We start from the raw sequence: 110,927 nt of genomic DNA on the forward strand, positions 1-110,927 counted from the left end.
GGGCGATTTTTAAAATATTCAATTACTGCTGACAAATTCTCATTATCAATCAAAGCAAAGTGATAATTTGGTTTTAAAGTTCCTTCCATAAACCAAGTTTCGCAAGTTATTTTTGGAGCTAAAACTAAAGAATTAGAATTCATAGCCCATTTTAAGTTGCTTGCTACATCGTTACCCTCTAAAGAAATTATAAATTTATATTTCATTTGTTCTTTTTTGTTTAAAAAGTTTTTTTTCCATTGGCTAGGTTGTTTTGAAGTATCTCCTATATCGCAAAAAGTTCTACCAAAATAAGAATCAAAAAATTCTTTTCGATGATTTTGATATACTGCTCCTCTAAATATTGCTATATCCTTTTTATTTTCATAGTTTATGTTATCTTTTAAAAAGCAAAAGTGCCTATTTTTATCAAGTTTTAATAAAATATTATTTATATTATTTTCCAAAGATCTCGATTTGCAAATAGTTGCTTCTTTAAAAGTATGTCTTACATCGCCAAATTCTTTATTCCATAAAAATTCATCTTTGAAGTATTTACTGACTTCATAAGCATCAAAAGCATAAGAGGTACTTTTAAAAGGAAATTTTCCTATTTTTTCCTTTGCTGTAGGTGTAAAAAATTCATTTATTTGATTATAATATTTAACTCGAGTTTGTATTTCTTCTAAGTCTTTAATATTGTATTTTAAAATATCATTAAAAATTTTATCTAAATTTATTTGAAAAAAATATCTTGGTATAAAAGATATTCCTATTCCTCTTAAATTCATCAAAAGTCTTGATTGTAGCATTATAAAAAACCTAATAAATAAAATTTTTAATATTTTATCAAAAATTTAAGAATTTATAAACAATAAAATAACTTTTGACAAAACAATAGTATTTTAAATATTAAAAATAAGAATGGCAGACAGGAAGGGATTTGAACCCTCGAAAGCTTGCACTTTACACGCGTTCCAGGCGTGCTCCTTCAACCGCTCGGACACCTGTCTATGAAATAAAGCGTTTATTATATCTATAAAAGCTTTAAAAATAAAGAAATTTTTTAAATATTGAAAATAAAATTATTTTTTTTAAAAATCAGAAAATTTTTAGTAAAAAGTAGTATAATTATATTTTTATTTTTAGTCAGGGTAGCTCAGCTGGTTAGAGCGCTGGTCTCATAAGCCGGAGGTCGGGAGTTCAAGTCTCCCCCTTGACACCATTAAGTGTAATAATTATTTTTTTTCTTTTGTTACTACAAAAACAATTCCACCAAAACCTATAATTACAACAGCTGTTATAAAAATGATTTCAAAAATATCTAGCATTGTCATTGTTCTTTTGCCCTTTCTTTAAGCTGTCCACAAGCAGCTGAGATATCAAGCCCTTTACTTTCTCTTATAGTACAAGTTACACCTTTATTGCTGAGTAAATCTTGAAATTTAATCGCGTTTTCTAAACTAGGGCGTTTATATAAACCTCCTTCATGTGGATTAAAGAGTATTAAATTTACTTTGGCTTTAATACCATTTAAAAGCTTGACTAATTCTTTAGCGTGTTCAAGCTTATCATTGATACCATCAATTAAAAGATATTCAAACATCACTCTTTTTCTTTGATCTATAGGAAATTCACGCACCGCATCCATAATCGCAGCGATATTATAAGCTTTATTGATAGGCATGAGTTCGGTTCGAAGCTCATCATTAACCGCGTGCAATGATATAGCAAGTAAAACACCTAAGTTCATTTGACCTAATTCTTTGATTTGTTTTGCTAAACCACTAGTGCTGATGGTTTGACGGCGGGGACTTATGGCAAGCCCCTCATTTTGTGCTAAAATTTTTACCGCTTTAGAAACATTTTTAAGATTATCCAAAGGCTCGCCCATACCCATATATACTATATTTATACGGCGTTCATAAGGGATATTGTTTTGTTTTTTGATCCATAAAATTTGTCCGACTATCTCCCCTGCACTTAAATTTCTTTTCAAGCCACCCTTGGCAGTAAGACAAAAACTACATCCACTTTTACAACCCACTTGAGAAGAAACACAGATAGTATATCTCGCATGAGAGATTCTTTTGCCTTCTGCGTCTATTTTTTCTTCTTTCATAGGCAAAAGCACACTTTCTATCCTTAAACCATCAACGAGTTCAAAAAGATATTTTATACTTCCATCTTTACTTTGCTCATTTTTAACACATTTTACAGGAGAGAAATGAAAATTTTGCGCAAGTTCTAAACGTAGATCTTTTGGTAAACTTGACATATCGGAAAAATTATTGGCGTATTTTTGATAAATCCATTGATAAATTTGTTTCACGCGAAACATCGGTTTGATTTTTTCTCCTAATTCTTCAGGTAAAAAATCTAAAATATTAACAAGCTCTTTCAAAATTATTTTCCTTTTTTGAATTTTTAAATATAATGATATTTTTTTAAGTATTCTTCTAATTTTTCTTTTGCCTTTTGATGATTTTTTATAAAATCTTCGTGAGCGTTTTCATTGCAAAAATTTGTTGCACACAAAATACACTCTGCATCAATATTTAAATTTTTAGCTACGCTCAAAACAGAAAAGGCTTCCATATTTTCTGCAAAAAAACCTAATTTTGAAAATTCTTTTGCTGCTTTTGAATTTTGACAAATATAATTTGAAGAATTGATTTTTATTGTTTCACGAGAAACATTTTCTTTTTCTAAGCAAATTTCATATTTTGCAGGAGTATAAAATGCATGTGAAATTTTAGAAAATTCTACATTAAAAGCGTGTGAACTTCTATAAATTTCTAAAATCTGTCCCTTATCATAAAGCCCACAAGTTCCTATAAATATAAGTTTTGATGGTTTTTCTTTGAAGCAAAGTTGACTCAAATGAAAAGCTGATTCAACCAAACCTATGCCTATAGCTTTTGCAAAAGAAAAATTTTCATTTCCACCCGCACAAACAATCATTTTGATCCTTATGAAATTTTACAAAAAATAATTCTACCTAAAAAGACTTAATTAAGAATTTTTAGATAAAATTATTTCTTATGGTTAAAGCAAAAAAACAATACGGACAAAATTTTTTAATCGATAAAAGCGTATTAGCAAAAATCATCCAAGCCATACCCAAAGAGATGAACAATATCATTGAGATTGGGCCTGGCTTAGGTGATTTAACGCAAGAACTTTTAAAAATTTCTCAAGTAAAAGCTTATGAAATCGATAATGATCTCATACCTATTTTAAAAAAGAAATTTCAAAAAGAACTTGAATGTGGAAAATTTAACTTGATCCATCAAGACGCAAGCGAAGCTTTTAATCCTAGTCTTGATGAAAAACCATATTTTTTGGTTGCAAATTTGCCTTATTATGTTGCAAGTCACATTATATTAAAAGCTTTAGAAGATAAAAATTGTCTAGGGCTTATTGTAATGGTACAAAGGGAAATGGCTGAAAAATTCTGCGCTAAAGAAGGAAATAGTGAGTTTTCTTCCTTAGGTGTTTTAAGTGCAATGATTTGCGAAAGAAAAATACTTTTTGATGTTGATCCACAATGTTTTAATCCTCCACCAAAAGTTATGTCAGCGGTGATGAGTTTGATTAAAACTAAGGATTTTGATGAACTTTGCGAAATAGAAAATTTCAAAAATTTTCTAAAAGATTGTTTTAAAGCTCCTAGAAAACAACTCTTAGGAAATTTAAAAACATATAAAGCGAAAGTTTTAGAAGTTTTAAGCACTCTTGGCTTAAAAGAAAACATCAGACCACATGAAATTTGCGTTGATTTATACCTTAAAATTTATGACAAATTAAAGGATGAATATGGACGAAAACAAAGAGATAAATAAAAACGAACAAAATCCGAACTCAAATTCAAAAAACAATAAACGCTATAAATATAAAAATCGTAGAAAAAAATTAGCTGATTCTTTGCAAAATGAAAATGATACTCCAAAAATTGATCAAAATTCCAACAAGGAAAATTCTGAAAACTCAGAAAATAAAACTGAGAAAAAAAAGAAGAAAAATCGCAATCTTCCTTCAAAACTCACAGGTAATGAAGATTGGCAAATCGCTCTTGCAGAATGCATAGAAGCTAACCGTATTTCACATGAAAACCGCTTACACCCTTTAAAATATAATAATTCTAGCGAGCATAAAATCCGCATCACTCCTTTAGGAGGTTTAGGAGAAATTGGTGGAAATATCAGTGTTTTTGAAACCAATAAAGATGCAATTATAGTAGATATAGGTATGAGTTTTCCTGATGGAACTATGCATGGGGTAGATATTATCATCCCTGATTTTGACTATGTAAGAAAAATTAAAGATAAAATTCGTGGTATAGTGATCACTCATGCACACGAAGATCATATCGGTGCAGTGCCTTATTTCTTTAAAGAATTCCAATTTCCTATCTACGCTACACCTTTGGCTTTAGGAATGATTTCAAACAAATTTGAAGAACATGGCTTAAAAGCAGAACGCAAATGGTTTCGCCCTGTAGAAAAACGCCGTGTTTATGAGATAGGCGAATTTGATATAGAGTGGATCCACATCACGCATTCTATCATTGATGCTTCAGCACTTGCGATCAAAACAAAAGCAGGAACGATTATCCACACAGGTGATTTTAAAATTGATCAAACTCCAATCGATGGCTATCCAACAGACTTAGGACGTTTGGCATATTATGGAGAAGAAGGGGTTTTATGTCTTTTAAGCGATAGTACAAATTCGTACAAAGAAGGTTATACAAAAAGTGAAAGCTCCGTAGGGCTAACTTTTGATCAAATCTTTGCACGTACCAAAGGCAGGGTGATCATGAGTACTTTTAGTTCTAATATCCACCGCGTTTATCAAGCTATCACTTATGGTTTAAAATACGGTAGAAAAGTTTGTGTGATTGGTCGTTCTATGGAAAGAAATCTTTATACCACTATGGAATTAGGCTACATCAAACTTGATAGAAAAATTTTCATCGATGCTGATGAAGTAAGCAAATATAAAGACAATGAAGTGCTTATCGTAACTACAGGAAGTCAAGGCGAAACCATGAGTGCGCTTTATAGAATGGCAACTGATGAGCATAAATTTATAAAAATCAAACCTACAGATCAAGTGATTATTTCAGCTAAAGCCATACCAGGAAATGAAGCAAGTGTTTCTGCGGTGCTTGACTATCTTTTAAAAGCAGGAGCTAAAGTAGCGTATCAAGAATTTAGTGAAATTCATGTAAGCGGACACGCTAGTATAGAAGAGCAAAAGCTTATGCTAACCCTTACTAAGCCTAAATTTTTCCTACCAGTTCATGGAGAATACAATCACATCACCAAACACAAAGAAACAGCGATGAAGTGCGGTATCCCTGAAAGAAATATTTATCTTATGAGTGATGGCGATCAAGTAGAACTTTGCCAAAAATATGTCAAACGCATAAAAACCGTAAAAACAGGTAAAGTTTTTGTAGATAATCAAATCAACAAACAAATCGCCGATGATGTAGTTATAGATCGCCAAAAACTTGCAGATAGTGGTATAGTAGTTATTATCGCACAAATTGACAAAGCTACAAAAACACTGATCAACAAACCAAGAGTATTTAGCTATGGGCTAGTAGCTGACAAACACGATCATGCTTTTAGCAAAGATATGGCTGAAGTTTTAGGACAATTTTTCATCAATGTTAAAGATGAAGTACTCAATGATCCAAGATTTTTAGAAAATCAAATCCGCCAAGTTTTAAGAAAACACATCTTTAGAAAGATTAAAAAATACCCAACCATAGTTCCAACTATTTTTGTAATGTAAAAAAGGGCAAAAACGCCCTTTTTAAGGAAGATCAAATGAGAATTAATAAATTTATATCCCATAACACCCGCTATTCACGCCGTGAAGCCGATGAACTTATCAAACAAGGCTTAGTAAAAATAAACAACAAAATTGCCCTTTTAAGCGATGAAGTTAAATTTGATGATAAAGTTTTTGTTAAAGGTAAAAGAGTACAAAAAAGAACGCAATTTAGCGTGATAATCTACCATAAACAAAAAGGCGAAATTGTCAGTAAAAAAGACGATCGTGGAAGAAAAACTATATATGATACCTTGCCAAGACAATTTAGTACTTGGCTTAGCGTAGGTAGGCTGGATTATGCAAGTGAAGGCTTACTTTTGCTTACAGATTCTCCTGTGATTGCCGATGCTTTAATGCATAGCGATTTAGAAAGAGAATACTACCTTAAAGTTAAAGGCACGGTGAGCAAACAAGTCATCGAAGCCATGCAAAATGGACTTGAGATTAAAAATGAAAAAAAAGGCGCACATGCAAAAACTAAAATTACCTCTATGAGTTTTGCTCCTTTTATAGACTTTGAAATTTTTGGATCAAGTGGAGGCTATACTAAGCTTAGAGTGGTTATAAATGAAGGTAAAAATAGAGAGCTTAGACGCTTTTTTGGACATTTTGATCTTGAAGTCATGGATCTTAAGCGTGTTGCTTTTGGGGCTTTAGATCTTGGTATGTTGAAGGCGGGAAAACATCGTTATTTAGAAAATGGCGAATATGAAAAATTAAGAGATTTTTTAAAATTTAATGGAATAAGATATTGACCATTATATACAAAAATTTAAAAAATAATGATAATTTTTAAATTCTAAAAATTCTATTTTTATCCTTTTTAAAAGGAAAATAATAGAAAAATTTCATCAAATTCCTTGACTTTGAAAACAAGATTTTATATACTCTCATTTCAATTTTTATAAATTGGTTAGTTTTTAACTAACGAGTTCTTTTTAAAGGAAATATTATGGAAAGAATTAGGCTTAAGCTAAAAGCTTATGACCATCGAGTACTAGACAGAACAGTTGCAGCAATCGTAGAAGCTGTTAAAAGAACAGGTGCGGATATTAGAGGTCCGATACCAATGCCTACTAAAATCAAACGCTATACAGTTTTAAAATCTCCACACATTAACAAAGATTCTCGTGAGCAGTTTGAAATAAGAATTCACGCGCGTATGCTAGATATAGTAGCAGCGACTCCAGATACAGTTGATTCTTTAACGAAGCTTGATTTAGCGCCAGAAGTAAGCGTTGAAGTAAGAGCTATGGGTAAGTAAGGATAAGATATGGAATATATTGTAGAAAAAATTGGAATGAGCAGAACAATTACTAATCCAAGTATCGCTGTAACTTTACTAAGAGTTGTAAATGCAAAAGTATGTGAAGTTGAAGGCGGAAAGGCTTTAGTAGCATATCCAAAAGGTAAAGCAAGTAATAAATGTGTCGCAGGACAACAAAAAAAATACAATCTTTCTGCAGAATACAATAGATTTGCGACTTTAGAAGTAGCAAATACTGAAGCAGGAGATTTAGATGAAACTCCATTAAATGAAGCAAAAATTTTAAAAGTAAGCTTTAACACTAAAGGTAGAGGTTATAGCGGTGTTATGAAGAGACATAACTTCGCAGGGGGTCCAGCAAGTCACGGTTCTAGATTTCACAGACGCCATGGATCTATTGGTAATAGAGAATGGCCAGGTCGTGTTCAACCAGGTATGAAAATGGCAGGACACTATGGAAATACTAAAGTGACCGTTAAAAACGAAGTTGTATCTTATGATGCTGAAAATAAAATTTTAGTAGTTAAAGGTGCAGTACCAGGTTATAATGGTGCTATGGGTAAAATAAGGATTGCAAAATGAGTAAAGTAGTTGTTTTAAATGATAAATTAGAAAAAGCAGGTGAACTTGATTTACCTTCAAAATATGCGGAAGTAAATCCACACAATCTTTACTTGTATGTAAAATCTTACCTTGCAAGTTTAAGAGCAAATACAGCTCATACTAAAGGTAGAAGTGATGTAAGTGGTGGTGGTAAAAAACCTTGGAGACAAAAAGGTCGTGGCGGTGCTAGAGCGGGTTCAACAAGAACTAACGTTTGGGTAGGCGGTGCGGTTGCTTTTGGTCCAACAAATGAAAGAAACTACTTCCAAAAAGTAAATAAAAAACAAAAAAGATTGGCGCTTGAAAGAGCTTTAGCAGATAAAGCAGCTAAAGGTGTGTTATTTACTGCTGATTCTTTGGCTATTGAAAGTGGTAAAACAAAAGATGCAAACGCTGTGATTAAAAAACTTGGCGTCAAAGATGCTTTAATCGTTAAAGATTTACTAGATGAAAAAACACTTTTAGCTTACAGAAATTTAGCAAATTGCTATGTAGTTGATGTAACTGAAGTAAATGCTTATTTAGTATCTGTATTTAATGCTGTTATTATGGAAAAATCAGCGTTAGAATCTATTACAAAAGAGGGATAATTATGGCAGATATTACTGATATAAAGACTATACTTTACACAGAAAAAAGTTTGAATTTGCAAGAGCAAGGTGTCGTAGTTATTCAAACTTCGCCAAAAATGACTAAAACAGGCTTAAAAGCGGTTTTAAAAGAGTATTTTGGTGTAACTCCAAAAAGCATCAATTCCTTAAGAATGGATGGAAAAATTAAGCGTTTTAGAGGTCGTTTAGGTCAAAGAAACAATTACAAAAAATTCTATGTTAAGCTACCTGAAGGTGTTAGCTTAGAAAATACGGAGGCTTAAGATGGCAATTAAAACTTATAAACCATATACTCCAAGTAGAAGATATATCACAGGTTTAAGTTCTGAAGATATTACAGCTAAACCAAGTGTACGCTCACTACTTGTTAAACTTCCAGCACACGCGGGTCGTAACAGCTATGGAAGAATTACAAGTCGTCATAAAGAAGCGGGTGCTAAAAAACTTTACAGAATTATTGATTTTAAACGTCGTAAATTCGGTATAGAAGGCAAAGTAGAAGCAATCGAGTATGATCCATACAGAAATTGTAGAATTGCTTTGATTGCTTATAAAGATGGGGAAAAAAGATATATTCTTCAACCACGTGGATTAAGCGTTGGTGATATCGTTGCAGCTGCTGAAAGCGGACTTGATATTAAACCAGGTAATGCAATGAAACTTAAAAACATTCCTGTGGGTACTATTGTTCATAATGTTGAGTTAAAACCAGGTAAAGGCGGTCAAATGATTCGTTCTGCGGGTGCTTATGCACAACTTATGGGTAAAGAAGAAAAATATGTTATTTTAAGACTTGCAAGTGGCGAAATGAGACAAGTTTTAGCTGAATGTATGGCAAGTATCGGCGAAGTTGGAAATGAAGAATGGGCTAATGTAACTATCGGTAAAGCAGGTAGAAATCGCCATAGAGGTATCCGCCCGCAAACTCGTGGTTCTGCAATGAACCCAGTAGATCACCCGCACGGTGGGGGTGAAGGTAAGAAAAATTCAGGCCGTCATCCAGTAACTCCATGGGGTAAACCAACCAAAGGTGCGAAAACTCGTCGTAAAAAAGCTAGCGATAAGCTAATAATTTCAAGAAGAAAAGGAAAGTAAGATGGCTAGATCACTAAAAAAAGGTCCTTTTGTTGATGATCATGTAATGAAAAAAGTCATCGCTGCTAAAAAGGCTAATGATAATAAACCAATTAAAACTTGGTCAAGAAGAAGCACAATTACTCCTGATATGATAGGACTTACATTTAATGTTCATAATGGCAAAAGCTTCATTCCGGTTTATATTACTGAAAATCACATCGGTTATAAACTTGGTGAATTTGCTCCAACACGCACATTTAAAGGGCATAAAGGCTCTGTGCAAAAGAAAATTGGTAAGTAAGGGATAAGATATGAGTAAAGCATTAATTAAATTCATAAGATTATCTCCAACTAAAGCAAGATTGATTGCTAGAGAAGTTCGGGGGATGAATGCAGAATTAGCTATGGCTAGTTTAAAATTTATGCCAAATAAAGGTGCAAAATACATTGCAAACGCAATTTCAAGCGCAGTAGCAAATGGTGGCTTTGAAGCAAACGAAGTGATTGTAAAAAGTTGTCGTGTTGACGCAGCTGCGGTATTAAAAAGATTTAGACCAAGAGCTAGAGGAAGTGCAAGTCGTATTAGAAAACCAACTTCACATATTTTAGTAGAAGTGGCAAAAGCGGAAGTTAAAGCTGAAGAGAAAAAAACAGTAGCTAAAAAAACTACTACAACAAAAGCTCCAGCTAAAAAAACAACAAGCACTAAAAAAGCAACAGTGAAAAAGGAAAGCTAATGGGACAAAAAGTTAATCCAATTGGTCTAAGACTAGGAATCAATAGAAACTGGGAATCAAGATGGTTTCCAACTAAAGCAAATTTAGTAGAAAATATCGGTGAAGATTACAAAATCAGAGCTTTCTTAAAAAGAAAACTTTATTACGCAGGAATTAGTCAAATTTTAGTAGAAAGAACTGCTAAAAAACTTCGCGTTACTGTAGTTGCTGCAAGACCAGGTATCATCATCGGTAAAAAAGGTAGTGATGTTGATAATTTAAGAAAAGAATTGCAAGATTTAATCGGTAAAGATGTAAATATCAATATCAAAGAAGAAAGAAAAGCAGGAGCTTCAGCTCAACTTGCTGCTGAAAGTGTTGCAACTCAACTTGAAAAAAGAATTGCTTTTAGAAGAGCAATGAAAAAAGTAATCCAAGGTGCGCAAAAAGCAGGTGCTAAAGGAATCAAAGTTTCAGTTTCCGGTCGTTTAGGCGGTGCTGAAATGGCAAGAACAGAATGGTATCTTGAAGGACGCGTTCCACTTCATACTTTAAGAGCAAAAATTGATTATGGTTTTGCAGAAGCTAGGACTACTTATGGAAACATAGGGGTTAAAGTATGGATCTTTAAAGGTGAAGTATTGCACAAAGGTATGCAACCTGAAAAAACTGAAGAAAGTGCTCCAGCTAAAAAGCCAAGACGCACAAGAAGGGGTAAATAATCATGTTAATGCCAAAAAGAACTAAATATCGCAAAATGATGAAAGGGCGTAACAGAGGTTATGCTAATCGTGGAACAGAATTTACTTTTGGTGAATTTGCATTAAAAGCAACTGAAGCAGGACGCATTAACTCACGCCAAATCGAAGCAGCGCGTATCGCTTTAACTCGTTTTGTTAAAAGACAAGGAAAAACTTGGATTAGAGTTTTTCCAGATAAGCCTTTGACAAAAAAACCTTTAGAAACTCGTATGGGTAAAGGTAAAGGTGCTGTTGAGGAATGGGTAATGAATATCAAGCCAGGTCGTATCATTTATGAAATGGCAGGAGTAAGCGAAGAAATGGCAAGAGAAGCATTGACTTTAGCTATGCATAAACTTCCATTTAAAACTAAGTTTGTTACAAGAGAGAGCCAAAATGAAATATACTGAGATTAAAGATAAAACAGCAGCTGAGCTTGCAACAATGCTAAAAGAAAAAAAGGTGCTTTTATTCACTTTAAAACAAAAGCTAAAAACAATGCAACTTACTAATCCAAAAGAGATTAGCCAAGTAAAAAAAGACATTGCTAGAATAAATACAGCAATTAACGCTTTAAGATAAGGATAGAAAATGGCATTTAAAAGAGAAATTCAAGGCGTTGTTGTTAAAATCGCTGGTGAAAAAACCGCAAGTGTTTTGGTTGAAAGAAAAGTGGTTCATCCAAGATATAGAAAAATTGTTAAACGCTTTAAAAAATATCTAATTCATGATGAGAGAAATGAAGTTAAAGTGGGTGATACTGTTGTTGCAGTAGAATGCAGACCACTTTCAAAAAGAAAATCATTTCGCTTAAAATCTGTATTAGCTACAGGAGTTGAGTAATGATTCAAAGTTTTACAAGACTTGCAGTTGCTGATAATAGCGGTGCAAAAGAATTAATGTGTATCAAGGTTTTAGGGGGTAGCAAAAGAAGATACGCTACCGTAGGTGATGTAATCGTTGCATCTGTTAAAAAAGCTTTACCAAATGGAAAAGTTAAAAAAGGTCAAGTGGTAAAAGCGGTTATCGTTAGAACTAAAAAAGAAATTCATAGAGATAATGGTTCTTTGATTCGTTTTGATGAAAATGCTGCGGTTATTCTTGACAACAAAAGAGAGCCTATCGGAACTCGTATCTTTGGGCCAGTGGGCAGAGAAGTTAGATATGGTGGCTTTATGAAAATCGTTTCACTAGCACCGGAGGTATTATAATGGCGGTTAAATTAAAAATCAAAAAAGGTGATAGCGTTAAGGTTATCACAGGCGATGATAAAGGTAAAACAGGTAAAGTTTTAGCGGTATATCCAAAAACACTTAAAGTGGTAGTTGAAGGATGTAAAATCGCTAAAAAAGCTATTAAGCCGAGTGAGAAAAACCCAAATGGTGGTTTTATCAATAAAGAAATGCCAATGGATATTTCCAATGTGGCAAAAGTTCAGGAGTAAGCGATGATGAGATTAAAAGAAAAATATAATCAAAGCATTAAACCTGCATTGGTTAAAGAATTTGATATTAAAAATCCTATGCTTATCCCTGTGATCGAAAAAGTAGTTATCAGCGTAGGTGCTGGTGAGTTGGCTAAAGATCAAAAAGTATTGCAAAATGTTGCAGATACTATTTCTTTAATTGCAGGACAAAAGGCTGTGATTACTAAAGCTAAAAAATCAGTTGCAGGATTTAAAGTTCGCGAAGGTTTTCCTGTGGGTGTAATGGTAACTTTAAGAAAAGAAAATATGTATGCTTTTCTTGATAAATTAATTTCTATTGCTTTGCCAAGGGTGAAAGACTTTAGAGGTTTAAGTAGAGATGGTTTTGATGGACGCGGAAACTATAACTTCGGTCTTGATGAGCAGTTGATGTTCCCAGAAGTGGAGTATGATAAAATTTTAAGAACTCATGGTATGAACATTTCTATAGTTACAACAGCACAAAATGACAAACAGGCACAAAAGTTATTAGAACTTATCGGTGTGCCATTTACAAAAGGAAAGTAAGATGGCTAAAAAATCAATGATTGCAAAAGCGGCACGCAAGCCTAAATTTAAAGTTAGAGCTTATACAAGATGCCAAATTTGTGGGCGTCCGCATTCGGTTTATAGAGATTTTGGAATTTGCAGAGTTTGCTTAAGAAAAATGGGCAACGAAGGTTTGATTCCAGGTCTTAAGAAAGCAAGTTGGTAAGGATAAAATATGATAAATGATATTATTTCAGATTCACTCACTCGTATCAGAAATGCAGGAATGAGAAAGCTTGAAACAACCAAACTTTTACATTCTAAAGTTATAGAAGCTTTAGTTGGAATTTTTCAAGCTAAGGGCTATATTGAGAGTTTTAATGTTATTGAAGAAGATAAAAAGAAATTTATCAATGTAGTTTTAAAATACGATGAAAAAGGTAAGAGTGTTATCAATGAGCTTAAAAGAATTTCTAAGCCTGGTCGTCGTGTTTATAAAGGTAAAGATGAAATCAAGCGTTTTAAAAATGGTTATGGTACTATCGTAGTTAGCACAAGTCATGGCGTTTTAGCTAATGATGAAGCTTATAAAGCAGGTGTTGGCGGCGAAATTTTATGTACCATTTGGTAAAAAATCTGCTTTTTATGGCATTGGGTATCCATTCTTTTAAAAAAGTAGAAATATCCTAGACAAATAAAAAGGAAAAATATGTCTCGTATAGGTAAACAACCGATTGCTATTCCAGCAGGAGTAGAAGTAAAATTAGAAGGAAATTTGCTTAAATTTAAAAAAGGAAATTTAGCAAAAGAACTTGATACTAAAGCAAATGTAAATGTTGAGATTAAAGATAATAATATTCTTTTTTCTCCAAAAGGTGAAGACAGACAAAGTAGAGCTTATTGGGGAACTTACAGAGCTTTAGCTTACAATATCGTTGTAGGTTTAACTCAAGGTTTTTCAAAAACTCTTGAAATCAATGGAGTTGGTTATAAAGCAGCTTTAAAAGGTAAAGTTTTAGAACTAAGCCTTGGTTTTTCTCATCCTATTAATTATGATATTCCAGAAGGAATTGAAATTGTAGTGGATAAAAATACTATTGCAGTTAAAGGAAGTGATAAACAAGTTGTAGGTCAAGTTGCTGCTCAAATTCGTGAATTTAGACCACCAGAGCCATATAAAGGAAAAGGCGTTAAGTATTCTGATGAACGCATTATCCGCAAAGCTGGTAAGACATCTAAGAAGTAAGGGTAGAATATGAGAGCAAATGTATTAAAAAGAAAACTAACTTTAAGAATCAAAAGAAAAAAAAGAATTAGAGCGAAAATTTCAGGTTGTGAAAATTTTCCAAGAATTTCTGTATTTAAATCGAACAGAACTCTATATATCCAAGCGATTGATGATGTAAAAGCTGTAACTTTAGCAGCAGTTGATGGACGCAAACTTGGCGTTAAAGCAAATAAAGAAGGTGCTAAAAAAATCGCTGCTGAATTTGCTAAAACTTTAAAAGCTAAAAAGATAGAACAAGCTGTTTTTGATAGAAATGGTTATGTATATCATGGTGTTATCGCAGCATTGGCTGAATCTTTAAGAGAAAATGGCATTAGGCTATAAGGGGTAAATCGATGGAAAAATATAATAGAGAAGAATTTGAAGAAGTAATCGTCGATATCGGCAGAGTTACTAAGGTTGTTAAAGGTGGTAGAAGATTTAGATTTACTGCTTTAGTTATCGTTGGAAACCGCAAAGGTTTAGTAGGTGTTGGTTATGGTAAGGCTAAGGAAGTTCCAGATGCCATCCGTAAAGCTGTTGACGATGCGTTTAAAAATATCGTTGAAGTTAAAACTAAAGGCTCAACTATCGCTCACGATGTAGAGGTGAAATACAACGCAAGTAGAATTTTACTTAAACCAGCTAGCGAAGGTACAGGAGTTATTGCAGGTGGTTCTACACGCCCTATCGTGGAACTTGCAGGTATTAAAGACATCTTAACCAAGTCTTTGGGTTCAAATAATTCAGCTAATGTGGTTCGTGCTACAATCAAAGCTTTAACAATGTTAAAAGGATAAGAAGATGAATTTAACAAAAGCAGCGGGTTCAACGCATAAAACTAAAAGAATTGGCCGTGGTCAAGGTTCTGGCATGGGTAAGACTGCTACTAAAGGGGGTAAAGGTCAAACTGCTAGAAAAGGTTATAATGAAAAAAGAGGTTTTGAAGGGGGTCAACAACCACTTCAAAGAAGACTACCAAAAGTAGGTTTTACTTCTAAAATTCAAAAACCTTATGTGATCAATGTTGAAAAAATCACAGCTGTAAAAGAGCTTAGTGAAATTACATTTGAGAGCATTAAAAGTGTTCACAAAATTTCAAAATCTGTGAATAAAATCAAATTAATTGGTGCAAGTGCAAAAGACTTAGTATCAAAAATCAAAGACGAGAATATTAGCGTCACCGGATCAAAATAATGAATAGAGCATTGACGAATAAGATTTTAATCACCTTAGCATTTTTATTTGCTTATAGGGTTCTGGCTTATGTGCCAGTTCCTGGCGTCAATGCTGATGTGATTGCGGAATTTTTTAATAACAATCAAAACAATGCTTTGGGTTTATTTAATGTTTTTAGTGGTGGAGCGGCTGAACGCTTTTCTATCATTTCTTTAGGTATTATGCCTTATATTACTGCTTCTATTATTATGGAGCTTCTTGCAGCAACTTTTCCAAATATTGGTAAGATGAAAAAAGAGCGTGATAGTATGCAAAAATATATGCAAATTATCCGTTATGCGACTATTGTGATTACTTTGGTTCAAAGTATAGGCGTTGCTATAGGTTTGCAAAGCTTGCACGGTCGTGGTGGTGCAGGGGCTATAATGGTGGAAGATTTAAATATGTTTATCGCACTTTGTGCTATTTCTATGCTTGCTGGAACTATGCTTTTAATGTGGCTTGGCGAACAAATCACACAAAGAGGTATAGGAAATGGTATTTCTTTAATCATTTTTGCAGGTATTGTTTCAGGTATTCCAAGAGCGATTTCAGGAACTGTAGGACAAATCAATTCAGGCGAGATGAATTTCTTAACCGCTTTTGCAATTTTTGCTTTGATTTTAATCACCATAGGGGTGATTATTTATATAGAACTTGGAGAAAGAAGAATTCCTATTTCTTATTCTCGTAAAGTTGTAATGCAAAATCAAAACAAACGCATTATGAATTATATTCCTATTAAACTCAATCTTAGTGGGGTTATTCCACCGATTTTTGCTAGTGCGATTTTGATGTTTCCAACAACAATTTTACAAACTAGTACAAATCCTTATCTACAAGCCATTAATGACTTTTTAAATCCAAATGGTTATTTGTTTCATGTTCTAACTTTCTTGTTTGTAATTTTCTTTGCTTATTTTTATGCTTCTATCGTATTTAACGCTAAAGACATAGCAGAAAATTTGAAAAAACAAGGCGGTTTTATCCCTGGAATTCGTCCAGGTGAAGGAACTTCAAGTTATCTTAACGAAGTGGCTTCTCGTTTAACTTTATCAGGTTCTATTTATTTAGGGCTTGTTGCAACCTTACCTTGGGTTTTGGTGAAATTTATGGGTGTACCTTTTCATTTTGGCGGTACTTCTGTACTTATTGTAGTTCAAGTAGCACTTGATACGATGAGAAAAATTGAAGCTCAAATTTATATGAGTAAATACCAAACTTTAAGTGCGGTAGGTTTGTAATAAATAAAATTAGCAAGATTTTTCTTGCTAATTTATTCTAGGTTTTTGCTTTAAAAATAAAAACACAATGCACACTATAAAAATTACTATTGACCATATTAAAAAAGCATCTACAAGACCCATTTGTCTAACGATAGGTTGAGAGATAATAGGACTTAAAAATTGTCCTAAAAATATACAACTTGCTAAAATTCCATAAGCCCTAGAGCGAGCATTTTCAGGACAGATTGAAAAAAGATAAGCCGTATTATTTACAAGCATAATACCTCCACCCATTCCAAGCAAAGCTAAGGCGATTAAAACTGTGAAAAAGCTATCTACTAAAAAAAGCAGCAAAAAAGAACAAGATACGATAAAAAGAGTTAAAACATAAATAGTTTTAATACTTAAGAATTTTATAATATATCTATAGCTTAGAGAGAAAAAACCATAACATAGTGCAGATACAGACATCGAAATACCTATATATTTAGGATCCAATCCCAAATGTTCTTCTATATAGTAAGGAAGTTGAGTTGGCGAAATATAATAAACTACCATGATAAAAAAACCTATAAAATAGATAGGGAAAAATTGCCAATAATTTGTTTTTGTTTCTATTTTTGTATGATTATAGAATTTAAATTTTCTAGGTTCAAAAAGATAAATGATAGCCATTAAGGTAATTAAAATTCCAAGTCCATATACCAAAAAAGGATAACGCCAAGAATAACTTGAAACAAATCCCGCAATAGAAATAAAAACAGCACCCCCTACCGCACAAAAAAATCCTTGAAGACTTAAAGCATTTTCTCTGCGATTAAAGCCACCACGACTATAATAATCCCCAAGCAAAGCCGAAGCGCCTGTCATTATAAAAGCAGTTGCCATACCAAAAATAGCTCTTGAAGTCAGTATAGCATAAATATCATTTAAGAAAAAGCCACTTATCCCAGAAATAGTCCAAACCACCATAGCTGGAAGAATGAATTTTAATTTGCCAAATTTATCCATTAAAATACCAGCAAATGGAGATAAAATGACAACAAAAATAGCAGGGATGGTTAAAACTAAGCGAACAAGTATATCAAGATGAGCTAATGTGAAACTTGAAGCAAGAGTAGCGCCACTTTGGGTTAAAAGTTCTTCAAAATGTCTATTGATAGCAGGCAGAGCAGATGAAATGACCACACTTCCTAGCATAGTCATAGCAGCCATAGAAAACACAGCTGCTTTAAATCCGGACTTTTCAGTAATTTGAATTATTTTTTTATCCATTTTTGTGTCATTTGGATGAAATTTATAAGTTTTGTCATTCATAATTTTTACCTTTTTTATTTTATTATACTCCAAAAATTATGGTTTGTATTTAAAATTACTTAAAATTATATTTTATTTATTTTGTTATGATAGTTTTGTTTTTAAAATATTTTAGCTTGATTAAAATATATTTTATAAGTAGAATTTTAAATATTTTTAGCTAAATTCAGCTTTTTATTTAACAAGGGTGCAAAATGAAGAAAAATTTAATCATAGTAGAATCTCCTGCAAAAGCTAAAACCATAGGAAATTTTTTGGGAAAAGATTATGAAGTTATCGCTTCTAAAGGACATATTAGAGATTTGCCTAAATCAAGCTTTGGGATTAAAATAGAAGATGATGAATTTATCCCTGAGTATAGAATCACAAGTGATCATAGCGCCTTAGTTAAAGAACTTAAAAGCAAAGCCAAAGATGCCAAAGAAGTCTATCTTGCAACGGATGAAGATAGAGAAGGAGAGGCTATAGCCTATCATATTGCAAAAGCTATAGGAAAAGATGAAAACACCTTACCACGCATTGTTTTTCATGAAATCACTAAAAGCGCTATAGAAAATGCTTTAAAAAATCCAAGAAAATTAAACATGCACTCTGTAAATGCTCAGCAAACCAGACGTCTTTTAGATCGCATTGTAGGGTATAAGCTCAGCCCTTTATTAGGACAAAAAATTCAAAGAGGACTTAGTGCTGGGCGTGTTCAAAGTGCGGCTTTAAAGATCATAGTCGATCGTGAAAAAGAAATTCGTGCCTTTGTACCCCTAGAATACTTTAGTATTGATATGATTTTTCAAAAAGATTTAGATGCAGAACTAGTTGAGTTTGATAAAGCCAAGATAGAAAAACTTACCATTACCAACAAAGATCGTGCTAAACTTATACTAGAAGCTTGTAAAAATGAAGTTTATAGTATAAGTGACATTGAAAGCAAAGAAAGAAAAATCGCTCCGCCGCCTCCTTTTATGACTTCAACTTTACAACAAAGTGCCAGCAATCGCCTTGGTTTTAACCCTAAAAAAACCATGATGATAGCTCAAAAGCTCTATGAAGGAGTAAATACCCATGAAGGCGTGATGGGGGTTATTACTTATATGAGAACCGATAGTTTAAATTTAGCCAAAGAAGCAGTAGAAAATGCAAGAAAATTCATACAAGCAAATTTTGGCAAGGACTATCTTCCAAGCAAAGCAAATGTATATACTACAAAGACTAAAGGCGCTCAAGAAGCTCATGAAGCTATACGCCCTACAAATTTAAGTTTTACTCCAGAAATTGCGGCTAAATTTTTAGACAAAGATGAGTTAAAACTTTACACACTTATTTACAATCGCTTTTTAGCCTGTCAGATGAGTCCTGCTATCTCTCAAACTCAAAATGTATTTGTAAAAAATGATAGAGCAGTTTTTAAAATAAGCGGTAGAAAAATCCTTTTTGATGGATATTATAAAGTTTATGGTGATATGGATAAGGATAAAATTTTGCCAAATTTTAAAATAGGCCAAAATTTAAAAGTGCAAAATTTAGAAATGAACTCACATTTTACCGAACCACCTTCAAGGTATTCAGAAGCAGGACTTGTAAAAAAACTTGAAAGTTTAGGCATAGGTCGCCCTTCTACTTATGCACCAACCATTTCTATACTTACAAGCCGTGATTATGTAACAATAGATAAAAAACAACTCATTCCTAGCGATGTTGCTTTTAATGTAACCGAAGTGCTTGAGAAAAATTTTAGCGATATAGTAGATAGTAAATTTACTTCAAACCTTGAAAATACCCTAGATGAAATCGCAGAAGATAAGGCAGATTGGCAAGAAACTTTAAAAGAATTTTACTATCCTTTTATGAGAAAAATCGAAGAAGGAAAAACAAAAATAGCTAGTCAAAAAACTGTCACAAAACTAGGCGAAAGTTGTCCTGATTGTGGCGGAGAGCTTGCTATTAGAAAAGGGCGTTTTGGAGAATTTGTAGCGTGTTTAAATTTCCCAAAATGCAAGTATTCAAGAAATTTAAAAAGTGAAAGCAAAAACGAAAGCGAAAATACAGCCGCAAAAGCTAAAGCTAATGGTACAGGCATTACTTGTCCAAGTTGTCAAAAAGGTGAAATCGTAGAACGCTTTTCAAAACGTGGTAAATTTTATGGCTGTAGTGCTTATCCAAAATGCAATTTTATAAGCAAATACAAACCAAGTGAAGAAAAATGCGAAGAGTGTGGCGAAACTTTAGTGATAAAAGAGCTTAAAAAAGGTACATTCTTAGAATGTTTAAAGTGTAAAATCAAAAAAGAAATGAAGGATTAGAATGCAAATCATGCTTTGTGCTATTTCAAATATAGCGAGTGGAAATTGTTCAGAAGACTGTAAATACTGCACCCAAAGCGCTCATGTAAAAACAGATATTCAAAAATATCGTCGTAAAGAACTTTCACAAATCGTTTTAGAAGCAAAAATGGCAAAGAAAAATGAAGCCTTGGGTTTTTGTTTGGTTACGGCAGGACTTGGGCTTGATGATGAAAAGCTTGAGTATGTTTGCGAAGCTGCCAAGGCTGTGCAAAAAGAAGCGCCTAATTTGCTTTTAATTGCCTGTAATGGTATGGCAAGCGTGGAACAACTCAAAGAACTTAAAAAAGCAGGAATTTTTTCTTATAATCACAATCTTGAAAGTTCTAAGGAATTTTTTCCACAAATTTGCACCACACATACTTGGGAAAGTAGATTTCAAACCAATTTAAACGCTAAAGAAGCAGGGCTTATGCTTTGTTGTGGTGGAATTTATGGTATGGGTGAGAGCGAAGAAGATAGGCTAAGTTTTAGAAAATCTTTGCAAGAATTACAACCTTTTTCAACGCCTATTAATTTTTTTATAGCAAATGAAAATTTAAAACTACAAGTTCCAAGACTTAGTGTTGATGAAGCTTTAAAAATCGTGCGTGACACCAAAGAGGCTTTACCGCAAAGCGTGGTAATGGTAGCAGGTGGGCGTGAAGTGGTATTACGAGAAAGACAATATGAAATTTTTCAAGCAGGTGCTGGGGCTATTGTTATAGGGGATTATTTAACCACTAAAGGTGAAGAACCAAGTCAAGATATAATAAAATTAAAAGAAATGGGATTTACTTTTGCATCAGAGTGTCATTGATCCACAAGGTTTAATTGATCTAAAAATTCTTATTGTTATAGCTTTATGCTTACTTTTTTCTCCGCATATTGCAAAAATTTTACGCTTGCCTCTTTCAGCTACTGAAATTATTTTAGGGGCAATAATAGCATATTTTGGTTTCATAGGAAAAAGTGAAAATTTTGCACTTTTAGCCAATGTAGGTTTTTATTATCTAATGTTTATAGCGGGTATGGAGGTAAATTTAAGAGCCTTTTTTAATATGGATAAAGAAATCGCCAAAAAAAGTTTTTTTTATATTTTTTTACTTTACGCTTTATCTTCTCTTATAGTATGGATTTTTGGACTTTCTTTAGTATTTGTTATCATTATACCTGTGATGAGTGTAGGGCTTTTATCTTTGCTTTTTAAGGATTTTGGAAAAGAGTGTTATTGGCTAAATATTGCTATGATAGTGGCTACTTTAGCTGAGGTGATTTCTATTGTGCTTTTGACTATAGCGGGAGCTTTTTTGCGCGAAGGAACAGGTATTATTGATGTAGCGCAAAGTATTTTATATCTTAATATCTTTTTGGGACTTTGTTTGCTCGGATTTAAAATGCTTGGTGTGCTTTTTTGGTGGTATCCTCAGCTTAAAGTTGTGCTTATGCCATGGGAAGATAAAAATGAAAAAGATATAAGATTTTGTATGGCCATTTTTATACTGATCATTGTTGCTATGGTTATTACAAAACTTGAAATCGTTCTTGGTTCTTTTATAGCAGGCTCATTTATAGCTACTTTTTTTGATCATAAAAAAGATCTTGAGCATAAGCTTTCTACTTTTGGACATGGGTTTTTGATCCCTATTTTTTTTATCCATATAGGTTCAACCTTTGATCTTAAAATGATTTTAGATTATAAAATCGTTTTACAAGCATTTTTACTTATGTTTGTTATGGTGGGTTTAAGAATTTTATGTGCAAGTGTTTTTTTAAAAAGAATTGGTTTTAAAAATATGATTTTATTTGGTCTTAGTCATTCTATGCCTTTAACCTTGCTTATAGCAACAGCTACTTTGGGTTATTCGGGCAAGGTTATTGATGAGAAGCTTTATTCAGCACTTATTTTAACAGCGTTGTTTGAGGCTATTATTGTTATGAGTATGATCAAATTTCTTTCTAATTCTAAAAAATGAAAGTTACTTTTTTACTCAAAAAAGCAAACAAAATCTTAAAAATTTAATAATAAAAAAACTCATAATCGTCCTTTTTTGTTAGAATTAATAAAAGTAACAATAAAAGGAGCGAAAATGTCAAATTCCGTTACTATAACCGATAATAGAAATGGAAAAAGCTATGAATTTCCTATATATGACGGTACAACTGGGCCAAGCGTTGTAGATATGTCAAGTTTTTATAAACAAACAGGAATGTTTTCTTATGATGAGGGCTTGACTTCTACAGCTACTTGTAAATCAAAAATCACTTATATTGATGGAGAAAACGGAATTTTAATGCACCGTGGCTATCCTATAGAGTGGCTTGCTGAAAACAAACTTTATTTAGATGTGGTTCATCTTTTACTTTATAAAGAATTACCTGATGCTACGCGTCTTGAAGCATTTCGTTATGAAATGAAAAAGCGTTCTTTTATCCATGAAGGTATGCATCGTCTTTTTGATTCTTTCCCTGATAATGCTCATCCTATGGCAGTTTTACAAGGTGCTGTTTCATCGCTTAGTGCTTTTTATCCTGATCATTTAAACATGAATGTAAAAGAAGAATATATGGAAATGGCAGCTAGAATAGTAGCTAAAATCCCTACTATAGTGGCCACTGCTTATAGATATAAACACGGCTTTCCTATGGCTTATCCAAATTTAGATCGTGGTTTTACAGAAAATTTCTTATATATGTTAAGAACCTATCCTTACGATCATGTAGAGCTTAAACCTATAGAAGTAAAAGCACTTGATACAGTTTTTATGCTTCATGCAGATCATGAGCAAAATGCTTCAACTTCAACAGTTCGTGCTGTGGGTTCAACTCACGCTCATCCTTATGCCTGTATAGCAGCAGGTATTGGTGCGCTTTGGGGTCATGCACATGGTGGAGCTAATGAAGGTGTTATTAGAATGCTTGAGCAAATAGGTAGTGTTGATAGGGTAGATGAATTCATCAAAAGAGCTAAGGATAAAAACGATCCTTTCCGCTTGATGGGCTTTGGGCATAGGGTTTATAAAAATTTTGATCCTAGAGCAAAAGTACTTAAAAAACTTCGTGATCAACTTATTGATGAGTTGGGTATTGATACCAATCTTATTAAAGTAGCAACGCGTATAGAAGAGATTGCTTTAAGTGATGATTATTTTGTTCAAAGAGGGCTATATCCGAATGTTGATTTTCATAGTGGACTTATTTTAAAAGCCTTAGGTATTCCAAATGAAATGTTTGCTACTTTATTTGTTATAGGACGCACCCCAGGATGGATAGCTCAGTGGATAGAGCAAAAAGAGCAAGAAAGTCTTAAAATAGTCCGTCCAAGACAACTTTATTTGGGTGAAACTAGTAAAATATAATTAAAATTTTTGTGGAAATTAAAAATTCCACAAAATCTTCTTGTATAATTTTAAAAAATCTTATAGAAAGTTTATAATCATGCTTAATCTTGATAAATTTTTAGAAATTGCTATAAATGCTAGCAATCAAGCTTCTAAAGCTATTTTGGAAGAGAGAAAAAATTTCAAAACTTGGGAAAAAGAAGATAAAAGCCCGATTACATCAGCAGATCTTGCTTCTAATAAAATTCTAAATGATATTTTGGGTTCTACGGATATTAAAATTCTATCAGAAGAAAAATTACTCAGCAAAGAAGAGTGTGAAGAATTAAAAACTTTTTGGCTTATCGATCCTCTTGATGGAACAAGTGGTTTTTTAAAAGGCAGTGATGAATTTTGCGTTATGATAAGTTTGGTTCATGACAATCGCCCTGTTTTATCACTCATACAAAATCCATCAAAAGGTGATATATTCTATGCTCATGCAAAAACCAAGGTTTATAAAAACGATAAACCTTTGCAAATTGACCAGCAAGAATACGAGAAAAATAAATATAAAGCCTTATTGAGTGTTAATCATCTTAGCAAAGAAGATGAAGACTTTGCAAAAGAGCATCAATTAGAAGCTATTAATATAGGCTCTGGATTGAAATTTTGTGCTATTTTAGAGGCTAGGGCAGGAGTTTATAAAAGATTTGAAAAGCTTAATATTTGGGATATTGTAGCAGGAGATTTTTTGATTAATCAAAATGGAGGATTTATGGGGGATTTTTCTAAAAAATACATTTTATATAACCCTTTAAATTATAAATCCAGTCCTTTTATTTGTGTTTCATCTAGGAATTTTTTACAAGATTTTTTATAAAATAAAGAGTATAATTTTATATTTAAATAGTTTATAAGGATGAAGATGAGGTATTGTTTCATTTTGTTTTTAAGTTTAGTTTTAAGTTCTAATCTTTTAGCGAATAATTTTTCTCAGAAAAAAGTTATTAAAATTGAAAAAAGCGCAGATAGCTTTGAAGTAATAGATCTAAATCAAAATGTTGCAAATCCAAATTTAAATCAACAAAAAGCATTGTTTGATAGTTCTACTTTAATTGAAAAAAAATCGCAAATCACCAAAGATAAGGATATTGATTTTGCTATTGTATTAACTTCTAGGAAAAATTTTGGTTATTTTTTAGATGGTTTTAGGGTGAGTGATAAGGAATTTTCTACATTATTTGCTAAAAATTTGATTCAAAGCTTAAAGCTTAATTGGGTTAATTCTGCTGCAAATGGTATTTATCAAAGTCCTAAAACTTTGTCATATTTTAGTCCTAAAGATGCAAAACTTATAAATGTAAGTCCTTTTTTAACACAAGAAAAAGATAAGGCTAAAATGTATGCTAAATTTACAGATTATGTTGTGGTGGTAAATTTGCAAGATTTTTATGTAAATATTACAAATTATTTTATCACAACTAGTAAAGAGGGTGTGGCTAATGTTAATTTTAAAATTATTTCTACAAGCAATGGAAAAATTCTTGTAGCAAAAAATGCAGAATTAAATTTGACATTAAAAGATCAAGATGCAAAACAAAATTATCAAGATATTGTAAATCAAATGCCAAAAATGTTAGCTAGTGTTATAGATAATGAAATAAAAAAATTAAAATTAACTATCAATTAATTTAAAGATATATTGAAAAATTTTTAGATAATAATCACTTCATTTTCTAAGTTTATGCCAAATTCTTCAAAGACTTTTTTTCTAGCCAATTCGATAAGAAAAAACGCATCTTCAAAACTTGCATTTTTTTTATTGATTAAAAAATTTGCGTGTTTATCGCTTAACATAGCATCTCCTTTACTAAAGCCTTTAAGCCCTACAGCTTCGATTAAACGTCCTGCAAAGTCGTTTTTTGGATTTTTAAAGATAGAGCCAAAGCTTGCTCCACTAGGTTGGTTGCTTCTTGCATTTTTTAAAGCTTCATCTTTAAGGGTATCAAAGCCAAAATTTAGTTTAAATTCAGCCCAAAAAAAAGGCATATTTAAAGGACAAAAACGATAATCAAAATTTATATTTTCTCTTAGAATTTCGCCTTGAGAAGTAGCAATTTTGATTAAATTTTGACTGATACACTCTCCTTTAAGCCCTGCATTCATTTTCAAAAGCCCACCAAGTGTGCCAGGAATTTTGCTTAAATACTCAAAACCCTTAAGATTATTTTCTTTAGCAAAGCGATATATTTTGCTTGATTTTGTTTTGCAGCCTATGCGAAGATGTATAAAATCTTTATTTTGATCTAAAATTTGCATAAAATCAAAACCATCTCCTAAAATTCCTATATTTTTAGGTTTTGGGCTAATTAAAAGGTTATTTGCACCACCTATTAAAAAACCATCAAAATCACAAATTTGATCCAAAACTAAAACTTCAAATTCATTTCCTATACGCACAGAAGAGTATTTTTTAAAATCAATGATCATTTGATAAAAGTTGGAATTTGATTTAGTATATTCTCAGTAAAATCAATCATAGTTGTAGTCATCCAAGGCATTAAAAAGATTAAAATAACCACAACCAAGATGATTTTAGGAACAAAAGAAAGTGTCATTTCATTAATCTGTGTAGTTGCTTGAAAAATACTGATCACAAGCCCTGCAATAAGTCCTGCCAAAAGCATAGGCAAGGAAAGTAAAAGTGTGATTTTAAAGGTTTGCACTCCAAGAGCAACTAAGGTACTTTCGTCCATTTTTATCCTTTTTAAGAATTTCTAGCTTCTTCGTATTCGCTAGGGATAAGATAATCATTTACATGTATGATTTTATCATAAAATTTATAATCATATCCTAGTTTAAAAAGCGTATCTACAGCTAAAAGTTGAGTTTGATTCATGCTAATAGAGTTTTTATTGGCATATAAATTAAGATAAGTATCAAGTTTTTCTTCATCAACACGGATAAGTTTTCTTTCCATAAGCATAGGGGCTAAAATTTTACGATTTGCATCGGCAATTTTTACAGCATTGGTTAAATCTCTTTCGATCTTAATCGCATCGCTTAAAGGCAAAGAACGACGCAAAGCCATTCCACCTAAAGGCAAAGGCAAATTTTCTTTAGCAAATTCAAGCCATATATCCCAAATTTCTGCTTCCACGCAAAGACTTTGATTAAATTCTAAAATGCTTTCATGGATCAAAACTCCTGCATCTACTTCGCCACTTAAAACTACATTTTCAATGTCTAAAAAATTCTTATAAATAATTCTTGCTTCAGGGTATTTCATACGAAAAATCAAAGCATTGGTGGTATTTGCTCCACTCAAAGCGACTTTAAAATTTCTTTTTAAATGCGTGTCTTTTTTCTTGATGAGTTTTGGCCCATAACCTTCACCAAAACTCACTGCTGTGCGTAAAAGCGCATACTCAGAAGCGATTAAAGGATAAAGCCCAAAAGAAATAGCCGTAGCATCAAATTCATTTTTCAAGGCAAATTCATTTAAAGTTTGTATATCTAAAGCTGTATTTTCATAAGCAAAATCATTCCCTATCCACCCAAATTTAATAGCCATATACATAAAAATATCATCAGCATCAGGAGAATGTGCAATAGTAATTTTTTTCATCTATGCTTCCTTTAAATCTTTGCTTTAATTCTAGCAAAATAAATCATTATTTAATTTTATTTTGTTAGAATTCTAACTAAAAATTTAGAATTTTTAAGGAAAGTTATGGATGATAATAAAAGAAAATCTCTAGACGCTGCCCTAAAAAGTTTAGATAAAACCTTTGGAAAAGGCACTATCTTAAGACTAGGGGATAAAGAAGTCGAGCAAATCGATAGCATAGGCACAGGTTCAGTTGGACTTGATCTTGCTTTAGGTATAGGCGGTGTTCCAAAAGGAAGAATTATAGAAATTTATGGGCCTGAAAGTTCAGGTAAAACCACTCTAACTCTACACATTATCGCAGAATGCCAAAAAGCAGGTGGAGTTTGTGCTTTTATCGATGCAGAACATGCGCTTGATGTAAAATATGCTAAAAATTTGGGTGTAAATACAGATGATTTGTATGTTTCTCAGCCTGATTTTGGAGAACAAGCCTTAGAAATTGTAGAAACTATAGCAAGAAGTGGCGCAGTAGATCTTATCGTAGTAGATAGCGTTGCAGCACTTACCCCAAAAGCAGAAATTGAAGGCGATATGGGCGATCAACATGTAGGACTTCAAGCAAGACTTATGTCTCAAGCTCTAAGAAAACTTACAGGTATAGTTCATAAAATGAATACCACAGTAATTTTTATCAACCAAATTCGTATGAAAATCGGTGCTATGGGTTATGGTACTCCTGAAACCACAACAGGTGGAAATGCATTAAAATTTTATGCTTCTGTGCGTTTAGATGTTAGAAAAGTAGCAACCTTAAAACAAAACGAAGAACCTATAGGAAACCGCGTTAAAGTAAAAGTAGTTAAAAATAAAGTTGCTCCTCCATTCAGACAAGCTGAATTTGATGTGATGTTTGGAGAGGGTTTAAGCCGTGAAGGTGAATTGATCGATTATGGTGTAAAACTTGATATCGTAGATAAAAGTGGTGCGTGGTTTTCTTATAAAGATAAAAAACTTGGACAAGGTAGAGAAAATTCAAAAGCTTTCTTAAAAGAAAACCCTGAAATTGCAGATGAAATCACAAAAGCAATTCAAAATTCTATGGGAATAGAAGGTATGATCAGCGGTAGCGAAGATGACGAAGGAGAAGAATAATGTTAGTAATTGAAGATGTTAGAGCCTATGAAGTTCTTGATAGTAGAGGAAATCCAACCGTAAAAGCCGAAGTTACGCTAAGCGATGGAAGTGTAGGTGCGGCCATAGTTCCAAGTGGTGCAAGTACAGGTTCAAAAGAAGCCTTAGAATTGCGTGATAATGATGAAAGATTTGGCGGAAAAGGCGTTTTAAAAGCTGTTGCAAATGTCAATGAGACCATTGCAGATGAAATTTTAGGACTAGATGCTTTTAACCAAACTCAACTTGATGATACTTTGCGTGAACTTGATGGAACAAATAATTACTCAAATTTAGGTGCAAATGCGACTTTAGGTGTATCTATGGCAACAGCTCGTGCGGCTGCAGCTGCTTTGGGAATGCCTTTATATCGCTACTTAGGTGGTGCAAATGCGAGCATTTTACCCGTGCCAATGTGTAATATCATAAATGGCGGTGCTCATGCAAACAACAATGTAGATTTTCAAGAATTTATGATCATGCCTTTTGGTTTTACTAGCTTTAAAGAAGCTTTGCGTTCAGTTTGTGAAATTTATGTGATATTAAAAAAAGAACTCGCAAATTCTGGACATTCTACGGCTTTAGGTGATGAAGGCGGTTTTGCTCCAAATTTAGCTAACAACACAGAACCTATCGATCTTTTAATGACTTGTATCAAAAAAGCAGGTTATGAAAATCGTGTAAAAATCGCTCTTGATGTGGCAAGTACAGAATTTTTCAAAGATGGCAAATATCACATGGAAGGCAAGGCTTTTTCAAGCGAGGATTTGATCGAACGCTATGTAGAACTTTGTGCAAAATATCCAATTTGCAGTATCGAAGATGGCTTAGCTGAAAATGACTTTGAAGGTTGGATTAAGCTTACTGAAAAATTGGGCAATAAAATTCAGCTTGTAGGCGATGATTTGTTTGTAACTAATGAAGATATTTTAAGAGAAGGTATCATCAAAAAAATGGCAAATGCTGTGCTTATTAAACCAAATCAAATCGGAACTATTACCCAAACTATGAGAACTGTGCGTTTAGCGCAAAGAAATAACTATAAATGTGTGATGAGTCATAGAAGCGGCGAAAGTGAAGATGCTTTTATAGCGGATTTTGCTGTGGCTTTAAATACAGGACAAATCAAAACAGGAGCCCTAGCAAGAGGTGAAAGAACCGCAAAATACAATCGCTTGCTTGAAATTGAACTTGAAAGCGATGAATACTTAGGAGAAAAGCTCTGAGCGATTTACTTAAAGAATACGACGAAAGCACAAGAAAAAAAAGTTTTTATACCCATGTTATAAAAATGATTTTTTGGGCTTTTCTTGTTGTAATTGGAGCGATTTATTTTGGCAATATGTTTTTTGGGCAGTATTCTTTAGATACTTTATTAAGCTTAGAAAATACCAAAGAAGAGCTTAATAAAAAGATTATTTTGCTCAAAGAACAAAATGCTAAAGCACAAAAAGATTATTTTGAATTAAAAGGATTATACCCAAATGAAAACTAGAATTTTGGCAATATTTTTTATTTTTACCTCTCTTTTATATGCTGATGAAAATCCTTTCAAGACAGATCAAAATATAACCTTGGTTGCTCCACCTGAATTTCAAAAAGAGGAAGTTAAATTTAATTCTAGTGCAAGAATTTTAAAAAGCATCACTTTTAATTATATCAATTTAGACGGAAGTGAAGATAAGATCGATTTAGATGTCAATAAAAGTATTGATTGGCACGATACTTATACTATATCAAGATTTAAAAGCCCTGATCCTTCAAAAGTACTTGATGTTTCAGTTACTATACCTGAAAAAAATAGCTCTAAACAAGAATCAAACTCAACAGCCAATGTTGAAATACCTTTGCAGGTTGCAAAGATTTATGATTTTATTTCTTATGCGGTTTATAAAAATAAAATAAAACTTAACACTAGTGATGAAATGATTACAGATTTTTCAGTAGGAAATCCAAGTAAAATCGTTATAGATTTTAGATCTAAAATGATTAGCCCTACAAAAAACATACGCCTTAGCAATTCTATTTTTAAACGCATAGACTTTGGATCTCATAAAGGATATTATCGACTTGTAATATATCTTGATGGAACTTATAATTATAGTATTCAAAAAGATGCAACTGGATATATGATTAATCTGCTTTGATGAGGTTTGTTTTTTTAATATGTTGTGCTTGTTTAGTTTTTGCTAATGAAATTTTACTTCTTAGCAAATTCGATAAGTAAGATTTTAACTCTAAAGATTTTAATGCTTATTTGATGAGCGAAAAACTTGATGGAGTGCGTGGAATTTGGGATGGGAAATATCTAAAAACTCGCCAAAATTACAAAATAAAAACTCCTGACTTTTTTACAAAAAATTTCCCTCCTTTTGCTATTGATGGTGAGCTTTGGATAGCAAGAAATAAATTTGATGAAATTTCAGCTTTAATTCGTAGTGGCGATAGTAATTTGACCTTATGGAAGGAAGTAACTTATAATATTTTTGATGTGCCAAATGCTTGCGAAGAATTTCAAATTTCTACTTGTACTCTTAAAAATCGTTTGGCTGTTTTAGAAGAGTATTTGCAAAAATATCCTAGTGCCTATATAAAAATTATTTCTCAAATTCCAGTTGAAAATCAAAATAATTTAAATCAATTTTACGAAAGCATTATAAAAAATCAAGGTGAAGGTATTGTCATACGCAAAAATTTAAGTCCTTATGAAAAAGGCAGAAGTAAAAATGCTATGAAATTAAAACCCTATGATGATGCAGAGTGTGAGTTAGTAGGATTTCGCAAGGGCAAGGGTAAATTTGAAAATCAAGTAGGTGCCTTACTTTGTAAAATGCCTAATGGACAAATCATTAAAATAGGCAGTGGTTTAAAAGATGAAGATAGAAAAAATCCTCCAAAAATTGGTAGTATTGTGACTTATAAATTTAATGGATTGACCAAAAATTCCTTACCTCGCTTTCCGGTTTTTTTAAGAATAAGAGATGAAAATCCTTGACTTTAAAATTATTTTGTGATAAAATATTTCCTTTTATTTATTCGGGGTGTAGCGCAGTCTGGTTAGCGCACTTGGTTTGGGACCAAGGGGCCGAAGGTTCGAATCCTTTCACCCCGACCATTTTTTATAAATTTATACAAAATGGTGAGTGTAGCTCAGTCGGTTAGAGCATCAGATTGTGGTCCTGAGGGTCGTGGGTTCAATTCCCATCACTCACCCCACTAAGCGCTCGTAGCTCAACTGGATAGAGCGACAGACTTCGGATCTGTAGGTTATGGGTTCGATTCCTATCGGGCGCACCACCAAGATTTTATATGCGTTCATAGCTCAGCTGGATAGAGCAACGGCCTTCTAAGCCGTAGGTCAGAGGTTCGAATCCTCTTGGGCGTACCACTTTAGCGGATGTGGTGAAATTGGCAGACACGCCAGACTTAGGATCTGGTGCAGCAATGCGTGAAGGTTCAAGTCCTTTCATCCGCACCACTTACTTTTATCATTTTCAAACAAGAGTTGATTTCTCATAAATTTTTATTTCATTTTAAAATTTCTTATGATTGTTAGATAAAATGCAAATTTAATTTAGATAAATTTAAAAATTATCTTGCAAAAGATTTGAAAAATAATTAAAATATACAAAATTCAATTCAAGGAGATTAAAATGAAAAAATTAGCTTTAGCAGCTTTAGTTGCTTTAAATGTGTCAGCATTTGCAGATTTGATAGTTATTAATAAAAAAATTTAGTTCCAGTTTCAGCAAGCGAAATGCAAAACAAATATTTCCAAGAGAGTATCAAACCAATTATAGATCAGCCACTTTTTAAAAAGGCAACTTTTTATGAAGCAGATATTGTTGCAAAAGTTGATCCAAAAGAATATAATTCAACTCAAGCTATAATACAAAAAGAATATTTAGATAAAAGCAAATATGTTTATTATAAGACAGTTCTTATATTAACTAGTGATGGTAAAAGAGCTAAGCTCTCTACTCTTTCTTGCGAAATTGCAAGTTTTGATAAGAAGGGGTATTTATGTGGAGGAACAGCTGATCATAATTATTCTATTAAGTAAATATTGCAAATAAAAATCCGCCTTGAGTTTTCACTCTTAGTGGAAATCCACTATTAGAACATACTATGAAAAAACATAGTAAGTATAAAGTATATCTAAATTTTAAGCTTTTTAAGTTAAAAATTTCTAGTTTTTTAAATCGTTTTATCTTTTATATCTTTACCGTAAAGACAAAATCAGCACTCATTAAAAATCTTTTTCTTGATTAAATTTTTGTAAATTCATTTTTAGTGTTAAAAATGTGATGGTATTAACTTTATAAAAGTATTATTATATATTTTTTACTTAGGATAGCAATTATGAAAAAAATAATTTTAACCATTCTTTTTTTACTCACTCTTACGCAAGCTAAGGAAATACAAGTTTATGAAAGTCCTACTTGTGGCTGTTGTGATCTTTGGGCTGATTATATGAAAGCTAAGGGTTATGAGGTTAGTGTTCACAAAACCAATGATTTTCTTAAAATCAAAGAAAAAATGGGTATAAAAGATGAGTATCAAGGTTGCCATACGGGTGTGATCGAAGGCTATGCTATTGAAGGGCATGTTCCTGAAAGTGCTATAGCATGGTTGCTTGAAAACAAACCTAAAGATGTTATAGGAATTTCAGCTCCTGGCATGCCGCAAGGAAGCCCAGGAATGGAACAAGGTTATAGTGAAAAATATCCTGTAATTTTGATGAAAAAAGATGGAAGCTATGAGCTTTATGGATATTTTATAGGAGATAAAAAGCTTTAAAGTAAATTCTTAGCTTTTTACTTTTTTGATTTCTTTTTCAAGTATGCTATAAGGAGTTAAGCCTATGAATTTTTCATCCATTTTTCCTTCTTTGAAAAAACTAAGCACAGGCACTCCATATATTTCCCCAATGGCACTTGAAAGGTATTTAGCTGCTCTTTTTTCATAAAACATTGCTAAATTAGATAAACCTTTTTCATCAGCCCAAGCTTTTGCATCATTTGCATCATTTGCATCACCTAAAACCACAAAGATATTAAAATCATAATTTTTAGCCAAATTCTGTAAAATAGGAATTTGTTCTTTACAAACTCCACAATCTTTTGTGAAAAATATTAAGGCAAAATTTTGTGCTTTATCATTTAGTTTTAGGCTTTTTTCAAAACCATTGTAGGCAAAATTATAGGTTTTATCACTATTTAAAGCTTTAAAATTTTCTCCACTATCACAAGCTACAAAAAATAAAGCTATGATTAAAGCAAAGAAATAAGCTTGGATTCGAAAAATTCCCATGGTTTTTCTCCTAAAATTCTATCTTTTATCATCCCATCTTTAATGATGATGGTAGTAGGGGTTGCAAACACAGCGTAACGATCATTGGTAATTTTAAGATCGTCTTTTAAAACTTTTACATTTTTAAAGTCAAATTGTTCGGCTAAAACCTTAACCACATTGGCATTATCGATGGAATTTATAGCATAAACACTGATTTTATTGGGGTGATTTTGTATGAATTCATCTAAAGAAGGGAGTTCTTTTAAGCAAGAAGGGCAACCATTTTGAAAAAAGACTAAGACTTTTAAACTTGTATTATCATCAGCAAGTTTTACAGCTTTTCCTAAGGTATCTTTAGCTGAAATTTCAGCGCTTTTTTCTCCAACTTTTCCAGTATCTTTTGAATTTTCAAAAGAACAAGCATTGAGCAAGAACAAAATGCTTAAGATTAAAAGGCTTTTTTTCATTTTAACACCCCATGTTGTAAGATAAGGGTTCGATCTGCGAATTTGGCTAAATCAGGATTGTGTGTGATTAAAACTATGGTTTTGCCTTCATTTTTTAATTTTTGCAAGGTTTGAAGAACGATTTGTTCATTGGCTTCATCTAAATTTCCTGTGGGTTCATCTGCGAGTAAAAGCTCTGGGTTGTTGATCAAAGCTCTTGCTATACAAACTCTTTGTTGTTCCCCGCCACTTAATTGGCTAGGTAAATGAGTGAGTCTATGTGAAAGTCCTACTTTTTCAAGAACCATTTTGGCATCTTCTTCATCTACGCTTGAGTGATAATACTGAGAAAGCATAACATTTTCTAAAGCGTTAAGATAGGGGATAAGATGAAATTGTTGAAAGACAAGTCCTATTTTTTCACGACGCAAGGTGATTTTTTGCTCCTCATCCATTTGCTCTAGGTTTTCATTGTCTAAGATATACTCTCCAGAGCTTGGAGCATCCATGAGTGATAGTATGTTTAAAAGCGTTGATTTTCCACTTCCTGATGGACCCATGATGGCAAGCCATTCTCCTTCATAGACGCTTAAGTTGATATTGTTTAAGGCTTTAACTTTGCCAAATTCTTTATTTAAGTTGTTTATTTTAATAAGTTCTTTTTTCATCATTCACCTTTCAAATTTTCACACACATTGATTTTTAATGCTCTTTTTATAGGAAAAAATGCAGCCAAAAAGGCAAAAATCAAAGAAATGATTAAGGCTATAAAAACAGCTATAAATCTAAAATCAATACTAGAATTAAAAATCAAATAACCAAAGACATTGGCTAAAAATATCCCACAAAAAGCTCCGATTAAACTAGCAAAAAAACTTACTATAAAGCATTCACTAGCAAAAAGTTTAAAAATTTCACTTTTTTTCGCACCCAAGGCTAAACGCAGTGCGATTTCTTTTTTGCGAGAAAATATAATAGAGCTTAAGGTTGTATTAACGCTAGTAGTGACTATGATCAATACTACAAGTATGATTAAAAACATTAAAGCTTTGATTTTTCCAAGTACTAAACCTTCACTTAAGGATACTGAAGATATAGGTTTTGCATCGATGAATTCATTGTTGATTGCTTGTGTTTTGGCTTTAACTTCATCAAAATTTCCATAAACTACAGCATTAGCATAGTTAATACCGGCTCTATCGCTTAAATTTTGCACCACGCTTAAAGGGGCTAAAACAATGCTATCAAATTCATCATTGCTTGAAAGTATGCCTTTTATGGTAAGTTTTATGCTTTTTCCATTGTTTGGATTGTAAATTTGAAGTTCATTACCTGTTTTTAGGCCTAGTTGCTTGGCTAAATTAACTCCTAAAAAGGCTGAATTTTCATCAAAATCATTTAGAGAAAAGCTTCCTTCTTTAACTTCTAAAAAAGGTTTAGTGATTTTTAAAGCCCTAAAATCAGTGCCTAAAACTACTCCGCTTGTACTGCCTAAATTTAAAAAATCATACAAAAAAGGAGTTAAAGCCCTAGCCTTTAAATTTTCTTTTATTTTTTCATACTCAGCATTGGAGATAAAATTTTCATCCCGCTTAGGACTTATCATTACATTTGCTCCATAAGCTTTTAATTCTTTAGAAAGTTTGGTGTCAATATCAAAATAAATATTTAAAAAAGCTGAGCAAGTAAGTGCTCCTATAAAAACACTTAAAACTATAATAAAAAGTCTTTGATAAGAAAAGCTAATGCTTTTAAAAAGTTCATTAAGGAAAAACTTATCTACCATAAAACACTCCTGCAGCTGAAAGTTGTGTGATATTTTTTATAGGAAGCAAGCAACCTAGTAAGGCAATAAGTCCTGCAAAAATAAAGCTTAAAGGTAAAGCTATAAAGGCTATATCAATAAAATATCCAAAAATACTAAGGCTGATGATTTGAGAAAGTGCTGTGCCAAAAATAAATCCAAATAAAGCAGCAAATAAAGCTACGATTAAATTTTCACCAGCAAAGATGAGATAAATTTGAAAAGTATTAGCACCAAGTACTTTTAAAAGTCCTATTTCTTTTTTTCTACGATGAATTTCAGAACTCATTAGACTTGAAATCGCAATACTTGCAACAATAAGACAAATAATGCAAGTAATGCCCATTAAGGATTGGATCTTTTTAACCACCAAGCTTTGAGCATCGCTTATAGCATTTAGAGCTTTTGCATCAGCACCTGGTAAGCCATCGCTAATTTGACTAGCGATTGAGCCTACATAGGCTGAGCAATACCATTTGTCATATTCTAACTGATCTAATTTTTCTTCGCCCATGCGACGCACTTTTTCAGAAAGGGCTGATTCAGGTATGGTAAAAGCTCTTACTTCTGCACTTGAGTAAAATCCTTGTTTGTTGAGTAAATCTTGAGCTAAATTTAAAGGAGCGATGATTTTATTTGACATTTTAGGATTGGCATGAAGCAAAATACCTACGATTTTTGCTTCTTTGCTTTGATTGTTTTCTCCTATGAGTTTGATAGTATCTCCTAATTTTAATTTATTGTTTTTAGCAAAGTCTTCGCCTAGCATGATTTCATTGCTATCATCTTTTGCCCATTCTCTTTGGACTGCTAAATAAGGATAAAGACTTTTTATACCTGTGATAAAATCATCATCATCTTTAATTTTTATGGCTTTTTGAAAATAAGTGCCATAAATAAGTGCTTTTTGCTGGGAGTTTTCAATTGTGATTTTACCTTCTAAAAAAGGAGCAAGTGCGGTGATGTTGTTACGCCAATAAATGTCTTTAATCATATATAAATTTTTTTCTTCTAGGTAGTTTTTGTTTTTTAAGGGTTTATAAAGTTCATTACCTATTTCTATACTAAGACTTGAGCCTTTGGGTAAAACAAGGATATTAGAGCCATAACTTTTGAGTTGTTTAGTTACTTCATCGCCTATACTTAGGGTAATATTTAGCATAGTAGAGAGCAAAAGCGTGGCTAAAAAACAAGTAAGAAAGGCTAAAAATTTTTGAATTTTGTTTTTAAATATAGAGTTAAAAATCATTTTAGCCAACATCGTTTCTCCTTTGGATTAAAAATTGGGCTTCGTTTTCTTCTACATGTTTTGTAGGATCTTTTTTAAATTCTTCATAGTTGTTTTGATTTGAAAAATAATAAGTAATCCCTTTATAGCTATAAGAAAAAGGAGCTTGGGTGTTTATAACCTTTGTTTTTGATACAGGATCTTGCACTTCGATTTCTTTGATTTGACTAAAATAATTAGATCCTGCTATTACATCTTTAACATCTATGGTGATTTTTTTACCATCGTATTCGTATTTGAGTGGGATAGGATTGCAACCTCCGCTTTTGCCTACACTAGGCAAGAAAATACGCACATTGCAAGAAATGCAAATAAGTTGTCCATCTTTTTTGATATAGCCCATATCTCCACAAATCATACAAGCATCAAAAACAGCTACAGGAGAATCCCTATCTTCTCTTTTATTGATAAGAAAAAACCTTATCACTTTGCCTTCAGCACTGATATAAGCAAAGCGGTGGAGTTTGTTGTCTCTTAAAAGAGCTATATCAAAGATAAATTTGCCATTCTTATCGGGTAAAATTTCTTTAGGCTCATCTATGGTTAAAGGCTTAGAGCTTACCATAAAAAAGTATAAAATAATGCAAAAACTTATAACACAGGAGATAAAAACACTGGAAAAATAACGATTAATAAGACTTGTTTTAGCTTCGTTTTTGCGATAATTTATATCTAAAATTTGTTTTTTGCTTATATTTTTTTTGCGAATTTTTAGGCTTAAGAATGCTAAAAAAGTGATGAAAATTAAATAAACATAAATTCCAAAAACACCAAAATAATTACTTTTTCCTACAAAACTCACCAAAAAAGCATGAGTTTCTATGATGGAATTTCGCATTAAAGTAAGCAAGATATTGGCTAGAGCTTTATCGCTTTCTATAAGGATAAGCAGTAAAAACAGCATAAAGCTTGTTTTTTGATTAAAATTTTTTTGCCATTTTAAAAAGAAGAAAATCAAAATACAAACAAGCAAGGCTAAAGCAATAAAACCTAAAGAACTTATACCTTCGCTATCGATTAAAGAGCTAGTAAAAATAGGGAAATCTTGACTTAAAAAATAATAATGCAAAGCGGTGCAAAAACTTAAAATTCCCAATAAAATAAAATTTAAAATTTCAATTTTTTTCCAAAAATAAAATATAAAGCTTACTAGCAATAAACCTATAAAAACAAAATCAAAATTAAAGATTAAATTTTCGGTTTTTAAAAATTGTGCTGCGATAAAAAAAGCAAAATATCCAAATAAAAAGCCCAAAAAAACTACTAAAAAACTTTTAAAAATATATTTTTTATCAGAAGCGATAAAGGCCATTAAAATACTTAGTGGTAAAACACTGATAAGAAAATGCACAAAATATATACTCATAATTTACTCTTTAAACATTGTTATTTTAATTTTTCAAATAAAAATAAAAATATTTAAACACTCGGAAAATCCGAGTGTAAAATCATTTTGGCGTACCTGTGTATTTGAATTTATAATCTACTTTAAAAGGTTCAAACCACTTACCCACGCCTGTTTCTTCATCAACATGGCGTCCAAAACCTTGTTTTTCTGGATTTGAGATATAAAAAGTAAGTTCATAATTTCCTACGCCAAAGCCACCTTTTTTATCTTTTTCCATAGCAATATTTGCACCATAGTGAGGACCATCATCAGCCACCATAGGCATCAAAGTTCCGCGTTTAATTGCACCTGTGTCGGTATTTTTAAGTTCATAAGCTATAGTTAAATAAGGCATCCAAAAACCTTCTGGAAAACCATTTGGATTGTTTTTAAGTGCGTGAATGTCAGCTTCTAGATGAATATCTGCTAAAGACGCAGCTAGATCAATACCTCTTGGCTCCATTTCAATAGGTTGTAAATAAACAGCGGCTATTTCCATACCATTAAGTTCTTTTGGATCGCCGATTGGCACTTCGCCTGCAAATAAATTTGTACTAATAACCGCAGCTGCAGCAACTACTGATAAAACTTTTTTTATCATGATTTTACTCCTTTTTTTGAAATTTGTTTTGTTATCAAAATGCCAATAATTAACATTGTCAAAACTATAAATTGAGGGATTAAAGTTTCATAGTAAGGATAAACTCCAAGCCATAAAATCGGTTCAAAATTCATAGGTATAAGACTAGGAATAATGACTTTTCCTTCTATGAGTTCAGCTATGCCTTTGCCTGTAAAAACAAAAACCATGTAAAAAATAATGTAAGAAGTGATATAGAAAAATTGTTTTACAGGTATGCGAATGGCTCCTGCTTTTAAAAGAAAATATAAAACAATAAGTATTAAAATTCCAAGTCCAAGCCCGCCAAAAACAGCACCAAAATCAGTGCTTGTTTTAGCATCAAAAAGCAAGGCTTGATAAAAAAGCACAGTTTCTGCACCTTCTCTATAAACAGCTAAAAATACGGTGATCCAAAGGGTTTTTGCACTATTGTTTGATATAGCATCTATAGCACCTTGTTTGATAAAGCTTGTCCATTTTTTATTTTGTGCGTTTGAAAGTAGCCAAAAGCCCACATAAAAGAGTAGTAATACGGCTATAAGCATGGTAATACCCTCTATAAGCTCTCTACTTTGTCCTGCATTTTCTTTGAATAGCCAAGAAACTCCAAAAGCGGTAACAAAACTTAAAATCACTCCTGTAAAAAGAGCACTATAGGCGATATTTAAACGATTTTTGTTGCCACTTTGTACAAGATAAGAAACAATGGCTACAACGATAATCAAAGCTTCCAAGCCTTCACGTAAAATAATACTTAAAGCCCATATAAACAGCGAATAAGGAGTAGAATCTTGAATTTTATCCACACTGCTTGCTATGAGTTGTTCTAAGTCATTAAAAGTAGCTTCAAGCTCTTTTTTATCTGCACTTGCTTTAATCAGTGCCACACCTTTGGAAAATAAACTTTCTATTTTAAGTTTTAAGCCGCTATCTACAGCACCGATTTTATTTTCCATACCGCTTGCTTCAAAAATATCTAGATAAATTCCTTGTAAATCATCTACTATAGAAGCACTAAAGCCATCATAATTTTTTAAAATTCCATCTAAAGCAAGTTTGATATCATTAGAAACTTTGGCATAATCTTTGCCTTTTGTTTCATCATTAAAGCCTGAAATTTGCAAACTTGAAAGTTCTGAATTTGGAATTTGTAAGAAAACATCAAAAATTTGTTCTTCTATATTATCTAAGCCATCTCTTAAGCCTTTTTCATCTATTTTTGCATCGTTGATTTGGCGTATAAGGGTGCGTATGGCTTGTTGAATTTTTTGATCGTTTCCTGCTTTGGTAAATTTATTTACTAAAATTTCTACTTTGGTATTGCGATAATCACTAAATAAGGCATCATTTAAAAAATCTTTACTAGCTTGGTAGTTTTTTTCTTTAAAAGCATTAGCAGCCTGTGAAAATTTGGTAGAGATATTATCTAGTATAAATTGCAATCTTGTGTCCATTGCAGCAGCAGCTTGTAAATCAGCACTTGCATTATCATCTGTAAGTTTGCTTGTGTCGTCGTTTGCAGGTATAGGAGCTTGGGTGGTTAAAGAACTTTGTGCTAAATCTTTTTTATCCACGCCCATCATTTGCGCGATTAAAGCTTCTGCATCAGCTTCGCGTTTGGCATTGGCTTCTAGGCTTGATTTTTCAGCTTTGGCCTTATCGTAGTTTGTATCGCTTGCTTCTGCTTTTAAACGATATCCATTTTGTAAGATTGGGGCTACTTCATCAAGATCATAATAAAGACTATCAATTAAAGCATTAATTTGTGTCAAAGGAGCTTCATCTTTATACATACGACGCAAATTTACAAATTTACGCTCCATGGTGATGGCTTTTCTTCCTATGTTTCTTCCTATGGGGCCTTCCATATTTTCAAAATGTTGAAAATACGCATCTTCGCTAAGCTTTTTAGCACCTAGATTATCACCCTTTTTGTAAGTTTCTATGCTTTGTTTTAGCATATCTTTGATAAGATTTGCTTCATTAATATAATCATCTACCCTAGCAAAAGCTGAGCTTGATAAAAAAATACTTATAATTAAAAATATAATTTTAAAAATTTTCATTATCATTATCCTTGATTTTTGATAAAAATAATATTTATTATCAAAATAAATAATGGCTAGTATAATACTAAAAATCTTAAATAGAACTAAAAAATAAGCTTTTATGTTGATAATATTTTTTTATTAAATTATAAAATGTATTTTAATAAATATTTAAATATATTTTATTTTTGTGATTTAATATGGGTTGTTTTTAAGTATCGCAAGGCTTTCTTCTAAGCTATGGACTTTGGGATATTGTTTTTGTGTTTTTTAATTTTTCCTTTTTTCGATGTTTTAAAAGCTTAATAAAAATCAAAAAATCATTTATTGCGTATTCTTTAAGGAGGTATAGCTATAGTATATTTTAGACTAAGCAGATATCCAAAAGTTTATCTTTTTTATTGATATCTATGTTTGTAGAATCGCTATTGTCTTTATTTGCTTCTTTCTCAGCTTTAGCTTCTACTTTTTCTTTTTTTCTTGAAATTTTAAAGAAAAGTTTATAGTTTGCCTATTTACTTCACTTTTGCCAAAATTTGTGGTATCTATAACGCCACAAGGTGTCATCAGTATCATTTCATTGACCTCTTAGTTTACAATGTTTACTAAACTTAAGATATTTTTTTATTTTTTTCTTTAAGTTGTAATTTTTAGATTATATTATAAATCGTATAAATAAGATAAAACTTAAATTTATTGAAATAAATTTTTATCCATTTAATTCGCTTTTAAAAGCATCAATCATTTATATTTTGCTTATTGTTTTATAGTGTAAAAATTTTTAAAATAGGATTTTATCTTAAAAAATTTATGATTTTTAATTTCAGATATTGGTTCCCTTGAAAAATTTTAAAAAGTTTGGTAAAAAATATTAAGTTTTAAAAATATCATCCGATTTAAATAAAGTCTTAAGACTCAATCTAAAAGGAGGATGTATGGTTTCAGATGTTTCTATGGGTAATGCTAATTTAATGACTACTGTTAATACTTCAGTTTTGAAAAAATCTATGGACACAAACGAGGCATTGATGAATGAACTCATCGAAGGTATGGAAGGTGTCTCTCAAGCCTCCGCTCCACAAGCTTCTAGCTCTAGTGGTTTGGATATTTACGCTTAAATATCTTAAGAACAAGCTTAAGAACTTTTTGGTATCTTGGGCTTGTTTTTTTAAATAATTATTTCTTTAGTATTTTTTCGTTATAATTTTACCATTTTATTTATCGTATTAAATTTTTACAAATATTTACTTAGGAGCAAGGATGCAAATGATAAAGAAGATGGTTTTAAGTGAAACTTTCCCTGGTATTTTGCTTATATTTTTTACATTTTTAGCTTTATTATGTAAAAATTCTTCTTTAAGTGTTATTTATACAGATTTTTTTCATGCTAATTTTACAGTAGGATTTGATCATTTTCAAATTTCAAAGTCGTTGGATTTATGGATAAATGATGGTTTGATAGCTATATTTTTTCTATGTATAGGGCTTGAGTTAAAATATGAAATTTTACGTGGGCAACTTAAAAATATAAGAGCTGTATCTTTACCTATATTTGGAGCTTTAGGGGGTATGATTACTCCGGCTTTAATTTTTATTGCTATTAATTATGCTCATGATTTTGCTATGAAAGGTTGGGCAATACCTACAGCAACTGATATAGCTTTTGCAGTGGGTATTTTAATGCTTTTGGGAAATAAAATTCCTACAAGTTTAAAACTTTTTTTACTCTCTTTAGCTATTTTTGATGATTTGGGTGCTATTGTTATTATTGCTTTGTTTTATACAGATCAGCTTTCAGCTTTAGCAATTATTATTTGTTTGTTTTGTATATTTGCTCTGCTTTTGTTAAATTATTATCACATCACCCATCTTTCTTTGTACGTGTTGGTAGGTGTTGTGTTGTGGATAGCTATGCTTAAAAGTGGAGTGCATGCAACTTTGGCTGGTGTGATCATTTCTTTGTTTATACCTCTTGATACAAAAAATAAAAAACCTTATTTACATGAAGTTCTTAAGGATTTAAATCCTTGGGTAGTTTATTTTATTTTACCTTTATTTGCTTTTGCTAATGCTGGGATTGATATTAGAGATATGCATCTTGGTTCAGTATTTTCGCCTGTAAGTCTTGGGATTATTTTAGGACTATTTTTAGGAAAACAATTAGGTGTTTTCACTTTTTGTTTTATTGCTATCAAACTTAAACTTGCAAAATTACCTGAAAATATTAAATATGGAAAATTTTATGGTATATGTATTTTAACAGGCATCGGTTTTACGATGAGCTTGTTTATTGATGGTTTGGCTTATAAAAATAGTGATATTTTTGAATATGCGGATAAACTTGCTATTTTAGTAGCTAGTTTTTTAAGTGCCATTGTTGGTTTTATTTATCTTAAGATTGTTAAATGAATAATATAGTACATAAATTAAAAACTTTAGTTTTAAATGAGGCTTTTGGCGGCGTTTTACTTATAGTTTGTACTTTGCTTGCTTTGCTTGTGCAAAATGGATCTTTTAGCGAACATTATCGAGAATTTCTAAATTTAAAAGTCGGATTTAGTGTAGGTGAATTTGAGCTTAATAAGCCTTTTTTACTTTGGATAAATGATGGGCTTATATCTATATTTTTCTTTGCTATAGGGCTTGAGCTTAAGAAGGAATTTTTGCACGGGGATTTTAAAAATCCTAAAAATATTGTTTTACCTTTTATGGCTGCTTTAGGGGGTATACTTATACCTGCGATGTTGTTTGCTTTGGTAAATATAGGAGATGCTTATACTTTAAAAGGTTGGGCTATACCTACAGCCACAGATACAGCGTTTGCCTTAGCGATTTTAATGATGTGTGGCAAGCACATTCCATCAAGTTTAAAAATTTTCTTACTTTCTTTGGCTATTTTTGATGATGTGGGTGCTATTTTAATTATAGCTATTTTTTATACGACAAAATTATCAATAGTTGCTTTTGTCGTTGCAGGACTTGCTATTTTGGCAATGCTTATTTTAAATCTTTTAGGGATAACAAGAAAGTCTTTTTATTTTATTTGCTCAGTTATTCTTTGGATTAGTGTTTTAAAAAGTGGAGTACATGCAACTTTAGCTGGAATTGTAACAGCATTTTTTATACCGATGCAAACTAAAAATGGAGAAGCATTTTTAGAAGAAATTTATGAAAGCTTAAAATTTTGGATTGCTTTTATTATTTTACCTTTATTTGCTTTTGCTAACGCTGGAGTAAATTTATCCAATATCGATATAGGAGCAATTTTTTCAGGTGTAAGTATAGGTATTTTCTTAGGGCTTTTTGTGGGTAAACAAGTGGGTGTATTTTTATTTTCTTATTTGGCAATCCGCTTTAAATTTGCAGCTTTGCCCCAAGGTTCAAATTTGAAACAACTTTATGGGGTTTGCATACTTACAGGAATTGGTTTTACAATGAGTTTGTTTATTGATGGATTGGCGTATGAAGTTAGTGATATTTTTAATTATGCAGATAACTTAGCTATTCTTATAGCCTCATTTTGTTCTGGGATTTGGGGTTTTATTTATCTTAAATTCTTTACTACTCGATCTTAAGGGGATTGATGAGGCATATTTTTTTTATTATTACGATTATATTTTTTATAAGTGGATGTAGTTTTTATCAGAATCTAAACTATCGTCCTAGTTACAACACAAATAAAGAAGCAAGGCTCAAGGTTATTGCAAATGAATGGAAAAAAACCCCTTATGTTTTAGGTGGAACTAGTAAAAAAGGTGCTGATTGTTCAGGATTTACACAGAGCGCATTAGCTCAGCTTAATATACGCATACCTCGCACTACAAAAACTCAATTAGGTTCTGGAAGAAAAGTTTCTAAATCAAAATTGCAAACAGGAGATTTGGTATTTTTTAAGACAGGTAGAGGGCCAAATGGTATGCATGTTGGTATTTATATGAGCAAGGGAAAATTTATACATTTATCTACTAAAGGTGGAGTAAAAGAAGTCGAGCTAAATAGTTCTTATTGGAAGGCTCGTTATATAGGAGCAAGAAGGTATTAAAGTGAAAATAGGTGTATTTGATAGCGGGGTAGGGGGGCTTAGCGTTTTAAAATCTCTTTATGAAGCTAGACTTTTTGATGAAATTATCTATTATGGAGATACCGCAAGAGTTCCTTATGGAGTAAAAGATAAAGATACTATTATAAAGTTCTGTCTTGAAGCATTGGAATTTTTTGAACAATTTCAAATTGATATGCTTATCATTGCATGTAATACTGCTAGTGCTTATGCTTTAGATGCTTTAAGGACAAAAGCACATTTTCCAGTATATGGTGTAATTGATGCAGGGGTTGAAGCAACGATAAAAGCTTTGCATGATAAAAATAAAGAAATTTTAGTCATTGCAACAAAAGCAACCATTAAATCAGAAGAATACCAAAAGCGTTTATTATCCCAAGGATATACAAATATAAATGCTTTAGCTACAGGGCTTTTTGTGCCTATGGTTGAAGAAGGTATTTTTGAAGGAGATTTTTTGCAAAGTGCTATGGAGTATTATTTTAAAAATATCACAACTCCAGATGCTTTGATACTCGCTTGCACTCATTTCCCTTTACTAGGTCGTTCTTTAAGTAAGTATTTTGGTGATAAAACAAAATTAATTCATTCAGGAGATGCTATAGTTGAATTTCTTAAAGAAAGAGAAAATATAGATTTGAAAAATCATAAAGCAAAATTACATTTTTATGCTTCAAGCGATGTTGAATCTTTAAAAAATACTGCTAAAATTTGGCTAAATTTATAAGGAAATAAAATGATAGAATTGAAAAAACCAGATGAAATAGAAAAATTAAGAATAGCAAATCAAATTGTAGCAAAAACTTTAAATTTTTTAGAGAATGAAATTAAAATAGGAATGAGCTTAAAACAAATCGATAAAATGGCAGAAGATTATATTTTAAGCCTTGGTGCCAAGCCATCATTTAAGGGACTTTATGGTTTTCCAGGTGCCATTTGCACATCTTTAAATCAAGTTTGTATCCATGGAATTCCAGATGATAAAATTATCAAAGAGGGTGATATTTTAGGTCTTGATGTGGGAAGTTTGATTGATGGGTATTATGGGGATGCAGCAAGAACTATTGCTATAGGAGAAGTTTCACCCGCTGATAAAGCTTTAATCTCTTGTGCTAAAGACGCGTTATATCATGCTATAGATATTATTCGTGATGGAATGCGTTTTAAGGAACTTTCAGCTGCTTTAGGCGAATTTATCCATGCAAGAGGTTTTGTCCCGCTTCGTGGATATTGCGGGCATGGTATAGGACGAAAGCCCCATGGAGAGCCTGAAATTTTAAACTATTTAGAAAAAGGTGCGAGTGCAAAAAGTGGCCCTAAAATTAAAAATGGAATGGTGTTTTGCATAGAGCCTATGATATGCCAAAAAGATGGAACACCAAAGCATTATAATGGAAAATGGGATGCTGGAAGTATTGATGGGCTTAATGCGGCTCATTATGAACATTGTGTTGCCGTGATTAATGGGCGTGCTGAAATTCTTTCTATGATATGATATTAAATTATAAAAATAATATTTTTTTCTTAAAATTCTAAAAATTTAAAATTTTTTAAATAATATTGTAGTAATATTCTTTAATAATTTAAGTTACTAAATGATATTTTTATAGCAGATTAAGTGTTTTTAGAATAAAATGTCACATCGTATTAAACTAAAACATAAATATGGTTTAGATAATTTAATAAAAATTGTTAAATTATCTAAATATTTATTTTAGTTTAAAGAGATCTTTTAAGATCTCGTTTGGGTTAGGCTATTTCCCTCCCCCTTTTTATTCGTAGCCTAACTCTCTTTTAGAGTTTGGAAAATCTCTTTAAGCTAAAATATATTATATTTGCTTAAAGAGAACAAACGATTACTATTCTTATTTAAATAAATTTTTAAAATCCATTGTAGAGTTATAAATTCCAGCATTATCCATAGTTTCGCCCATGGTAATTGCGGTTGCTAATTCTGATAGAATGATTTTTATTTCATCTCTTTTATCTTGTATATAGGCCAATACACCTCCGTAATTACTTGTTTGAAGAATTAAAAGTGGATTAGCAATTTCAAATTCAAAAAGTTTTTTACCAACATAAACATTGAAAATATTTCCAAAAAGAGCTGTTCCCATGAAAGAGCAGTTTTGTATAAGTTGTGACGCTGTGGCATCAAGAGTTCTTTTTTGCATATCATCTGAATTTTCATCTATTCTTTCTAGAATGCTTTTTTCTATTTTTTTTAAAGACATATCAAGCACTTGAAGTGCTCCTATAAAATCATTTGCATCATTGATTTGAGAGCAAATTTGATTTGCTTTAAATTCATTCACGCCTTGAATTTCACCTAAGTGTTTTTTAAATATATCTAAATCACTTTTCATTGTTTACCTTTCAAAAATATTGCTAAATATTTAAAAAGCAAAAAGTGTTCCTAAATTAGGATAAGTTAGAATTTACCCAAAAAACAATCTCATTGCCAATTTTATTCAAGGCTTTTTGAAAAGCATTATAGGTAGAGCGGATATCTTTTTTTTCTATTTTTTCTTTAGTATTGAAAATTTTATGAGCTATTATTTGATTGTTTTCAAGATTTATGAAATTTACACTTACAGAAATTTGAGCGTAGTTTTCATTGTTATTAAGAATTTGCTCAAAAGAGTTAATCCTGCTTTCAAGAGCATAATCCGCACTTAAAGAGCTTGTTGAAGAAAGCAAGGTTGTAAAAATATTGCTTTGTTCAAATTTTGACAAAATTAAAAAAGAATAAAGATTGCTTGGTAAATCTCCCCAGAAATAATGTGCGTATTTGTTGCTAAAACCATTATCTATATAAATAATAGCCCGCGAGTTTAAATACAAAGGTGCATTTGCATTGCGAATTTTAAGAATTTTACCAGTTTTTTTAAAAAAAATATTTGAGTCTATTCCTTCATCTTTTAATATGATATTTTCATTTTTGTTGATGGTTTCGTGTCTTAAAGAGCATCCGCATAATATAAAAATAAAAGTCAAAATATAGAATAATTGCTTTAGCATTATTTTTCTCCTGGTCCTAGTTTAGGTTTGGTTTCTTTAAAAATCAAATCAGCAGGGCTGTTTTGTAAATTTTCTATTAGAATATTGCTTTCAATTAAAACTCGTTTAAAAAGCTCTAAATTTTGCATCAAAGATGCTTTAATATCATCATAAGTGTTTAATTTTTCATCAGCTTTTTTTATGAAATTTTTTAAAATCATCGTACTTTCTTTTATGTCTTTAAGACTGGAGTTGAAATTTTGCGCACTAAGGCTTATATTATCAGCCATTTTTCCTATTTTTAAACTTGCGTTTGAAAGATTAAGGCTTAAATTTTTAGAATTAGCGTTTAAATTTGCACTTAATTCTGCTAGATTTTGCAAAAGGATTTCTAGATTTTTAAGATTTTTTTCGCTTAAAAGTTCTTTTGATTTATCATCGGCCGTTTTAACTAAAGAAAAAATATGTTCACTTTGTCTATCTATAGTTGCTAAAAAACTTTCTTTAAAAGGAATGACTGGAAGTTTTCCCTGTATAGATACTAAATCTTTGCTATTTTTACTTCCGCCTTGAAGTTGGACAAATTTAAGTCCTGTGATACCTTGAAGTTGCAAAGTAGCAAAAGTATCTTCTTTTATAGGGGTGTTATTTTTGACCTTGATGCGTATGTTAACGCCGAGTTCATCTTGATTGTAAATGCTGATTTCTTCTACGCTACCTACTTCCACGCCCAAAAGCCTTACGGGTGCTTTTATGCCAAGTCCTGCAACGGATTCTTGTGTGTGAATTTCATAATACTTAAAACTTTCTTCTTTAGAGTATCCACCAAGCCAAAGTATGAAACCAAGGCTTGCAAAAAATACTCCAAAAACAAAAAGTCCTACAAAAAAATAATTTGCTCTATTTTCCACTTTTACTCCATAAATCTTTTAAAAAGTCGTTCATTTTGCAAGCGTAATTCTTCATAAGTGCCGCAAAATCCAACTTTTTTATTTTCTAAAATGATAAAACGATCGAGTAAATTTTTCATACTTTCTTTATCATGTGTAACCAAAATGATATTTAGATCAAAACTTTTTTTTAACTCTAAAACCAAATCGTCAAATTCACGACTACTATGAGGGTCAAGTCCTGAAGTAGGTTCATCTAAAAAAAGCAATTTACTATCAAGTGCTAAAGCTCTAGCAATTGCCACTCTTTTTTGCATACCGCCACTAAGTTCGCTTGGAAATTGTTTTAAAACACTTTCGTTTAAGCCTACCATTTTTAGCTTCATTAAAACCAGTTCTTGTATGCTATTTTCATCTAAATGAGTGTATTCTTTTAAAGGAATGGCGATATTTTCATAAACATTAAAAAAGCTAAAAAGTGCAGCAAACTGAAAAACCACACCCCATTTTTTACGCAAAGCAAGTGCATCTTTTTCGTTGATATTTTTAAGTTTATAGCCTAAAATTTCATATTCTCCACCATCAAAATGTTCAAGCATAAGCATTTGTTTTAAAAGGACGGATTTTCCACTTCCACTACCTCCTAAAATACCAAAAATTTCGTTTTTTTTGATTTCAAAACTTACGCCATCATGGACAATTTTTTCTCCAAATTTTGTAATGATATTTTGCGCTTTAATAACCATTTAAATTCCTGCAGAAGTTAAAACAACAGAGAATAAAGCATCAAAAGCTATCACCCAAAAAATAGCATTTACAACGCTTTTTGTTGTATAAATTCCTATGCTTTGTGTAGTGTTTTTTACCTCAAAACCACGAAAACAAGCAATAAGTCCTATCAAAAATCCAAAAATAGGTGCTTTTGCAAGTCCTATAAAGATATGTTTTATATCTACAGCCTCTCTAAAACGTCTTAAAAATTCGGCAAAAGAAATATCAAGATTTAATTTTGCAACCATCATTCCACCTATAATACTGATCGCATCGCTAATGGCAACGATTAAAGGCATAGCCACTATCAAAGCCATGACACGTGGAATAATAATAAATTCAAAAGAACGAAAACCCATAGTATTCATAGCTGCAATTTCATCAGTAATTTTCATCACTCCAATTTGTGCGGTATAAGAACTTGCACTTCTTCCTGCGATCACTATGGCAGCGATTAAAGGTGCAAGTTCTCTAGTGGCTGAAATTCCCATCAAATCCACTATGAAAATATTGGCTCCAAATTGTGCGAGTTGATAAGCAGCCTGATAGGCTAAAACCACTCCTACTAAAAGAGCGGTTAAAATAACTATAGGTAAGGCTTTAAAAGCAGAATTTTCTATATGATATAAAAAAGCAATAAAGCGAAAATTTTTAGGATTTTTAAGGCATAAAAAAAGACTTGTGAAAAAAGCTCCTGTGAAATTGATGAATTTTCTTAAAATTTTTAAAAGTTCTAAACTTAATTTTCCAAGATCGATAAAGTATTCACTGAAATTTTTATGTGATTTTTTTGTTTTGCTTAGTCTTTGGTAGTTTTTTTCACAAAGTTCAAAAAGGGTTTGAAAGCGTGAATTTAAGCCTTCTTTGGTGATTTTAATATTTTTATCTTTAAGGTCGTTTTCCAAAGCAAGGAAAAATCTCACTCCAGCGGTATCGATTGCTTTTAGATCTTTAAAATCAAAAATCACTTCCTTGCTTTGGATCAAAGCTAAAAAATCTTTTATTTTTAACTTATAAATGCTTGTTTTATCCCAAATTCCAAAGATAAAAAGAGTGTTATTTTGAAATTTGAAATTTGTATTCATTTTATTTGCTAAGGATAAAATTTACAAGCTTTGAAACGCTAAATCCAAAGTGTTCAAACACATCTTTGTCTTTGCCACTTTCTCCAAAACTTTCTATGCCATACACTTTATGGCAAAATTTATAAAGTTCATTAGAATGCGCTGCTTCAACACCTATAACTTCACCTTTTAACAATCTTTCTTGATAAGCTTTATCTTGTTTTTCAAAAAGTTCAAAACAAGGCATGGAAACAACATTACAAGCAAAACCTTGTTTTTCAAGTTCGTTTGCACTTTCTAAACAAAGCCAAACTTCACTTCCACTTGCTAAAAGTGTAAATTTAGCCTCTTTGCTTTCTTTGAGTAAATACGCTCCATTTTTTACATCTCCAAAAACAGGTTCATTTAGAGCTTTGAGTTTTTGGCGTGAAAGCACAAAAGCACTCGGAATATCAGCATTTAGGGCTATTTGCCAAGCTTTGACATTTTCCACCCCATCAGCAGGTCTAAAGGTTAAAAAATTTGGCATAGCTCTAAAAGTGCTAAGTTGTTCTATAGGTTGGTGTGTTGGTCCATCTTCGCCCACGCCTATGCTATCGTGTGTGAAAATGAAAAAATGTTTGATTTTCATTAGAGCTGCTATTCTTGCGGCAGGTTTTAAGTACTCGCTAAAGATGAAAAAAGTTGCCGAAAATGGTAAGAAAATTCCATATCTTGCAAAAGCATTGTTAATCGCTGCCATAGCGTGTTCTCTGATACCAAAATGGATATTTTTACCTTCTACAAAGTCTCCCATGCCGTGAAGTTCTGTTTTGTTTGAAGGGCCTAAGTCTGCACTTCCACCTAAAAATCCTTCTAAATTTTTAGCTAAAACATTTAAAATTTCACCATTACTATCTCTTGTAGCAAGATCTTTTCCTTTAAAATCAGGATAAGCTATCTTGTTAAAATCAGGATTTAATAGCCTTTCTAAAAGTTCTTTTTTAGCACTTTTTTCAAGCTTATCTTTCCATTTTGCTTCTTCTAAATCCCCAAGTTCTACAGCACTTTCAAAGCGGATTTTGCTTGCTTGTGGGATATGAAAACTGATATTTGGATCAAAACCTGCTTGTTCTTTGGCTTTTTTAATCACTTCTTCACCCAAAGGTGCGCCATGGCTTTTATGACTGCCTTCAAGCTCTCCTGCACCCTTTGCTATAGTTGTTTTTGCGATGATAAGACAAGGTTTTGTGGATTTTTTAGCTTGTTCTAAGGCTTTATTGATTTCTTCATAATCGTGTCCATTTATACTTAAAACTTCAAATCCTTGTGCTTCAAAACGCATTTTTACATTTTCGTTAAAGGCTAAACCTACATCGCCTTCTATGGAGATATTGTTGCTATCATAAATAAGTATGAAGTTATCAAGTTTGTGAAGTCCTGCTAAAGAACAAGCTTCATAAGAAATGCCTTCTTGTAAATCCCCATCTCCGCAAAGACAATAAATTTTATGATCGATTAAATCACTGCCTAGCAAATTTTGTGCTTTTTTTGCTGCCATAGCAAAGCCTACAGCATTGGCAACGCCTTGTCCTAAAGGGCCTGTAGCGATTTCTACTCCAAGAGTTGAAATTTCAGGGTGTCCTGGGGTTTTAGAATGAAGTTGGCGGAAATTTTTAAGATCTTCTAGGCTTAAATCATAGCCGCTTAAATGTAAAAAACTATAAAGCAAAGCACTTGCATGTCCGCCTGAAAATACAAGTCTATCGCGGTTTAGCCAAGTGGGATTTTTAGGATTGTGTTTTAAATGATAACTTAAAACACTTAAAATATCTGCTAAACCCAAAGGTGCACCTGGGTGTCCTGAGTTTGCTTTTTGCACCATATCGGCACTTAAAAATCTTAGAGTATTTGCCTGTTCTTGTAAAATTTGAATGTCCATTTTTTGCCTTTATAAGTATTGAATTATTAAATTTTGTATCATTTGCGCGAGTTTTTCATTAAGTTTTTCTAAGTCTTGTTCGCATTCATTAAGAAGATTTTCTTTTGTTTTTATGGCTTGTTCAAGTCCAAGCAAATTGACAAAAGAATTTTTATGAATATCGTTATTAGTAGGCTTTCCGCTTTGTTCTTGACTTGTAGTTACATCGATAATATCATCATTGATTTGAAAAATCAGTCCTAGTTTTAAACCAAGTTTGTAAATTTGGTTGCTTTCTTCGTTGTTAAGTTCGCAAATTTCACAACCCATTTTTAAAGCTGCAGCGATTAATCTTGCGGTTTTATGTGTGTGTAAAAACTCAAGTTCATTTAAACTCAGTCTTTTGTCTTCAAAAAAACAATCAATAGCTTGTCCTATGACCATTCCATTAAGTCCTGCATTAAAGGCAAGGGTTTTGATGAGTTTGATTTTGATTTCATCTTTTAAATGAGCATGACTTAGAACTAAAAAAGCTTCAGTATTTAAAGCATCACCCACTAAGATGGCTGTAGTTTCATCGTAGCTTTTGTGTAAGGTTGGAATTCCTCGTCTAAAGTCTGCATTATCCATAGCGGGTAAATCATCGTGTATGAGTGAATAAGTATGGATAAATTCCAAAGCTAAAGCCACATCTAAAGCTTGATTTAAAAGTTCAGGTTTATTGCTTTGTACTACGCTTAAAAGCAATTGTGCGCGAAAATGCTTTCCTCCCGCTTTTAGCATAAGGGCTAAAGCTTCATTAAAAAAAGGATGAAAGCTTTCAACTTTAGGTAGATTTTTTTCTAAGTGATGGATAAAAAGTTCTTTTAAATTCACTTAGTAAGCCTTATGAAAAATTGAAATTTACCATCGCCACCTGAGTTGGCATTTCCGCCTAGTTCATTGTTGAAATTTGATAAAGGTAATTTAGTACTTTTGCGTTCAATTAAGATGCTAAAGTCATTACCAGCACTTAAAATATTTTGTAATTCTTTAAAATTATTTAAAATAATATTATTAACGCGTAAAATTTTATCTCCTACCATAAATCCTGCATTTGATGCTTTTGATTTTGGATCTATTTTGGTTACAACAAGACTAGTATTAACCGTTAAACCAAGATTGCTTGTGAAATTTGTAATTTTTGGTTTTGGTTTAGAATCAGGAAGGTTAAATTTGCTCAAATCTTTTGCAAAAACTTCAGTAGAAATATTTAAATCCATATTATCACGCAACACTTGAAAATAAAGAGTGCTTCCGCGATCTGCAAAAAGAATTTTTTCATTGAGTTTTCTTAAATCATTGGCGGGCAAGCCATCAACACTTATAACTTGATCGTTGATTAAAAATTGTGGATTTTTTCTTACATTGTTAACATAAATTTTATTTTCTCGAATAACAAAATCAACGCCAATATCCCCCCAATAAACATCGTTATATTTCATAAAATGTTTTAAATAGCGATTGCCTATAAAAGAGCTATTATTTAAAGCAATCCCCATCATTTCACAGCACGGAGTCCCTAAAAGTCCTATTTTAGAATTAAAATCAAGTTGATCTTTTTCATCAATATTTTGAGCTAAATACTTAATATGTCCTATATAGGGTTTATTAGGATCCCAAATTCCAACCCAATCATTACGAGTAAGTTTTTCTTCATCACCCATAGGAGTAGGGATTAGGCTAAAGTCAGTTCTTACAAGGTATAAATTTAAAAATGGATCGTATTTTACATATTTGTTAAGCTTAGTATTAGGCTGTTTTAACACAGCAAGTAAATTTTCACTGAGTGCAAAAGCTGGCATTCCTTCATAGTTAAGCATGCTTGCCTTATTTCTTTCATAACCTGCTAAAAAATCTTCAAATTTAGGTCTTTCTATACCAAAAGACAAAGTAAAAAGCATACAAATAATTAAAATTTTTTTCATAATTTCATACCTCCAAAACCGCCTAAAACATCATTCGCCATACTTGAGCGATTTTGCGCAACCATAGCCAAAACATCATTAATTGCAGAAATAAGTAAAATTTGCAAGGATTCTTTATCTTCAAGTAAAGAATCATCAATGCTAACATCGATAATCTCGCCTTTTCCATTAGCGCTTACTTTAACAAGTCCTGCTCCACTTTTGGCGCTAAATTCACGATTTGCAAGTTCTAGTTCTATATTTTTTGCTTTTTCTTGAACTTGATTTAAAAGTTCACCCATTTTAGAAAAATCCATATTTTCAAACATTGATTATCCTTGATTTTTTAAAATTTCATTAACAACTACTTTATCACTAAAAGGATATTTTATCCCTTTAATTTCTTGAGTAGTTTCATCACCTTTGCCTAAAATAACGACTAAATCGTCATTTTCTTTTAGTTCTAAAGCTTTTTTTATAGCTTCTTTTCTATCTTCTATCATTAAAACTTTTTCTTTTTTAGTAAAGCCTGATAAAATTTCTTCCATGATGGTTTTTGGTTCTTCGCTGCGTGGATTGTCACTTGTAATGATAGCAATTTTTGCAAAATGTTCGACGATTTTTCCCATTAAAGGGCGTTTGGTTTTATCTCTATCTCCACCTGCTCCAAAAACAACGATGAGTTTTTTATTTTTAAGAGTGTCAAGCACTTTTTCAATGCCATCAGGCGTATGAGCAAAATCTACAATCACACCTTTTGCTACTTGTTCTACCCTGCCACAAACCCCGCCAAATCCACTGATAGCTTTTTCCAAGTCTTTTAAATCAGGCTTTACGAGTTCATTCACACAAGCACTAGCAACTAGAAGATTGTAAAGATTAAAAAGTCCTAGCAAGGGCGAGTCTATGTGAAAAGTTTGATTTTTATTTGTTACAATAGCACTAATGCCTTCTTCTAAAGAATAAGCTTTGATTTGATATAAAGCAGGATTTTCTATGCCATAAGTAAAAGCATTACGCACATTAAATTTAATAGCCAAAGCATCTTTGTTGATAAATTTTAAACTCTCATCGGTAAAAAAAAGTTCTTTTGCTTCTTTATAATTTTCAAAAGTACCGTGAAAATCTAAATGATCTTGAGTGATATTGGTAAAAATTTTAGCAGCAAAATTTAAGCCTTCGATGCGGTTTTGAATTAAGGCGTGTGAGCTTACTTCCATGATGAAAAAATCACATTTTTTTTGAGTGGCTATTTGTAGGTATTCTAAGGTTTTAAGAATAGGGGAGGTGGTTAAGGATTTTTCATCGATTTGTTCATCGTTGATAAAAGCTCCTCTTGTCCCACAAAGCCCACACTTATAACCTAAATCCAATAAGATAGAATAAATCGCTGCTGCGGTTGTGGTTTTGCCATTGGTTCCTGTGATTCCTATGATTTGAATCTTTTCATCGATTTTTAAAAGTTTTTTACACTCATTTACATCAATGATTTTTGCACCTTTTTCTAAGGCTTGAGCGTGAAATTTAGCATTTTGTGTGGTTTGCAAAAAAAAGCATTCTTTTTCACACTCTAAGGTGTTATCTGTAATGAATGAATTTTCAAGTTTTAATTTCACTTTTAAATCCCATGAGTTTTTCTTGGAGTTTGATAAATCTATCATTTGCCCAAAAATGAGGCATAACATTTTCTATATAATTTAAAGTCATATCTTTATAGCCATTATCAAGTAATTTTTCCAAAAAATCTAAAAAATCATCACGATTATCAATAACTAATTTAGTGCTATTAATGATATTTTCAAAACTTTTTTGAAAGCCAAGTTCTTCTTCGCTTTTTAAAAAATCTTGATAATTTAGCGCATGCCCATCTTCAAATTCGTTTTCCTGTTTGTTTTCTTGTTTTTTAAATTCAATTGTACTTAAAATTTCTTCTAAGTCTTTATCAATGCTAGAGATTTTGTAATGTTCTATATAAAAATCAAAAAGTAAAGAAGCTTCTTTAGGAGATTTTAAAGCAAGATCACAAAGGCAGATAAAATTTAGCAAGCGTTTATTTTTGCGTTTTTCATAAGCCATAGAAAAATACATTTTTGCAGTTTTAAAATCTTTCTTGTAAAAATGTTCAATTCCAAGTTTTTTATAATTTTGCAAATTCGTCTGCTCCGCCGTTTAAATTGATTATAGTGATTTCTGGATGAATATCAATCTTAAGTTGCCTTTCAAGGCCATATTTTAGCGTTGTTCCACTCGATGCACAGCCTTTACAAGCTCCTATTAAATGGACATAAACAATCCCATTTTTAATTCCTAAAAATTCAAGCCCTCCGCCATCACGTTCAAGCATAGGCAAGCTCTTTTCTAAACTCGCTTTAACAGGATTTATAAGCTCTTCATCGCTAAAAGGCATCATAATTTATCCTTAAAAATTTTTATATACTTTAGCGTGATTGTGTTTAAAAAAAGGTAAATTAAGGCTTGAAATTTAAATAAATTAAAAAGGTTCATCATTATCTTGTGTGCTAAATCCTAAATCATAAGCTGTAAAGTTTTTGTTACTAAAAATTCCATTTAAGTTTCTAAATGATTGTTGCAGAATTTCTTCGTTTTTTTCATATTTTAAGAAGCTTAAATATTCTTTTAAAAAATTATTTAATTCTTCGGTATTTAAATTTTTAATTAGAAGATTTAAATTTTTATCAATAAGCGTAAAAAGTTGTTTTTTTAATGCGAGTGTAGAATTTTTAATTTTTACATTGTTTAAAAAAGCTAAATTAACCTTGCAAATACCTAACAAGAATTCGCTATAGTTTAAATTTTTTCGAATATTTTTATTTTCAAATTCTCTAATATCACTATCTTCATAACCTTTTTTTTCTAAAATTTTATCCAATAAAATCTTATGCTTAAAACAAACACTATCACTAATTTGCTTAAAATCGTTACATATATCTGGATGCTGTTTTAAAAAAGCTATAAGTTCTAATTCTGCAATGTGAATTTTTTCTTTAGGAAAATTGTATTTATTTTGAGAAATTAAAGGGGTATGTATGGTTTTTTTTGAATTTTGCGATAAGACAATAAATTTTTCATCCACTTTTAATAAATTTGAAACTAGACTAGTGTAAGAATTTGCCACTAAAGGTTCAAGATTAAAGGTGAATTTTTGTATAGCTTCTAAAGCTTTTTGTTTATCAAGAGCAGAAATTATGGAATGAGTGGATATTAAGCGTCTGATATAAAATTCACCAAGCTCTATTCCTTCATCGAGTATATCATGAAGTTTTGTGCTTTCATTTTTTGCTACGAGCTCAGCAGGATCTTTTCCGCCTTGCAAAATTGCCACTTTACCGTCTATTTTGTTTGTGCTCAATAAAAATGCAGATCGTGTCGCAGCTTTTAATCCTGCTTCATCATTGTCAAAACATAAAATCACTTTTGCATCATAACGGCGGATTAAGGGTAGATGATGTTCGGTTAATGCTGTTCCAAGAACTGCTACAGCATTGTTAAACCCTGCTTTGTGAAAAGCTATTGCATCCATGTAGCCTTCACATACTATTATTTCTTTTTTTTTGGCTATATTTTCTTTAGCGATGTTAAAAGCATAAAAAATTCTACTTTTATCAAAAAGTATATTTTGGGGTGAATTTACATACTTTGCCGGTACATTAGGATTTAAAGTACGCCCTCCAAACCCTACTAATAAGTCTTTATGATCGTAGATTGGAAAGGTGATACGCCATATAAAACTTGCGTAAAATTCATTATTTTCATCTTTTTTTAAAGCTCCAACACTCATAGCATCTTCTAAAGGAATTTTTTGATTTCGCAATAATCTTATACTATCTTCACTTGCTCCTGCAAAACCTAATTCGAATTTGGCTATATCTTTGTCATTTAAAGCTCTTTGGTAAAGATAGGTTAAGACTTCTTTGTGGTGTTTGAGATTATCTTTAAAATACGCATTTAAGCTTGGTAGTATAGACTTTAGCTCTTTTTTATTTTCTTGTTTTTCTTTTGTATAACTTAAAGTAAAATTACTAAGGCTTGCAACTTTTTCAACTGCATCAGCAAAACTTAATTTTTCATAATCCATTACAAATTTAAAAGCATCTCCACCAGCTTTGCAAGCAAAACAATGATAAAAACCTTTGGTAGGATTGATATGCATAGACGGGTTTTTATCTGCATGAAAAGGACAGATACATACAAAACTAGAGCCTTGTTTTTTTACTTCAATATAATTTTCTATAATATCAACAATATTAAGTCTTTGGGATAAATTTTCTATACTTTCTTTAGTTATCATTTTACAAACCTTGTTAAAATTATACAAAGATTTGGCTATAATTTGGCATAAAATTTTTAGAGCGAGACTATGGATTTTTTCTTTGTAGAATACAGAGACCCTTTAGTAGGGCTTATAATTTTAACCATTTTAGTATTTGTTGTAGCTGTTGCAAATTATATTTGGAAAATATTTGCTAGCAAAGATGAAGAACAAAAGCTTGAAAAATTTATAAAAAAATTTGAAATGGATAATGCTCATAAAGAGTTGTTAAGAAATAGTAGCTTGAGTTTTGGAAATTTAAGTTTTTTGGCTGAAATTTTTACTAAAAGCGGGGAATTTGAAAAAGCAACTCAAATTTATTTGATTGCTCTTGAAAAATGTAAAGATAAACAAGAAAGAGAATTTATTTTCCTTTCTTTGGCAAAAGTTTATTTTAAAGCAGGATTTTTAGAGCGTGCAAAAGAAGTTTTATTACAAGCTTTAAAACTGCGTCCAAGAAATATACAAGCCTTAAAACTTTTAAAAATTGTTTATTTAAAACTTCGTTCTTATAAAGAAAATTTAGAACTTTTAGAATGTCTTTTTGAGCTTAATGAAGATGTGCAAAAAGAGCATGATTTTATCAAAGCTTTAGAACTTTGTACTTTTAATATCACTGATGAAGAAAAAAAGAAAAAACTTTTAGAATTTAAAATAGAAGATAATCCTATGTTGGGGCGTTTAGTTTTTGAAAAATATCATATGTTTTTAGGGCAAAATTTTTTTGATATTTGTGATTTGCTTTATAGGGAAAATGAAGCGTTTAATTTAGAAAATCAAGATTTTTTAGAATTCTTTTATGCTTTGGGTAAAATTTCAAAGCATGATGATACGCATCAGTTTGTTTTTAAAAATTCTAATTTTAAAATGTTAAAAATTTTAAAAGATAATTCTTTTAATGCGGGGTTAGAATTTTCATACCGTTGTTCTGAGTGTAAAAATGTTATGCCTTTGTTTTTTTATCACTGTCCTGTTTGTTATGAGTTTAATACTTGTAAAATTATTTATGAAGTGAAAAACAATGAAACACATTGAAATTTATACAGATGGTTCATGTCTTAATAATCCAGGTTTTGGCGGATGGGCTTATATTTTGCGTTATAAGGAGTATCAAAAGGAAGGTTTTGGAGCTGAGGCTAATACCACTAACAATAGAATGGAGCTAATGGCAATTATTGAATCTTTGAAGGCTTTAAAAGAGCCTTGTGAAATTTCGCTTTTTACAGATTCTAACCTAATGGTTCAAAGTATTAATGAATGGCTAGAAGGATGGATAAAAAAGGATTTTAAAGGTAAAAAAAATATAGATTTATGGAAGGAATATATTAAAGTGGCAAAATCTCATAAGATTAAGGCTTTTTGGGTAAAAGCACATAATGGACATTTGGAAAATGAAAGGTGTGATACATTGGCGCGTGAAGCTGCTTTGAAAATTGCAAGGGAAAATGATGAAAAACATTGAAAAACTAGAGCGGAGTTTAACTTATGAATTTAAAGATAAAAATCTTCTCATACATGCTTTAACCCATAAAAGTTTTAAAAAATCTTACAACAACGAACGCTTGGAATTTTTAGGTGATGCTGTGCTTGATTTAGTTGTGGGTGAATACCTTTTTCATAAATTCGCTAAAGATGCCGAAGGAGATTTATCTAAGCTTAGAGCGGCTTTAGTGAATGAAAAGTCTTTTGCAAAAATTGCAAATAGTTTAAATTTGGGCGATTTTATTTTTATGAGTGTTGCTGAGGAAAACAATGGAGGAAGAGAAAAGCCTTCTATACTTTCAGATGCGTTAGAAGCCATTATAGGTGCTATACATTTAGAAGCTGGATTTGAGTTTACAAAAACTATTGCTTTAAGACTTATAGAAAAAAATTTCCCTCAAATTGATGCAAAAATTCTTATAAAAGATTATAAAACAAAATTACAAGAGATTACACAGGGAAAAATAGGACAAACTCCGCAGTATGAAACAGTGCGTGCTTTTGGTCCTGATCATTTAAAGCAATTTGAAATCGCTTTAATGCTTGATGGTAAAGAACTTGCAAGAGCTATTGCGGGAAGCAAAAAAGAAGCACAGCAAATGGCAGCAAAAATTGCACTTGAGAAATTAGGAGCTTTATAGTGAATACCTTTGGTACGAGATTGAAATTTACAAGTTTTGGTGAGTCTCATGGTGTGGCTGTTGGATGTATTATTGATGGAATGCCTGCTGGAGTTAAATTTGATGAAGAATTTTTACAAAATGAGCTTGATAAACGCAAAGGCGGAAGTAAATTTGCAACACCAAGAAAAGAAAGCGATAAAGCTCAGGTTTTAAGTGGGGTTTTTGAAGGATATACAACGGGTCATCCCATAGCTATAGTAGTTTTTAATGAAAATGCTCATTCTAAAGATTATGATAATTTAAAAGATCTATTTCGTCCTGCTCATGCGGATTTTACTTATTTTTATAAATATGGCATAAGAGATCATAGGGGTGGGGGTAGATCAAGTGCTAGGGAAAGTGTTGCTAGAGTGGCTGGTGGTGCAGTTGCAGCGATGCTTTTGCGTGAATTTGATATTTGTGTTCAAAGTGGTGTTTTTGGAGTAGGAACTTTTGTATCAAATTTGAAAGAAGAAGAATTTGATTTTGAATTTGCTAAGAAAAGTGAAATTTTTTGCCTTGATCCAAAACTAGAAAGTGACTTTAAAAATGAAATTTTAAATGCTAGAAATTCAAAAGATAGTGTAGGCGCTGCTGTTTTTACAAAAGTTAGCGGTATGCTTGTGGGACTTGGAGAAGTTCTTTATGATAAGCTAGACTCTAAATTAGCTCATGCTTTAATGGGAGTTAATGCTGTTAAAGCAGTTGAAATAGGCGAAGGTATTAATGCAAGCAAAATGCGCGGATCGTGTAATAATGATGCTTTAAAAGATGGCAAGTTTTTAAGCAATCATAGCGGAGGAATTTTAGGAGGAATTTCAAATGGAGAAAATCTTATTTTAAAAACTTATTTTAAACCTACTCCTTCTATTTTTGCTAAGCAAGAAAGTATAGATAAATTTGGCAATAATTTGGAATTTGAACTCAAAGGTAGGCATGATCCTTGTGTAGGTGTTAGAGGAAGTGTTGTAGCTAGTGCTATGGTGCGTTTAGTTTTGGCTGATTGTCTGCTTTTAAATACGAGTGCGAATTTAAACAATTTAAAAAATGCTTATGGATTAAAATAAAAAAAGCCCATTTTCATGGGCCTTAGTTGCAATATTTTGAAAAGATTCAAATACTATATCGCTTGTTTTGCTAAATACTTTATACTTTAACTAATAAAAAATTGATTAATATCAGCCTTATTTTCAAAAGCTATACTTGTATAAGCTTGATTTTTAAATTTAAGTTCATAGCTTTTTCCTACTTCGTGTTTAGTATAGGTAAGGGCTATTTTTAAGGCAAGTTCTAAGTCTTTTTCTGAAATTTTTTCATCTACCAAAGAGTAAGCTCCGATTAAATCCCCAAGTTCTATTACTTCATATTTAGGAGTTTTTAAACCCTTTAAAAGAGTATTTTCAAGTTCATTTCTACCTATGATCATTTTAGCTCCATCAGGCAATCTTAAATGACGACCATATTTTAAAAGTTGTGCGTCATTAACCTGCATATCTTTGTCAAATTCTATGAAATCTCGAATTTTTTTAGCAAAACTATCAAGAGTTAGCAAACAACCTCCACCTGGGCTTTCAAAGTCTTCTAAGCCAAATTTAGCTGCAAGTTCAAGTTGTCTTTTACGACTTCTTCCACTAATACCTTCGAGTTTTTCTCTATCTACCCAACCTTCTCTTTCAGGTTTGGTTAGAGGTAGGTTTTTTGCACACATAGGACGCAAGATTAAATCTTCTTCATCAAGAGCAAGTTTTTTAACCTTTGCCATCGCATCACTTCTTTGACTCATAGGGCGTTGTCCTAAAACTTCTCCTGTGATGATAAAACTTGCATTTTCTTCTTTTAACATAGCAAGAGCAGTTTTAAACATAAAAGCATGACAATCTATACAAGGATTAAAATGTTTGCCATAGCCATATTGTGGATTAAAAAGCACTTCTTGAAGATAGGAATTTCTTACATCTATCATTTCAAAATCTGCACCTACCATTGCCGCACGCTTTTTCATGATTTCGCTTTTATCACTTGTGCTTCCAAAACCTATGTTGATATTTAGAGCTTTAACTTCTATGCCTTGTGCAGTGATGAGTTTCATTGCAAGCATACTATCAAGTCCACCGCTAAAAAGAGCTAATGCTTTCATTTATGTTCCTTTTTTAAAAAATAATTTTGTTAGTATAAATAAATTTGATTTTTTTGCCGATATCAAATTTGTAATTGTATCAAATAATTTTAAGATTACAATTATTTTTTGGAGGTTTACTATGAGAAAATTACTCTCTGTTGCACTAGTTGCTTGCTTTATTGGTTCTTTTGCTTATGGCAAAACTGAGAATAATAAAAGCCCACAAGTTAGAAGTTCTTGCGTTGATTATGAAATAAGATTGAAACGATGCAATTCTTTGCCTACTCAATATCAAAGACAAATGTGTCGTTTGGGCTTATTTGCAGCTTGTAAATAAAATAAACAAGTCCAAGTTAAATGCTTGGGCTTTAAAATTTCTAAGGAGTTATTATGGATAAATTAACAATCAATGATTTTAATGTTTCTTTACCAAGTTCTCAAAATGTTACAAATCGTAAAGAAATTTTAGAATTAAAAAAAGAAGAGAAAGATAAAATTCCCGTGCAAGATCTTTCGAGTTTAAATAGCGATGGTGTTAAGGTTGTTTTTGAAAATAAGCAAGGTGAACTTATAGCTTTAAATTTAAGCGATGAAAATTATAGTAGTTTACAAAAAAATTTCGGTTCTTATACGAATTATGTTGCTAGAAATGATGGTAGTATAAGGCTTAATGGCGAAGCAAATCAATTTGTTTCAAATTGGTTTGAAAGTGTAAAAGATAATTTTGGTTCTTTAAATTCAAATTTAAATAATAAACAACAAAGTGTAAAATTAAATTTTAATACAAATACCCTTCAACAAAGTATGCAAAATTTAGGCTTTAAAACAAGCGATGAAAAAATATCTGATGATGCAAATATAGAAGAAAAATTAAATTTTTTTATTGATAAAGATGTAAATAAAGATGGTAAAGTTGATGATAGTGATGTTAAAGAACCTAGCATGAGAGAAATTTTAAGCGACATTAAAGAAGCATCAGGTGGTGGAGCTAATGCTATGAAAACCATAGATCCGCAAAAAATCAATAAAAAAGATGATAAGGAAAATAATATCAAAGAAAAAGAAGACGAAGATTTGCTTCAAAAAGCTCAAGAAAAAGGTTTAAGTGCTTTAAGTGCTGATGAGCAGGCAAAGCTTGAGGCTAGCAATCCTGAAGAATTTGAAAAACTGAAGCAAAAATCTTTGCAAGAATTAAGTCAGAATTTAAGTAAAGATTTTCAAAATAAAATTGAAAATCAAGAAGCACAAATTGTAGATAAGAGAGTGTAGCAAATTATAATTTTATCCTCTTAGGGTTTTAAAATCATATATAATAGGTAGTGTAATTCTTAAATCCCCGTTATAGTATGGAAAATTTAAAGAAGCTTTTCTTATGCTTTCTAAAGCACTTTTATCTAATAAATCATATCCTGAGCTTTCGATGATTTTTAAATCTGCTAAAGTTTTGTTTTCTTTCCATAAAAATTCTACTTTTACAGTTCCTTGCATACGCATTTTTTTGCTTGCCTTGGATAAAATTGTGCTTGTCGTATAGCTTTTTGGATTTCTTTTAATACAGGGTGATTATCTTTTCCTTGTGTTAATTGAGTGATCTTAGGTTTGACATTTGTATCAGTTGTTTTTGCAAAAGTTTTAACTTCTTGAGTTGGTGCTATTGGGGTTTTATTTGGTATTGGGTGTGGAGGTGTTTTTTTTATCTTTTTTTGCATTTTTTCAGGAGTTTTTTTAATAACTTTTGGCTGAGGTTTTGGTTTGATAGGTTCTATAATGGATTCTGTTGGTTTAGTCTCATTTGTTGGTTTAGTTTGGGTAAATTGTTTTATTGCTAAAGAAAAAGAATCTTCATTTTTAATTTCCATTTTAAAAAAGTCATTCGAGTGAAAAATGACAAAAAGTAAAGGTATAAAGACTATAAAAGTTATATAAGAAGCTTGGTATTTATAATTTAAAAATAAAGTTTTCATTTGTTTTTCTCAGTAAGAATCTGAAAATTTTCATGTTCTTTGGCTTTTAAAAAATCTATAATTTTTACAAAGCTTTCAAATTTAGCATTTTTATCGCTTTTTAGTTCTACTATGGTTTTTTTATCAAGTGAAAAAATAGCATTTTGAACTTCATTTAAATCAGCTAATTTATCATTTAAATAAAAAGTATTTTTTTCGTCTATGGTTATAAGAAGTTTTTTTTCATTATTGCTTATATTGGTAGCATTTTCACTTGAAGGAAGTGAGATTTGAATTTTTCCATGTGCAATAAAGGTTGAAATACTAAGCACTATAGCAAGCAAAACAAGCATAATGTCTATAAATGGGACTATATTTAAACCTTCATTTTTTGGTAGTTTAAGCATTTTTATTTGCCTTATAAGCATTGCTTAAGAGAGAAACTCTTCTAAGTAAGGCATTATAAGCCATTAAAGCAGGAATAGCAACCAAAAGTCCTAAGGCTGTAGCTTTAAGAGCTAAAGAAAGTCCCACGACTATGGATTTGACATCTATATTGCCCGCCAAGCCCATTTCGTAAAATGTAACCATAATGCCTATTACAGTGCCTAAAAGTCCTATATAAGGGGCATTGGAATAGATGATATATATGGTGGTTAAATTTTCACTAATCGCATCATCAAATTGCTCTTGATTCTCATAATTTTTAAAGTTAATTTTTCTAAAAAATAGCATTCTTTCTACAACACACCAAAAAGCTATAAATGCCATAATTCCTAGAATTAAAAAGATAATTAAATCGATGTAATCTTTTAAAAATTCCATATTTTTCTCCAAAAATATACTTATAAATTTTAAAAGATTATACTGTATAAAAAATAAATTTATAATTAATATCAATTATCATAATTTTTAAGAAATTCTTGTTTATAGTTTTTATTTTTATTAGGTTATAATTTATAAAAATTTAAATAGGATTTAACATGACTATAGATTTAAATCACAATTTTACCTCTTTTGTTCTTCTTGATGAAGTTGATTTTAATTTTTCGGAGTTAAAAAGCATTTTAGAAGATAAATTTAATATAAAAATAGCTGATGAAAATTTTACCAAAGAGGGAGTGATTTTTTCATATGAAAATATGTTGATTACTCTAAATTTGATTAAAAATCCTATACCTAATCACGAAGCAGAATACTATGCAAATTTTAATTTTATGTGGAAAGATGCCTTAGAGCAAACTAAAAAACATAAAGCTCATCTTCTTATAGCGGTGCTAAGTCAAGATCAAAGCAAATTAGAACAAGCTAAAATGTTTACGAAAATTGCAGCTTTATGTTTGGATAATAAACATGCTTTAGGTTTTTATACAGGTGCAGTTGTTTTAGAGCCCAGTTTTTATATAGAAAATGCAAAAATGTTAGATGATAATTGCTTGCCGGTATATAATTGGATATATGTTAGTGTTTATCCTAGTGAAAATGGAGTTAATGCTTATACTTATGGGCTTAGAAATTTTGATAAATTAGAACTTGAAGTTTGTGATTTAAACATAGAAGAAAAAGAACTTTTCTTTTGTATTTATGATATTGTTTTGCATATTTTAACTTATGATATTAATCTAAAAGATAAAGATATTTTAAAATTTGAAGATGGAAAAGAAATAAAATTTATAAAAAGCCAAGGTATAAGTGTTGAGAATGAAAGCTTGAAAATTATTTTTTAAGTTTCACATTCACTTCACAGTTTTGAGTTAAACTTTCGCCAACCAAGACAAAAAAAGGAGAAATTATGAAAGCAAAACTAACTTTACTTGCTTTGTTGGGTACTACGGTGCTTTTAGCTAAAGATATGGTTGTTCCTGCTAGCGAACTTCCAAATAATGCCAAAGAATTTATTTCTAAAAATTTTAAAACCGCTCAAATTGGTTTGGTGAAAAAAGACATAGATTCTTATGATGTGATTTTAAATGATGGAACTGAAATTGATTTTATGATCAATGGAGAGTGGAAAGAAGTTGATGGAAAATATAAGGCTTTGCCACATACTATCTTACCTAATGTTATGAAAAAAGTGAGTGCAACTCAACCAAATGCTCAAATTCTTGAAGTAGACAAAGAAATTAATGGTTATAAATTTAAGTTTAATAACAATATGGAAGTTTATACAGATATGCAAGGAAATATCCTAGGTCAAAAATTAGATTAATTTTTGAAAATTTAACTCCCTTAGAAAATTTGATGCAAAAATTTGGAAGCATAGTCTTCCAAATTTTTATTTTTTGATTGCAAAACCCAAAATATATTTAGTTTTAAAATAATACTTTATTGATACAAGTGATTGTTTTTTTATAAAATTAAATTTACAAAATGTTACATAAGATTTAAAATATTTTTTTTAAAAATAATTATTTATAAATATTTTGCTAAAATAAAAGAGATGTAATCTTAAATTTAAGGAAGAATAATGAATACTCCTAAATGGACTAGTCACGATACAAGGTGGGTTTTATCTCTTTTTGGAACAGCTATTGGAGCCGGCGTACTTTTGTTACCTATTAGTGCTGGGCTTGGTGGATTGATACCTTTATTAGTTATACTTGTTTTAGCTTTTCCTATGACTTACTTAGCTCATAGAAATTTATGTCGCTTTGTGCTTTCAAGTTCTAATCCAAAAGATGATATTACTTTTGTTGCAGAAAGTTATTTTGGCAAGGGCGGTGGATTTTTAATTACACTTTTGTATTTTTTTGCTATTTTGCCTATTTTATTGGTTTATAGTGCTAATCTTACAACAACTTTGCTTGAGTTCTTAATCAATCAGTTCAATTTCAATGCAGATCTTACTCATGCTGCTCGTTGGTGGGTGAGTTTTTTGATTGTTGGAGTTTTGGTTTTGATTTCTATTCTTGGTGAAAATGTTGTAACAAAAGCAATGAGTTTTCTTGTTTTTCCTTTTATTATATTTTTATTTATTTTTTCATTGCTTTTAATTCCACAATGGAATTCATCATTATTTGCAAATGTTGATTTTTCCGTAATTTCAACAAGTAATTTTTGGGTTACTTTATGGCTTGTTATTCCTGTGATGGTATTTAGTTTTAATCACTCTCCTATCATTTCTTCACTTGCTTGTTATTGTAAAAAAGAATATGGTGATTATGCTGAACCTCGCGCTAGAAAAATTATTTCTTTGGCAATTATTCTTATGGTTTTTGTTGTAATGTTTTTTGTTTTTTCTTGTGCTTTAACCTTTACACCAGAAGATTTTGCATCAGCAAAAGATCAAAATATCAATATTCTTACTTTTATAGCAAATAAATTTCCTGAAGTTTCTTTACTAGCTTATGTTGGACCTATTGTTGCACTTGTGGCTATTAGCAAAAGTTTCTTAGGACATTATCTTGGTTCTCAAGAAGGCTTAAATGGCATTTTATATAAAGCAAGTAATGGTAGAATTCAAGGTAAATTCGCTCAAACTTTAACAGCGATCATTACCTTTGCTATTGCTTGGCTTGTTGCGTATAAAAATCCAAGTGTTATAGGAATTATCGAGGCTATTGGTGGCCCTGTTTTGGCTATTTTGCTTTTCTTAATGCCACTTTATTGTATTTATCGTTTTGATATTTTGGCAAGATTTCGTAATAAATTTTTAGATCTTTTTATTTTGGTAATGGGGATAGTTGCAATTTCTGCTGCAATTCATGATCTTTTATAAATTAAGGATAAAAAATGAGTAATTTAAGCATTTTTAAAATAGGTGTTGGTCCTTCTTCTTCTCATACTTTAGGGCCTATGCTTGCTGGAAATTTATTTTGTAAAAAAGTCGCTAAAAAGCTTGATGAAATTGATAGAGTTGAGGTTACTCTTTATGGTTCTTTGTCATTAACAGGTAAAGGACACTTGAGTGATAAGGCTGTAATTTGGGGGTTAAATGGCCTAGAAGCTAAAAATTTAAGCACAGCAATACAAGATGAAGTAAATAAAAATGCTATTGAAAATGCTCAAATTGATTTTTGTGGTGAGAAAAAACTTTGTTTTAATTATGAAAAAGATTTGATATTTTCCAAAGATTTTTTACCTTTACATGAGAATGGTATGAAGATTAAAGCTTATGATTGTAAAGGTGGGTTAGTTGATGAAGAAACTTATTATTCTGTAGGCGGAGGCTTTGTTTTAACAGCTGCACAATTAGAAAAAAAAGGTAAAAATTCCAACCAAAATAAAAAGAAAAAACTAGATATAGAGCTTAACAATGCAAAAGAAGCTTTAGAGCTTTGCGATAAAAGAGATTGGGATTTAGCAGAGCTTTCTTATCGTTACGAATTGCAATTTCACACTAAAGAGGAAATTCGTGCTTATTGTCTTGAAATTTGGGAAGTAATGCAAGAAGTGTATTATAATGGCACTCATCCAAATGAAGATTATTTGCCTGGAAAACTTCATTTAAAGCGTAGAGCTAAAGGACTTAAAGAAAGAGTGGCGATGACAGCTGATCCTATGGGCATTATCGATTTTATTTCTTTATATGCTATTGCGATTGCTGAAGAAAATGCTAGCGGAGCAAAAGTTGTAACCGCACCAACAAATGGAGCATGTGCTGTTATCCCTGCTGTTATGCTTTATCTTAAAAACCATACTATAGGTTTTAGTGATGAAAAGGCTATAGAGTTTTTATTAACAGCAATGCTTATAGGTTCTTTTTATAAGAAAAATGCAAGCATTAGCGGAGCAGAAGCAGGCTGTCAAGCAGAAATTGGTAGTGCTAGCTCTATGGCAGCTGCAGCTATGGCAACAGTTTTAGGGGCTAATGCTTTTAAAGCATGCAACGCTGCTGAAATGGCAATGGAACATCATCTAGGTTTAACTTGCGATCCAGTTGCAGGGCTTGTGCAAATTCCTTGCATAGAAAGAAATGCCTTTGGAGCTATTAAGGCTATAAGTGCTGCTAGAATGGCAATGACACGTAAATCTACTCCTATGGTAAGCCTTGATGAGGTTATAGAAACCATGTATGAAACAGGAAAAGATATGAATTATAAATACAAAGAAACTTCTTTAGGTGGTCTTGCTACAAATTTAAAAACAGTATGCTAAAGTGTTTTTACACTTTGGTGTATTTTTTCATTCTTAGACTTAAAAATTCTTTCATTTCTTCTTTGGAAAAACTTTTAAGAATACGAATTTGCTTAAAAAGCAAGCCAAGATTGATTGCCCCCATCACTAAAAGCAATAAGCAAATCATTAAAAAAACAAGATCTATGGCTCCAAATTCATTAATCATAGCCAAACTTGCAAAAAATACGCTCGCTAATAATAAAAAAAATAAAAGCAATATTTGTTTTAATTTTGCTTCATTAAAATTATCGCAATTTTGAGTGAAATTTCTAAAAAGTATGATCTTTTTACCCAAATTTGAAACTAAAATTTCATCATTTTCTTTAAATAAGCCTTCTTTTAAACTTTGATAAAAAAAGATTTCATTGTTTAAATTTAAATCATCTTTGTAGCTTGATAAGGTGTAGTCTTTGTAAAAAAAGGATTTTAATTCATTTTTCTTTTCTATTTTAAATAATCTTAAATCATTTCTCGCATAAAAAAATCCACTAAAGTTCATAAATGCCATAAGTATCACTCCCTAAAAAATTCCTATAAAGTGGCTTGAAATTTAAAGGTATTGTAACATTTTTTTCATCATTTAAACTTGAACTTTGGAAAATCAAAAACATATCTATTTCATCTTTAAAGATTTTGAGAAAATTTTCTCCACCCTCATACATTAAAAATTTAGCCTCACTTGGAATTTGGGTATAAATTTGGCGGTTTGGAACTTTAAATAAAGGGATATTTTTATCAAAATTATCTATATTTTGACGGCTTAAGATACAAAGATTAGGCGCTTTTGCTTTGCAAAGCCTAGCATCTAGTATAGGGCGATCTTTTCTTATGGTTTCTCCACCGACTACAAGCAAATCAATCACCGCTCTAATTTTATGTGCATAAGTGCGACTTAGCTTATTGCTTACGATTTTGCCAAAAGGTGAGCCATTCATAGAAAGGGCTAATTTAAAAAGTTTAAATTGCCCTTTTTGCCATTTTAAAAAAGGTTTTAAAAGTTTTTTTCCTTCTTCTTTAAGTATGTCAAATTCAACTTCTATGCCTTGTTTTTTTAAAAATTCAGCTCCACCACTTGCGATTTTATTTTCATCTTTAACGCTGATGAAAATTTTTTTAAAACCTAGCTCGCTAAAGAGTTTTGCGCAAGGAGGCGTTTTTCCTTGATGAGAGCAAGGCTCAAGTGTGACAAAAGCTATACTATCTTTAAATACACCTTGATGGTTTTTGCAAATAAACTCATGTAAGGCGTTTACTTCTTTAGGCAATGAAATTTCAGGTCTTAAGCTTTTAAAAGCATGAGCTATGGCATTAAGTTCTGCATGAGCCAATCCAGCTTTTTCATGAGCTTTTATGGCTAAAATTTTTTCATTTTTATCTAAGATTACACAGCCTACGGCTGGATTTGGATAGGTTAAAAACTGATATTTCCAAGCCTCATTTAAAGCTAAATTCATATAAAATTCTTTCATTTAGCTACCTTGTATTTTAAAATTTGACATATTTTTAAAATTTTATATTTTTGTTTTAAAATAATAAATTCTAAATTTTCCATTTGTATTTCTTATTTTTAATTATATTAGTCATAGTTTTTCTAAGTTTTTTAGGATATAACAAAAATAGTAAGACCGAAGTATTATTTTTCATTTGTAGTATCCTTTATAATTTCAGGAATGATATAAGCTTAATAAACTAGAAAGTCTTGGTGGCCGGGAGAAAGGGATTCGAACCCCTGGAGGTGTGACCCTCAACGGTTTTCAAGACCGCCGCTTTCGACCACTCAGCCATCTCCCGATAAAGTAAAGTTTTGCCTTTTGGAGGCGACATCCGGATTCGAACCGGAGATCAAGGCTTTGCAGGCCCATGCCTTACCGCTTGGCTATGTCGCCCTGATAATGTTGAAAAAGTGGTGCCCGAGGCCGGACTTGAACCGGCACGGAAGAAAAATTCCGAGGGATTTTAAGTCCCTTGTGTCTACCAATTCCACCACCCGGGCGGGTGATTATGGAGCGGGAAACGAGATTCGAACTCGCGACCCCAACCTTGGCAAGGTTGTGCTCTACCCCTGAGCTATTCCCGCATAAATTTCTGAAAGAATTGAAGATAAAAGTATAGCAAAATAAACTTAAAAGGAGTTTATTTTGCCTTAAGTTATTTGCAAATAAATAAAGCTTTCGCGTTTAAAATTTGTTCTTTTTCGCTGATAATTGGAGATGAAAGTTCTATATTATCAGATTTTGCATTTAGCATTCTAGGTGCGATATTGGTATTGGCATTTACTTGTAAATTTTTCAATACACAAGTTTTATTAAGATCTAAAGAGTAAGTTTTTTCATATTCGTATGATGTTTTTAAAAGCTCTTTGTAGAGATTTTCTTTGTTGTTGTTTAGTGTATCTTTTGAAAATTTTGTTTGTATGGCTGGTGTTGAAACGCTGATGAAATTATTTTTAGCTATGATAGAATTGATGTCATTTAAAAGATTGTTAAAATCTGCAAGTTGGTTTTCTTTAAATTCACATTCTAAATTCGCATCAAATCTTTGACCTTTTGGAGTTTGTATACCATCTTTATAGGAAAAATTAGGTTCTAAAGAAAAACTTCCTCCGCTACAAAAATTTTCTTTTTTTGAGCGTTCTAAAATTTGATTGAAAGTATTTGTGATTTCGGCTTTTTCACTATTGTCTAATGTGATTTTTGAGCTTAAATTTTCATTTGCCCAAAAATTAATATTTGCATATAAAATATCGGGTTTTAGTGTATTGCTTACTTCTATATTTCTTGAAAAATATAAATCATGATTAGAGTCTTTTTTGCCTAAAAATTCTACATTAAAAACTACTCCTGCAACAAAAAGTAATAAACATAAAAAACCTATACCTAAACCTTTAAAAAAAGCTAACATGGATATCCTTAATAATTTAATTTGAGCTAATTTTAGCAAAAAATTTTAAAATTTTTTGTTATACTCTCATTTATGCAAAAAAAAGAGCTTGAAAAACTACAAGAAAATTTACTTCTTTGGTATGAAAAAAATGGACGCAAAACTTTACCTTGGCGTAATTTACAAAGTCAAAATTGTGATGAAAGTTTAAAGCATATTGATAGAGCTTATGGAGTTTATATCAGCGAAATTATGCTTCAGCAAACTCAAGTTAAATCAGTTTTGGAAAGGTTTTATTTCCCCTTTTTGCAAAAATTTCCTACTTTAGAAAGTTTGGCTAATGCTAATGAAGATGAGCTTTTAAAGGCTTGGCAAGGACTTGGTTATTACACTCGTGCTAGAAATTTAAAAAAGGCAGCTTTAGAATGTGTGGATAAGTTTGAAGCTAAATTACCCAAAGAAGTTGAGGATCTAAAAAAATTAAGCGGTATAGGAGCTTATACAGCAGGTGCTATAGCTTGTTTTGGTTATGATCAAAAGGTTTCTTTTGTTGATGGTAATATACGCCGTGTGCTTTCTCGTCTTTTTGCTTTAGAAAATCCTAGCATGAAAGAACTTGAAAAAAGAGCTAAAGAGCTTTTAAATTTAAATCATGCTTTTGATCATAACCAAGCCTTGCTTGATATAGGGGCTTTGGTTTGTGTGAGTAAAAATGCAAAGTGTGGGATTTGTCCTTTGTATGATTTTTGTCAAGGCAAATTTCATACAGAGCTTTATCCAAGAGCTAAAAAAATACTTTATGAGAGTGTAAATTTAAATCTTTTTTTGTTTGAATTTAATAAAAAATTTGCCATAGGGCAAAGCCAAGATAAGCTTTATAAGGGTATGTATAATTTTCCTTTTTTTAAAGAAGGAGAGTATAAACTTTCTAAAGATATGGGTTTTGTAGGGGAGTTTAAGCACAGCTATACTAAGTATAAACTTAATATCAAGGTTTATCATCAAATTTTAAACAATGAAAATAAAAATTATGAATTTAAAACCTTAAAAGAGTTAGAAAGTACCGCACTTTCGGCACTTTCTTTAAAAGCGTTAAAATTAATTAAGCTCTGATTTTTTAGGCAAACATAAAGTAGCTATAAGCATGATGATTGTAAAAATAGCTATATATATAAAAAAGCCATTTTCTATACCTGCATTTTTAAATTGTAAAGCAACCCAAGGAGCAGATCCTCCAAAAACAGCATTTGAAATAGCATAACCCAAACCTGTCCCTAAAGCTCTTACATGTTCAGGAAAAAGTTTTGCTTTAAAAATCCCAGCAACTGAAGTATAAAAACTTAAAATAACAAACAATAATACTACTAACATAAATGTCAAAGAAGGATTATTTTGTGCGTTATTGGCTATAAGTGAAAAAATAGGATAAATTCCTACCAATGCCAAAATACAAAATACAATTAAAGATCGTTTGTGTCCTATTTTATCTCCTATATATCCAAAAAGAGGTTGAATGATCATTAGTATAAATAAAGCACCTAAGAAAAGATTATTAACAAGCATTTTATCCATACCCGTATTTTCCATAAAAGTTTTAGTATAAGTTGTAATAGTATAAAAAGCTAAAGAACCTCCAGAAGTAACCCCAAGCACCATTAAAAAAGGTTTCCAAGATTTGCATAATGCTTTTAAAGTACCACGATCTTCATGCTGGTGAAGTTTTGTAGCACTTTCATTCATCATTTTTCTTACAAAAAGCGAGCCTAGTGCTAAAATTCCGCCTATTACAAAAAGTATTCTCCAAGCATAATCTTTCATATCATCAATGCTAAAAAATAAAAACATTATACTAATGCTTGCAACGGCCAAAAGTTGACCACCTATTAGTGTTACATACTGAAAAGATGAGTAAAAACCGCGTTTTCCTTCTGTAGCAAGTTCTGAAAGATAAGTAGCTGCTATGCCATACTCCCCGCCTACACTAAGACCTTGAATGAGTCTTGCTATTAAAAGTAAGATAATAGCAAGATCGCCCACTGTATCTTTGCTTGGTAAGGCTGCTATCATAAAAGAGCCCAAAGCCATTAAAACCACTGATATAACCATAGATTTTTTACGACCTACTTTATCAGCTAAAGAGCCAAAAAGCCAAGAGCCTATAGGACGCATAAAAAACCCTGCTGCAAAAACCCCAAAGGCATTGATTTGCTGGATAACAGGATTATCTGAAGTTGAAAAAGTATGAGCAAAATAAGTTGCTGTAAAAGCATAGATATAAAAATCAAACCACTCTACTAAATTTCCGCTACTTGCAGCAATAATAGAGCGAATTTTTTTCGTGCGAGTAAGCTCTTGCATAAACCCTTCCTTAATTTTAGATTTTTATTTAAGTATAGTGTGATTTTTGTTTAATATATTTAAAAATAAAGAAGAGAAATAAAAAAGATAAAAATATCGATAAAAATGTTACATATTTTAATAAATTTCATAAATTTTGGTAAAATGTTTACTCTAGGAAATATAATGAAATTTAAAAAAATATATATAGAATTAAGTGATATTTGTGGTTTAAAATGTGATTTTTGTCCTTCTCAAAAAGGAATTCGCGGGGTAATGAGTGAAGAAAAATTTCAAAACTTAGCTTATGAAATTTCTAATAAAGCTGAGCTTTTTACCTTTCATCTTTTGGGCGATCCTTTGCTTTTACCTAATTTGGAAAATTATCTAAAAATCGCAAAAGATGAAGCTATGAAACTTGAAATCACTACAAGTGGCTTTTATCTAAATTCTAAAAATCAAGCTTTATTGTTAGGGTATGAGAATATCCATCAAATCAATATTTCTTTAATGTCTTTTTTAAGTCAAAGCAAAATTTCTTTAGAACAGTATTTTAAGCCTATTTTAGAACTTTGCAAAAAGCATTTAGAGCAAAAAAGCCTTTCTTTTATCAATCTAAGACTTTGGAATTTAGATGCTAATTTTAAAGCACCTAAGTCAAATTTAAAAATTTATGAGTTTTTAGCTAAAGAATTTGAAGTTAAGATCGATACAAACTTAAGTAAAAATCGCTTGCAAAGACATATTTTGCTTCATCAAAATAAACTTTTTAAATGGCCAAATTTAAAAGATGAACCCCTTTATAAAAAAGGAAAATGTCATGCTTTAAAAGAGCAAATTGGGATTTTAAGTGATGGAAGTTTAGTGCCTTGCTGTTTGGATACTAAAGCAGATATTAACTTGGGAAATGTTTTTGAAAATAACTTTGATAAGCTTTTTAAATCATCGCGTATAAAGATGATGAAAAAAGCTTTTGAAGAAGATAAACGCATAGAAAAACTTTGTCAAACTTGCGAATTTTTTAAAGCAAGATTGGGTGATTAAAAATTGTTATTTTCTAGCTTTGTTTTAAATTCTTGAATTCTATCTATTATCTTAGGACTAAGGCGTAATAATATAGGTGTATCTTTGTTAAAATAAATACTTCCTGTTTTAACTGCTTTGGTATTTTTCAATAAAGCATTTGTATCTAAAAGATTGTTTTTGGCATTCATTCCAAGAATGAGTATGTCTGGATTTTGTTTCAGTATATATTCTGCTGATATAACAGGTCTTGAAATTTGACTTTGCGGACTTAAATTTTTAATCCCTATGAGTCTTAAAATATCAGCTATTAAAGAATTATCATTAAAGGCCATTAAAGGGTTGCTAGAATAAAGATAAATCGCACTTTTATTTAGGGGTTTATCGCTTAATTTTTTAAATTTTTGGTTAAATTCTTGTTTTAAAAGCTCTGCTTCTTTTTCTTTTTTCGTGATTTGACCTAAGGTTGTGATATTTTTTGTTATATCTTCTAAATGCTCGGCTTTTAAATTGATGCTTTTGATACCAAAATTTTTAAGTCCTTCTTCTAAATTTAAAGAATAAGAGCTTAAAATCACCAAACTTGGTTTTAATGCTACTATTTTTTCAAGTGAAGGATTTGAAAAAGTGCCTACGCTTGTAAGTTTTGAGGTTTGATCTTTAGGATAGATATTTGAGTGTTGTAAAGTGGCAATGCCTACGATTTGATCTTCAGCCTTAAGCATAAAAAGGGTTTCTATGCTTGCAGGATCAAGCACTACAAGGCGTTCTTTTGCATTTAGTGTGATTAAAAACAAACTCATAATAATTAAAATTTTTTTCATTTTTTCTCCTTTAAAGCTAAAATATAAGGTTTAGAATTTTTATAAATAATCTCGCAGTTTAAATCATAAATTTCTTTTAAAATTTCTTGAGTAAAAAGCTCTTTACTCGTTCCAAAATACTTTATTTCCCCTTCTTTTAAAAAAAGGATTTTATCGCAAAACATAGAAGCTAAATTTAAATCATGCAAGATAGCAACAACGGCTATATTTTTTTCTTTAACTCGTTTTTCGCAAAGGCTTAAAAGCTCTATAGCATAGTTTAAATCAAGGGCTGAAGTGGGTTCATCTAAAAAAAGAATTTTTGGCTTTTTAAGCAAAGCTCTTGCTAAAAGCATTCTTTGAAATTCACCCCCACTTAAAGAAAGTATGCTTCTTTCTAGAAAATTTTCAAGTCTTAAATCCTTAGCAAATTCTTTAATTTCTAAAATATCTTCTTTAGAATAAGAACTAAAAGCGTGTTTTAAATTCGCATATTTACTCATTAAAAGCACATCGATGACTTTTAAAGGGGTGTTTAATTCTGATTTTTGAGGCACAAAGCCACAAATTTTGGCAAATTCCTTAAGAGAAAAATCTTTGATATTTGTATTAAAAAGACTTATTTCTCCTTTATTTGGACTTAAATTTTTAAGTATAAGTTTTAAAAGAGTGCTTTTGCCTGAGCCATTTGGCCCTAAAATTCCTATAAAAGCCCGATTTTTAAGTTCTAAATGAATGTTTTTTAGTAAATCTTTTTGGTGATAAGCAAAGCTTAAATCTTGTATTTTTAGCATTATAAAAATCTCCTAGCACTTAAAGCCAAGTATAAAAAAATAGGAGCTCCAAAAAATGCAGTTAAAATTCCAATCGGAATTTGTACAGGGGTTAAAAGAGTTCTTGCTAAAGTATCACAAATAAGTAAAAATAATCCTCCAAATGCTGTACATAAAGGGATAACCAAGGCATTGTCATAATTTTTAAGCAAAAGTCTTATAGTATGAGGAATGATGAGTCCAACAAAGCCTATAAGTCCGCTAAAAGCAACCGCAAAAGATACAGCCAAGGATGAGACAATGAGTAAATTTATCTTTAATTTTTGAGCATTTACCCCTAGATTTCTAGCTTCATCATCTCCGCTTAAAAGTATGTTTAATTCGTTTTTATGAGCGTAAAAATAAAACAAACAAAAAATTAAAGGTAAGATTAAAATTCCCACACGAAACCAAGAAGCATTGCCTATATTTCCCATAAGCCAAGCGACTATTTTAAAAGAATCCTCGCCTATAAGATAAGTGAAAAAAGAAGTAAAAGCCCCTAAAAAAGATGAAGCTGCTATGCCGATAATGAGTAAAGTTGCTATAGAAGCTTTAGAAGAAATTTTAAAAACTCCTAGGGCAAAAAAGGCAGAGCAAACAAAACCTAAAATTCCATAATAATAATCATTCAATTTTAACAAATACGCCAAAACCGCTCCAAAGGTTGCCGCAGAAGCTATACCTATGATATAAGGATCAGCTATAGGATTTGAAAATACATTTTGAGTGATAGCCCCACTACTAGCTAAAAGCATACCGATTAAAATCGCCATTATAATGCGTGGTAAGCGTCCATCTATGATGATTTGTCTTAAAATTTCATCTTGGCTAAAGATATATGAAAAAAGTTCTTTTGGGTTTAAATTCTCATCTCCTAAGCAAAGTGCTATAAAAGAAGCGATTATATAAGCTACCAAAAGCCCTATAATCACTAAAATTTTAGAATGCGTATTTAAATTCAACATAGTAGTTTCTGCCATTCCCAACTAGGTATTGATCATTTATACTGTCTTGATAGGTGTAGTATCTTTTATCGAAAAGATTGCGAATTCCTGCTAAAATTTGTAATTTTTTATAATTATATTTCATGCCAATATCTGTTAAAAAATAATCCCTTATCCAAGAATTTTTAGACATTTTTCCTGTATTTTCATTTATAGTTCCACCATCTTTTGCTCTAGAAAAATAGGTTAAATCAACAAAATTTGAGAAATTTTTATTCCAAGCGTATTCAAGCCCAGCTGTGGCTTTGATTTTTGAAACATAAGGAATTCTCATGCCGTCATTAACACCTTTAGAAATTTTAGCATCAAGATAAGTTAGACTTTCTCTAAAGATTAAATCATCATCTAAAAAATTTTGACTCAGGCTTAATTCTACTCCTAAACGGCGAGTTTGATCTATATTATAATATTTCCACCAAGATCCACTAGTAGAATGAGGGTTTCCAAGATAAGAAATTTCATCTTTGCTTAGAGTGTAAAATAAAGTTAGATTAAAGCCGTAAAAATCCCACCAAAAATCATCAATTCCTAGTTCAAAGGTATCAAAGATCTCGGCTTTTAGGTTCGATGAATAATAGGGTGGTATTCCATTACTAGTGTTGTTATTGCGATTGACAAACTGAGCAGGTGTAGGAGAAACAAAACCTCTTTCGTATTTAAGATAAAGATTGCCTGTGTCAGAGTATTTAAAGTTAGGGGTGATTTCAAAAGCAAAATTATTGGTGTTTTTATCGGTATCAAAAAGGGTTGTTGAGTCTGTGATCATAGGATTTGATGATGGCGGTCTTCCGTTCATACTCATTTCATTTCTATAAGATCTATTGGTATTATAAGTGCTAAATTCATATCTAGCTCCACCGGATAAAGTGAAAAATTCATTAAAATTATGAGAATTAAGAGCGAAAATAGAATGGCTTTGTTTAGTCATATCCATTAAAGTTGTCATCCTATGATAGTTTATAATAGGTGCAGCGCTATAATACACCAAACTCTTTCTTTTTGCATCATGGTTTGCAAATTCATAACCAAAAATAAAATAAGAATTATTTGCATAATTTAGTTTGTTTTTTAAACTTATCCCTGTAAGCGTGTCTTCAAAACCACTTCCATTTTGATATACAGGAAGACTCATACCTCTATAACTCATTGTAGAAACATCTTTTAGATAATTGATCTTTTGATTTTGCCAAAAAGCTTCTAGGTTAAATTCCCATATATCATCAAAATAGTAATGATAATCCAAAGAAATTTCAGGGCGATTGATTTGTGTGATATTGTCACTATTACCTTTTTGAGTTGGATTGCTTTGAGCTTGTGTTTTTGTTAGATAGCCACTGCTGGTATTTTTGCTTTTAAAATAATTATAACCCAAAGTTAAGTCGCTATTATCATTGATATCAATATAGGTTTTTGTGTTAATAAAATAACCTTTTTCATTATAACCTTTTTGATATCCATCAAGGTTAAAACTTTGTATATCAAAGCTAAAAGCTAAATTTTCATTTATTTGTTTGGCGCCATTGATACCTAAATTTCCACCTAGTCCACCATGATTATAGGTACTGCTTTTTAAATTTATAGCAAAAGCATCTGATTTTTGTTTTTTTGTAATGATATTAATCACACCCCCTCTAGTACCATTTCCATAAAGCACAGACCCACCCCCAGGTATGATTTCTATGCGTTCTACATTATCTAAATTGATACTATTTAGCGGGGTTACACCATGGGAATTATCAAGAACATTAATAGCACGCCCATCGATCATAACTTTTACAGCTATATTGGACTTATTTCCTTGTCCACGCATGTCTATATTGCGTCCAAGTCCAAAATTTACAAAACTAATGCCCGAAATTCTTTCTAAGGCTTGTTCTAAGGAAACATAACCTTTATTTTGCAGATCTTTGCCTTCTATGCTGATTACATTGCGTAAATTTGAGTCTGCATCTTGTTCAAAACCTGTTGCACTAACAACAACTTTTTGTAGATTGATAGCTTCATTTGATTCTTGTGCATTTAAATTAGTTATTAGTAATAATGCAAATAAAGATAACTTAAATAACTTATAAAACTTTTTATTTGGGTGCAAATTTTACTCCTTAAATAAAATAAATAATGATAATTTATATCATAATAATTTGAACGAAATTTATCCTTTATTAACTTAATTTAGTATAAATTTTTGTTAAAATAGATAATTTTTATATTTTAAGTTATTTTTAATTTGATAATTGATACCATTTTTTTTAATATTTTATTTTAAAATCAAGAAAGGATAAAAATGAATTTTGAAAGCATTATTTCTCATATGAATGATCATCATAAATCAAATTTGGTTGATCTTTGTAAAAAATTTGGTGGTATTGAGCAAGTACAAGATGTTTTTCTAAAAAGTGTTGATTTTAATGGCTTGGATCTTGTTTACAATGATAAAGAAAATTTACGAGTGGAATTTCCTAAAAAAGCCGATGAAAACACGATTAAAGATACTATAATATCCCTTTGCATGAGTGCAAAGAGTGAGCAAAATTTTAGTGGCGTAGAAAAAGAATTAAATGAATTTATGCTAAGTTTTAATTCTGTAGCTTTGGCAACTTTAAATGCAAATGGAGAAGTTGTTTGCTCGTATGCACCTTTTGTAAGCACACAATGGGGAAATTATATTTATATAAGTGAAGCAAGCGAACATTTTAACAACATCAAAGTAAATCCAAACAATATAGAAATAATGTTTTTAGAGGATGAGAGTAAAGCCGCTTCTGTGATACTTCGCAAAAGATTGCGCTATAGAGTAAATGCAAGCTTTTTAGAGAGAGGTGAAAGATTTGATCAAATTTATGATGAGTTTGAAAAACAAACCGGAGGAGAAGGAGGCATTAAAACTATACGCAAGATGCTTGATTTTCATCTAGTAAAGCTTGAATTTAAAAAAGGACGCTTTGTAAAAGGTTTTGGTCAAGCTTATGATATAGAAAATGGAAATGTTACACATGTAGGTGCTAGTGGAAATCCACATAAATTCCTACATAAGCATTAATTTATATAAAATCTTATAAATTTTGTTCTTGTAAAGCTTGGGCTTGATGATGAGTGATTAAAGGTTCTATGATTTCATCAAAAAGCCCATCTTGCATAATGGCATCTAAGCGATATAAAGTAAGATTTATTCTATGATCGCTGATACGATTTTGTGGAAAATTGTAAGTGCGAATGCGTTCACTTCTATCTCCGCTTCCTACTTGTGATTTTCTTGCTTCACTTTCTTTTGCCAGTCTTTCACTCTCTTGCATTTCATAAAGCCTTGCTTTTAGGACTTTCATCGCACTTTCTTTATTTTTGTGTTGGCTTTTTCCATCTTGATTGACTACAACTATACCTGTAGGGATATGAGTGATACGAACAGCTGAATCAGTAGTATTTACACTTTGTCCACCATGTCCTGAAGATCGCATAACATCAACTTTAAGATCGTTTGGATTGATTTCGATTTCTATATCATCAACTTCTGGCATTACTGCCACGGTGATAGCAGAAGTATGCACGCGTCCTTGGGATTCTGTTTGAGGAACTCTTTGAACACGGTGCGTTCCACCTTCATATTTAAGTCTTGAATAAGCTCCTGTTCCTTTAACAAGCATGATGATTTCTTTAAATCCACCTACACTTCCTTCACTAGAACTTACAATCTCAAGTTTATAGCCACGATTTTCAGCATATCTTGCATAAGCTTTTACAAGATCTCCTACAAATAAAGATGCCTCATCGCCACCTGCGCCTGCGCGAATTTCAAGAAAAATATTTCTTTCATCATTGGGATCCTTAGGAAGAAGTAAAATTTTAATCTCTTCTTCAAGCTTTGGTTTTAATTCTTCTAAAGTTTTTAGTTCTTCTTTCGCAAGTTCCCCAAGTTCTGGATCGTTTAGCAAAGCTTTATTTTCTTCTATATTGTCTAAAGTTTTTAAATACTCTTTAGCTTTTAAAACGATAGGTTCTAAATTTTTTTGTTCTTTAGAGAGTGTAGTCATTTTACTGATATCGTTGATTATATCAGAACTGCTAAGAAGAGAATTTAACTCTTCAAAGCGTTTTAAAAAAGGATCTAGTTTGCTAGCTAACATTAAAAACTATATAGAAAATTATGCGATTTTATTTACTAAAAGGGCTAAGCGGCTTACACGGCGAGAAGCAGTTTGTTTTTTAATGAAACCGCGACTTACCATAGCATGAATGCTTTTATTAGCTACTTTTAAAGCTTCATTAGCAGCATTTTTATCTCCATTTGCTGCAGCTTCTCTTACGGCTTTAGTTATATTTTTAAGTCTTGTTCTATAGAATCTATTTCTTTCTGTTTTTTTAATAGTTTGTCTTGCTCTTTTTTCAGCAGATTTATGGTTTGCCATTTATATTTTCCTTTTTTGAAATTAAAGACTAAATTATATAAGAATAAAATTTAAAATTTAATTAATTTAAGCAAAATTTCAAAATAAGTCTTTTAAATTTATATCCCAAAAAACTAAATTAAATTTAAGTAAAAATCCATAAATTACCGCACTTAAAAGTCCAGCAAACAATCCTGCTAACATATCATCAAGCATTACACCTAGTCCGCCTTTGACTTTTTTATCTATCTTACCAATAATAGAAGGTTTTGTAATGTCAAAGAGTCTGAATAAAACAAAAGCCAAAATAAAATTGACTATCGAGTTTTCAACACTTGCTGCAATAGCACAAGCAAGAAAAACTCCAGCAACCTCATCGATAACTATGTGTTTGTCATCGTGAATTCCTGTTTTTTTTTCATAATCATCTATAACACGAATACTTGCAACAAAAATTAAAATGCTTAGTAAAAACAAAGTATTAATCCCGAGATATTTAAGTATAAAAAAAGCAGGTATTAAAGCAGCGATAGTACCAAAAGTCCCACTTGCCTTTTTTACAGAACCTGAATAAAAAAAAGTTAAAAATAATTTTTGCATTTTATTACACCATATAAGACATTTGATGAATTTCTAAAAGTTTTTGATAAAATTCTTCATCATTTTTGTATTCTAAAATTCCATCAGTTGGAAAAAGCTCATTATAAATTTTTTGCATATTTTTTAATCTATTTGGAAAAAGAGAAGTTAAAATAACACTAGATACTTCCTTGCGCATGAAAATTGCTGGAGGAATGATACCCGCTCTTAGTAAATCTTTTAAAGACTGAGAATTATAGTGCAAATGGTGATGACAACCATGAGGGCAAGATCTTGTGCTAACAATCATGCGACATTGATCGCAAAATACAAATTCAGGCAAAACGATCACTTCTATGCCATAGTCCTTGGAAAAATCATCAAGTATGGTTTTTGGTTGGTTATCGTCATAAAACATTCCAAGTCCTGTATGATTTTGTCCTACTACTAGTTTGGTACAACCTAGACTTTTTGCGATAATACTTTCTAAGCCAGGATTTAAATGAGCGTGAAAAATATTAATATTTTTTAATGGAAAAATGAAAATTCTATCCGGTGGAAGATAGTTTTGAATAAATTTTTTCAAATATGCTTCTTTAAGTTCGAATTCAAACCCATTTACATCAAAAGATTCTACAAGAAAAATTACAACTAAATCTGCTTTATCAATAGTCCAACGAAACATTCTTTCATGGGCACGATGCAAAGGATCAAAACTTGAAACTATAGCAGTAATTTTTTGTGCATTAAGATTGTTTTTGATTTGTTGAAAATTTTCTTTTATTTTTTCAATTTGAGAATTATAAATTTCTATTTTTCCACTTATGCAAGTTGTTCCCATGTCTTCTAAAGAGCAAGTGTTAGGACTGAAAATATCAGAAAAATTTTTATTATTTTTAAATTGGCTTTTAAAATCTATATGTCCTACTACTTTTTCATCTAGTATGAGATCGATTCTATCGCCAGATTTTATATCATTTAGTGCTTCTTCAGCATTTTTTGGTGCAAAGCTTAAGGGATAGGGAAAACTTTCTCCTTTAAATTTTCCTGATTTAATGATTTCATTGACTTCTTTTTCATTCATTAAATGAGTGCAAGTACCTAGCAAACCTTCTTTAATAAGTGACAAGATGCCAAATTCATTTTGATCTATGGTAATGTTTTTATTTTTTCTTGCTGATTTCATATTTCTTCCTTTTTTCCCATAAAGATTTACGTGAAATGCCTAATTTTTTTGAAAGATCAGTATCAGGAAATATATTTTGGTAATTTATAATAACATATTTTACATACTCATCTATAGTTAAAATTTCATTGCTATTGATATTTTTTTCATTATCATTTAAATTAATGCAGTTTATTTTTAAATCATCTGTATTTGAATTGGTATGCAAAATAACATTTTTGTTTTGTATAAAATCTAGGAGTTTTTCCTTTTCTGTTGCTTTTAATGCTTGAAAATTACTCAAAAATAAGAGATTGTTTTCTGTGGGAAGTTTCATAACTTTTTCAACTGAATTTGTAGATGTTAAATCAATAAAAGAAAGAGTAATGTCACATTCATTTGCATAATTAAAAACAAAAGCATCAGCACTGCTTTGCTTGTTGGATTTTAATATCAATGGAAGTTTTAATTTTTTATAATTATACTCTGGAATTTTGATTGTTTCTAATCTTGATTTGATATAGCTTTGATAAGCTTTATTAAGGATTGAAAGTTTTCTAAAATCCTGATAATGCTTTATTTTTCTAATCAGCTCTTCTATCATAAAGGGTTTTTGAATATAATCACTAGCACCTAATTTCAAAGGATTTGAAACTGTATCTGTACTTATATAAGAAATAAGCAAAATAATAATACTATGTTTAAACTGACCTACGGCTTTTAGAAAATTATTAGTATTTGTAGAAAGCAGTATAATGTCATAGTATTTTTCACCATTGTATTCATCAAACGAGTTAATAATTTCACAGCTATATCCAGCATCACTTAGTTTAATGCTAATGCTTTGCGCTAGATAAATTTCATTTTCAATAATTAAAACTTTCATAATCTTGTCCAATCAAAATATTTTAAATTTACACTACTAAGCACCGCCATACCTTCTTTTCTTCCAATAAAACCCAATTTTTCCGTTGTTGTGGCTTTAACATTGATTCTAAATTCATCTAAATCTAAAGTATGAGCTATATTGCTTTGCATAGCTTGTTTAAAGTCTTTAAGTTTAGGGCTTTGTGCCATGACGCAAATGTCTATATTAATGAGTTCAAAACCTATTTCTCTGACTTTATCATAAGCTTGTTTTAAAAGCTCCATGGAGTTGGCATTTTTAAATTTCATATCAGTATCAGGATAAAGCTCTCCTATATCTCCAAGTCCTGCAGCACCTAAAATCGCATCGGTTAAAGAGTGAGCTAAAACATCTCCATCGCTGTGTGCTTTAAGCCCCATAGTAGGATGAATTTGCACTCCTGCTAAAAGCAAAGGGCGATTCTCTCCAAATTCATGCACATCAAAACCATTGCCAGTAAAAATTTCAAAGCTAGGTGTAGGCAAATTAAGTTTTTTAAGATCTTCTTTAAAGGTTAGTTTTCTTGCATTTTCTTCACCTTCAACAAACCAAATTTTTCCACCCATTGCAGCTATAGCTGTGCTATCATCTGTAAATTCTAGGTTTTGATCTAAGGCTTTTTTAAGCAATTTGGTTTTAGAAATTTGCGGGGTTTGAATGAGTTTGATTTTTTCTCTTTGCAAGGCTTCATTGTCAAAAAGTGTTGTATCTGCAACTTTTAAAGCAGGGGTAATACAATCTGCTTTATCTAAATTTTCAATCAAACGATCAAACAAATTTTTACTCACCAATACCCTTGCTACATCACTTACCATAACAAATTCGCTATCTATGAGCTCTAAGGCTTTTTTTAAGGATTCTGCTCTGGTATCACCACCTTCTATGAATTCATAGTTTTTAGTAAATTTTTTCATATAAGTGATATTACTAGAGGTAACAACTATTTTTTTAAAAGGATAAAAAGAGCTTAAATTTTTTGTTGCATAAAGCCAAAGAGGGTCATTTCCAAGTCGTAAAAATTGTTTTTTTACCTTTGTATTAAAACGAGTAGAATTTCCAGCTGCTAACATAATGAGGCTCATTTCACTCATTTTTTCATTCCTCTTTTTAATATTGTTGGTTTTTATAATGTTACCATATTATACACTTATAAAAAGCTAAATTTTATCATTTTATTAGTAAAATTGATTTTTTTAAAAGACAAGGAAAAAATATGAAAGAACAAATTTTAGAGAAATTAAAAACTGTAAAATATCCTGGTTTTGAAAAGGATATAGTGAGTTTTAACTTTGTAAAAGATATTAAAATTCAAGATGATGGTGTATTCATTGATATAGAAATCGTTTCAGCAAATCCTGAAGTAGCTAATGAAATTCGTAAAAATACTATTGAAGCTTTATCGAGTTTGGCTTTAAAAAATATTGAACTTAATATCATTACTCCAAAAATTCCTGAAGAAAAAAGTAATTCAAGAAGTGGAAAAAATATCGCTCCACAAGTAAAAAATTTCATCATGGTTTCAAGTGGAAAAGGTGGTGTGGGTAAATCTACAACTACAGTAAATTTAGCAATTTCCATGGCTAAAATGGGAAAAAGAGTAGGTATTTTAGACGCGGATATTTATGGGCCAAATATTCCAAGAATGCTAGGTGAAACCAAAACTCAGCCTGAAGTAGTAGGGCAGAGATTAAAGCCTATTTTAACTCATGGTGTTTATATGATGAGTATGGGGGTTTTGATCGAAGAGGGTCAAGGCCTTATGTGGCGTGGAGCTATGATTATGAAAGCAATCGAGCAACTTTTGGCTGATGTGATTTGGCCTGAACTTGATGTATTGTTTTTAGATATGCCTCCAGGAACAGGCGATGCACAAATTACTTCTGCGCAAAGTATTCCTATTACTGCAGGAGTTTGTGTAAGCACACCTCAAACCGTATCTTTAGACGATAGCAAAAGAGCTTTAGATATGTTTAATAAACTTCATATTCCTATAGCGGGTGTGATTGAAAATATGAGTGGATTTTTATGTCCTGATAATGGTAAAGAGTATGATATTTTTGGTAAAGGAACAGCTGAAGATATGGCAAAAGCCTATAAAAGTGAAGTTTTAGCACAAATTCCTATAGAAATGATAGTAAGAGAAGGTGGAGATGAAGGCAAGCCTGTGAGTTTTTATCACCCTGAAAGTGTGAGTTCAAGGCGTTATTTAATGGCGGCCGAAAAAATTTGGAGTTTTATAGAAAAGATTAACAATGAAGGTGGTGCGGATAATTCTGCTATACAACCTATGATGAATGGAAAAAGTGCGTGTTCGCATTAAAAATTAAGTGGATAAGGAAAAGAAAATGATTAATACTAAAGAAGATTTTTTACTTTTAATCAAACAAATCGAGCAAAAAAGTGGCTATAAAAAACCTAAAGCTTTTGGTATAGCAAGGCTTGATAGAGGACAGTTAAATAAAAATAAAATCTTACAAGCAAGTTTTGCTTTGATTAACTATGAGCAAAATTTTGGCTCAGCGGCAATCATGCTTGAAGCTTTTATGCAAAGGGGCGTGGAGATTGATTTTAATGCGAGTGAGTTTGTGCAAACTTTGAAATTAGAAGATATTGATTTTGCACTTTCTTGTTTTAAACCTTTTTTAGAAGAAGATGGGCATCAAAATATTGATTTATTAAAGATTATCAAAGATAAATTTAAAGACGATGAATTTTCTTTTGTTTGTCTTTTTGAAGATAAAGAACCTTTAAGTGTAGAAAGTATTTATCTAAAACTTTATTTGCTTTCTACTAAAAAAGTACCTTTAAGAAGTATCAATCTAAATGGATCTTTTGGACTTTTAAGCAATGTAGCTTGGAGTGATGATAAGCCTATCGAGCTTGAGTATTTAAGAGCAAATGAAATGCGTTTAAAAATGAGCAATCAATATCCAAAAATCGATTTTGTTGATAAATTCCCAAGATTTTTAGCACATATTATCCCTGAGGATAATACAAGAATTTTAGAAAGTTCTAAAGTAAGAATGGGTGCGTCTTTAGCAGCAGGAACAACCATCATGCCAGGGGCAAGTTATGTGAATTTTAATGCAGGTACAACAGGAGCTTGTATGGTTGAAGGGCGTATTAGTTCAAGTGCTATAGTAGGAGAAGGTTCTGATGTAGGTGGCGGAGCTTCGATTTTAGGTGTTTTAAGTGGAACAAGTGGCAATGCTATAAGCGTAGGCAAGGCTTGTCTTTTAGGGGCTAATTCAGTGACAGGAATTCCTTTAGGGGATAATTGTATAGTTGATGCAGGTATTGCAGTGCTAGAAGGAACGAAATTTTTACTCAAAGATGCCGAAGAACTTGCTAAACTTAATCCTTATTTTAATTTTGATAAAGAAATTTACAAAGGCTTAGAGCTTAAAGGTTTAAATGGGCTACATTTCCGTCAAGATTCTATAAGTGGTGCTATGATAGTAGCTTTAAATAAAAAAGCAGTCAAACTTAATGAAGCCTTGCATTGATATAAATTTATTTTACATAAAGCTTTAAGCTTTATGTCTTTCTTTTAATTTTGAAATCACATCTGAGAAACTAAGATTTGCATCTGCAAGTAAAACACTTAAATGATACATTAAATCCGCTGCTTCACAAATAAGCTCTTCTTTATCTTTTACTGTCGCTGCTAAAGCTGTTTCTACGCCTTCTTCACCAACTTTTTGTGCGATGCGTTTTGTACCACTTTTGAAAAGTTTTGCTGTATAAGAAGTATTTTCATCGGCATTTTTGCGTGCATTAATAAGTTTTTCAAGTCTGGCTAGAAAAACAAAATCTGCATTTTTAGAAATTTTTTCAAAACAAGAAATATCGCCCGTATGACAAGTAGGCCCTACAGGATTTGCTAAAATTAAAAGCGTGTCATTATCACAATCTAAGCTTAAATCTATGATATTTAAGAAATTTCCACTTTCTTCACCCTTCATCCAAAGACGCTGTTTTGTGCGTGAAAAAAAGACTACTTTGCCACTTTCTAAGCTTTTTTCTAAGGCTTCATTATTCATAAAGCCTAGCATTAAAACTTCGCAAGTTTTTGCATCTTGGATGATGACAGGTAAAAGATTATCCACTTTTTGCCAAGCGATTTTTTCATTAAGTTCTTTGAAATTTTGCATATTATATCCTTATACTTAAGCCTTGATTTTTAAGATAAATTTTTAATTCTTTAATGTCTATAAGTTTTTGATGAAAAACAGAAGCAGCTAAAGCCCCATCTATACCTAGTTTAAAAGCTTCTAAAAAATGTTCCATTTTTCCCGCTCCCCCACTTGCGATCAAAGGTACTTTACAAATTTTATATACAGCTTCTAATTGTTCTAAATCATAGCCATTTTTAACACCATCTTGATTCATCATATTTAAAACAATTTCGCCTGCACCTAGATCTTGCACTTTTTTAACCCATTCTAAAGTGCTTTTTCCACTATGTTTACTTGTTTTTTCATCCCCTGTGTATTGAAATACTTTTAAATTTCCATTTTCATCTTTAAAACTATCAATCCCTACTACTACGCATTGCACGCCAAAGCTTTTAGCAAGGCGTGTGATTAGGCTTGGATCATTTAAGGCAGGAGAATTGATAGAAATTTTATCTGCCCCATTAGCCAAAAGTTCAGCTGCATCTTCTTCGCTTTTAATACCCCCTGCAACACAAAAAGAAATATTGATATTTTTTGCTACTTCACTTACCCATTCTCTTGATATGCGTTCTTTTCTAGCACTTGCAGCAATATCATAAAAAACAAGCTCATCAATACCATTTTGAGAATAATACCTAGCAAGCTCTATGATATCTCCCATATCTTTATGGTTTTTAAATTGTGTTCCTTTTACTACTCTGCCATCTTTGACATCTAAACATGCAATTATGCGTTTTGTAAGCATTTATTTCTCCAAAATACATTTTTCTTTAAGATATTTTTCCATTTCTTCATCGCTTTTAATTTCATCAAAATTAGCTTGAATTTTTGCTTCTTTGCCCACTTTAATTTGTTTGTTTATATCATCAATAAATTCTTTAAAATTTGGATTTTTATTGATCAGCATATTTAGTGTTTGAATATCAAGTTCTTTTTCTTTTGCACTAATTAAAATTTGAGAATTTGAAATATCTTTTTCAAGTTTTATCACTCCTATGCCAAAACTTTGATTTAAGCGTCTTAACTCACTTAAAACTTCGCTATCAATTTCTTGTAAAACAACCAAATAGCCTTCATTTGCCCAGCTAGAATTGCTTACAGCTTGAAAATAGCATTCTTTTAAATTTGAAAAATTTAAAGCAATTTTAAGTTCAAAAGAAAAAAGCTTATAACTATTTTGTTTGATATTTTCTAAAAGTGTTATGGTCTCTTTTTCATAATCATCGTAAGGAAAATAAACCCCTACAATATCAGGATAATTCCACTTATCTTCCCCGCCCTTACCCTTTTTGCTTTGTTCGTGATAAATTGTTTTGCAATTTAAATTAAAATCTAAATTTTCATATAAAAATTTTACAAGCAAGGGGTGTAAATCTCTTTCATGAAATTTATTTTTTTCTTGTTTTTCATTGGTAATTTCATTTTTATTATCAAGCTTTAAAAGTTCATTTTCTCTTTCTTTTAGCCAAAAAGTTGTAGGTTTTATTGAGGTTTTAAGAAAGTTAATTTTATCTGTAAGCAACCTATTCCAAATTGTTTGAGTGGGTGTTTGTCCTATACTAGAAAGCTTTTTATCTAAGCCTTTTTCAAGAGCTTTTTGCCAAATTTCACTCACATTTAAAGGCTTTTTAGTTTGTTTTAAAACTTCTATAATTAATTCTTTATAGGTCAATTTTCCAGACATCTTATCCCTTCTTCTACACTAAAAACTCCGTCTAATAAAGCTTTTCCTACGATAACCCCACTACAAATTCCTTTTAAGTTTTCAAGGTCTTTTAAGCTTGCTACTCCACCACTTGCCTGAATGCAAATATGAGGAAAAATTTCATGGATAAGTTTATAAAGTCTTGCATTTACTCCTTGCATGGTGCCATCTTTTGAAATATCTGTGCAAAGTATGTGTTTTAAGCCTTTATTGCTATAAAAATCTAAAACTTCCATAAGCTTTTTATCGCTTGCTTCTTGCCAAGCATTTACAGCCACAACATAATCTTCTTTTAAAATCGTATCTAAGGCTAAAACTATAGCTTCACTACCAAATTCTTTTAAAATTTCAAGACATAAAGTCGCATCTTTAATTGCCATAGATCCTATAACTACTCTTTTTACTCCACAATCAAGCAAAGCTCTAGCTTCTGCTTTAGAGCGTATACCTCCACCTACTTGCAAATTGACACTGACTTCTTTGGCTAATTTTTCTATCAAAGCAAATTGTCTTTTGCTAGGATCTTTTGCACCTGTAAGATCTACAAGATGAAGTTCTTTCGCTCCTGCTTTTTCGTATTCTTTAAATTTCTTTAAGGGATTGTATTTATATACTTTTTTTTGTTCGTAATCCCCTTTTACAAGACGCACCACTTCGCCATCTATAAGATCGAGTGCGGGTATGATTTGAGTCATCCTATATCCTTAATAAAATTTGAAATTAAAATTTCCCCAGCCTCGCTACTTCTTTCAGGGTGAAATTGCACTCCGTAAAAATTATCTTTCATTACGCTTGCGCTAAATTTTTGCGAATACTCACAATCTGCTATAGTGTATTTCCCAAGTCCTACACAATAACTATGCACAAAATAAAAATAAGCCCCTTCTAAGCCTTTAAACAAAGCATGAGAGCTATAAACTTCATTCCATCCCATATGTGGAAAAGTAAAGCCTTCTTTAGCTTTAAATTTTTGAGTTGTAAAATCTATGAGTTTTAAGGTTTCTTGATTTAATTCTTCAGAAAAATTTCCTAAAATTTGCATACCTAAACAAATACCAAGCAAAGGTTTTTTGGTATTTTGAATAAAATCAATAAGATTAAATTGTTCTAAATTTTTCATTGCTTCTTTTGCGGTACCCACTCCAGGTAAAAAAAGCTTATCCGCACTTTCAAGTTCTTTTAAATCCCTACTGATAGTTGCATTAAAACCTAATCTATCTAGACAAAATTTCAAAGATGCTAAATTCGCACAGGCTGTATCGATGATGATGATTTTCATATCACTCCTTTAGAGCTGGCTAAATTTTCACTTTCTATTTTTACTGCCATTTTCAAAGCTTTTGCAAAGGCTTTAAAAAGCCCTTCGGCTTTATGATGATCGTTTTTGCCTTTAACTTTTAAATGCAAACTCACGCCCATAGCATAGCTTAAAGAATAAAAAAAGTGCTCGATCATTTCTGTGCTTAAAGCCCCTAAATGAGATTTTTTAAATTTGGCTTTATAGACTAAATGGGGACGATTGCAAAAATCCATCGCACAACTTGCCAAACACTCATCCATAGGTAAAGCAAAACCATATCTTGCAATGCCGATTTTATCCCCTAAAGTTTTTTTGATACAAGCTCCAAGTGCTAAGGCTACATCTTCAACGCTATGATGCTCATCGATTTCCAAATCTCCTTTACAAGAAATTTCAAGCCCTATACCTCCATGTACAGCGATTTGCTCTAACATGTGATCAAAAAAATCAATACCTGTTTTAATGCTAACCTTACCCCCATTTAAGCATACCTTTACTTTTATATCTGTTTCTTTAGTAGTTCTTTGATAACTCGCGCTTCTAAAAGAACTTAAAATTTCATTTTCTATTTCTTTCCAAGAAAGTTCGCCGTATTTTAAACCACGCACGCCTAAATTTGAAGCCAAGATCATATCACTCTCACGATCTCCTATAACAAAACTTTGCTCCTTATCATAAAGTTCGTGTTTGATATACTCTTCTAACATAGCGGTTTTAGGTTTTCTGCAAACACAATTTTCATTTTCAAAATGCGGACAAATAAAAATATCTTGAAATTCTATACCGCAACTTTTTAAAATATCAAGCATTTTTTCATGAGCGATTTCAAAATTTTCCTTTGGAAAACTTGGTGTTCCAAGACCGTCTTGATTGCTTACCATAACAAATTTAAATCCAAATTTTTTTAGTTTTAAAAGAGTGGGAATAGCATCTTTTTCAAAACGCAATTTTTCAAGAGTATCGATTTGAAAATCGCTTTTTGGCTCCTCTATTAAAGTGCCATCTCTATCTATAAAAAGGATTTTTTGACTCATTTTAAGCTTTCTAAACGAAAAGTTACTGCATTTTTGTGCGCGTCTAAATGCTCATTTTGTGCTAAAATTTCAACACTTTTACCTAAAGCTAAAAAACCTTCTTTACTTAACTCTTGAACGGTCATTCTTTTGCTAAAATCTGCCAAACCTAAACTAGAATGCGTTTTAGTAAGTCCATAAGTAGGTAAAACATGATTTGTCCCACTTGCATAATCACCCATAGACTCTGGGGAATAAGCTCCTAAAAATACTGATCCTGCGTGTTTTACACCTTTTAAAAGTTCTCGTGGATTTTGAGTTTGTATGATCAAATGTTCAGGGGCGTAAAGATTTGAAATTTCTAAGGCTTGATTTAAATCTTTAGCTATGATAATGCGTGAATTAGCAATGCTTTTGCTTGCAAGTTCTTTGCGAGGCAAAAGTTCTAATTGACTTTGGACTTCATCACTTGCTTTTTTAGCAAAATCTTGACTTAAACACACTAAAATCACTTGAGAATCTGCACCATGTTCAGCTTGTGAAAGCAAATCACTAGCTACAAATTTTTCATTAGCTAAATCATCAGCTATGACTAAAACTTCACTAGGTCCTGCTTGCATATCAATAGCTGCTCCGTTTATATCACTACTTACTTGGCGTTTTGCTTCGGTTACAAAGGCATTTCCTGGGCCAAAAATTTTATCCACCTTTAAAACACTCTGGGTACCGTAAGCCAAAGCTGCTATAGCTCCTGCACCGCCCATTTGATAAATTTCATCCACGCCACAAAGCTTAGCACAAAAAAGCACAGCATCATTGATTTTTGCAGGACTTGCTAAAACGATTTTTTCACAACCTGCAATTTTTGCAGGAATAGCTAGCATTAAAACCGTTGAAAACAAAGGTGCCAAACCCCCTGGTATGTAAAGTCCTACTTTTTCTATAGGGCGTGTTAAAACTTCACATTTAACGCCTTTTGTAGTTTCAAGAGCGATTTCATGTGGGATTTGGGCTTCGTGAAATTTTTTGATATTTTCATAAGCCACTAAAATAGCTTCTTGTAAATCTTTATCTAAACGCTTGCTTGCTTGAGTGATTTCTTCTTGAGTGATTTTAATCTTTGAAATTTCAGCCTTATCAAATTTCAAAGCTTGTTCTATCAAAGCTTCATCGCCTTTTTCTTGCACTTCTTTAATGATAGAACTTACTATTTTTGAAATTTCATCTTTCGCACTTATAGCAGGGCGTTTTAACGCTTCTTCTTTTTGTTTTTCATCCAAATTATCATATACTAAAATTTGCATTTTTTACTCACTTTAACATTTTTTCTATAGGCAGAACTAAAATCGAACTCGCACCTTCTTCTTTTAAAGCCTCCATGGTTTCCCAAAAAAGATTTTCTTTACTTACCATATGTAAAGCTACATTTTTTTCATCGTGTGCTAAAGGTAAGATAGTCGGTCTTTCAACTCCTGGAAGTAGGGCTTGAATTTTATCAAGCTTTTCTTTTGGAGCATGAAGCATAATGTATTTAGATTCTCTTGCTTGCATTACTCCTGCTACACGCAACATAATTTTATCCACTAAGGCTTGTTTTTCTTTACTTAAAGCATTTTCTTTTTGAATCAAACAAGCACGAGATTCATAAATGACTTTAACTTCTTTAAGATTGTTTGCTTGTAAAGTTGCCCCGCTTGAAACAAGATCGCAAATCGCATCGGCTAAATTTGCCCTAGGGGCTACTTCAACAGAACCTGTAAGCGTACAATTTTTATAATTAATCCCATTTTCTTTCATAAAACGCTTTAAAAGTTGTGGATAAGAAGTAGCTATCCTTAAGCCTTCAAAATCTTTCAAATTTTGAAATTTATTTTCTTGAGGTAAGGCAAGAGAAAGACGGCAATATCCAAAATCTAGCTTTTTTAAAAGCTTATAGCTTGGATTTTCTCCTAAAGACTGGCGTTCAAGTTCATTTTCTTCTAAAACATTTTCCCCTATAATGCCTAAATCTACAACCCCATCAAAAATAAGCCCAGGGATATCATCATCTCTAACGCGTAAAATATCTATGGGTAAATTTGTAGAAAAAGCGATCAAGCTTTGTTCATGGATATGCATTTTAACACCACATTCTGAAAGAAGCTCTATGGATTCTTTTGAAAGTCTACCTGATTTTTGTATCGCAATGCGTAAACGAGTGTTTTCTTGCATAACATATCCTTGAAATTAAAAATTAAAAACTTATATTAGCATAAGTAGTTGAATTTTTAGCAAGGGTTTTAGAAAATAAATAAATTTAATTTTATTTAAAATAATTATTTAAAACTTTTTATTTTTAAGGTATTTAATTGAAGTATTAATCCTAGCAAAAGCTAGGATTTGATTAAGCTACAAATTCGATGAAAGCCATTTCAGCAGCATCACCACGGCGAATTCTTGTTTTGATGATTCTTGTATATCCACCATTGCGATCTTTGAATTTTGGAGCAATTTCAGTCACTAATTTATTAGTAGCGTTTTTATCTTGTAATGAAGCAAAAACTGCTCTATGAGCGTTAAAATCTCCAAGTCTTGCTCTAGTAATCAATCTTTCTACATAACCTCTTAATTCTTTAGCTTTTGGTAGAGTAGTTTCGATTTTTCCGCTATTTACTAAAGCTATAGTTAAATTTTTTAATAAGGCAGCACGATGAGATGAAGTTCTGCCAAGTTTTCTATATCCATGTTTATGTCTCATTCTTTATCCTTCGTTTTGTGCTTTTAATTCTGCGATTTTATTTTTAAGTATTTCTTTATTATCGCTAAGCTTAGAAGTTCCCACAGGAAAACCTATGCTTTCCATGATGTTTTTAATTTCATCAAGAGATTTTTTACCTAAATTTTTAAGCCCTGCAAGTTCACTTACACTCATCAAAGCAAGCTCGCCTATGTAAACTACTCCTGCTTTTTCAAGACAATTATAACTTCTAGCACTTAAATTTAAATCTGTAATGTTTTGCAATAATTTAGTATTTTCTAGTTCATTGCTTGTTGCTTGATTTTTAATTACGCTTCTAACATTGGTGATTTTATCAAATACTGATAATTGTTTATACATAGCTTCTAGAGCATTTTGAAAAGCTTCATTTGGAGTGATTTGTCCATCAGTTGTTACAGTTAAAACCACTTTTTCATAATCAGGATTATCTTCAAACAAAACTTTTTCAATATCATAGGTTGCTTCTCTTACAGGTGTAAAGAAAGCGTCTAAAGCTATAAATTTAGGATCATTTATAAGCTCTTTAATTTCTTCGCTTGGTACATAGCCAATACCTTTTTCAACGATCAATGTGAATTTGAGTTCAGCATCTTCGTTGATAGTTGCTAGATAGGCGTCTTTGTTTACTACCTCTACTTGATCATTATTTAGATCTTTGCCGTAAATTTCTTTTGAGCCTTTAAAGCTAAATTCTACTATTTCTTTATTTGATTCGCCTTTAATTTTAAAGCGTAGTTTTTTTAGATTAATGATAAAAAGTGCTACATCTTCAAGCATACCACGCATGCTATCAAATTCATGAGCTACGCCATCAATATGGATCGCAGTTGGAGCATATCCTATGGTGCTAGTGTAAAGCAAACGGCGTAAAGGATGGGCTAGGGTGATTCCATAGCCGATCTCAAAAGGCCAAGCACTGATTTTAGCCACAGTATCACTAATGTTTTCTATTGTAAATTCTGTTGGCGTATAAGCAGATGTTGTAATATTTCTCATATTTAGCCCCTATTACTTAGAGTAAAGCTCAACGATAAATCTTTCCTCAACCGGAATGACAACTTCTTCTCTTTCAGGTTTTCTTGTGAAAATTCCAAATCTCTTATTTTTTTCAACATCAACCCAAGCAACGATTCCAGTTTGTGCTGTAAGTTCGATAGCTCTTGTTATTTGAGGATTGTTTTTGCTTTTTTCGATGATTTCGATTTTAGCACCTGCTTCTACTCTAAAGCTAGGAATATCCACTCTTTTACCATTTACTAAAATATGTCCATGTGTTACAAGTTGTCTTGCAAAACGACGTGTTGTAGCAAAACCCATTCTATATACCACATTGTCTAATCTTTGTTCTAAAAGCTGGATAAGTAATACCCCTGTATTTCCTTCTCTTCTTGCTGCTTCAGCAAATAAACGACGGAATTGCTTTTCGCTTACTCCATACATAAATTTAGCTTTTTGTTTTTCTCTTAATTGAAGTCCATACTCACTAATTTTACCTTTTCTTGCTCCGTGTTGTCCTGGCGCATAAGGGCGTTTGTCTAGTGCACTTTTGCCAGCTAGTCTTCTTTCTCCTTTTAATGCTAAGCTAACACCAAAGCGTCTTTCTAATTTTTCTACTGGTCCTCTATATCTTGCCATAATATTCTCCTAAATTTTTCTTATATCTTAGACACGACGACGCTTAGGCGGTCTGCAACCATTGTGAGCTAATGGAGTGATATCTTTTAAGAAAGTTACTTTGATTCCTTCCATAGCACCTACACTCTTAACAGCAGTTTCTCTACCGCTTCCTGGTCCTTGTACTTTAATGCCTACTTCTTTAATTCCGTGTTCTTTTGCTTTATTTAAAGCGTCTTCTACTGCTTGTTGTGCTGCATAAGGAGTTGATTTTTTAGAACCTTTAAATCCTAAACCACCTGCACTACTCCAAGCGATAGCATTTCCCATTTCATCAGTCACTGTAACCATAGTATTGTTAAAAGTCGCACTGATATAAACAATACCTTTTGCTATATTTTTTTTAACTACTTTTTTCTTTACGATTTTTCTTTTTGCCATGATTTATCCTTATGATTTTGCACCAACAGTTTTTCTCTTACCTTTTCTAGTTCTTGCGTTTGTTTTTGTTTTTTGTCCGCGAACTGGTAAGCCTTTTCTGTGTCTTAAGCCTCTAAAGCTTCCTAAATCCATAAGTGCTTTAATATCCATAGCAACTTGTTTTCTCAAATCCCCTTCAACCATATAGTTTTCTTGAATTTCTTTACGGATAGCTGCTGCTTCATCTTCACTTAACTCATGAACTCTTTTATCATAAGAAATTCCTACTTTATCTAGAATTTTTCTTGAAGTGAAAAGTCCTATACCATAAATATAGGTTAGTCCATACTCAATTCTTTTTTTCTTTGGTAAATCCACACCTGCAATACGAGCCATGTTTATCCTTGTCTTTGTTTATGTTTTGGATTTTCGCAAATAATGCGAACCACGCCTTTACGGCGAACTACTTTGCACTTGTCGCACATCTTTTTAACCGATGGTCTCACTTTCATGAGCGTCTCCTTGAATGAATTCCACTTGATTTACGACTACATCAGGTTTTATGAATAACCAACTATTTTCAAAATAAGTGGTGGATTTTAAAAATACTTCTTCATATAGTTCGATGTAATTTGCCGCAAAAACTCTAATTTTATCTAAAATTAGCTTTTAAATAACTTAGATTATTTATATCTAAAAGTTATACGCCCTTTATCAAGGCTATAAGGTGTAAGTTCTACTTTTACTTTATCACCTGGCATTATTCTTATATAATGCATACGCATTTTTCCTGCAATATGACATAAAATTACATGTTTGTTGTCAAGTTCAACCTTGAAATTTGCATTAGGCAATGCTTCAAGTACGGTGCCATCAATTTCAATTACATCATCTTTTGCCAAAATTTTCTCCTTTCATGAAATAAAAAGGCTATAATTTTAGCAAAAATTATTAAAATTTTTACTTAATTTTTAGTAATTTTTAAGTAATTAATCTAAAAATTTAGGTTTGATAAAAGGCACATGAGTCCCTATAACTTTGAGTTTTCTTTCTTTAAATTCTTTAAGTAGTTTTTCCCTTGTTTGTATAGCCTCATTTTGATCTATATCAAATTTTATAGCGATTTTAGGTTTTGGGATTTGTATATCATAAAGATGAAGTAAATCTCCCCAAAAGACTATTTTATCATCAATTATGATAGCATTTTGACCTGGGGTATGCCCGTAAGCAGGTATGGCTTTAATGCCTGAATTTTGAAAGATCAAATCTTTAGAGTGGTTAATAAATTCTATATTTTTAAGTTTAAGCAAGGTGTTTTTAATTTCTTGTCTATCACTTTTGATCCAAAAATCATATTCTTTTTTATCGATTAAAATTTGAGCTTTTGGAAAAAGATTTTCTTCGCTCATTAAAGCTCCTATATGATCAGGATGTGCATGTGTTAAGATAATATGAGTGATATCTTTAAAATCGGTTTTGTGGATATGTAATTTTTCTTTAATGTATCAATAGTATCTAAAAACCCTGTGTCTATTAAAGCATTAAAATTTGGATTTTTTATCAGAGCAATATTATGCTCATTTCTTTTGATTTTTGTGCGAGTTTTTTCTATAAAATTCTTATCTTCATCGTTTTGTGGCACTAAAAAAGAAAATAATAAATTTAAAAATTCATCATCAGATTGTTTAAGCGAGATTATATGGGTTTGATTTGAACTTTTGCTTGTGGTTTTTTCTTCTAAAAAATAAAGATTGGTTTTTAAAAGGGTGGTTATAAAATTAAACATATTTATCCTTAAATTTTTTAGATAATATTTTGGAAATGATTATAGTATAATAAAAACAATGTTTTTAAAATTTAAGGTAATTAATCAATGAGAAAATCAAAATTTGGAACAAAGGAAATTAAGATCTTAGGACTTTCTTCACTAGGAGGAACTTTAGAATTTTATGATTTTATTATTTTTGTCTTTTTTGCTGAATATATAGCCAATGTATTTTTTCCTAAAGGTATGAGTGAATTTTGGGCTTTATTAAATACTTATGGAGCATTTGCAGCTGGATATTTAGCACGTCCTTTAGGTGGTATAGTTATGGCACATTTTGGAGATAAATTTGGGCGTAAAAATATGTTTATGCTAAGTATTTTACTAATGGTTCTTCCCACCTTTGTCTTAGCTTTTATTCCAGGTTATGAAACTCTTGGGTTTTTAGCTCCTATTTTATTGATACTTATAAGAATTTTTCAAGGCATAGCTATAGGTGGAGAATTGCCTGGAGCTTGGGTTTTTGTAAGAGAACATTGTCAAGAAAAACAAAAAGCTTTCTTTTTAAGCTGTTTAAATTCAGCTATGGCTTTAGGAATTTTGTTAGGAAGTATAGTATTTTTAATCATTAATGCTTTTTTTAGTATAGAAGAAATTGCTACTTATGCATGGCGTATTGCTTTTTTTGTAGGTGGAATTTTTGGGATTATTTCTATTTATTTGCGTAGATTTTTGCAAGAAACTCCTGTTTTTAAACAAATGAAAAAAGAATCATCGCTTAGTTCTTTTCCGCTTAAAGATTTATTTAAAGAAAAGGATATTGTAAAAAATTTATTTTCATCAATGATGATGACTTGGGTTTTAACAGGTTGTGTTATTGTGCTTGTTTTATTGATGCCTAAATTTATGCCTAGTATTTTAAATTTAAGTGGGGTTGAAGGAAGTTATTTACAGATATTAGGAATTTTGGGAATAGCTTTAGGCGGGGCTTTTATGGGTTATCTTGTAGATAAATTTGGTTTATTTAAAATTTGCATTTTCTTTTCTTTAACTTTTGTATTTTTTTCTTTTTTATATTTTTATGCTTTATATGAGCTTAAAAATTTGGTTTTGGTGTGTATTTTGTATTCGATTGTTTGTTTTTTAGGTGGGATTAATGTGTTCGCACCTATTTTAATGAGTGAAGTTTTTAGAGCTAAAATAAGATTTTCAGGAATTTCTTTTTCTTATAATATTGCTTATGCAATTTCAGGCGGTATTACTCCGCAACTCGTTTTTTGGCTTAATACACTTGCGAGTAAAAATGAAAATCCATTTTTATATGGTATGAGTATATATATGATTTTTTTAGCGTTATTGGCTATTTGTGCTGTTTTTATAGTAAAAGATAAAATAAAATTTTGATAATCACTCTTAAAATGTTATAATTAAAATTATATTTTGGAGTTTATAAATGCCTTTTATTATGGAATTACTTAAGCAAAATAAATTAAAGTTGATTTCTTTTTTGCTTTTTTCTTTTATTACAAGCGCTGTTGGAGTTTTAACTCTTGTTTTTATCAATGATTATTTGCTTAAAAATGCACAAAACATTCCTATTTTTTATTTTATTGTTTTGCTTTTGATATTTTTTATAAGTTCTACCATAGTTGAACTTGGACTTAGTATTTTTGGACAAAATTTTATTTTTAAAATGCAAAGGCGTGTAGTAAAGCAGATCTTAGACACCCCTTTGTTAAGAGTGGCTAAAGTAGGTAAGGCTAGAATTTTAGCTTCTTTAGGAAGTGATGTGAGAAATATATCTTTTGGGCTTTTAAGATTGCCTGATTTTTTACAATCAAGTATATTGATTTTATGCACTAGTGTTTATTTATGTTATCTTTCACCACAAATTTTTGCTTTGTGTGTGGTATGGATTATGGTTATTTTTATTACTAATAATTTTTTGATGATGAAAGTATATCAGTATTTTAGAAAGGCAAGGGAAAATGATGATGCTTTGCAAAATAATTACCAAAATATACTAGATGGACATAAAGAACTTTTGATCAATCGTGATAGAGCCAAACTTTACTATGAAGATGAATTTGAAAATAATGCAAGATTGAAAAAGAAAAATAGTACTTTAGGCAATCTTTTTAACAATCTCTCAAACAACTGGACAAATGTAACTCTTTTGGCTTTAGTGGGTGTAGAGTTTTACTTAGCTTTAAAATTTGAATGGGCAAGTGTTGCAGATGCTACAACTATAGCTCTTTCTATTTTGTTTTTACGAACCCCTTTAGTATCTATGATAGGATCTTTTCCTACTTTGCTTTTGGCAAAAATCGCTTTGGATAAGATCGCAAAATTGGAATTAGATGATTATATAGAAGGTTTTAAAAAAACACATTATATTAGCGAATGGAAAAAAATTTCTTTTAGAAATACTCAATTTGCTTATGAAGAAAATTTTCACTTAAATCCTGTAAATATAGAACTTAAAAAAGGTGAATTGGTATTTTTAATAGGTAAAAATGGAAGTGGTAAATCCACTTTTTGTATGCTTTTGACAGGACTTTTTAAGCCAAGCAAAGGCGGAATTTATGTTGATGATACGCTTATAGATGATAAAAATTTAGATGAGTATAGATCTCTTATTTCTGCTGTTTTTAGCGATTTTCATCTTTTTACTAAAACCTTAAATAAAGAAAATTTTGCAAGCGAAGAAAAAATTGCTTTTTGGTTGGAGTTTTTAGAACTTAAAAATAAAACAAGTGTCAAAGATAATGAACTGACCTTAACCAAACTTTCTACAGGGCAAAAAAAGCGTTTAGCTATGCTTATAGCCTTGCTTGAAGAAAGGGATATTTTAGTGCTTGATGAATGGGCGGCTGATCAAGATCCTGTTTTTAGAAGATTTTTTTATAAAAAACTTTTACCTTTGCTAAAAGAGCAAGGTAAAACAATCTTTGCTATCACACATGATGATGCATATTTTGATAGTGCTGATAGAATTTTCTTGGCTCAAAATGGTGAAATCAGCGAATTAAAGGGTGAGAATATAAAGGAATTAGCTAAAAATTTAGTAGAAAAATTTGATTAAAGCCCAAAATGGGCTTATATTATTTATCATAGAGCTTTTTTTCTATATCGATATAAAATTTAGCAATTTTTCCATAAGCAACTTCCCAAGCTTTAAGAGTAGCTTCGTCAGGATTTAAAAGATTTTTAATAGCCTTTAAAAGGCAAGCTCCAACTATAGGATAATGCTCTTCTTTAACTCCTAAATTAACATGAGTTATGGCAACTTTATCAACAAAGTTTCTCATATTTTCTAAATTTTCTATATTTTTAGCCGCCATTAAAATCGCCATTGCTAAAGCTTTTGGTTGTTCTCCTGAAATTTGTTTTTCCATATTAAACATAGGTTTTACCTCAGGATAATCATTAAACATTATTTTATAAAACTCATTGGTTAAATCCTCTCCATTTTTTTGCAAAATAGGCACACAATCTTTGATGATTTGAATTTGTTCTTTTGTCATAGTTTCTCCTTTTTGTTGTAAAAGAGATATTTTATATCTTAAAAAGGAGAAAAAAATTGACTTGTGTTAAAATTATGCTCAAAAATATAAATTTAAAATTATCTTTAAATTATTAAATTATATAATTGATAATAAATTAAAAAGAGGGACTATGGCAAATTTTAAAGCTTTTTATAATGAGGCTAAGTATATTTTTAAGGATAGAATTTTTAATGATTATGCTAGATGCTATGCTTATGGCATTGATGCGTCGTGTTATTTTTATATTCCAAAAATAGTGATTATTGCTAAAAATGAAGATGAAATTAAGCAAATTATTCAATTAGCAAATACTTATAAAACTCCTATAACATTTAGAGCAGCAGGTACAAGTTTAAGTGGACAAAGCTCTTGTGATGGAGTACTTGTAGTGATTAAATTTGCTTTTAAAAAAATAAAAATTAACAAAGACGCTAGTGAAATTACTTTAGGATGTGGTGTAGTAGGCATTCATGCTAATGAAAGTCTTGCTTTTTTGAAGAAAAAAATAGGACCTGATCCAGCTACTATAAATTCAGCTTTAATTGGAGGGATTGTAAATAACAATTCAAGCGGAATGTGCTGCGGAACTAAGGATAATAGCTATAAAACCTTAAGAAGTATTAGGGTGATTTTGGCAAATGGTAGTATGCTTGATACCAGTGATGCTTTAAGCGTGGCTCGATTTAAAGATGAAAATAAAAAATTAATTAATGAACTTAGAGAGATCAAAGAAGAGATTAATGCCAATAAAGAATTAAAAGATTTAATAATCAAAAAATTTAAAATCAAAAACACCACAGGTTATAGCCTTAATGCCTTTGTTGATTATGATGATGAAATAGATATTTTAGCACACTTGCTTATTGGCTCTGAAGGGACTTTGGGATTTGTAAGCGAAGTTAAGCTTGCTGTTTTGGATGATTTGGAATTTAAGGCCTGTGCTTTATTGTTTTTTGATAATATCAATAATGCTGCAAACACTATAAAAGAATTTGCTAAAGTTGATTTTGTAAGTTCTGCTGAAATAATGGACTATGCAAGTTTAAAAGCTGCATCAACTTATGATGAGTTAAGAGATATTTTAGCTGATATTAAAGAGGGTAATACTTGTGTATTGATCCAAAGTGAGCATAGTAATGAGCTTAAGCTTGATGAAAATATAAATAAAATAAAAGAAATTTCCAAACTGGCTTATAAGTCATATTTTAGCAAGAATAAGGCCGAATATGATTTATGGTGGAAGATTAGAAAAGCACTCTTGCCTATAGCAGCTAGTCTTAGAAAGGCAGGTTCAACGGTAATTACTGAAGATGTGTGTTTTAATATCGAGGATTTAGCCGATGGAATTAAAAGCATTCAAGAATTGTTTTATAAATATGGCTTTGGTGATAATGGAATCATTTTTGGCCATGCATTAGCAGGCAATATCCATTTTATTATCACACCGGATTTAAACAATAAGCTTGAATTTGATAATTTTTCAAATCTAGTTAAAGAAATGTCTAATATAGTAGCTTCTTATGGTGGAAGTATAAAAGCTGAACACGGCACAGGGCGTATGGTGGCACCTTTTGTGGAGGTAGAGTGGGGTAAGCAAGCTTATTTGATCAATAAAAAAATCAAAAGTATCTTTGATAAGGATAGTTTATTTAATCCCGATGTAATCATTAGCGATGATAAAGATATTTATAAGAAAAATATCAAACAAGTCAGTTGGATTGATGAGAAATTAAATACCTGTATGGAATGTGGATTTTGCGAAAGATTTTGTCCATCAAATGAATATACAATTACTCCAAGACAAAGAATTGCGATCTTACGAGAGATCAAACGCCTTGAAAGCTTAAATGATGATGAGTCAAAAGCAAAATTAAAGGATATTAAAAAATATTACAATCATTTAGTAGACAGCTCTTGTGCTGCTTGTGGGGTGTGCTCTTTTTCATGTCCTTTGGGGATTAATTTTGCTGATTTTTCATTAAAATATAGAAAAAATAATATAGGATTTATATCTAAAATTTTAGGAAATCTAGCATATAAAAATCATGAAAAAACTCTAAAAATTGCTAAATTTTCATTAAGTATCGCAAATAAATTTGATAATTTAAGTCTTGATAATAAGCTCGAAAAAGCAAGCAATTTTCTTAGCATTATACCAAGAACTAGGGCGTATTTGCCTAAGGTGAATGATTATGAGTTAAAAAGTCGTAAAAGAGCTTGCAATGTGGTTTATTTTACAAGCTGTCTTAATAAAAGCTTTAAACCAAATGAAAAAATGCATGATAAAAGAAGTTTGCAAGAAGTATTTGAGAGCTTGTGTAAAAAAGCAAATATAGGCATTATTTATACACCCAATGATTTATGTTGTGGTAAGGCTTATGAGAATTTTCAAGATATCCAAGATAAAAATATACAAAAAATCAATGATTTTTTAAGCAATATAGACTCGCCCATAGTGTTAGATCATAGTGCTTGTAGTGCTAAGTTAATTAGCGATCATTTAAAGTATGAAATTTATGATTTAAGCGAGTATTTATTAAAATTTATTGCTCCTAAGTTACGCATTGATAAAATCAATGAGAATGTAGGATTATATATCATGTGTGCTGCTAGAAAGCTTGGTTTAAATGAAAATATAATCAAGCTTGCAAAGCTATGCACGAATGGAAAAGTATTAATAGATAATGATACCTATTGTTGCGGGTTTGCTGGATACAAGGGCTTTTTCAAGCCTCAATTAAATATTAATGCTACAAAGGGCTTTAAAAAATTTTATGCCAAAACAAATATTAAGCGCGGGTTTAGTACATCAAGCACTTGCGAGATAGGATTAAGCGATGCTACGGGTATATCTTGGCAGCATATAGCGTATTTATTGGATGAATGCAGTGAAGCAATTTAATTGATAAATAAAACTCCATAATTTAAAGCAAATTATCCCCCTATAGGGCTTGTGGCTTCTTATTTTTTATTTTATAATTTTTTTAATTTTAAATTTGAGGAGTTACAAGTGCTTAGATGGTTTATTTTACTATTTTTATTGTTTTTCAATGTTGAGGCTAAAATTCCAAAAGATACTTTAATCGTAGCTGTGGAAAATGAAATTTCAAGGATAAATCCTGCATATAGCGAAGATCATGATGCGGTGATTAATCTTGTATTTTCAGGACTTACGCGTTTTGATGAGCATATGAGCTTAAAGCCTGATTTAGCTGCGTCGTGGAATGTTAGCAAGGATGGACTTAGCTATGATATCTTTTTGCGTGAAGATGTTTTGTGGCACGATGGAGTGAAATTTAGTGCCGATGATGTTAAATTCAGTCTTAAAGCTTTTAAAAATCCTAAAAATAATTCTTCTATTTATGTGAATTTTGAAGATATTAAAAGTATAGAAATTTTAAATCCTTATCATCTTAAAATCACGCTTTCTAAACCTTTTCCTGCATTTTTAGATGCTTTAAGTATAGGAATGCTTCCTAAACATTTACTTAGTGATAAAGACTTAAATACTGCTTCTTTTAATCAAAATCCCATAGGCACAGGTCCTTATAAATTTGTAAAATGGAAAAAGGGCGAATATGTAGAGTTTAAAGCTAATGAGAATTTTTATCTTACAAAAGTAAAAACCCCAAGACTTATCATCAAACATATTTTTGATCCTTCGGTTGCAAGCGTAGAGCTTAAAAATGGCAAAATTGATGCGGCTTTGATTGATGTTTCTTTATTGAATATTTTTAAAAAGGATGAAAATTTTAAAATTTTGCGTGAAAGATCTGCTGATTATAGAGCTTTAATGTTTAATTTAGAGAATGAATTTTTAAAAGATATTCAAATAAGAAAGGCTTTAAATTATGCTGTTGATAAGCAAAGTATAGTCAAAAATCTTTTGCATGATTATGGTTTTGTAGCCAATCATCCTTTAGAGCGTTCTTGGGCGGATTCTAAAGCTTTTAAAACTTATGAATACAATCCTAAAAAAGCCCAAGATTTGATTTTGGCTTTAGGTTTTAAGAAAAACGATGAGGGTATTTTTGAAAAAGATGGCAAGATTTTAGAATTTGAAATTTGGGCGATGAGTAATGATCCTTTAAGGGTAAGTTTGGCTGGAATTTTGCAAAGCGAATTTAGAAAAATAGGAGTTGTAAGCAAGGTGGTGGCTAAACCTGCTGGAAGTTTTGATTATTCTAAAGTAGATAGTTTTTTAATAGGCTGGGGAAGTCCTTTAGATCCTGATTTTCACACTTTTAGGGTATTTGAAAGTTCGCAAGATAGTGCTTTAAATGATGAGGGTTGGAATTTTGGACATTATCATGATAAAAAAGTGGATATAGCCTTGCAAAAAGCAAGAAATACTTCAAAATTAGAAGAGAGAAAAAAATATTATAAAGATTTTATAGATGCTTTGTATGAAAATCCCCCTTTTATTTTTTTAGCTTATCTTGATTTTGCTTTAGTTTATAATAAAGATTTAAAAGGTATCAAAGCAAGGACTTTAGGTCATCACGGAGTGGGTTTTACTTGGAATGTTTATGAGTGGAGTAAATAGTGCTAAAACGCTTAGTTTTTAGTATTTTCATAGCATTTTTTAGCACTTTTTTATGTTTTGTTTTACTTTATTTTAGTAAAGGTAGTATAGCTTATGCTAATGGAGTTAATTCACAAAGTAAAGAATTTGTTCAAAGAATAGAACAAAATTTAGGGCTTGATAAGCCTTTGCTAGAGCAGTATAAAATTTGGCTTTTTAAGGCTTTAAAAGGAGATTTGGGAGTTTCTTTTTTAAGCGGAGAAAGTGTTTTAAAGCTTATAAAAGAAAGAATTTTTAATACTTTTATTTTGGGTTTTAGCGCCTTAATGCTTTTATTTTTACTCAGTGTTTTTTTGGCACTTTTGGGATATTCTTATAAAGAAAGTTTTATAGATAAAATCATCACTTTTTTAGCTTTTAATTTTTTTACTTTACCTCCTTTTGTTTTGGCTTTATTGTTTGTTTTGGTTTTTGGAATTTTTTGGAAAATTTTGCCTGTTATGGGAAGTAGTGATATAGGCTTTGAAGATGATTTTTTAAATCGTTTAGAGCATTTGATTTTGCCTGTTTTGGTGCTCGTTTTATCACATTTGGCGTTATTTTTAAGGATTGCTAGAAATTTTATCAATGAAAGTTTTTCTCAAATTTTTATTCAAAATTTATACGCTAGAGCCTTAAGGGAAAAAGATATTTATTTTTTGGTTTTAAGATATTCTTTAAGCCCTATTATAGCTTATTTTGGAGGCAGTGCTTTAAGTTTTATGATGGGAACTTATGTGGTTGAGAGTGTTTTTGCTTATGAGGGGCTTGGGTCTTTGCTTTTTAAAAGTATTATTTTTAAAGATTATCCTGTTGTACTTGCACTTATATTTTTTAGCGTTTTGCTTGCAGCATTTTTTACATTTTTAAGTGATATTGTAGCTAGGATTTTAAATCCTAGATTAAGAAGGCTTGATTTTGTTTAAATTTCTTATCATTCTTGCGCCTTTAATTTTTTTGTTTTTATGCGCCTTGTTTGCACCTTTTTTGGCTCCTTTTGATATTTTAAGCACTCATTTAGAAAATTTGCATCAAGCTCCTAATTTTACTTATATTTTAGGGACTGATTTTTTAGGCAGAGATTTGTTTTCTCGTTTGCTTTTTGCTTTGAGAAATTCTTTGATTATAGGTGTTGGTGGATCTTTATTGTCTATTATCTTTGCTTTGTACTATTTGTTTTTAGCGCGATGTTTTTTTTATGTTTTTTGGATGCGTATTTTAGAGTTTTTTTTAGCCTTGCCTGCTTTTTTACTTATGATGTTTTTTCAAAGTATGATAACTTCTGATGTGTTTTTGATGATTTTTTTAATCGCTTTAATTCATTGGTGTTTCATAGCAAGAATTATAGAAAGTGAATTAAAAAGACTTGAAAATTTAGATTTTTACAAAGCAAATATAGTGCTTGGAAGAACTAAATTTAGAGCTTTTTTTAAAGATTTAATACCTGCTTTAAAAACACTGATTTTTACACTTTTTATATTTAATATCGTTCATGCTATAGCCACAGAAGCTACTTTGAGTTTTTTTGGACTGGGTTTAGGATTTGAAATTCCAACTTTAGGTACTCTTTTGAGTGAGTCTTCAAAAGCAGTTTTTATAGGCGCTTGGTGGATGATACTTTTTCCACTTTTAAGCTTGCTTTTGTTGTTTTTACCTCTTTTATGGTTGGGTAATTTTTTACAAAAAATTTGGGGTATAAGATCTTGAAGGTAAGAAATTTAAATATCAGTTTGAAGAATAATTTAT

At 31.2% G+C, this 110,927-nt stretch carries 125 protein-coding genes, 11 tRNA genes and 5 pseudogenes (2 of these 141 cut by a window edge); 71 read left to right on the plus strand and 70 right to left on the minus strand.

Annotated features, from left to right (window positions below; all coding sequences use genetic code 11):
- Nucleotides 1–791, minus strand: partial view of a glycosyl transferase family 90 gene (locus AJ882_RS04260; RefSeq protein ID WP_002867512.1) — the 5' portion only. The gene continues 166 nt to the left of window position 1, outside the view; 791 of the gene's 957 nt are visible here — the first part of the coding sequence; the start codon lies at nt 789–791; its stop codon lies off the left edge, out of view.
- A gap of 113 nt (nt 792–904) precedes the next feature.
- Nucleotides 905–992 (minus strand) — tRNA-Ser (locus AJ882_RS04265).
- 135 nt (nt 993–1,127) lie between these two features.
- On the opposite strand from AJ882_RS04265, the gene AJ882_RS04270 reads away from it, so the two are divergent.
- Nucleotides 1,128–1,204 (plus strand) — tRNA-Met (locus tag AJ882_RS04270).
- A gap of 13 nt (nt 1,205–1,217) precedes the next feature.
- Here the strand turns inward: AJ882_RS04270 and AJ882_RS04275 are convergent.
- Genes AJ882_RS04275 through AJ882_RS04285 form a run of 3 tightly spaced genes read right to left on the minus strand, consistent with a single transcriptional unit; the run spans nt 1,218 to nt 2,943 of the window.
- Nucleotides 1,218–1,316 carry a hypothetical protein gene (locus tag AJ882_RS04275; protein WP_002867513.1) on the minus strand — a complete coding sequence of 33 codons (99 nt, stop codon included), beginning with the start codon at nt 1,314–1,316 and terminating at the stop codon, nt 1,218–1,220.
- Nucleotides 1,313–2,383: a 23S rRNA (adenine(2503)-C(2))-methyltransferase RlmN gene (gene rlmN / locus AJ882_RS04280; protein WP_002867514.1), complete on the minus strand. Its 1,071-nt coding sequence runs from the start codon at nt 2,381–2,383 to the stop codon at nt 1,313–1,315. Before rlmN ends, AJ882_RS04275 begins: the two co-directional genes overlap by 4 nt.
- 23 nt (nt 2,384–2,406) lie before the next feature.
- Entirely contained in the window at nt 2,407–2,943 is a 537-nt protein-coding gene (locus tag AJ882_RS04285) for a purine-nucleoside phosphorylase (protein ID WP_002867515.1), read from the minus strand.
- An 80-nt stretch (nt 2,944–3,023) separates the two neighbouring features.
- Between AJ882_RS04285 and rsmA the strand changes: the two genes are divergently transcribed.
- The 24 genes from rsmA to secY all read left to right on the plus strand — a co-directional run bounded on the left by rsmA (nt 3,024) and on the right by secY (nt 16,526).
- Entirely contained in the window at nt 3,024–3,824 is an 801-nt protein-coding gene (rsmA, locus tag AJ882_RS04290) for a 16S rRNA (adenine(1518)-N(6)/adenine(1519)-N(6))-dimethyltransferase RsmA (RefSeq protein ID WP_002860133.1), read from the plus strand.
- A complete protein-coding gene (locus AJ882_RS04295; protein ID WP_074482804.1) occupies nt 3,793–5,787 on the plus strand; it encodes a ribonuclease J in 1,995 nt (664 codons plus the stop codon). The genes rsmA and AJ882_RS04295 overlap by 32 nt, the downstream gene beginning before the upstream one ends.
- A 35-nt stretch (nt 5,788–5,822) precedes the next feature.
- The gene (locus tag AJ882_RS04300; protein ID WP_002867517.1) at nt 5,823–6,584 is read left to right on the plus strand and encodes a pseudouridine synthase; all 762 of its coding nucleotides are present in this window, start codon (nt 5,823–5,825) and stop codon (nt 6,582–6,584) included.
- Nucleotides 6,585–6,781: 197 nt separating this feature from the next.
- Nucleotides 6,782–7,093, plus strand: a complete 312-nt coding sequence (rpsJ, locus tag AJ882_RS04305; RefSeq protein WP_002779353.1) for a 30S ribosomal protein S10 — start codon at nt 6,782–6,784, stop codon at nt 7,091–7,093.
- A gap of 9 nt (nt 7,094–7,102) precedes the next feature.
- Nucleotides 7,103–7,678 (plus strand): 50S ribosomal protein L3, encoded by a 576-nt coding sequence (gene rplC / locus AJ882_RS04310; protein ID WP_002779987.1) that lies wholly within the window; start codon nt 7,103–7,105, stop codon nt 7,676–7,678.
- On the plus strand, nt 7,675–8,289 hold the full coding sequence (gene rplD, locus AJ882_RS04315; RefSeq protein WP_002783544.1) for a 50S ribosomal protein L4: 615 nt from the start codon (nt 7,675–7,677) through the stop codon (nt 8,287–8,289). Before rplC ends, rplD begins: the two co-directional genes overlap by 4 nt.
- A 2-nt stretch (nt 8,290–8,291) precedes the next feature.
- A complete protein-coding gene (locus AJ882_RS04320; RefSeq protein WP_002851441.1) occupies nt 8,292–8,573 on the plus strand; it encodes a 50S ribosomal protein L23 in 282 nt (93 codons plus the stop codon).
- 1 nt (nt 8,574) lies between these two features.
- Nucleotides 8,575–9,405, plus strand: coding sequence for a 50S ribosomal protein L2 (gene rplB, locus AJ882_RS04325; protein WP_002825501.1), 831 nt, complete (start codon nt 8,575–8,577; stop codon nt 9,403–9,405).
- Nucleotide 9,406: 1 nt separating this feature from the next.
- Nucleotides 9,407–9,688, plus strand: coding sequence for a 30S ribosomal protein S19 (rpsS, locus tag AJ882_RS04330; RefSeq protein WP_002851509.1), 282 nt, complete (start codon nt 9,407–9,409; stop codon nt 9,686–9,688).
- Between the two features lie 10 nt (nt 9,689–9,698).
- Nucleotides 9,699–10,124, plus strand: a complete 426-nt coding sequence (gene rplV, locus AJ882_RS04335) for a 50S ribosomal protein L22 (RefSeq protein WP_002867519.1) — start codon at nt 9,699–9,701, stop codon at nt 10,122–10,124.
- Nucleotides 10,124–10,825 carry a 30S ribosomal protein S3 gene (gene rpsC, locus AJ882_RS04340; protein WP_002851138.1) on the plus strand — a complete coding sequence of 234 codons (702 nt, stop codon included), beginning with the start codon at nt 10,124–10,126 and terminating at the stop codon, nt 10,823–10,825. Before rplV ends, rpsC begins: the two co-directional genes overlap by 1 nt.
- 2 nt (nt 10,826–10,827) lie before the next feature.
- Nucleotides 10,828–11,253 carry a 50S ribosomal protein L16 gene (gene rplP, locus AJ882_RS04345; RefSeq protein ID WP_002779441.1) on the plus strand — a complete coding sequence of 142 codons (426 nt, stop codon included), beginning with the start codon at nt 10,828–10,830 and terminating at the stop codon, nt 11,251–11,253.
- Entirely contained in the window at nt 11,240–11,425 is a 186-nt protein-coding gene (rpmC, locus tag AJ882_RS04350) for a 50S ribosomal protein L29 (protein ID WP_002851566.1), read from the plus strand. Before rplP ends, rpmC begins: the two co-directional genes overlap by 14 nt.
- Nucleotides 11,426–11,434: 9 nt before the next feature.
- Nucleotides 11,435–11,686, plus strand: a complete 252-nt coding sequence (rpsQ, locus tag AJ882_RS04355) for a 30S ribosomal protein S17 (RefSeq protein WP_002851549.1) — start codon at nt 11,435–11,437, stop codon at nt 11,684–11,686.
- Nucleotides 11,686–12,054, plus strand: a complete 369-nt coding sequence (rplN, locus tag AJ882_RS04360) for a 50S ribosomal protein L14 (RefSeq protein ID WP_002779438.1) — start codon at nt 11,686–11,688, stop codon at nt 12,052–12,054. The genes rpsQ and rplN overlap by 1 nt, the downstream gene beginning before the upstream one ends.
- Nucleotides 12,054–12,287, plus strand: a complete 234-nt coding sequence (rplX, locus tag AJ882_RS04365) for a 50S ribosomal protein L24 (RefSeq protein WP_002779437.1) — start codon at nt 12,054–12,056, stop codon at nt 12,285–12,287. Before rplN ends, rplX begins: the two co-directional genes overlap by 1 nt.
- A gap of 3 nt (nt 12,288–12,290) precedes the next feature.
- Entirely contained in the window at nt 12,291–12,836 is a 546-nt protein-coding gene (gene rplE / locus AJ882_RS04370; RefSeq protein ID WP_002851453.1) for a 50S ribosomal protein L5, read from the plus strand.
- A 1-nt stretch (nt 12,837) separates the two neighbouring features.
- Nucleotides 12,838–13,023: a type Z 30S ribosomal protein S14 gene (locus tag AJ882_RS04375; RefSeq protein ID WP_002851478.1), complete on the plus strand. Its 186-nt coding sequence runs from the start codon at nt 12,838–12,840 to the stop codon at nt 13,021–13,023.
- A gap of 9 nt (nt 13,024–13,032) precedes the next feature.
- Nucleotides 13,033–13,428, plus strand: coding sequence for a 30S ribosomal protein S8 (gene rpsH, locus AJ882_RS04380; RefSeq protein WP_011050016.1), 396 nt, complete (start codon nt 13,033–13,035; stop codon nt 13,426–13,428).
- Between the two features lie 78 nt (nt 13,429–13,506).
- Nucleotides 13,507–14,043, plus strand: a complete 537-nt coding sequence (rplF, locus tag AJ882_RS04385; RefSeq protein ID WP_002851302.1) for a 50S ribosomal protein L6 — start codon at nt 13,507–13,509, stop codon at nt 14,041–14,043.
- A gap of 9 nt (nt 14,044–14,052) precedes the next feature.
- Nucleotides 14,053–14,409 (plus strand): 50S ribosomal protein L18, encoded by a 357-nt coding sequence (gene rplR / locus AJ882_RS04390; protein ID WP_002785535.1) that lies wholly within the window; start codon nt 14,053–14,055, stop codon nt 14,407–14,409.
- 11 nt (nt 14,410–14,420) lie between these two features.
- Nucleotides 14,421–14,864 (plus strand): 30S ribosomal protein S5, encoded by a 444-nt coding sequence (gene rpsE / locus AJ882_RS04395; protein ID WP_002779428.1) that lies wholly within the window; start codon nt 14,421–14,423, stop codon nt 14,862–14,864.
- Nucleotides 14,865–14,868: 4 nt separating this feature from the next.
- A complete protein-coding gene (rplO, locus tag AJ882_RS04400; RefSeq protein ID WP_002851292.1) occupies nt 14,869–15,261 on the plus strand; it encodes a 50S ribosomal protein L15 in 393 nt (130 codons plus the stop codon).
- The gene (gene secY, locus AJ882_RS04405; RefSeq protein ID WP_002864789.1) at nt 15,261–16,526 is read left to right on the plus strand and encodes a preprotein translocase subunit SecY; all 1,266 of its coding nucleotides are present in this window, start codon (nt 15,261–15,263) and stop codon (nt 16,524–16,526) included. Before rplO ends, secY begins: the two co-directional genes overlap by 1 nt.
- Before the next feature lie 27 nt (nt 16,527–16,553).
- On the opposite strand, the gene AJ882_RS04410 is transcribed toward secY, so the two are convergent.
- On the minus strand, nt 16,554–17,825 hold the full coding sequence (locus AJ882_RS04410) for an MFS transporter (RefSeq protein WP_002873254.1): 1,272 nt from the start codon (nt 17,823–17,825) through the stop codon (nt 16,554–16,556).
- A 194-nt stretch (nt 17,826–18,019) separates the two neighbouring features.
- On the opposite strand from AJ882_RS04410, the gene topA reads away from it, so the two are divergent.
- The 6 genes from topA to AJ882_RS04440 all read left to right on the plus strand — a co-directional run bounded on the left by topA (nt 18,020) and on the right by AJ882_RS04440 (nt 25,153).
- Entirely contained in the window at nt 18,020–20,122 is a 2,103-nt protein-coding gene (gene topA, locus AJ882_RS04415; RefSeq protein ID WP_002867521.1) for a type I DNA topoisomerase, read from the plus strand.
- Between the two features lies 1 nt (nt 20,123).
- Nucleotides 20,124–20,960, plus strand: coding sequence for a biotin synthase (locus AJ882_RS04420; protein WP_002867522.1), 837 nt, complete (start codon nt 20,124–20,126; stop codon nt 20,958–20,960).
- Complete coding sequence (locus AJ882_RS04425; protein WP_002867523.1) at nt 20,941–22,116, plus strand: cation:proton antiporter; 1,176 nt, start codon at nt 20,941–20,943, stop codon at nt 22,114–22,116. Before AJ882_RS04420 ends, AJ882_RS04425 begins: the two co-directional genes overlap by 20 nt.
- A gap of 114 nt (nt 22,117–22,230) precedes the next feature.
- Complete coding sequence (locus tag AJ882_RS04430; protein WP_002851494.1) at nt 22,231–23,499, plus strand: citrate synthase; 1,269 nt, start codon at nt 22,231–22,233, stop codon at nt 23,497–23,499.
- A 79-nt stretch (nt 23,500–23,578) separates the two neighbouring features.
- Nucleotides 23,579–24,343 (plus strand): 3'(2'),5'-bisphosphate nucleotidase CysQ, encoded by a 765-nt coding sequence (locus tag AJ882_RS04435; protein WP_002867524.1) that lies wholly within the window; start codon nt 23,579–23,581, stop codon nt 24,341–24,343.
- 39 nt (nt 24,344–24,382) lie between these two features.
- Entirely contained in the window at nt 24,383–25,153 is a 771-nt protein-coding gene (locus AJ882_RS04440) for a hypothetical protein (RefSeq protein WP_074482806.1), read from the plus strand.
- A gap of 23 nt (nt 25,154–25,176) precedes the next feature.
- Here AJ882_RS04440 and AJ882_RS04445 read toward each other — a convergent pair whose 3' ends face one another.
- The 3 genes from AJ882_RS04445 to AJ882_RS04455 are packed head-to-tail and all read right to left on the minus strand — an operon-like array spanning nt 25,177 to nt 27,091.
- The gene (locus tag AJ882_RS04445) at nt 25,177–25,953 is read right to left on the minus strand and encodes a UDP-N-acetylmuramate dehydrogenase (RefSeq protein WP_002867526.1); all 777 of its coding nucleotides are present in this window, start codon (nt 25,951–25,953) and stop codon (nt 25,177–25,179) included.
- A complete protein-coding gene (fliQ, locus tag AJ882_RS04450; protein ID WP_002851290.1) occupies nt 25,950–26,219 on the minus strand; it encodes a flagellar biosynthesis protein FliQ in 270 nt (89 codons plus the stop codon). The genes AJ882_RS04445 and fliQ overlap by 4 nt, the downstream gene beginning before the upstream one ends.
- 11 nt (nt 26,220–26,230) lie before the next feature.
- A complete protein-coding gene (locus tag AJ882_RS04455) occupies nt 26,231–27,091 on the minus strand; it encodes a menaquinone biosynthesis family protein (RefSeq protein ID WP_002867527.1) in 861 nt (286 codons plus the stop codon).
- 105 nt (nt 27,092–27,196) lie between these two features.
- Here AJ882_RS04455 and recA point away from each other — a divergent pair, with 105 nt between their 5' ends.
- The 12 genes and pseudogenes from recA (at nt 27,197) to AJ882_RS04520 (ending at nt 33,046) form a co-directional block, all read left to right on the plus strand.
- Nucleotides 27,197–28,228, plus strand: a complete 1,032-nt coding sequence (gene recA / locus AJ882_RS04460) for a recombinase RecA (RefSeq protein ID WP_002851424.1) — start codon at nt 27,197–27,199, stop codon at nt 28,226–28,228.
- Nucleotides 28,228–29,472: a phosphopyruvate hydratase gene (eno, locus tag AJ882_RS04465; RefSeq protein ID WP_002867528.1), complete on the plus strand. Its 1,245-nt coding sequence runs from the start codon at nt 28,228–28,230 to the stop codon at nt 29,470–29,472. Before recA ends, eno begins: the two co-directional genes overlap by 1 nt.
- Nucleotides 29,473–29,537: 65 nt before the next feature.
- Entirely contained in the window at nt 29,538–29,741 is a 204-nt protein-coding gene (locus AJ882_RS04470; RefSeq protein ID WP_002839177.1) for a hypothetical protein, read from the plus strand.
- On the plus strand, nt 29,731–30,393 hold the full coding sequence (cgpA, locus tag AJ882_RS04475) for a glycoprotein CgpA (protein WP_002867529.1): 663 nt from the start codon (nt 29,731–29,733) through the stop codon (nt 30,391–30,393). Before AJ882_RS04470 ends, cgpA begins: the two co-directional genes overlap by 11 nt.
- Nucleotides 30,393–31,241, plus strand: a pseudogene (locus tag AJ882_RS04480) (DNA ligase). Before cgpA ends, AJ882_RS04480 begins: the two are co-directional and overlap by 1 nt.
- Nucleotides 31,242–31,283: 42 nt before the next feature.
- Nucleotides 31,284–31,361: transfer RNA gene (locus AJ882_RS04485), tRNA-Pro, on the plus strand.
- Nucleotides 31,362–31,385: 24 nt separating this feature from the next.
- Nucleotides 31,386–31,462: transfer RNA gene (locus AJ882_RS04490), tRNA-His, on the plus strand.
- Between the two features lie 4 nt (nt 31,463–31,466).
- Nucleotides 31,467–31,543 (plus strand) — tRNA-Arg (locus tag AJ882_RS04495).
- 14 nt (nt 31,544–31,557) lie between these two features.
- Nucleotides 31,558–31,634, plus strand: a tRNA-Arg gene (locus AJ882_RS04500).
- Nucleotides 31,635–31,639: 5 nt separating this feature from the next.
- A tRNA-Leu gene (locus AJ882_RS04505) sits at nt 31,640–31,724 on the plus strand.
- Nucleotides 31,725–31,899: 175 nt separating this feature from the next.
- A pseudogene (locus AJ882_RS04510) lies at nt 31,900–32,309 on the plus strand (hypothetical protein).
- Nucleotides 32,310–32,608: 299 nt separating this feature from the next.
- Nucleotides 32,609–33,046 (plus strand): DUF411 domain-containing protein, encoded by a 438-nt coding sequence (locus AJ882_RS04520; RefSeq protein WP_002867532.1) that lies wholly within the window; start codon nt 32,609–32,611, stop codon nt 33,044–33,046.
- A 9-nt stretch (nt 33,047–33,055) separates the two neighbouring features.
- Here the strand turns inward: AJ882_RS04520 and AJ882_RS04525 are convergent, their stop codons facing one another.
- The 9 genes and pseudogenes from AJ882_RS04525 to AJ882_RS09575 form a co-directional block, all read right to left on the minus strand.
- Complete coding sequence (locus AJ882_RS04525; RefSeq protein WP_002867533.1) at nt 33,056–33,559, minus strand: TlpA family protein disulfide reductase; 504 nt, start codon at nt 33,557–33,559, stop codon at nt 33,056–33,058.
- Nucleotides 33,520–34,008 carry a TlpA family protein disulfide reductase gene (locus AJ882_RS04530; protein ID WP_002851267.1) on the minus strand — a complete coding sequence of 163 codons (489 nt, stop codon included), beginning with the start codon at nt 34,006–34,008 and terminating at the stop codon, nt 33,520–33,522. The genes AJ882_RS04525 and AJ882_RS04530 overlap by 40 nt, the downstream gene beginning before the upstream one ends.
- Nucleotides 34,005–34,658 (minus strand): ABC transporter ATP-binding protein, encoded by a 654-nt coding sequence (locus tag AJ882_RS04535; RefSeq protein WP_011050014.1) that lies wholly within the window; start codon nt 34,656–34,658, stop codon nt 34,005–34,007. Before AJ882_RS04535 ends, AJ882_RS04530 begins: the two co-directional genes overlap by 4 nt.
- Nucleotides 34,655–35,773 carry an ABC transporter permease gene (locus tag AJ882_RS04540; RefSeq protein ID WP_011050013.1) on the minus strand — a complete coding sequence of 373 codons (1,119 nt, stop codon included), beginning with the start codon at nt 35,771–35,773 and terminating at the stop codon, nt 34,655–34,657. Before AJ882_RS04540 ends, AJ882_RS04535 begins: the two co-directional genes overlap by 4 nt.
- Nucleotides 35,763–37,052, minus strand: a complete 1,290-nt coding sequence (locus AJ882_RS04545) for an ABC transporter permease (protein ID WP_011050012.1) — start codon at nt 37,050–37,052, stop codon at nt 35,763–35,765. Before AJ882_RS04545 ends, AJ882_RS04540 begins: the two co-directional genes overlap by 11 nt.
- A complete protein-coding gene (locus AJ882_RS04550; protein ID WP_002867535.1) occupies nt 37,042–38,445 on the minus strand; it encodes a Fe-S-containing protein in 1,404 nt (467 codons plus the stop codon). The genes AJ882_RS04545 and AJ882_RS04550 overlap by 11 nt, the downstream gene beginning before the upstream one ends.
- Nucleotides 38,446–38,527: 82 nt before the next feature.
- Entirely contained in the window at nt 38,528–39,067 is a 540-nt protein-coding gene (locus tag AJ882_RS04555; protein ID WP_002778842.1) for an iron transporter, read from the minus strand.
- Nucleotides 39,064–41,154 carry an FTR1 family protein gene (locus tag AJ882_RS04560; protein WP_002867536.1) on the minus strand — a complete coding sequence of 697 codons (2,091 nt, stop codon included), beginning with the start codon at nt 41,152–41,154 and terminating at the stop codon, nt 39,064–39,066. The genes AJ882_RS04555 and AJ882_RS04560 overlap by 4 nt, the downstream gene beginning before the upstream one ends.
- Nucleotides 41,155–41,500: 346 nt before the next feature.
- Nucleotides 41,501–41,712, minus strand: a pseudogene (locus AJ882_RS09575) (hypothetical protein).
- Nucleotides 41,713–42,071: 359 nt separating this feature from the next.
- On the opposite strand from AJ882_RS09575, the gene AJ882_RS04570 reads away from it, so the two are divergent.
- The 6 genes from AJ882_RS04570 (at nt 42,072) to map (ending at nt 46,691) form a co-directional block, all read left to right on the plus strand.
- Entirely contained in the window at nt 42,072–42,254 is a 183-nt protein-coding gene (locus tag AJ882_RS04570; protein WP_002867538.1) for a YjfB family protein, read from the plus strand.
- Between the two features lie 142 nt (nt 42,255–42,396).
- Nucleotides 42,397–43,545: a Na+/H+ antiporter NhaA gene (nhaA, locus tag AJ882_RS04575; protein WP_002867539.1), complete on the plus strand. Its 1,149-nt coding sequence runs from the start codon at nt 42,397–42,399 to the stop codon at nt 43,543–43,545.
- Nucleotides 43,542–44,711: a Na+/H+ antiporter NhaA gene (gene nhaA / locus AJ882_RS04580; RefSeq protein ID WP_002867540.1), complete on the plus strand. Its 1,170-nt coding sequence runs from the start codon at nt 43,542–43,544 to the stop codon at nt 44,709–44,711. Before nhaA (AJ882_RS04575) ends, nhaA (AJ882_RS04580) begins: the two co-directional genes overlap by 4 nt.
- A gap of 8 nt (nt 44,712–44,719) precedes the next feature.
- Nucleotides 44,720–45,178 carry a C40 family peptidase gene (locus AJ882_RS04585; protein ID WP_002826385.1) on the plus strand — a complete coding sequence of 153 codons (459 nt, stop codon included), beginning with the start codon at nt 44,720–44,722 and terminating at the stop codon, nt 45,176–45,178.
- 1 nt (nt 45,179) lies between these two features.
- The gene (murI, locus tag AJ882_RS04590; RefSeq protein ID WP_002856245.1) at nt 45,180–45,923 is read left to right on the plus strand and encodes a glutamate racemase; all 744 of its coding nucleotides are present in this window, start codon (nt 45,180–45,182) and stop codon (nt 45,921–45,923) included.
- Between the two features lie 9 nt (nt 45,924–45,932).
- Nucleotides 45,933–46,691 (plus strand): type I methionyl aminopeptidase, encoded by a 759-nt coding sequence (gene map, locus AJ882_RS04595; protein ID WP_002858980.1) that lies wholly within the window; start codon nt 45,933–45,935, stop codon nt 46,689–46,691.
- A gap of 370 nt (nt 46,692–47,061) precedes the next feature.
- Here the strand turns inward: map and AJ882_RS04600 are convergent, their stop codons facing one another.
- From AJ882_RS04600 to dnaG, 13 genes are all read right to left on the minus strand, one after another.
- Nucleotides 47,062–47,562 carry a flagellar FLiS export co-chaperone gene (locus AJ882_RS04600; protein ID WP_002858979.1) on the minus strand — a complete coding sequence of 167 codons (501 nt, stop codon included), beginning with the start codon at nt 47,560–47,562 and terminating at the stop codon, nt 47,062–47,064.
- Nucleotides 47,563–47,617: 55 nt separating this feature from the next.
- Complete coding sequence (locus AJ882_RS04605; protein WP_002867543.1) at nt 47,618–48,217, minus strand: ABC-type transport auxiliary lipoprotein family protein; 600 nt, start codon at nt 48,215–48,217, stop codon at nt 47,618–47,620.
- Entirely contained in the window at nt 48,217–49,107 is an 891-nt protein-coding gene (locus AJ882_RS04610; RefSeq protein WP_002856572.1) for an MlaD family protein, read from the minus strand. The genes AJ882_RS04605 and AJ882_RS04610 overlap by 1 nt, the downstream gene beginning before the upstream one ends.
- 2 nt (nt 49,108–49,109) lie before the next feature.
- Nucleotides 49,110–49,832 (minus strand): ABC transporter ATP-binding protein, encoded by a 723-nt coding sequence (locus tag AJ882_RS04615; protein WP_002860093.1) that lies wholly within the window; start codon nt 49,830–49,832, stop codon nt 49,110–49,112.
- Nucleotides 49,833–50,942 carry an ABC transporter permease gene (locus tag AJ882_RS04620; protein WP_002867544.1) on the minus strand — a complete coding sequence of 370 codons (1,110 nt, stop codon included), beginning with the start codon at nt 50,940–50,942 and terminating at the stop codon, nt 49,833–49,835. It abuts the gene before it with no gap.
- A 1-nt stretch (nt 50,943) separates the two neighbouring features.
- Complete coding sequence (gene tkt / locus AJ882_RS04625; protein WP_011050010.1) at nt 50,944–52,842, minus strand: transketolase; 1,899 nt, start codon at nt 52,840–52,842, stop codon at nt 50,944–50,946.
- 9 nt (nt 52,843–52,851) lie between these two features.
- Nucleotides 52,852–53,697 (minus strand): polyprenyl synthetase family protein, encoded by an 846-nt coding sequence (locus AJ882_RS04630; RefSeq protein WP_002867546.1) that lies wholly within the window; start codon nt 53,695–53,697, stop codon nt 52,852–52,854.
- Nucleotides 53,694–54,788 (minus strand): PDZ domain-containing protein, encoded by a 1,095-nt coding sequence (locus tag AJ882_RS04635; protein WP_002867547.1) that lies wholly within the window; start codon nt 54,786–54,788, stop codon nt 53,694–53,696. Before AJ882_RS04635 ends, AJ882_RS04630 begins: the two co-directional genes overlap by 4 nt.
- Nucleotides 54,785–55,096, minus strand: coding sequence for a YbaB/EbfC family nucleoid-associated protein (locus AJ882_RS04640; RefSeq protein ID WP_002851172.1), 312 nt, complete (start codon nt 55,094–55,096; stop codon nt 54,785–54,787). The genes AJ882_RS04635 and AJ882_RS04640 overlap by 4 nt, the downstream gene beginning before the upstream one ends.
- Before the next feature lie 3 nt (nt 55,097–55,099).
- Entirely contained in the window at nt 55,100–56,383 is a 1,284-nt protein-coding gene (locus tag AJ882_RS04645) for a UDP-N-acetylmuramoyl-L-alanyl-D-glutamate--2,6-diaminopimelate ligase (RefSeq protein WP_002867548.1), read from the minus strand.
- Complete coding sequence (locus AJ882_RS04650; RefSeq protein WP_002851410.1) at nt 56,367–56,918, minus strand: hypothetical protein; 552 nt, start codon at nt 56,916–56,918, stop codon at nt 56,367–56,369. The genes AJ882_RS04645 and AJ882_RS04650 overlap by 17 nt, the downstream gene beginning before the upstream one ends.
- Nucleotides 56,905–57,177, minus strand: a complete 273-nt coding sequence (locus tag AJ882_RS04655) for a NifU family protein (RefSeq protein WP_002858971.1) — start codon at nt 57,175–57,177, stop codon at nt 56,905–56,907. The genes AJ882_RS04650 and AJ882_RS04655 overlap by 14 nt, the downstream gene beginning before the upstream one ends.
- An 81-nt stretch (nt 57,178–57,258) precedes the next feature.
- Nucleotides 57,259–59,076, minus strand: coding sequence for a DNA primase (dnaG, locus tag AJ882_RS04660; RefSeq protein ID WP_011050009.1), 1,818 nt, complete (start codon nt 59,074–59,076; stop codon nt 57,259–57,261).
- 69 nt (nt 59,077–59,145) lie between these two features.
- Between dnaG and AJ882_RS04665 the strand changes: the two genes are divergently transcribed.
- From AJ882_RS04665 to aroC, 4 genes are read left to right on the plus strand one after another with little or no spacing between them, the layout of a single operon-like run.
- Nucleotides 59,146–60,132: a CDC27 family protein gene (locus AJ882_RS04665; protein ID WP_002868888.1), complete on the plus strand. Its 987-nt coding sequence runs from the start codon at nt 59,146–59,148 to the stop codon at nt 60,130–60,132.
- A complete protein-coding gene (rnhA, locus tag AJ882_RS04670) occupies nt 60,119–60,559 on the plus strand; it encodes a ribonuclease HI (protein WP_002851277.1) in 441 nt (146 codons plus the stop codon). The genes AJ882_RS04665 and rnhA overlap by 14 nt, the downstream gene beginning before the upstream one ends.
- Complete coding sequence (rnc, locus tag AJ882_RS04675; RefSeq protein WP_011050008.1) at nt 60,546–61,220, plus strand: ribonuclease III; 675 nt, start codon at nt 60,546–60,548, stop codon at nt 61,218–61,220. The genes rnhA and rnc overlap by 14 nt, the downstream gene beginning before the upstream one ends.
- Nucleotides 61,220–62,308 (plus strand): chorismate synthase, encoded by a 1,089-nt coding sequence (gene aroC, locus AJ882_RS04680; protein ID WP_002867551.1) that lies wholly within the window; start codon nt 61,220–61,222, stop codon nt 62,306–62,308. The genes rnc and aroC overlap by 1 nt, the downstream gene beginning before the upstream one ends.
- A gap of 86 nt (nt 62,309–62,394) precedes the next feature.
- Here aroC and AJ882_RS04685 read toward each other — a convergent pair whose 3' ends face one another.
- Nucleotides 62,395–63,378: an MnmA/TRMU family protein gene (locus AJ882_RS04685; RefSeq protein ID WP_002867552.1), complete on the minus strand. Its 984-nt coding sequence runs from the start codon at nt 63,376–63,378 to the stop codon at nt 62,395–62,397.
- 121 nt (nt 63,379–63,499) lie between these two features.
- On the opposite strand from AJ882_RS04685, the gene AJ882_RS04690 reads away from it, so the two are divergent.
- Both AJ882_RS04690 and AJ882_RS04695 read left to right on the plus strand, forming a co-directional pair.
- Nucleotides 63,500–63,697: a hypothetical protein gene (locus tag AJ882_RS04690; protein WP_002781938.1), complete on the plus strand. Its 198-nt coding sequence runs from the start codon at nt 63,500–63,502 to the stop codon at nt 63,695–63,697.
- 53 nt (nt 63,698–63,750) lie between these two features.
- The gene (locus AJ882_RS04695; protein ID WP_002867553.1) at nt 63,751–64,629 is read left to right on the plus strand and encodes a hypothetical protein; all 879 of its coding nucleotides are present in this window, start codon (nt 63,751–63,753) and stop codon (nt 64,627–64,629) included.
- A 12-nt stretch (nt 64,630–64,641) separates the two neighbouring features.
- Here AJ882_RS04695 and AJ882_RS04700 read toward each other — a convergent pair.
- The 3 genes and pseudogenes from AJ882_RS04700 to exbB all read right to left on the minus strand — a co-directional run bounded on the left by AJ882_RS04700 (nt 64,642) and on the right by exbB (nt 66,128).
- Nucleotides 64,642–65,324 (minus strand): annotated as a pseudogene (locus AJ882_RS04700) (TonB family protein).
- Complete coding sequence (exbD, locus tag AJ882_RS04705; RefSeq protein ID WP_002851470.1) at nt 65,321–65,710, minus strand: TonB system transport protein ExbD; 390 nt, start codon at nt 65,708–65,710, stop codon at nt 65,321–65,323. Before exbD ends, AJ882_RS04700 begins: the two are co-directional and overlap by 4 nt.
- Nucleotides 65,703–66,128 (minus strand): TonB-system energizer ExbB, encoded by a 426-nt coding sequence (gene exbB / locus AJ882_RS04710; protein ID WP_002867555.1) that lies wholly within the window; start codon nt 66,126–66,128, stop codon nt 65,703–65,705. Before exbB ends, exbD begins: the two co-directional genes overlap by 8 nt.
- Before the next feature lie 158 nt (nt 66,129–66,286).
- On the opposite strand from exbB, the gene AJ882_RS04715 reads away from it, so the two are divergent.
- The 4 genes from AJ882_RS04715 (at nt 66,287) to AJ882_RS04730 (ending at nt 70,400) form a co-directional block, all read left to right on the plus strand.
- Nucleotides 66,287–67,030, plus strand: a complete 744-nt coding sequence (locus AJ882_RS04715; protein ID WP_002867556.1) for a DUF4261 domain-containing protein — start codon at nt 66,287–66,289, stop codon at nt 67,028–67,030.
- A 65-nt stretch (nt 67,031–67,095) separates the two neighbouring features.
- A complete protein-coding gene (locus AJ882_RS04720; protein ID WP_002843383.1) occupies nt 67,096–67,512 on the plus strand; it encodes a PepSY-like domain-containing protein in 417 nt (138 codons plus the stop codon).
- A gap of 258 nt (nt 67,513–67,770) precedes the next feature.
- Complete coding sequence (locus AJ882_RS04725) at nt 67,771–69,021, plus strand: serine/threonine transporter (RefSeq protein WP_002867557.1); 1,251 nt, start codon at nt 67,771–67,773, stop codon at nt 69,019–69,021.
- Between the two features lie 14 nt (nt 69,022–69,035).
- On the plus strand, nt 69,036–70,400 hold the full coding sequence (locus AJ882_RS04730) for an L-serine ammonia-lyase (RefSeq protein WP_002867558.1): 1,365 nt from the start codon (nt 69,036–69,038) through the stop codon (nt 70,398–70,400).
- 7 nt (nt 70,401–70,407) lie between these two features.
- On the opposite strand, the gene AJ882_RS04735 is transcribed toward AJ882_RS04730, so the two are convergent.
- The 7 genes from AJ882_RS04735 to AJ882_RS04765 form a co-directional block, all read right to left on the minus strand.
- The gene (locus AJ882_RS04735) at nt 70,408–70,929 is read right to left on the minus strand and encodes a hypothetical protein (protein WP_002867559.1); all 522 of its coding nucleotides are present in this window, start codon (nt 70,927–70,929) and stop codon (nt 70,408–70,410) included.
- Nucleotides 70,910–71,890 carry a bifunctional diaminohydroxyphosphoribosylaminopyrimidine deaminase/5-amino-6-(5-phosphoribosylamino)uracil reductase RibD gene (ribD, locus tag AJ882_RS04740; RefSeq protein WP_002867560.1) on the minus strand — a complete coding sequence of 327 codons (981 nt, stop codon included), beginning with the start codon at nt 71,888–71,890 and terminating at the stop codon, nt 70,910–70,912. The genes AJ882_RS04735 and ribD overlap by 20 nt, the downstream gene beginning before the upstream one ends.
- 234 nt (nt 71,891–72,124) lie before the next feature.
- A tRNA-Ser gene (locus AJ882_RS04745) sits at nt 72,125–72,212 on the minus strand.
- Between the two features lie 21 nt (nt 72,213–72,233).
- Nucleotides 72,234–72,307 (minus strand) — tRNA-Cys (locus AJ882_RS04750).
- A gap of 18 nt (nt 72,308–72,325) precedes the next feature.
- A tRNA-Leu gene (locus tag AJ882_RS04755) sits at nt 72,326–72,414 on the minus strand.
- A 9-nt stretch (nt 72,415–72,423) separates the two neighbouring features.
- Nucleotides 72,424–72,498, minus strand: a tRNA-Gly gene (locus AJ882_RS04760).
- A gap of 71 nt (nt 72,499–72,569) precedes the next feature.
- Nucleotides 72,570–73,322 (minus strand): hypothetical protein, encoded by a 753-nt coding sequence (locus tag AJ882_RS04765; protein ID WP_002882730.1) that lies wholly within the window; start codon nt 73,320–73,322, stop codon nt 72,570–72,572.
- Nucleotides 73,323–73,394: 72 nt separating this feature from the next.
- On the opposite strand from AJ882_RS04765, the gene mutY reads away from it, so the two are divergent.
- Nucleotides 73,395–74,414, plus strand: a complete 1,020-nt coding sequence (gene mutY / locus AJ882_RS04770) for an A/G-specific adenine glycosylase (protein ID WP_002868837.1) — start codon at nt 73,395–73,397, stop codon at nt 74,412–74,414.
- Here the strand turns inward: mutY and AJ882_RS04775 are convergent.
- Nucleotides 74,400–75,659 (minus strand): MFS transporter, encoded by a 1,260-nt coding sequence (locus AJ882_RS04775; RefSeq protein ID WP_002851199.1) that lies wholly within the window; start codon nt 75,657–75,659, stop codon nt 74,400–74,402. The genes mutY and AJ882_RS04775 overlap by 15 nt on opposite strands.
- 165 nt (nt 75,660–75,824) lie before the next feature.
- Here AJ882_RS04775 and AJ882_RS04780 point away from each other — a divergent pair, with 165 nt between their 5' ends.
- A complete protein-coding gene (locus tag AJ882_RS04780) occupies nt 75,825–76,682 on the plus strand; it encodes a radical SAM/SPASM domain-containing protein (RefSeq protein ID WP_002882733.1) in 858 nt (285 codons plus the stop codon).
- Here the strand turns inward: AJ882_RS04780 and AJ882_RS04785 are convergent.
- Genes AJ882_RS04785 through AJ882_RS04800 form a run of 4 tightly spaced genes read right to left on the minus strand, consistent with a single transcriptional unit; the run spans nt 76,679 to nt 81,375 of the window.
- A complete protein-coding gene (locus AJ882_RS04785; RefSeq protein WP_002882735.1) occupies nt 76,679–77,485 on the minus strand; it encodes an ABC transporter substrate-binding protein in 807 nt (268 codons plus the stop codon). The two genes, AJ882_RS04780 and AJ882_RS04785, sit on opposite strands and share 4 nt — an antisense overlap.
- Nucleotides 77,482–78,258 carry an ABC transporter ATP-binding protein gene (locus AJ882_RS04790; RefSeq protein WP_002886581.1) on the minus strand — a complete coding sequence of 259 codons (777 nt, stop codon included), beginning with the start codon at nt 78,256–78,258 and terminating at the stop codon, nt 77,482–77,484. Before AJ882_RS04790 ends, AJ882_RS04785 begins: the two co-directional genes overlap by 4 nt.
- Nucleotides 78,258–79,244 (minus strand): FecCD family ABC transporter permease, encoded by a 987-nt coding sequence (locus AJ882_RS04795; protein ID WP_002886580.1) that lies wholly within the window; start codon nt 79,242–79,244, stop codon nt 78,258–78,260. The genes AJ882_RS04790 and AJ882_RS04795 overlap by 1 nt, the downstream gene beginning before the upstream one ends.
- Nucleotides 79,219–81,375, minus strand: a complete 2,157-nt coding sequence (locus AJ882_RS04800; protein WP_011050005.1) for a TonB-dependent receptor — start codon at nt 81,373–81,375, stop codon at nt 79,219–79,221. Before AJ882_RS04800 ends, AJ882_RS04795 begins: the two co-directional genes overlap by 26 nt.
- A 192-nt stretch (nt 81,376–81,567) precedes the next feature.
- Between AJ882_RS04800 and AJ882_RS04805 the strand changes: the two genes are divergently transcribed.
- Nucleotides 81,568–82,323 (plus strand): HugZ family heme oxygenase, encoded by a 756-nt coding sequence (locus tag AJ882_RS04805; RefSeq protein ID WP_070279675.1) that lies wholly within the window; start codon nt 81,568–81,570, stop codon nt 82,321–82,323.
- Nucleotides 82,324–82,336: 13 nt separating this feature from the next.
- Here AJ882_RS04805 and prfA read toward each other — a convergent pair whose 3' ends face one another.
- From prfA to AJ882_RS04835, 6 genes are all read right to left on the minus strand, one after another.
- Entirely contained in the window at nt 82,337–83,404 is a 1,068-nt protein-coding gene (gene prfA / locus AJ882_RS04810; RefSeq protein WP_002868299.1) for a peptide chain release factor 1, read from the minus strand.
- Between the two features lie 18 nt (nt 83,405–83,422).
- Nucleotides 83,423–83,686 carry a 30S ribosomal protein S20 gene (gene rpsT, locus AJ882_RS04815; protein ID WP_002856547.1) on the minus strand — a complete coding sequence of 88 codons (264 nt, stop codon included), beginning with the start codon at nt 83,684–83,686 and terminating at the stop codon, nt 83,423–83,425.
- Nucleotides 83,687–83,764: 78 nt separating this feature from the next.
- Nucleotides 83,765–84,265, minus strand: coding sequence for a phosphatidylglycerophosphatase A (locus AJ882_RS04820; RefSeq protein WP_002851418.1), 501 nt, complete (start codon nt 84,263–84,265; stop codon nt 83,765–83,767).
- Nucleotides 84,266–84,269: 4 nt separating this feature from the next.
- Nucleotides 84,270–85,430, minus strand: coding sequence for a sulfate adenylyltransferase (locus AJ882_RS04825; RefSeq protein WP_002868300.1), 1,161 nt, complete (start codon nt 85,428–85,430; stop codon nt 84,270–84,272).
- The gene (locus tag AJ882_RS04830; protein WP_002868301.1) at nt 85,408–86,295 is read right to left on the minus strand and encodes a response regulator; all 888 of its coding nucleotides are present in this window, start codon (nt 86,293–86,295) and stop codon (nt 85,408–85,410) included. The genes AJ882_RS04825 and AJ882_RS04830 overlap by 23 nt, the downstream gene beginning before the upstream one ends.
- The gene (locus AJ882_RS04835; protein ID WP_002867571.1) at nt 86,292–87,407 is read right to left on the minus strand and encodes a bifunctional 2-C-methyl-D-erythritol 4-phosphate cytidylyltransferase/2-C-methyl-D-erythritol 2,4-cyclodiphosphate synthase; all 1,116 of its coding nucleotides are present in this window, start codon (nt 87,405–87,407) and stop codon (nt 86,292–86,294) included. Before AJ882_RS04835 ends, AJ882_RS04830 begins: the two co-directional genes overlap by 4 nt.
- 122 nt (nt 87,408–87,529) lie before the next feature.
- Here AJ882_RS04835 and AJ882_RS04840 point away from each other — a divergent pair, with 122 nt between their 5' ends.
- Entirely contained in the window at nt 87,530–88,636 is a 1,107-nt protein-coding gene (locus tag AJ882_RS04840; protein WP_002886575.1) for an Mrp/NBP35 family ATP-binding protein, read from the plus strand.
- Nucleotides 88,637–88,661: 25 nt separating this feature from the next.
- On the plus strand, nt 88,662–89,822 hold the full coding sequence (locus AJ882_RS04845; protein WP_002886573.1) for a tetrahydrodipicolinate N-succinyltransferase N-terminal domain-containing protein: 1,161 nt from the start codon (nt 88,662–88,664) through the stop codon (nt 89,820–89,822).
- 24 nt (nt 89,823–89,846) lie between these two features.
- Here the strand turns inward: AJ882_RS04845 and hisIE are convergent, their stop codons facing one another.
- The 16 genes and pseudogenes from hisIE to AJ882_RS09580 form a co-directional block, all read right to left on the minus strand.
- On the minus strand, nt 89,847–90,470 hold the full coding sequence (gene hisIE, locus AJ882_RS04850; RefSeq protein WP_002851143.1) for a bifunctional phosphoribosyl-AMP cyclohydrolase/phosphoribosyl-ATP diphosphatase HisIE: 624 nt from the start codon (nt 90,468–90,470) through the stop codon (nt 89,847–89,849).
- A 1-nt stretch (nt 90,471) separates the two neighbouring features.
- A complete protein-coding gene (hisF, locus tag AJ882_RS04855) occupies nt 90,472–91,239 on the minus strand; it encodes an imidazole glycerol phosphate synthase subunit HisF (RefSeq protein WP_002851492.1) in 768 nt (255 codons plus the stop codon).
- Complete coding sequence (locus AJ882_RS04860; protein ID WP_002860061.1) at nt 91,240–92,178, minus strand: HTH domain-containing protein; 939 nt, start codon at nt 92,176–92,178, stop codon at nt 91,240–91,242.
- Nucleotides 92,163–92,894, minus strand: coding sequence for a 1-(5-phosphoribosyl)-5-[(5-phosphoribosylamino)methylideneamino]imidazole-4-carboxamide isomerase (hisA, locus tag AJ882_RS04865; protein WP_002867576.1), 732 nt, complete (start codon nt 92,892–92,894; stop codon nt 92,163–92,165). The genes AJ882_RS04860 and hisA overlap by 16 nt, the downstream gene beginning before the upstream one ends.
- Nucleotides 92,891–93,478, minus strand: coding sequence for an imidazole glycerol phosphate synthase subunit HisH (gene hisH, locus AJ882_RS04870; protein WP_002851270.1), 588 nt, complete (start codon nt 93,476–93,478; stop codon nt 92,891–92,893). The genes hisA and hisH overlap by 4 nt, the downstream gene beginning before the upstream one ends.
- On the minus strand, nt 93,475–94,533 hold the full coding sequence (gene hisB, locus AJ882_RS04875; protein WP_002867577.1) for a bifunctional histidinol-phosphatase/imidazoleglycerol-phosphate dehydratase HisB: 1,059 nt from the start codon (nt 94,531–94,533) through the stop codon (nt 93,475–93,477). The genes hisH and hisB overlap by 4 nt, the downstream gene beginning before the upstream one ends.
- Nucleotides 94,530–95,816, minus strand: coding sequence for a histidinol dehydrogenase (hisD, locus tag AJ882_RS04880; RefSeq protein ID WP_002867578.1), 1,287 nt, complete (start codon nt 95,814–95,816; stop codon nt 94,530–94,532). Before hisD ends, hisB begins: the two co-directional genes overlap by 4 nt.
- Nucleotides 95,817–95,823: 7 nt before the next feature.
- Complete coding sequence (gene hisG, locus AJ882_RS04885; protein ID WP_002858407.1) at nt 95,824–96,723, minus strand: ATP phosphoribosyltransferase; 900 nt, start codon at nt 96,721–96,723, stop codon at nt 95,824–95,826.
- A gap of 172 nt (nt 96,724–96,895) precedes the next feature.
- Nucleotides 96,896–97,249, minus strand: coding sequence for a 50S ribosomal protein L17 (rplQ, locus tag AJ882_RS04890; RefSeq protein WP_002851332.1), 354 nt, complete (start codon nt 97,247–97,249; stop codon nt 96,896–96,898).
- 3 nt (nt 97,250–97,252) lie between these two features.
- Nucleotides 97,253–98,266: a DNA-directed RNA polymerase subunit alpha gene (locus AJ882_RS04895; RefSeq protein ID WP_002855748.1), complete on the minus strand. Its 1,014-nt coding sequence runs from the start codon at nt 98,264–98,266 to the stop codon at nt 97,253–97,255.
- 12 nt (nt 98,267–98,278) lie between these two features.
- The gene (gene rpsD, locus AJ882_RS04900) at nt 98,279–98,905 is read right to left on the minus strand and encodes a 30S ribosomal protein S4 (RefSeq protein ID WP_070279677.1); all 627 of its coding nucleotides are present in this window, start codon (nt 98,903–98,905) and stop codon (nt 98,279–98,281) included.
- Between the two features lie 27 nt (nt 98,906–98,932).
- A complete protein-coding gene (rpsK, locus tag AJ882_RS04905; RefSeq protein WP_002779544.1) occupies nt 98,933–99,325 on the minus strand; it encodes a 30S ribosomal protein S11 in 393 nt (130 codons plus the stop codon).
- 9 nt (nt 99,326–99,334) lie between these two features.
- Nucleotides 99,335–99,700: a 30S ribosomal protein S13 gene (rpsM, locus tag AJ882_RS04910; RefSeq protein ID WP_002800121.1), complete on the minus strand. Its 366-nt coding sequence runs from the start codon at nt 99,698–99,700 to the stop codon at nt 99,335–99,337.
- A 2-nt stretch (nt 99,701–99,702) separates the two neighbouring features.
- Nucleotides 99,703–99,816 carry a 50S ribosomal protein L36 gene (rpmJ, locus tag AJ882_RS04915; RefSeq protein WP_002781429.1) on the minus strand — a complete coding sequence of 38 codons (114 nt, stop codon included), beginning with the start codon at nt 99,814–99,816 and terminating at the stop codon, nt 99,703–99,705.
- A gap of 171 nt (nt 99,817–99,987) precedes the next feature.
- Nucleotides 99,988–100,206, minus strand: a complete 219-nt coding sequence (gene infA, locus AJ882_RS04920) for a translation initiation factor IF-1 (RefSeq protein ID WP_002781436.1) — start codon at nt 100,204–100,206, stop codon at nt 99,988–99,990.
- A gap of 87 nt (nt 100,207–100,293) precedes the next feature.
- Nucleotides 100,294–101,090, minus strand: a pseudogene (locus AJ882_RS09580) (MBL fold metallo-hydrolase).
- A gap of 87 nt (nt 101,091–101,177) precedes the next feature.
- On the opposite strand from AJ882_RS09580, the gene AJ882_RS04935 reads away from it, so the two are divergent.
- Nucleotides 101,178–102,473, plus strand: a complete 1,296-nt coding sequence (locus AJ882_RS04935; protein WP_002858936.1) for an MFS transporter — start codon at nt 101,178–101,180, stop codon at nt 102,471–102,473.
- Nucleotides 102,474–102,522: 49 nt separating this feature from the next.
- Complete coding sequence (locus AJ882_RS04940; protein ID WP_002851469.1) at nt 102,523–104,154, plus strand: multidrug ABC transporter permease/ATP-binding protein; 1,632 nt, start codon at nt 102,523–102,525, stop codon at nt 104,152–104,154.
- Between the two features lie 19 nt (nt 104,155–104,173).
- Here AJ882_RS04940 and cgb read toward each other — a convergent pair whose 3' ends face one another.
- On the minus strand, nt 104,174–104,596 hold the full coding sequence (gene cgb / locus AJ882_RS04945) for a single-domain globin Cgb (protein ID WP_002867582.1): 423 nt from the start codon (nt 104,594–104,596) through the stop codon (nt 104,174–104,176).
- 151 nt (nt 104,597–104,747) lie between these two features.
- Here cgb and AJ882_RS04950 point away from each other — a divergent pair, with 151 nt between their 5' ends.
- From AJ882_RS04950 to AJ882_RS04970, 5 genes are all read left to right on the plus strand, one after another.
- A complete protein-coding gene (locus AJ882_RS04950; protein WP_002867583.1) occupies nt 104,748–107,519 on the plus strand; it encodes an FAD-binding and (Fe-S)-binding domain-containing protein in 2,772 nt (923 codons plus the stop codon).
- A 108-nt stretch (nt 107,520–107,627) separates the two neighbouring features.
- Nucleotides 107,628–109,163, plus strand: coding sequence for an ABC transporter substrate-binding protein (locus AJ882_RS04955; protein ID WP_070279680.1), 1,536 nt, complete (start codon nt 107,628–107,630; stop codon nt 109,161–109,163).
- On the plus strand, nt 109,163–110,107 hold the full coding sequence (locus tag AJ882_RS04960; RefSeq protein WP_002867585.1) for an ABC transporter permease: 945 nt from the start codon (nt 109,163–109,165) through the stop codon (nt 110,105–110,107). The genes AJ882_RS04955 and AJ882_RS04960 overlap by 1 nt, the downstream gene beginning before the upstream one ends.
- Complete coding sequence (locus tag AJ882_RS04965) at nt 110,094–110,888, plus strand: ABC transporter permease (RefSeq protein ID WP_074471001.1); 795 nt, start codon at nt 110,094–110,096, stop codon at nt 110,886–110,888. The genes AJ882_RS04960 and AJ882_RS04965 overlap by 14 nt, the downstream gene beginning before the upstream one ends.
- On the plus strand, nt 110,885–110,927 hold the 5' end (the start) of the coding sequence (locus AJ882_RS04970; protein ID WP_011050003.1) for an ATP-binding cassette domain-containing protein. The gene runs 668 nt beyond the window's last position; 43 of the gene's 711 nt are visible here — the first part of the coding sequence; it begins with the start codon at nt 110,885–110,887; its stop codon lies beyond the right edge, outside the window. Before AJ882_RS04965 ends, AJ882_RS04970 begins: the two co-directional genes overlap by 4 nt.

Origin of the sequence: Campylobacter sp. BCW_6461 (genome assembly GCF_001762735.1) — a bacterium.
In the GTDB taxonomy this organism is placed as follows: domain Bacteria; phylum Campylobacterota; class Campylobacteria; order Campylobacterales; family Campylobacteraceae; genus Campylobacter_D; species Campylobacter_D jejuni.

What these genes read in the sequence shown, in the direction of transcription:
- AJ882_RS04845 (WP_002886573.1), top strand. Translation starts at nt 88,662, where the DNA reads ATGATTAATACTAAAGAAGATTTTTTACTTTTAATCAAACAAATCGAG.
- AJ882_RS04665 (WP_002868888.1), top strand. Translation starts at nt 59,146, where the DNA reads ATGGATTTTTTCTTTGTAGAATACAGAGACCCTTTAGTAGGGCTTATA.
- AJ882_RS04320 (WP_002851441.1), top strand. Translation starts at nt 8,292, where the DNA reads ATGGCAGATATTACTGATATAAAGACTATACTTTACACAGAAAAAAGT.
- rplO (WP_002851292.1), top strand. Translation starts at nt 14,869, where the DNA reads ATGAATTTAACAAAAGCAGCGGGTTCAACGCATAAAACTAAAAGAATT.
- AJ882_RS04445 (WP_002867526.1), bottom strand. Translation starts at nt 25,953, where the DNA reads ATGATCATTGATTTTAAAAAATACTCTTCTGTGCGTATAGGAAATGAA.
- rpsK (WP_002779544.1), bottom strand. Translation starts at nt 99,325, where the DNA reads ATGGCAAAAAGAAAAATCGTAAAGAAAAAAGTAGTTAAAAAAAATATA.
- AJ882_RS04780 (WP_002882733.1), top strand. Translation starts at nt 75,825, where the DNA reads ATGAAATTTAAAAAAATATATATAGAATTAAGTGATATTTGTGGTTTA.
- AJ882_RS04895 (WP_002855748.1), bottom strand. Translation starts at nt 98,266, where the DNA reads ATGAGAAATATTACAACATCTGCTTATACGCCAACAGAATTTACAATA.
- hisIE (WP_002851143.1), bottom strand. Translation starts at nt 90,470, where the DNA reads ATGCAAAATTTCAAAGAACTTAATGAAAAAATCGCTTGGCAAAAAGTG.
- AJ882_RS04735 (WP_002867559.1), bottom strand. Translation starts at nt 70,929, where the DNA reads ATGGCATTTATGAACTTTAGTGGATTTTTTTATGCGAGAAATGATTTA.
- AJ882_RS04535 (WP_011050014.1), bottom strand. Translation starts at nt 34,658, where the DNA reads ATGATGAAAAAAGAACTTATTAAAATAAACAACTTAAATAAAGAATTT.
- hisD (WP_002867578.1), bottom strand. Translation starts at nt 95,816, where the DNA reads ATGCAAATTTTAGTATATGATAATTTGGATGAAAAACAAAAAGAAGAA.
- AJ882_RS04820 (WP_002851418.1), bottom strand. Translation starts at nt 84,265, where the DNA reads ATGCAAAAATTATTTTTAACTTTTTTTTATTCAGGTTCTGTAAAAAAG.
- nhaA (WP_002867539.1), top strand. Translation starts at nt 42,397, where the DNA reads ATGCAAATGATAAAGAAGATGGTTTTAAGTGAAACTTTCCCTGGTATT.
- AJ882_RS04435 (WP_002867524.1), top strand. Translation starts at nt 23,579, where the DNA reads ATGCTTAATCTTGATAAATTTTTAGAAATTGCTATAAATGCTAGCAAT.
- rplX (WP_002779437.1), top strand. Translation starts at nt 12,054, where the DNA reads ATGGCGGTTAAATTAAAAATCAAAAAAGGTGATAGCGTTAAGGTTATC.
- rpsS (WP_002851509.1), top strand. Translation starts at nt 9,407, where the DNA reads ATGGCTAGATCACTAAAAAAAGGTCCTTTTGTTGATGATCATGTAATG.
- AJ882_RS04690 (WP_002781938.1), top strand. Translation starts at nt 63,500, where the DNA reads ATGAGAAAATTACTCTCTGTTGCACTAGTTGCTTGCTTTATTGGTTCT.
- rplQ (WP_002851332.1), bottom strand. Translation starts at nt 97,249, where the DNA reads ATGAGACATAAACATGGATATAGAAAACTTGGCAGAACTTCATCTCAT.
- rpsQ (WP_002851549.1), top strand. Translation starts at nt 11,435, where the DNA reads ATGGCATTTAAAAGAGAAATTCAAGGCGTTGTTGTTAAAATCGCTGGT.
- prfA (WP_002868299.1), bottom strand. Translation starts at nt 83,404, where the DNA reads ATGTTAGCTAGCAAACTAGATCCTTTTTTAAAACGCTTTGAAGAGTTA.
- cgb (WP_002867582.1), bottom strand. Translation starts at nt 104,596, where the DNA reads ATGACAAAAGAACAAATTCAAATCATCAAAGATTGTGTGCCTATTTTG.
- rnc (WP_011050008.1), top strand. Translation starts at nt 60,546, where the DNA reads ATGAAAAACATTGAAAAACTAGAGCGGAGTTTAACTTATGAATTTAAA.
- AJ882_RS04805 (WP_070279675.1), top strand. Translation starts at nt 81,568, where the DNA reads ATGAATTTTGAAAGCATTATTTCTCATATGAATGATCATCATAAATCA.
- exbB (WP_002867555.1), bottom strand. Translation starts at nt 66,128, where the DNA reads ATGGAATTTTTAAAAGATTACATCGATTTAATTATCTTTTTAATTCTA.
- rpmC (WP_002851566.1), top strand. Translation starts at nt 11,240, where the DNA reads ATGAAATATACTGAGATTAAAGATAAAACAGCAGCTGAGCTTGCAACA.
- dnaG (WP_011050009.1), bottom strand. Translation starts at nt 59,076, where the DNA reads ATGATAACTAAAGAAAGTATAGAAAATTTATCCCAAAGACTTAATATT.
- hisF (WP_002851492.1), bottom strand. Translation starts at nt 91,239, where the DNA reads ATGCTTACAAAACGCATAATTGCATGTTTAGATGTCAAAGATGGCAGA.
- AJ882_RS04375 (WP_002851478.1), top strand. Translation starts at nt 12,838, where the DNA reads ATGGCTAAAAAATCAATGATTGCAAAAGCGGCACGCAAGCCTAAATTT.
- hisA (WP_002867576.1), bottom strand. Translation starts at nt 92,894, where the DNA reads ATGACTCAAATCATACCCGCACTCGATCTTATAGATGGCGAAGTGGTG.
- rplN (WP_002779438.1), top strand. Translation starts at nt 11,686, where the DNA reads ATGATTCAAAGTTTTACAAGACTTGCAGTTGCTGATAATAGCGGTGCA.
- AJ882_RS04455 (WP_002867527.1), bottom strand. Translation starts at nt 27,091, where the DNA reads ATGAAAAAAATTACTATTGCACATTCTCCTGATGCTGATGATATTTTT.
- eno (WP_002867528.1), top strand. Translation starts at nt 28,228, where the DNA reads ATGTTAGTAATTGAAGATGTTAGAGCCTATGAAGTTCTTGATAGTAGA.
- rnhA (WP_002851277.1), top strand. Translation starts at nt 60,119, where the DNA reads ATGAAACACATTGAAATTTATACAGATGGTTCATGTCTTAATAATCCA.
- AJ882_RS04635 (WP_002867547.1), bottom strand. Translation starts at nt 54,788, where the DNA reads ATGAAAAAAATTTTAATTATTTGTATGCTTTTTACTTTGTCTTTTGGT.
- exbD (WP_002851470.1), bottom strand. Translation starts at nt 65,710, where the DNA reads ATGCTTAAACTACCAAAAAATGAAGGTTTAAATATAGTCCCATTTATA.
- AJ882_RS04695 (WP_002867553.1), top strand. Translation starts at nt 63,751, where the DNA reads ATGGATAAATTAACAATCAATGATTTTAATGTTTCTTTACCAAGTTCT.
- AJ882_RS04420 (WP_002867522.1), top strand. Translation starts at nt 20,124, where the DNA reads ATGCAAATCATGCTTTGTGCTATTTCAAATATAGCGAGTGGAAATTGT.
- AJ882_RS04935 (WP_002858936.1), top strand. Translation starts at nt 101,178, where the DNA reads ATGAGAAAATCAAAATTTGGAACAAAGGAAATTAAGATCTTAGGACTT.
- AJ882_RS04640 (WP_002851172.1), bottom strand. Translation starts at nt 55,096, where the DNA reads ATGTTTGAAAATATGGATTTTTCTAAAATGGGTGAACTTTTAAATCAA.
- rpsM (WP_002800121.1), bottom strand. Translation starts at nt 99,700, where the DNA reads ATGGCTCGTATTGCAGGTGTGGATTTACCAAAGAAAAAAAGAATTGAG.
- AJ882_RS04300 (WP_002867517.1), top strand. Translation starts at nt 5,823, where the DNA reads ATGAGAATTAATAAATTTATATCCCATAACACCCGCTATTCACGCCGT.
- AJ882_RS04285 (WP_002867515.1), bottom strand. Translation starts at nt 2,943, where the DNA reads ATGATTGTTTGTGCGGGTGGAAATGAAAATTTTTCTTTTGCAAAAGCT.
- AJ882_RS04275 (WP_002867513.1), bottom strand. Translation starts at nt 1,316, where the DNA reads ATGACAATGCTAGATATTTTTGAAATCATTTTTATAACAGCTGTTGTA.
- AJ882_RS04950 (WP_002867583.1), top strand. Translation starts at nt 104,748, where the DNA reads ATGGCAAATTTTAAAGCTTTTTATAATGAGGCTAAGTATATTTTTAAG.
- AJ882_RS04530 (WP_002851267.1), bottom strand. Translation starts at nt 34,008, where the DNA reads ATGAAAAAAAGCCTTTTAATCTTAAGCATTTTGTTCTTGCTCAATGCT.
- rpsJ (WP_002779353.1), top strand. Translation starts at nt 6,782, where the DNA reads ATGGAAAGAATTAGGCTTAAGCTAAAAGCTTATGACCATCGAGTACTA.
- rplP (WP_002779441.1), top strand. Translation starts at nt 10,828, where the DNA reads ATGTTAATGCCAAAAAGAACTAAATATCGCAAAATGATGAAAGGGCGT.
- AJ882_RS04785 (WP_002882735.1), bottom strand. Translation starts at nt 77,485, where the DNA reads ATGAAAAAAATTTTAATTATTATGAGTTTGTTTTTAATCACACTAAAT.
- rplV (WP_002867519.1), top strand. Translation starts at nt 9,699, where the DNA reads ATGAGTAAAGCATTAATTAAATTCATAAGATTATCTCCAACTAAAGCA.
- AJ882_RS04605 (WP_002867543.1), bottom strand. Translation starts at nt 48,217, where the DNA reads ATGCTAAAGCAATTATTCTATATTTTGACTTTTATTTTTATATTATGC.
- AJ882_RS04620 (WP_002867544.1), bottom strand. Translation starts at nt 50,942, where the DNA reads ATGAATACAAATTTCAAATTTCAAAATAACACTCTTTTTATCTTTGGA.
- AJ882_RS04835 (WP_002867571.1), bottom strand. Translation starts at nt 87,407, where the DNA reads ATGAGTGAAATGAGCCTCATTATGTTAGCAGCTGGAAATTCTACTCGT.
- AJ882_RS04410 (WP_002873254.1), bottom strand. Translation starts at nt 17,825, where the DNA reads ATGAATGACAAAACTTATAAATTTCATCCAAATGACACAAAAATGGAT.
- AJ882_RS04615 (WP_002860093.1), bottom strand. Translation starts at nt 49,832, where the DNA reads ATGGTTATTAAAGCGCAAAATATCATTACAAAATTTGGAGAAAAAATT.
- rpsD (WP_070279677.1), bottom strand. Translation starts at nt 98,905, where the DNA reads ATGGCAAGATATAGAGGACCAGTAGAAAAATTAGAAAGACGCTTTGGT.
- rsmA (WP_002860133.1), top strand. Translation starts at nt 3,024, where the DNA reads ATGGTTAAAGCAAAAAAACAATACGGACAAAATTTTTTAATCGATAAA.
- AJ882_RS04730 (WP_002867558.1), top strand. Translation starts at nt 69,036, where the DNA reads ATGAGTAATTTAAGCATTTTTAAAATAGGTGTTGGTCCTTCTTCTTCT.
- AJ882_RS04470 (WP_002839177.1), top strand. Translation starts at nt 29,538, where the DNA reads ATGATTTTTTGGGCTTTTCTTGTTGTAATTGGAGCGATTTATTTTGGC.
- AJ882_RS04790 (WP_002886581.1), bottom strand. Translation starts at nt 78,258, where the DNA reads ATGCTAAAAATACAAGATTTAAGCTTTGCTTATCACCAAAAAGATTTA.
- AJ882_RS04725 (WP_002867557.1), top strand. Translation starts at nt 67,771, where the DNA reads ATGAATACTCCTAAATGGACTAGTCACGATACAAGGTGGGTTTTATCT.
- AJ882_RS04860 (WP_002860061.1), bottom strand. Translation starts at nt 92,178, where the DNA reads ATGTCTGGAAAATTGACCTATAAAGAATTAATTATAGAAGTTTTAAAA.
- AJ882_RS04295 (WP_074482804.1), top strand. Translation starts at nt 3,793, where the DNA reads ATGAATATGGACGAAAACAAAGAGATAAATAAAAACGAACAAAATCCG.
- AJ882_RS04545 (WP_011050012.1), bottom strand. Translation starts at nt 37,052, where the DNA reads ATGTTGGCTAAAATGATTTTTAACTCTATATTTAAAAACAAAATTCAA.
- nhaA (WP_002867540.1), top strand. Translation starts at nt 43,542, where the DNA reads ATGAATAATATAGTACATAAATTAAAAACTTTAGTTTTAAATGAGGCT.
- rplC (WP_002779987.1), top strand. Translation starts at nt 7,103, where the DNA reads ATGGAATATATTGTAGAAAAAATTGGAATGAGCAGAACAATTACTAAT.
- rpsT (WP_002856547.1), bottom strand. Translation starts at nt 83,686, where the DNA reads ATGGCAAACCATAAATCTGCTGAAAAAAGAGCAAGACAAACTATTAAA.
- AJ882_RS04560 (WP_002867536.1), bottom strand. Translation starts at nt 41,154, where the DNA reads ATGAAAATTTTTAAAATTATATTTTTAATTATAAGTATTTTTTTATCA.
- ribD (WP_002867560.1), bottom strand. Translation starts at nt 71,890, where the DNA reads ATGAAAGAATTTTATATGAATTTAGCTTTAAATGAGGCTTGGAAATAT.
- rplF (WP_002851302.1), top strand. Translation starts at nt 13,507, where the DNA reads ATGTCTCGTATAGGTAAACAACCGATTGCTATTCCAGCAGGAGTAGAA.
- mutY (WP_002868837.1), top strand. Translation starts at nt 73,395, where the DNA reads ATGCAAAAAAAAGAGCTTGAAAAACTACAAGAAAATTTACTTCTTTGG.
- AJ882_RS04775 (WP_002851199.1), bottom strand. Translation starts at nt 75,659, where the DNA reads ATGCAAGAGCTTACTCGCACGAAAAAAATTCGCTCTATTATTGCTGCA.
- AJ882_RS04555 (WP_002778842.1), bottom strand. Translation starts at nt 39,067, where the DNA reads ATGATAAAAAAAGTTTTATCAGTAGTTGCTGCAGCTGCGGTTATTAGT.
- AJ882_RS04600 (WP_002858979.1), bottom strand. Translation starts at nt 47,562, where the DNA reads ATGAAAAGTGATTTAGATATATTTAAAAAACACTTAGGTGAAATTCAA.
- AJ882_RS04685 (WP_002867552.1), bottom strand. Translation starts at nt 63,378, where the DNA reads ATGAAAGCATTAGCTCTTTTTAGCGGTGGACTTGATAGTATGCTTGCA.
- rpmJ (WP_002781429.1), bottom strand. Translation starts at nt 99,816, where the DNA reads ATGAAAGTGAGACCATCGGTTAAAAAGATGTGCGACAAGTGCAAAGTA.
- cgpA (WP_002867529.1), top strand. Translation starts at nt 29,731, where the DNA reads ATGAAAACTAGAATTTTGGCAATATTTTTTATTTTTACCTCTCTTTTA.
- hisG (WP_002858407.1), bottom strand. Translation starts at nt 96,723, where the DNA reads ATGCAAGAAAACACTCGTTTACGCATTGCGATACAAAAATCAGGTAGA.
- AJ882_RS04795 (WP_002886580.1), bottom strand. Translation starts at nt 79,244, where the DNA reads ATGTTGAATTTAAATACGCATTCTAAAATTTTAGTGATTATAGGGCTT.
- AJ882_RS04430 (WP_002851494.1), top strand. Translation starts at nt 22,231, where the DNA reads ATGTCAAATTCCGTTACTATAACCGATAATAGAAATGGAAAAAGCTAT.
- AJ882_RS04570 (WP_002867538.1), top strand. Translation starts at nt 42,072, where the DNA reads ATGGTTTCAGATGTTTCTATGGGTAATGCTAATTTAATGACTACTGTT.
- AJ882_RS04440 (WP_074482806.1), top strand. Translation starts at nt 24,383, where the DNA reads ATGAAGATGAGGTATTGTTTCATTTTGTTTTTAAGTTTAGTTTTAAGT.
- rpsC (WP_002851138.1), top strand. Translation starts at nt 10,124, where the DNA reads ATGGGACAAAAAGTTAATCCAATTGGTCTAAGACTAGGAATCAATAGA.
- AJ882_RS04655 (WP_002858971.1), bottom strand. Translation starts at nt 57,177, where the DNA reads ATGATGCCTTTTAGCGATGAAGAGCTTATAAATCCTGTTAAAGCGAGT.
- AJ882_RS04825 (WP_002868300.1), bottom strand. Translation starts at nt 85,430, where the DNA reads ATGAAATCAGCAAGAAAAAATAAAAACATTACCATAGATCAAAATGAA.
- AJ882_RS04525 (WP_002867533.1), bottom strand. Translation starts at nt 33,559, where the DNA reads ATGGGAATTTTTCGAATCCAAGCTTATTTCTTTGCTTTAATCATAGCT.
- fliQ (WP_002851290.1), bottom strand. Translation starts at nt 26,219, where the DNA reads ATGGACGAAAGTACCTTAGTTGCTCTTGGAGTGCAAACCTTTAAAATC.
- hisH (WP_002851270.1), bottom strand. Translation starts at nt 93,478, where the DNA reads ATGAAAATCATCATCATCGATACAGCCTGTGCGAATTTAGCATCTTTG.
- AJ882_RS04550 (WP_002867535.1), bottom strand. Translation starts at nt 38,445, where the DNA reads ATGAGTATATATTTTGTGCATTTTCTTATCAGTGTTTTACCACTAAGT.
- AJ882_RS04540 (WP_011050013.1), bottom strand. Translation starts at nt 35,773, where the DNA reads ATGGTAGATAAGTTTTTCCTTAATGAACTTTTTAAAAGCATTAGCTTT.
- topA (WP_002867521.1), top strand. Translation starts at nt 18,020, where the DNA reads ATGAAGAAAAATTTAATCATAGTAGAATCTCCTGCAAAAGCTAAAACC.
- rpsH (WP_011050016.1), top strand. Translation starts at nt 13,033, where the DNA reads ATGATAAATGATATTATTTCAGATTCACTCACTCGTATCAGAAATGCA.
- map (WP_002858980.1), top strand. Translation starts at nt 45,933, where the DNA reads ATGATAGAATTGAAAAAACCAGATGAAATAGAAAAATTAAGAATAGCA.
- AJ882_RS04830 (WP_002868301.1), bottom strand. Translation starts at nt 86,295, where the DNA reads ATGAAAGTTTTAATTATTGAAAATGAAATTTATCTAGCGCAAAGCATT.
- rplR (WP_002785535.1), top strand. Translation starts at nt 14,053, where the DNA reads ATGAGAGCAAATGTATTAAAAAGAAAACTAACTTTAAGAATCAAAAGA.
- secY (WP_002864789.1), top strand. Translation starts at nt 15,261, where the DNA reads ATGAATAGAGCATTGACGAATAAGATTTTAATCACCTTAGCATTTTTA.
- rplE (WP_002851453.1), top strand. Translation starts at nt 12,291, where the DNA reads ATGATGAGATTAAAAGAAAAATATAATCAAAGCATTAAACCTGCATTG.
- tkt (WP_011050010.1), bottom strand. Translation starts at nt 52,842, where the DNA reads ATGGACATTCAAATTTTACAAGAACAGGCAAATACTCTAAGATTTTTA.
- AJ882_RS04520 (WP_002867532.1), top strand. Translation starts at nt 32,609, where the DNA reads ATGAAAAAAATAATTTTAACCATTCTTTTTTTACTCACTCTTACGCAA.
- AJ882_RS04585 (WP_002826385.1), top strand. Translation starts at nt 44,720, where the DNA reads ATGAGGCATATTTTTTTTATTATTACGATTATATTTTTTATAAGTGGA.
- rplD (WP_002783544.1), top strand. Translation starts at nt 7,675, where the DNA reads ATGAGTAAAGTAGTTGTTTTAAATGATAAATTAGAAAAAGCAGGTGAA.
- AJ882_RS04720 (WP_002843383.1), top strand. Translation starts at nt 67,096, where the DNA reads ATGAAAGCAAAACTAACTTTACTTGCTTTGTTGGGTACTACGGTGCTT.
- AJ882_RS04715 (WP_002867556.1), top strand. Translation starts at nt 66,287, where the DNA reads ATGACTATAGATTTAAATCACAATTTTACCTCTTTTGTTCTTCTTGAT.
- AJ882_RS04765 (WP_002882730.1), bottom strand. Translation starts at nt 73,322, where the DNA reads ATGTTAGCTTTTTTTAAAGGTTTAGGTATAGGTTTTTTATGTTTATTA.
- AJ882_RS04840 (WP_002886575.1), top strand. Translation starts at nt 87,530, where the DNA reads ATGAAAGAACAAATTTTAGAGAAATTAAAAACTGTAAAATATCCTGGT.
- recA (WP_002851424.1), top strand. Translation starts at nt 27,197, where the DNA reads ATGGATGATAATAAAAGAAAATCTCTAGACGCTGCCCTAAAAAGTTTA.
- rpsE (WP_002779428.1), top strand. Translation starts at nt 14,421, where the DNA reads ATGGAAAAATATAATAGAGAAGAATTTGAAGAAGTAATCGTCGATATC.
- AJ882_RS04940 (WP_002851469.1), top strand. Translation starts at nt 102,523, where the DNA reads ATGCCTTTTATTATGGAATTACTTAAGCAAAATAAATTAAAGTTGATT.
- rplB (WP_002825501.1), top strand. Translation starts at nt 8,575, where the DNA reads ATGGCAATTAAAACTTATAAACCATATACTCCAAGTAGAAGATATATC.
- hisB (WP_002867577.1), bottom strand. Translation starts at nt 94,533, where the DNA reads ATGAGTCAAAAAATCCTTTTTATAGATAGAGATGGCACTTTAATAGAG.